The 115,343-nt window shown below is 55.8% G+C and carries 101 protein-coding genes (2 of these 101 cut by a window edge); 46 read left to right on the forward strand and 55 right to left on the reverse strand.

What is annotated here, in order from left to right; all coding sequences use genetic code 11:
- Both Mag101_RS02860 and Mag101_RS02865 read right to left on the reverse strand, forming a co-directional pair.
- On the reverse strand, positions 1-386 hold the 5' portion of the coding sequence (locus tag Mag101_RS02860; protein ID WP_077400526.1) for an NYN domain-containing protein. It extends 100 nt beyond the left edge of the window; only the first 386 of its 486 coding nucleotides appear in the window; its start codon is at positions 384-386; the stop codon falls past the left edge of the window.
- Positions 387-446: 60 nt separating this feature from the next.
- A complete protein-coding gene (locus Mag101_RS02865) occupies positions 447-2,282 on the reverse strand; it encodes an ATP-binding protein (protein WP_077400529.1) in 1,836 nt (611 codons plus the stop codon).
- A 377-nt stretch (positions 2,283-2,659) separates the two neighbouring features.
- Between Mag101_RS02865 and Mag101_RS02870 the strand changes: the two genes are divergently transcribed.
- The 3 genes from Mag101_RS02870 to Mag101_RS02880 all read left to right on the forward strand — a co-directional run bounded on the left by Mag101_RS02870 (position 2,660) and on the right by Mag101_RS02880 (position 7,579).
- Positions 2,660-4,663 (forward strand): acyltransferase family protein, encoded by a 2,004-nt coding sequence (locus Mag101_RS02870; RefSeq protein ID WP_077400532.1) that lies wholly within the window; start codon positions 2,660-2,662, stop codon positions 4,661-4,663.
- Between the two features lie 312 nt (positions 4,664-4,975).
- Positions 4,976-7,195: a catalase/peroxidase HPI gene (katG, locus tag Mag101_RS02875; protein ID WP_077400535.1), complete on the forward strand. Its 2,220-nt coding sequence runs from the start codon at positions 4,976-4,978 to the stop codon at positions 7,193-7,195.
- A gap of 198 nt (positions 7,196-7,393) precedes the next feature.
- The gene (locus Mag101_RS02880; protein WP_232325192.1) at positions 7,394-7,579 is read left to right on the forward strand and encodes a CDGSH iron-sulfur domain-containing protein; all 186 of its coding nucleotides are present in this window, start codon (positions 7,394-7,396) and stop codon (positions 7,577-7,579) included.
- A gap of 159 nt (positions 7,580-7,738) precedes the next feature.
- Here Mag101_RS02880 and ettA read toward each other — a convergent pair whose 3' ends face one another.
- Entirely contained in the window at positions 7,739-9,403 is a 1,665-nt protein-coding gene (gene ettA / locus Mag101_RS02885; protein ID WP_077400541.1) for an energy-dependent translational throttle protein EttA, read from the reverse strand.
- Between the two features lie 179 nt (positions 9,404-9,582).
- On the opposite strand from ettA, the gene Mag101_RS02890 reads away from it, so the two are divergent.
- Entirely contained in the window at positions 9,583-10,686 is a 1,104-nt protein-coding gene (locus Mag101_RS02890; RefSeq protein WP_077400544.1) for an enoyl-CoA hydratase/isomerase family protein, read from the forward strand.
- A 37-nt stretch (positions 10,687-10,723) separates the two neighbouring features.
- On the opposite strand, the gene Mag101_RS02895 is transcribed toward Mag101_RS02890, so the two are convergent.
- Positions 10,724-13,261: an alpha-amylase family glycosyl hydrolase gene (locus tag Mag101_RS02895; protein WP_077400547.1), complete on the reverse strand. Its 2,538-nt coding sequence runs from the start codon at positions 13,259-13,261 to the stop codon at positions 10,724-10,726.
- A gap of 358 nt (positions 13,262-13,619) precedes the next feature.
- On the opposite strand from Mag101_RS02895, the gene mmsB reads away from it, so the two are divergent.
- From mmsB to fnr, 3 genes are all read left to right on the forward strand, one after another.
- Positions 13,620-14,519 (forward strand): 3-hydroxyisobutyrate dehydrogenase, encoded by a 900-nt coding sequence (gene mmsB, locus Mag101_RS02900; RefSeq protein ID WP_198040069.1) that lies wholly within the window; start codon positions 13,620-13,622, stop codon positions 14,517-14,519.
- Between the two features lie 105 nt (positions 14,520-14,624).
- A complete protein-coding gene (gene hemN, locus Mag101_RS02905; RefSeq protein WP_077400549.1) occupies positions 14,625-16,070 on the forward strand; it encodes an oxygen-independent coproporphyrinogen III oxidase in 1,446 nt (481 codons plus the stop codon).
- Positions 16,071-16,201: 131 nt separating this feature from the next.
- Positions 16,202-16,864 carry a fumarate/nitrate reduction transcriptional regulator Fnr gene (fnr, locus tag Mag101_RS02910; protein ID WP_232325111.1) on the forward strand — a complete coding sequence of 221 codons (663 nt, stop codon included), beginning with the start codon at positions 16,202-16,204 and terminating at the stop codon, positions 16,862-16,864.
- A 15-nt stretch (positions 16,865-16,879) separates the two neighbouring features.
- Here fnr and Mag101_RS02915 read toward each other — a convergent pair whose 3' ends face one another.
- From Mag101_RS02915 to Mag101_RS02935, 5 genes are all read right to left on the reverse strand, one after another.
- Positions 16,880-17,449 (reverse strand): hemerythrin domain-containing protein, encoded by a 570-nt coding sequence (locus tag Mag101_RS02915; RefSeq protein ID WP_077400556.1) that lies wholly within the window; start codon positions 17,447-17,449, stop codon positions 16,880-16,882.
- A gap of 187 nt (positions 17,450-17,636) precedes the next feature.
- The gene (locus tag Mag101_RS02920) at positions 17,637-18,035 is read right to left on the reverse strand and encodes a hypothetical protein (protein ID WP_077400559.1); all 399 of its coding nucleotides are present in this window, start codon (positions 18,033-18,035) and stop codon (positions 17,637-17,639) included.
- Between the two features lie 75 nt (positions 18,036-18,110).
- Positions 18,111-18,656, reverse strand: a complete 546-nt coding sequence (locus Mag101_RS02925; RefSeq protein ID WP_077400562.1) for a pyridoxamine 5'-phosphate oxidase family protein — start codon at positions 18,654-18,656, stop codon at positions 18,111-18,113.
- Between the two features lie 22 nt (positions 18,657-18,678).
- Positions 18,679-19,179: a heme utilization cystosolic carrier protein HutX gene (gene hutX, locus Mag101_RS02930; protein WP_232325112.1), complete on the reverse strand. Its 501-nt coding sequence runs from the start codon at positions 19,177-19,179 to the stop codon at positions 18,679-18,681.
- 256 nt (positions 19,180-19,435) lie between these two features.
- Positions 19,436-21,508: a TonB-dependent hemoglobin/transferrin/lactoferrin family receptor gene (locus Mag101_RS02935; protein WP_198040070.1), complete on the reverse strand. Its 2,073-nt coding sequence runs from the start codon at positions 21,506-21,508 to the stop codon at positions 19,436-19,438.
- Between the two features lie 208 nt (positions 21,509-21,716).
- Between Mag101_RS02935 and Mag101_RS02940 the strand changes: the two genes are divergently transcribed.
- The 15 genes from Mag101_RS02940 (at position 21,717) to nusB (ending at position 34,857) form a co-directional block, all read left to right on the forward strand.
- Positions 21,717-22,403 carry an energy transducer TonB gene (locus Mag101_RS02940; protein ID WP_077400571.1) on the forward strand — a complete coding sequence of 229 codons (687 nt, stop codon included), beginning with the start codon at positions 21,717-21,719 and terminating at the stop codon, positions 22,401-22,403.
- An 89-nt stretch (positions 22,404-22,492) separates the two neighbouring features.
- Complete coding sequence (locus Mag101_RS02945; RefSeq protein WP_077400574.1) at positions 22,493-23,182, forward strand: MotA/TolQ/ExbB proton channel family protein; 690 nt, start codon at positions 22,493-22,495, stop codon at positions 23,180-23,182.
- On the forward strand, positions 23,179-23,619 hold the full coding sequence (locus Mag101_RS02950; RefSeq protein ID WP_077400577.1) for an ExbD/TolR family protein: 441 nt from the start codon (positions 23,179-23,181) through the stop codon (positions 23,617-23,619). Before Mag101_RS02945 ends, Mag101_RS02950 begins: the two co-directional genes overlap by 4 nt.
- Positions 23,620-23,748: 129 nt before the next feature.
- On the forward strand, positions 23,749-24,552 hold the full coding sequence (locus Mag101_RS02955) for a heme/hemin ABC transporter substrate-binding protein (RefSeq protein ID WP_198040071.1): 804 nt from the start codon (positions 23,749-23,751) through the stop codon (positions 24,550-24,552).
- A gap of 136 nt (positions 24,553-24,688) precedes the next feature.
- Positions 24,689-25,756, forward strand: a complete 1,068-nt coding sequence (locus Mag101_RS02960) for a FecCD family ABC transporter permease (protein ID WP_077400583.1) — start codon at positions 24,689-24,691, stop codon at positions 25,754-25,756.
- 15 nt (positions 25,757-25,771) lie between these two features.
- Entirely contained in the window at positions 25,772-26,554 is a 783-nt protein-coding gene (locus Mag101_RS02965) for a heme ABC transporter ATP-binding protein (protein ID WP_077400586.1), read from the forward strand.
- Positions 26,555-26,789: 235 nt separating this feature from the next.
- A complete protein-coding gene (gene glyA / locus Mag101_RS02970; RefSeq protein ID WP_077400589.1) occupies positions 26,790-28,055 on the forward strand; it encodes a serine hydroxymethyltransferase in 1,266 nt (421 codons plus the stop codon).
- 355 nt (positions 28,056-28,410) lie between these two features.
- Entirely contained in the window at positions 28,411-29,508 is a 1,098-nt protein-coding gene (locus Mag101_RS02975; protein ID WP_077400592.1) for an extracellular solute-binding protein, read from the forward strand.
- Positions 29,509-29,611: 103 nt separating this feature from the next.
- Positions 29,612-30,070 (forward strand): Fur family transcriptional regulator, encoded by a 459-nt coding sequence (locus Mag101_RS02980; RefSeq protein WP_077400595.1) that lies wholly within the window; start codon positions 29,612-29,614, stop codon positions 30,068-30,070.
- Between the two features lie 136 nt (positions 30,071-30,206).
- Positions 30,207-30,701, forward strand: a complete 495-nt coding sequence (gene nrdR / locus Mag101_RS02985; RefSeq protein WP_077400598.1) for a transcriptional regulator NrdR — start codon at positions 30,207-30,209, stop codon at positions 30,699-30,701.
- Between the two features lie 23 nt (positions 30,702-30,724).
- Complete coding sequence (gene ribD, locus Mag101_RS02990; protein WP_418287758.1) at positions 30,725-31,834, forward strand: bifunctional diaminohydroxyphosphoribosylaminopyrimidine deaminase/5-amino-6-(5-phosphoribosylamino)uracil reductase RibD; 1,110 nt, start codon at positions 30,725-30,727, stop codon at positions 31,832-31,834.
- Positions 31,835-31,877: 43 nt separating this feature from the next.
- On the forward strand, positions 31,878-32,540 hold the full coding sequence (locus Mag101_RS02995; protein WP_077400605.1) for a riboflavin synthase: 663 nt from the start codon (positions 31,878-31,880) through the stop codon (positions 32,538-32,540).
- Positions 32,541-32,598: 58 nt separating this feature from the next.
- On the forward strand, positions 32,599-33,714 hold the full coding sequence (ribBA, locus tag Mag101_RS03000) for a bifunctional 3,4-dihydroxy-2-butanone-4-phosphate synthase/GTP cyclohydrolase II (protein WP_077400609.1): 1,116 nt from the start codon (positions 32,599-32,601) through the stop codon (positions 33,712-33,714).
- 215 nt (positions 33,715-33,929) lie between these two features.
- Complete coding sequence (gene ribE / locus Mag101_RS03005) at positions 33,930-34,400, forward strand: 6,7-dimethyl-8-ribityllumazine synthase (protein WP_010131707.1); 471 nt, start codon at positions 33,930-33,932, stop codon at positions 34,398-34,400.
- A gap of 16 nt (positions 34,401-34,416) precedes the next feature.
- Positions 34,417-34,857 (forward strand): transcription antitermination factor NusB, encoded by a 441-nt coding sequence (gene nusB, locus Mag101_RS03010; RefSeq protein ID WP_077400612.1) that lies wholly within the window; start codon positions 34,417-34,419, stop codon positions 34,855-34,857.
- 60 nt (positions 34,858-34,917) lie between these two features.
- Here nusB and Mag101_RS18095 read toward each other — a convergent pair whose 3' ends face one another.
- Positions 34,918-35,064: a hypothetical protein gene (locus Mag101_RS18095; RefSeq protein WP_232325113.1), complete on the reverse strand. Its 147-nt coding sequence runs from the start codon at positions 35,062-35,064 to the stop codon at positions 34,918-34,920.
- Here Mag101_RS18095 and thiL point away from each other — a divergent pair.
- The 5 genes from thiL to rsgA all read left to right on the forward strand — a co-directional run bounded on the left by thiL (position 35,002) and on the right by rsgA (position 39,447).
- The gene (gene thiL, locus Mag101_RS03015; RefSeq protein ID WP_232325193.1) at positions 35,002-35,844 is read left to right on the forward strand and encodes a thiamine-phosphate kinase; all 843 of its coding nucleotides are present in this window, start codon (positions 35,002-35,004) and stop codon (positions 35,842-35,844) included. The two genes, Mag101_RS18095 and thiL, sit on opposite strands and share 63 nt — an antisense overlap.
- Positions 35,845-35,865: 21 nt before the next feature.
- Positions 35,866-36,390, forward strand: coding sequence for a phosphatidylglycerophosphatase A (locus tag Mag101_RS03020; RefSeq protein ID WP_077400614.1), 525 nt, complete (start codon positions 35,866-35,868; stop codon positions 36,388-36,390).
- 6 nt (positions 36,391-36,396) lie between these two features.
- Positions 36,397-37,044, forward strand: a complete 648-nt coding sequence (locus tag Mag101_RS03025; RefSeq protein WP_232325114.1) for a TIGR02281 family clan AA aspartic protease — start codon at positions 36,397-36,399, stop codon at positions 37,042-37,044.
- A gap of 31 nt (positions 37,045-37,075) precedes the next feature.
- Positions 37,076-37,684, forward strand: coding sequence for a GTP cyclohydrolase II (gene ribA, locus Mag101_RS03030; protein WP_077408007.1), 609 nt, complete (start codon positions 37,076-37,078; stop codon positions 37,682-37,684).
- 707 nt (positions 37,685-38,391) lie between these two features.
- Positions 38,392-39,447 (forward strand): ribosome small subunit-dependent GTPase A, encoded by a 1,056-nt coding sequence (gene rsgA, locus Mag101_RS03035; RefSeq protein ID WP_232325115.1) that lies wholly within the window; start codon positions 38,392-38,394, stop codon positions 39,445-39,447.
- 65 nt (positions 39,448-39,512) lie between these two features.
- Here rsgA and Mag101_RS03040 read toward each other — a convergent pair whose 3' ends face one another.
- The 14 genes from Mag101_RS03040 to xseB all read right to left on the reverse strand — a co-directional run bounded on the left by Mag101_RS03040 (position 39,513) and on the right by xseB (position 53,915).
- Positions 39,513-41,303 (reverse strand): DUF885 domain-containing protein, encoded by a 1,791-nt coding sequence (locus Mag101_RS03040; protein ID WP_077400624.1) that lies wholly within the window; start codon positions 41,301-41,303, stop codon positions 39,513-39,515.
- Between the two features lie 493 nt (positions 41,304-41,796).
- Positions 41,797-43,728, reverse strand: a complete 1,932-nt coding sequence (gene dxs, locus Mag101_RS03045) for a 1-deoxy-D-xylulose-5-phosphate synthase (protein ID WP_077408009.1) — start codon at positions 43,726-43,728, stop codon at positions 41,797-41,799.
- 198 nt (positions 43,729-43,926) lie between these two features.
- Positions 43,927-45,630, reverse strand: coding sequence for a Na(+)/H(+) antiporter subunit D (locus tag Mag101_RS03050; RefSeq protein ID WP_198040072.1), 1,704 nt, complete (start codon positions 45,628-45,630; stop codon positions 43,927-43,929).
- Complete coding sequence (locus Mag101_RS03055) at positions 45,623-45,961, reverse strand: hypothetical protein (protein WP_077400630.1); 339 nt, start codon at positions 45,959-45,961, stop codon at positions 45,623-45,625. Before Mag101_RS03055 ends, Mag101_RS03050 begins: the two co-directional genes overlap by 8 nt.
- A gap of 1 nt (position 45,962) precedes the next feature.
- Complete coding sequence (locus Mag101_RS03060) at positions 45,963-47,447, reverse strand: proton-conducting transporter membrane subunit (RefSeq protein ID WP_077400633.1); 1,485 nt, start codon at positions 47,445-47,447, stop codon at positions 45,963-45,965.
- Positions 47,444-48,931, reverse strand: a complete 1,488-nt coding sequence (locus Mag101_RS03065; protein ID WP_077400636.1) for a monovalent cation/H+ antiporter subunit D family protein — start codon at positions 48,929-48,931, stop codon at positions 47,444-47,446. The genes Mag101_RS03060 and Mag101_RS03065 overlap by 4 nt, the downstream gene beginning before the upstream one ends.
- 3 nt (positions 48,932-48,934) lie before the next feature.
- On the reverse strand, positions 48,935-49,339 hold the full coding sequence (locus tag Mag101_RS03070; protein WP_077400640.1) for a cation:proton antiporter subunit C: 405 nt from the start codon (positions 49,337-49,339) through the stop codon (positions 48,935-48,937).
- 1 nt (position 49,340) lies between these two features.
- Positions 49,341-50,432 (reverse strand): DUF4040 domain-containing protein, encoded by a 1,092-nt coding sequence (locus tag Mag101_RS03075; protein ID WP_077400643.1) that lies wholly within the window; start codon positions 50,430-50,432, stop codon positions 49,341-49,343.
- Positions 50,433-50,475: 43 nt separating this feature from the next.
- Positions 50,476-50,868, reverse strand: coding sequence for a monovalent cation/H(+) antiporter subunit G (gene mnhG, locus Mag101_RS03080; RefSeq protein ID WP_232325116.1), 393 nt, complete (start codon positions 50,866-50,868; stop codon positions 50,476-50,478).
- Positions 50,861-51,157: a monovalent cation/H+ antiporter complex subunit F gene (locus Mag101_RS03085; RefSeq protein ID WP_077400646.1), complete on the reverse strand. Its 297-nt coding sequence runs from the start codon at positions 51,155-51,157 to the stop codon at positions 50,861-50,863. The genes mnhG and Mag101_RS03085 overlap by 8 nt, the downstream gene beginning before the upstream one ends.
- The gene (locus Mag101_RS03090) at positions 51,151-51,678 is read right to left on the reverse strand and encodes a Na+/H+ antiporter subunit E (RefSeq protein ID WP_077400649.1); all 528 of its coding nucleotides are present in this window, start codon (positions 51,676-51,678) and stop codon (positions 51,151-51,153) included. The genes Mag101_RS03085 and Mag101_RS03090 overlap by 7 nt, the downstream gene beginning before the upstream one ends.
- 75 nt (positions 51,679-51,753) lie before the next feature.
- Positions 51,754-52,206 carry a Rap1a/Tai family immunity protein gene (locus tag Mag101_RS03095; RefSeq protein ID WP_077400652.1) on the reverse strand — a complete coding sequence of 151 codons (453 nt, stop codon included), beginning with the start codon at positions 52,204-52,206 and terminating at the stop codon, positions 51,754-51,756.
- 500 nt (positions 52,207-52,706) lie between these two features.
- Positions 52,707-53,609, reverse strand: a complete 903-nt coding sequence (gene ispA, locus Mag101_RS03100; RefSeq protein WP_077400655.1) for a (2E,6E)-farnesyl diphosphate synthase — start codon at positions 53,607-53,609, stop codon at positions 52,707-52,709.
- Between the two features lie 48 nt (positions 53,610-53,657).
- The gene (xseB, locus tag Mag101_RS03105; protein WP_010131684.1) at positions 53,658-53,915 is read right to left on the reverse strand and encodes an exodeoxyribonuclease VII small subunit; all 258 of its coding nucleotides are present in this window, start codon (positions 53,913-53,915) and stop codon (positions 53,658-53,660) included.
- Positions 53,916-54,074: 159 nt separating this feature from the next.
- On the opposite strand from xseB, the gene Mag101_RS03110 reads away from it, so the two are divergent.
- The 4 genes from Mag101_RS03110 to Mag101_RS03125 all read left to right on the forward strand — a co-directional run bounded on the left by Mag101_RS03110 (position 54,075) and on the right by Mag101_RS03125 (position 59,756).
- Positions 54,075-56,204 (forward strand): TonB-dependent receptor, encoded by a 2,130-nt coding sequence (locus Mag101_RS03110; RefSeq protein WP_077400658.1) that lies wholly within the window; start codon positions 54,075-54,077, stop codon positions 56,202-56,204.
- Between the two features lie 107 nt (positions 56,205-56,311).
- Positions 56,312-57,850: a PepSY domain-containing protein gene (locus tag Mag101_RS03115; RefSeq protein ID WP_077400662.1), complete on the forward strand. Its 1,539-nt coding sequence runs from the start codon at positions 56,312-56,314 to the stop codon at positions 57,848-57,850.
- A 29-nt stretch (positions 57,851-57,879) separates the two neighbouring features.
- Positions 57,880-59,205, forward strand: a complete 1,326-nt coding sequence (locus Mag101_RS03120) for a sensor histidine kinase (RefSeq protein WP_157520136.1) — start codon at positions 57,880-57,882, stop codon at positions 59,203-59,205.
- A 53-nt stretch (positions 59,206-59,258) separates the two neighbouring features.
- Positions 59,259-59,756 carry a response regulator transcription factor gene (locus tag Mag101_RS03125; RefSeq protein ID WP_335645074.1) on the forward strand — a complete coding sequence of 166 codons (498 nt, stop codon included), beginning with the start codon at positions 59,259-59,261 and terminating at the stop codon, positions 59,754-59,756.
- A 19-nt stretch (positions 59,757-59,775) separates the two neighbouring features.
- Here the strand turns inward: Mag101_RS03125 and Mag101_RS03130 are convergent, their stop codons facing one another.
- Positions 59,776-61,302, reverse strand: a complete 1,527-nt coding sequence (locus Mag101_RS03130) for a PQQ-dependent sugar dehydrogenase (RefSeq protein WP_232325117.1) — start codon at positions 61,300-61,302, stop codon at positions 59,776-59,778.
- A 793-nt stretch (positions 61,303-62,095) separates the two neighbouring features.
- On the opposite strand from Mag101_RS03130, the gene Mag101_RS03135 reads away from it, so the two are divergent.
- Positions 62,096-62,683, forward strand: a complete 588-nt coding sequence (locus Mag101_RS03135) for an HNH endonuclease (RefSeq protein WP_077400671.1) — start codon at positions 62,096-62,098, stop codon at positions 62,681-62,683.
- A gap of 66 nt (positions 62,684-62,749) precedes the next feature.
- Positions 62,750-64,561: an amidohydrolase gene (locus Mag101_RS03140; RefSeq protein WP_077400674.1), complete on the forward strand. Its 1,812-nt coding sequence runs from the start codon at positions 62,750-62,752 to the stop codon at positions 64,559-64,561.
- 121 nt (positions 64,562-64,682) lie between these two features.
- On the opposite strand, the gene Mag101_RS03145 is transcribed toward Mag101_RS03140, so the two are convergent.
- From Mag101_RS03145 to Mag101_RS03175, 7 genes are all read right to left on the reverse strand, one after another.
- Positions 64,683-65,258, reverse strand: a complete 576-nt coding sequence (locus Mag101_RS03145) for an imm11 family protein (protein WP_077400677.1) — start codon at positions 65,256-65,258, stop codon at positions 64,683-64,685.
- Positions 65,255-65,989 carry an AHH domain-containing protein gene (locus tag Mag101_RS03150; protein ID WP_077400680.1) on the reverse strand — a complete coding sequence of 245 codons (735 nt, stop codon included), beginning with the start codon at positions 65,987-65,989 and terminating at the stop codon, positions 65,255-65,257. Before Mag101_RS03150 ends, Mag101_RS03145 begins: the two co-directional genes overlap by 4 nt.
- Before the next feature lie 158 nt (positions 65,990-66,147).
- Positions 66,148-67,167 carry a D-alanine--D-alanine ligase gene (locus Mag101_RS03155; protein ID WP_077400683.1) on the reverse strand — a complete coding sequence of 340 codons (1,020 nt, stop codon included), beginning with the start codon at positions 67,165-67,167 and terminating at the stop codon, positions 66,148-66,150.
- Positions 67,168-67,195: 28 nt separating this feature from the next.
- Positions 67,196-68,092, reverse strand: coding sequence for a penicillin-insensitive murein endopeptidase (mepA, locus tag Mag101_RS03160; protein ID WP_077400686.1), 897 nt, complete (start codon positions 68,090-68,092; stop codon positions 67,196-67,198).
- 133 nt (positions 68,093-68,225) lie between these two features.
- On the reverse strand, positions 68,226-69,314 hold the full coding sequence (gene hisC / locus Mag101_RS03165) for a histidinol-phosphate transaminase (RefSeq protein ID WP_077400689.1): 1,089 nt from the start codon (positions 69,312-69,314) through the stop codon (positions 68,226-68,228).
- Between the two features lie 115 nt (positions 69,315-69,429).
- Entirely contained in the window at positions 69,430-70,467 is a 1,038-nt protein-coding gene (locus tag Mag101_RS03170) for an FHA domain-containing protein (protein ID WP_077400692.1), read from the reverse strand.
- Entirely contained in the window at positions 70,458-71,849 is a 1,392-nt protein-coding gene (locus Mag101_RS03175; protein WP_232325118.1) for a S1C family serine protease, read from the reverse strand. Before Mag101_RS03175 ends, Mag101_RS03170 begins: the two co-directional genes overlap by 10 nt.
- Positions 71,850-72,776: 927 nt before the next feature.
- On the opposite strand from Mag101_RS03175, the gene Mag101_RS03180 reads away from it, so the two are divergent.
- Positions 72,777-73,274 carry a hypothetical protein gene (locus tag Mag101_RS03180; protein WP_077400699.1) on the forward strand — a complete coding sequence of 166 codons (498 nt, stop codon included), beginning with the start codon at positions 72,777-72,779 and terminating at the stop codon, positions 73,272-73,274.
- On the opposite strand, the gene Mag101_RS03185 is transcribed toward Mag101_RS03180, so the two are convergent.
- The 4 genes from Mag101_RS03185 to Mag101_RS03200 all read right to left on the reverse strand — a co-directional run bounded on the left by Mag101_RS03185 (position 73,258) and on the right by Mag101_RS03200 (position 80,823).
- Positions 73,258-75,900: a protein kinase domain-containing protein gene (locus Mag101_RS03185; protein ID WP_077400702.1), complete on the reverse strand. Its 2,643-nt coding sequence runs from the start codon at positions 75,898-75,900 to the stop codon at positions 73,258-73,260. The two genes, Mag101_RS03180 and Mag101_RS03185, sit on opposite strands and share 17 nt — an antisense overlap.
- 36 nt (positions 75,901-75,936) lie before the next feature.
- Positions 75,937-78,594, reverse strand: coding sequence for a serine/threonine-protein kinase (locus Mag101_RS03190; protein WP_077400705.1), 2,658 nt, complete (start codon positions 78,592-78,594; stop codon positions 75,937-75,939).
- A gap of 98 nt (positions 78,595-78,692) precedes the next feature.
- Positions 78,693-79,715, reverse strand: coding sequence for an FHA domain-containing protein (locus tag Mag101_RS03195; RefSeq protein WP_077400708.1), 1,023 nt, complete (start codon positions 79,713-79,715; stop codon positions 78,693-78,695).
- A gap of 574 nt (positions 79,716-80,289) precedes the next feature.
- The gene (locus tag Mag101_RS03200; RefSeq protein WP_077400711.1) at positions 80,290-80,823 is read right to left on the reverse strand and encodes a MarR family winged helix-turn-helix transcriptional regulator; all 534 of its coding nucleotides are present in this window, start codon (positions 80,821-80,823) and stop codon (positions 80,290-80,292) included.
- 398 nt (positions 80,824-81,221) lie between these two features.
- Here Mag101_RS03200 and ectA point away from each other — a divergent pair, with 398 nt between their 5' ends.
- The 5 genes from ectA (at position 81,222) to Mag101_RS03225 (ending at position 86,752) form a co-directional block, all read left to right on the forward strand.
- A complete protein-coding gene (ectA, locus tag Mag101_RS03205) occupies positions 81,222-81,803 on the forward strand; it encodes a diaminobutyrate acetyltransferase (protein ID WP_335645067.1) in 582 nt (193 codons plus the stop codon).
- A gap of 60 nt (positions 81,804-81,863) precedes the next feature.
- Positions 81,864-83,186 (forward strand): diaminobutyrate--2-oxoglutarate transaminase, encoded by a 1,323-nt coding sequence (gene ectB / locus Mag101_RS03210; protein WP_077400714.1) that lies wholly within the window; start codon positions 81,864-81,866, stop codon positions 83,184-83,186.
- A gap of 44 nt (positions 83,187-83,230) precedes the next feature.
- Positions 83,231-83,635: an ectoine synthase gene (locus Mag101_RS03215; protein ID WP_077400717.1), complete on the forward strand. Its 405-nt coding sequence runs from the start codon at positions 83,231-83,233 to the stop codon at positions 83,633-83,635.
- Between the two features lie 126 nt (positions 83,636-83,761).
- Positions 83,762-85,207, forward strand: a complete 1,446-nt coding sequence (locus Mag101_RS03220) for an aspartate kinase (RefSeq protein ID WP_077408017.1) — start codon at positions 83,762-83,764, stop codon at positions 85,205-85,207.
- 126 nt (positions 85,208-85,333) lie between these two features.
- A complete protein-coding gene (locus Mag101_RS03225; RefSeq protein ID WP_077400720.1) occupies positions 85,334-86,752 on the forward strand; it encodes a sodium/proline symporter in 1,419 nt (472 codons plus the stop codon).
- Positions 86,753-86,805: 53 nt separating this feature from the next.
- Here Mag101_RS03225 and Mag101_RS03230 read toward each other — a convergent pair whose 3' ends face one another.
- The 6 genes from Mag101_RS03230 to Mag101_RS03255 form a co-directional block, all read right to left on the reverse strand.
- On the reverse strand, positions 86,806-87,384 hold the full coding sequence (locus tag Mag101_RS03230) for a YceI family protein (protein WP_077400723.1): 579 nt from the start codon (positions 87,382-87,384) through the stop codon (positions 86,806-86,808).
- 71 nt (positions 87,385-87,455) lie between these two features.
- A complete protein-coding gene (locus tag Mag101_RS03235; RefSeq protein WP_232325119.1) occupies positions 87,456-88,079 on the reverse strand; it encodes a cytochrome b in 624 nt (207 codons plus the stop codon).
- A 195-nt stretch (positions 88,080-88,274) separates the two neighbouring features.
- Positions 88,275-88,973: a hypothetical protein gene (locus Mag101_RS03240; protein WP_077400726.1), complete on the reverse strand. Its 699-nt coding sequence runs from the start codon at positions 88,971-88,973 to the stop codon at positions 88,275-88,277.
- Between the two features lie 57 nt (positions 88,974-89,030).
- Complete coding sequence (gene corA, locus Mag101_RS03245; RefSeq protein ID WP_077400729.1) at positions 89,031-89,984, reverse strand: magnesium/cobalt transporter CorA; 954 nt, start codon at positions 89,982-89,984, stop codon at positions 89,031-89,033.
- 199 nt (positions 89,985-90,183) lie between these two features.
- Complete coding sequence (locus tag Mag101_RS03250; RefSeq protein ID WP_077400732.1) at positions 90,184-90,618, reverse strand: host attachment protein; 435 nt, start codon at positions 90,616-90,618, stop codon at positions 90,184-90,186.
- A 76-nt stretch (positions 90,619-90,694) separates the two neighbouring features.
- Entirely contained in the window at positions 90,695-91,084 is a 390-nt protein-coding gene (locus Mag101_RS03255) for a hypothetical protein (RefSeq protein WP_077400735.1), read from the reverse strand.
- A 261-nt stretch (positions 91,085-91,345) separates the two neighbouring features.
- On the opposite strand from Mag101_RS03255, the gene Mag101_RS03260 reads away from it, so the two are divergent.
- The gene (locus Mag101_RS03260; RefSeq protein ID WP_077400738.1) at positions 91,346-92,473 is read left to right on the forward strand and encodes an S-(hydroxymethyl)glutathione dehydrogenase/class III alcohol dehydrogenase; all 1,128 of its coding nucleotides are present in this window, start codon (positions 91,346-91,348) and stop codon (positions 92,471-92,473) included.
- A gap of 9 nt (positions 92,474-92,482) precedes the next feature.
- Positions 92,483-93,328: an S-formylglutathione hydrolase gene (fghA, locus tag Mag101_RS03265; protein ID WP_077400740.1), complete on the forward strand. Its 846-nt coding sequence runs from the start codon at positions 92,483-92,485 to the stop codon at positions 93,326-93,328.
- A gap of 60 nt (positions 93,329-93,388) precedes the next feature.
- On the opposite strand, the gene Mag101_RS17960 is transcribed toward fghA, so the two are convergent.
- Both Mag101_RS17960 and Mag101_RS03280 read right to left on the reverse strand, forming a co-directional pair.
- The gene (locus Mag101_RS17960; protein ID WP_198040073.1) at positions 93,389-93,832 is read right to left on the reverse strand and encodes a hypothetical protein; all 444 of its coding nucleotides are present in this window, start codon (positions 93,830-93,832) and stop codon (positions 93,389-93,391) included.
- Positions 93,833-93,942: 110 nt separating this feature from the next.
- Positions 93,943-94,596: a DsbA family oxidoreductase gene (locus tag Mag101_RS03280; RefSeq protein ID WP_077400746.1), complete on the reverse strand. Its 654-nt coding sequence runs from the start codon at positions 94,594-94,596 to the stop codon at positions 93,943-93,945.
- Between the two features lie 342 nt (positions 94,597-94,938).
- Between Mag101_RS03280 and Mag101_RS03285 the strand changes: the two genes are divergently transcribed.
- Positions 94,939-97,146 carry a S9 family peptidase gene (locus Mag101_RS03285; RefSeq protein WP_077400749.1) on the forward strand — a complete coding sequence of 736 codons (2,208 nt, stop codon included), beginning with the start codon at positions 94,939-94,941 and terminating at the stop codon, positions 97,144-97,146.
- A 76-nt stretch (positions 97,147-97,222) separates the two neighbouring features.
- On the opposite strand, the gene Mag101_RS03290 is transcribed toward Mag101_RS03285, so the two are convergent.
- From Mag101_RS03290 to Mag101_RS17965, 3 genes are all read right to left on the reverse strand, one after another.
- Complete coding sequence (locus Mag101_RS03290) at positions 97,223-99,721, reverse strand: DNRLRE domain-containing protein (RefSeq protein WP_077400754.1); 2,499 nt, start codon at positions 99,719-99,721, stop codon at positions 97,223-97,225.
- 117 nt (positions 99,722-99,838) lie between these two features.
- Complete coding sequence (locus Mag101_RS03295; RefSeq protein WP_077400757.1) at positions 99,839-100,501, reverse strand: DUF1566 domain-containing protein; 663 nt, start codon at positions 100,499-100,501, stop codon at positions 99,839-99,841.
- Positions 100,498-101,535: an ethylbenzene dehydrogenase-related protein gene (locus Mag101_RS17965; RefSeq protein WP_198040074.1), complete on the reverse strand. Its 1,038-nt coding sequence runs from the start codon at positions 101,533-101,535 to the stop codon at positions 100,498-100,500. The genes Mag101_RS03295 and Mag101_RS17965 overlap by 4 nt, the downstream gene beginning before the upstream one ends.
- 477 nt (positions 101,536-102,012) lie before the next feature.
- Here Mag101_RS17965 and Mag101_RS18220 point away from each other — a divergent pair, with 477 nt between their 5' ends.
- The 3 genes from Mag101_RS18220 to Mag101_RS03310 all read left to right on the forward strand — a co-directional run bounded on the left by Mag101_RS18220 (position 102,013) and on the right by Mag101_RS03310 (position 105,703).
- Entirely contained in the window at positions 102,013-102,135 is a 123-nt protein-coding gene (locus Mag101_RS18220) for a hypothetical protein (RefSeq protein WP_257787924.1), read from the forward strand.
- 214 nt (positions 102,136-102,349) lie between these two features.
- The gene (locus Mag101_RS03305) at positions 102,350-104,473 is read left to right on the forward strand and encodes a TonB-dependent siderophore receptor (protein ID WP_198040075.1); all 2,124 of its coding nucleotides are present in this window, start codon (positions 102,350-102,352) and stop codon (positions 104,471-104,473) included.
- Between the two features lie 99 nt (positions 104,474-104,572).
- Positions 104,573-105,703 carry a PepSY-associated TM helix domain-containing protein gene (locus tag Mag101_RS03310; protein WP_077400766.1) on the forward strand — a complete coding sequence of 377 codons (1,131 nt, stop codon included), beginning with the start codon at positions 104,573-104,575 and terminating at the stop codon, positions 105,701-105,703.
- 56 nt (positions 105,704-105,759) lie between these two features.
- On the opposite strand, the gene Mag101_RS03315 is transcribed toward Mag101_RS03310, so the two are convergent.
- From Mag101_RS03315 to Mag101_RS03340, 6 genes are all read right to left on the reverse strand, one after another.
- Positions 105,760-106,779 carry a cytochrome d ubiquinol oxidase subunit II gene (locus Mag101_RS03315; protein WP_077400768.1) on the reverse strand — a complete coding sequence of 340 codons (1,020 nt, stop codon included), beginning with the start codon at positions 106,777-106,779 and terminating at the stop codon, positions 105,760-105,762.
- Positions 106,776-108,164 carry a cytochrome ubiquinol oxidase subunit I gene (locus Mag101_RS03320; protein ID WP_077400771.1) on the reverse strand — a complete coding sequence of 463 codons (1,389 nt, stop codon included), beginning with the start codon at positions 108,162-108,164 and terminating at the stop codon, positions 106,776-106,778. The genes Mag101_RS03315 and Mag101_RS03320 overlap by 4 nt, the downstream gene beginning before the upstream one ends.
- Positions 108,165-108,278: 114 nt before the next feature.
- Positions 108,279-108,848: a GbsR/MarR family transcriptional regulator gene (locus Mag101_RS03325; protein ID WP_077400774.1), complete on the reverse strand. Its 570-nt coding sequence runs from the start codon at positions 108,846-108,848 to the stop codon at positions 108,279-108,281.
- A gap of 146 nt (positions 108,849-108,994) precedes the next feature.
- On the reverse strand, positions 108,995-109,897 hold the full coding sequence (locus Mag101_RS03330; RefSeq protein WP_077400777.1) for a DUF1853 family protein: 903 nt from the start codon (positions 109,895-109,897) through the stop codon (positions 108,995-108,997).
- A gap of 94 nt (positions 109,898-109,991) precedes the next feature.
- Positions 109,992-112,343 carry an autotransporter outer membrane beta-barrel domain-containing protein gene (locus tag Mag101_RS03335; protein ID WP_077400780.1) on the reverse strand — a complete coding sequence of 784 codons (2,352 nt, stop codon included), beginning with the start codon at positions 112,341-112,343 and terminating at the stop codon, positions 109,992-109,994.
- Entirely contained in the window at positions 112,333-113,082 is a 750-nt protein-coding gene (locus Mag101_RS03340) for an OmpW/AlkL family protein (RefSeq protein WP_198040076.1), read from the reverse strand. Before Mag101_RS03340 ends, Mag101_RS03335 begins: the two co-directional genes overlap by 11 nt.
- 394 nt (positions 113,083-113,476) lie before the next feature.
- On the opposite strand from Mag101_RS03340, the gene Mag101_RS03345 reads away from it, so the two are divergent.
- Positions 113,477-114,190, forward strand: coding sequence for a tRNA-uridine aminocarboxypropyltransferase (locus Mag101_RS03345; RefSeq protein WP_077400786.1), 714 nt, complete (start codon positions 113,477-113,479; stop codon positions 114,188-114,190).
- 38 nt (positions 114,191-114,228) lie between these two features.
- Here Mag101_RS03345 and Mag101_RS03350 read toward each other — a convergent pair whose 3' ends face one another.
- The gene (locus tag Mag101_RS03350) at positions 114,229-115,233 is read right to left on the reverse strand and encodes a CobW family GTP-binding protein (protein ID WP_077400789.1); all 1,005 of its coding nucleotides are present in this window, start codon (positions 115,231-115,233) and stop codon (positions 114,229-114,231) included.
- 105 nt (positions 115,234-115,338) lie between these two features.
- Positions 115,339-115,343: the 3' portion of a MerC domain-containing protein gene (locus tag Mag101_RS03355; protein WP_077400792.1), read on the reverse strand. It continues 394 nt past the right edge of the window; only the last 5 of its 399 coding nucleotides appear in the window; the start codon falls outside the window, past its right edge; the stop codon is at positions 115,339-115,341.

Here is a 115,343-nt window from a genome sequence, read left to right on the forward strand (position 1 = left end):
TCGACTTTCTTGCCCAGGTCCCCGCGTACTTTTTGTACCAGTAAATCGAAATCACCATCCCCGGATACCAGGATAACGGTGTCGACATCAGGGCTGTAGTCCAGTACATCAATGGTTATCCCTACATCCCAATCGCCTTTGGCTGAGCCGTCGGAGCGCTGAATATAGGGCTTTAGTTTAACTTCGAACCCGATTGCTCTGAGTATGTTCTGGAACTCTCGCTGCTTCTGATCGCCTCGATCTATGCCGTAGGCGAAAGCAGTTACTACTTGCCGATTGTGCGTCACATGTGACCAGAATGCGTTGTAGTCAAAGTTATTGTTAAATGCGTGTTTCACGGTGTAATACACATTTTGTACGTCGACAAAAATTGCGATTTTTTCCACAGGGTTTCTAACTCTCCTCTCGAGTTTATTTTCCACAAGTGTATTGCGTTATTCTGGGTATCACTTCAAACACTTACGGATCGATTGTACCAGCTGCGGAAGGGCGATCGGCTTGGTGATGTATTCGTTCATGCCCGCGGCCAGCGCATCATCCCGCTGGTCACTGAATGCAGCCGCGGAAAGCCCGATTACCGGGATATCCTTAAGTCTGGGGTGCTGACGGACCTGAAGTGTGGCTTGGATACCATCCAGTCCCGGAAGCTGGATATCCATAAAGATCAGGTCGGGTTGGATTTTCTTTGCGAGGTCAATTCCCTCGTGTCCGTTGGCGGTAAACGTCGCATGGAGTTTAAGGTCTTCGCAGAAAGCGTGCATCAGCGCCTGATTCATGGGGTTGTCCTCGAAAATGAGTACTCGCTTTCCTGAAAATTCAAAATTGGAAGCTGTGTACTCCTGCTCGAGTGGCGGGGTTACTTGTCCGTATTGCAGGGGCAAGTATATTTGAAAACATGCACCGCAAGTCGTATCGGAACATTTCAGCTCAATCTTTCCTCCGAGTAGCTCGACCAGGCTGCGGGTAATTGGCAGTCCAAGCCCTGTGCCTCTGGATTGGCCTCTCTGTGACTTGTCTACCTGTTCAAAAGGCTCGAAAATAATGTCCTGCTGTTCCGCAGTTATCCCAATTCCCTCATCAATGACTTCGATTTGAATATGTTTCTCTGCGATATTTATAAGGTCCAAGCGTATTTCGCCATTGTCTGGCGAAAACTTGATGGCATTGCCCATCAGGTTGATAAGAATCTGCGACAGCTTGCCGCGATCACTGCGGATAAATTCCGGTAGCGAAGTATCAATCGAGCTTTGGATGTGTAGGTTTTTTTGGGTGGCCTGAGGCTCACAAGAAACGAGAATACAATTAATAAGGTTAGGTAAGGAAAAGTCTTCCTCAATAATCTCAACTTTTCCAGCTTCGATTCGGGAGATATCCAATACATCGTTGACCAACTCGGCAAGTCGTTGCCCGCTAATTGATATTTTCCCAAGAATATCGGTGAATTCCTTTGGCAGGTTAATGCTGTCGCTTCGACCTTGCAGTATCTGGCTAAAACCGACAATTGCATTGAGCGGGGTACGAATCTCGTGGCTCATATTGGTGAGGAATTGGGTCTTGGAACGGCTGTAAAATTCAGCCGTTTCTTTTGCCTCAACCAGGTCTTTTTCCAGTGCCTTGCGCTCGGATATATCCAGTATGACGCCAATCAGGCCACCAAGCCTTCCGTCCTGTAATTCATAAGCAGCCTTGTTAAAGATGACATCGTGTAAGGTGCCGTCTGCATAAACTACCTGTGACTCATAAGTTTGATGACCCCGCTGCTGCATGAGTTCCAGGTCTTTTTCGTGATAGACCTTGGCTTGCGGTCCCGGCGAAACACCGTATACGGAATGGCCCACAATTTCTTCGCGAGGCTTGCCCAGGAAGGCTTCAAATGCGCGATTGCAGCCCGTATATATTCCTTCGCTGTCTTTGTAGAAAATCGGTGCGGGAATGGAGTCAACCAGGATTTGGAGGAATTCCAGCTGGTCGGAAAGTTGGCGTTGCGTAATTTCACGTTCTTGTAGCTCTCGTTGGCTTTGTTCGTTGAGCTTTTCCTGTTGAATTAGTAGCTTTGCCAAGCGATCGCTAAGGCGCCGTTGCCGGCGCAATTGCATATGCCACACCACGCCAAGCAAGGTGGCCGCGAGAACGACTCTGGCGATAGACGTCAGAAGCGATGTGTTTTCTGGGCCCCAGTTCACGATCAGCCATTCGTAGCTGCCAAGACATACCAGAACACCAACTACGGCAGGCAGCATTTGAAACCCGGATGATAATTTGACGCCTGTATTGTTTTCCATGGCAGGACTTTATTGTTATGAGTTATTGGTCACGATACTGAAATGCATCGCGAGCGGCAATACGTCACACTTTTTGGTTGACTCCGCGCCCAATTCTGGGGCGTTTCCTTCTCTCTTACGGTTCTGTAGATTTTCATTCCGCTAACTTACCGCTGACGAAGAGGTCTGTTTTTTCGCTGCCACTGTTTACTTGGTGGTAAATTGAGTATGGATAGGGTTGCTGCTCTCTCCACCCAAATGGGGCGAGGGAATATTTGAAAACTGAGAGGTATGCGAGCGCAAGACGGTGAAGTGATGGTTGATAATGCGCACTACTTGAAAGTGCTTGTGTACAAGCACTAGGCAGCAACGTTATTTGCTAGGTAGGGGCGCAGAAGGTGCAATTGACTTACAGGCCGGATATCGATGGTTTGCGGACCATAGCTGTGATATCTGTTGTTATCTATCATGCAGAGATTATGTTGTTCGGAGGTAAGCTGCTTCCCGGCGGGTATTTGGGCGTTGATATATTCTTTGTAATTTCCGGCTATTTGATTACTTCCCTTATGCTCAAGGAGCTGGGAAGTACAGGGTCTATTTCAATTTCCGATTTTTATGCACGCAGGGCGAGAAGGCTGTTGCCTGCATTGTTCGTAGTGCTGGCTTTTTGCATTCCCGTCGCCTGGTATCTGTTGCTATCGGACAATCTGGTTGATTTTGTCAGCTCGCTCGTATCATCTTTGCTGTTTGGTTCCAATATTTATTGGAACTATAGCCTGCAGGCATACGGTGCCGAGTCGGCGCTACTTAAGCCGTTGATGCACACCTGGTCCCTGGCAGTTGAAGAACAGTACTACCTTATCTTCCCAATGCTGATGATATTGTTGTATCGGTATTGTAAAGGCTGGATTCTGCATTTCTTTATCGTTTCAATCGTTGCGAGCCTCTGTTTTGCCGAATGGATGAGCGCCAGAGATGCGTCGTTTTCCTTCTATATGCTGCCGAGTCGAATTTGGGAATTATTTGCCGGTGCTCTTGTTGCCTATTTGATTTCACGTAACTTGATCGATAGGGATAGGATACCGTTTTACACGGTGTTCCCTTACGTCGGTATCTTGCTGATTGCCTATTCTTTGGCTCGTATCAGTTTTTCATCTGCTCACCCTGGGTTTGTCACGCTGATACCGGTGCTTGGTGCAGTAATGGTAATTGCGTTTCCGGATGGTCAAAACCCTGTTACGCGATTGCTGTCGACTAGAGGTTTTGTGGGAGTAGGGCTTATTTCTTATTCCCTGTATCTCTGGCATTACCCGATATTTGCCTTTTTGCGCATATCCAATAGCTTTGAAACTATTGCAGTAAAGCTGTGTTCTATTGCCGTTGTGTTTCTGCTCGCTTATGTCACTTATCGCTGGGTAGAAAAACCCTTCCGCAAACCGGGGCTGGTAGCCCTGCGGCGGACAAATAGATTGGCGGTATCGTTCGTTATTGTATTTGTCTCGTTCTCTGTGGTGGTGGTGAAGAATGACGGATTTGACACACGCCTGCCGGATATAGTGAAGGCAGCACAGGTAGAAGCGAATCTTTGCGAAGACAGGCTTTATTGCGCATTCAATGAGGGTGGGGACAAGGCACTTTATTTGCTGGGGGATTCACATATGATGCCTCTCGAAAGCTCTTTGTTGGACTATTCAAGAAGCAATAATGTGAACTTCCACGTGCTAACCCAATCTGGCTGCATGTACGTGCCGAATATGGATCGCGTGCGTAAAGAAAATGGAGAAGTCACGCGCTGTACTTCAGCCATTCAGGAGCGCCGGCGAGAAACCCTGTTGTCGGGAGAGCCGGGTGTTGTAGTGGTTGGAGGCCGGTTGCCCCTTATTCTCTCTGAGGACCGTTTTGACAACCAAGAGGGGAAGTATGAGGGCGAAATGAACGATGTGATGCAATATCCATCTGAGGCTTTGGGAACGCGAAAAGAACGCAGTGCGGCCATTAGCCGAGAGTATACTGCGGCCTTGCTTGAACTCGCCGAATATGGCCACCAGGTTGTCCTGCTGTACCCGGTCCCTGAGGTGGGCTGGCATGTATCAAAACAGCTCAAAATCAAGCTGTCAGGGAAAACCGAAGAGGAGATGAGGACAGAGCTGACCACAAACCCGATCTCTACCAGCTACGCAGTGTTTCAGGAAAGGGTTCAGGCGAGCGCACGTTTATTGGATGGTGTTCAGCACGAAAACATCGTGCGGGTCTATCCACACAAGCTGTTTTGCAATACTTCAATGCCGGGTCGGTGTATCACGCACGATGTTGAGCAATCCTTTTATCGGGATGATGACCATTTGAGTCTAATAGGTGCAGCCATGTTGAATGCGGAGATTTTACAGGCAGCGAATATCTGATTTCTCGATACCGCGGCGTTTTAGGTTTTAGCTGTTTTCGAAGCGCAAAAAAGCCAGCCCAAGTGGGCTGGCTTTTTTGTGAAAGGCCTAATCAATATTTGCCGGCGCTAACCCGGCATCAAAATCAGGTCTTCAGATTTTTGTAGTGGCATTGCCGATAAAGTGAGTTTATCAGGTTGTTAGTGTTTTATAATCGTTGAAATAAAAAATCAGGTTCGCTATCAGCGCCATAAGCAGGATTAATTTCCTGTGGGCGGCGTCGCCCAATAAGGTCTGTCTGTACTTTAGTTGGCGAACAAGGAGCGCCTGGTGATGCTTAAGAAAGCCCTTCCCTTTGCTGTCGCACTCGCGGCGGCCGTTTCACTACATACCAATGCAGCCCCACCTTCCTCTGCAATGTCCAACACCGACTGGTGGCCCAATATGTTGGACCTGCAGCCGCTGCGCCTGCATGCAGAAAAGTCGAGTCCGATGGCCGAAGACTTTGACTATGCCGAGGCATTCCTGAGTCTCGACCTCGATGCAGTCAAGGCAGACATTGAAACAGTACTGACAAGTTCCCAGGACTGGTGGCCGGCAGACTACGGACACTACGGTCCATTCTTTATCCGCATGGCATGGCATAGTGCCGGTACTTATCGCGTCTACGATGGGCGCGGAGGTGCAGGTGGAGGCCAGCAGCGTTTCGAGCCTCTCAATAGCTGGCCGGACAATGGCAATCTCGACAAGGCCCGTCGCCTGCTGTGGCCCGTCAAGCAAAAGTACGGCAATAAAATTTCCTGGGCAGACCTGATGGTGCTGGCCGGTAATGTCTCGCTGGAGTCCATGGGTTTCGAAACCTTTGGTTTTGCCGGTGGCCGTGAGGACGACTGGGAGGCCGACGTGGTGTACTGGGGGTCCGAGCGTGAATGGCTCGGCGCCGACAAACGTTACGATGGCAACAAGCTGGAGAAACCTCTGGCGGCAGTGCAGATGGGGTTGATCTACGTTAACCCGGAAGGTCCCAACGGTAATCCCGATCCGAAGGCTGCCGCAGAGCGCATTCGGGAAACCTTCGGCCGCATGGCCATGAATGACGAAGAAACGGTAGCGCTGATCGCCGGCGGCCATACCTTTGGCAAGGCGCACGGCGCTCATAAACCCGAGAAGTGCCTGGAGGCCGCGCCTGCAGGGGCGCCACTGGAGGCGCAGGGGTTTGGCTGGAAGAGCAACTGCGGTAAAGGCAATGCCGAGGACACCGTCACCAGTGGTCTCGAAGGTGCCTGGTCAGCGAACCCGATCGCATGGAGTACTCAGTTCCTGGACAACCTTTTTGGTTTTGAATGGGTAAAAACTAAGAGCCCCGCGGGACATACCCAGTGGAAGCCTGAAAATGCCGATCAGGCACAGTTTGTCCCGGATGCGCATATTCCGGGCAAGCGCCATGCGCCCATGATGTTTACCACAGACTTGTCGCTCCGCTTCGACCCCGAATATCGCAAGATCTCCGAGCGGTTCCAAAAGAATCCCGAGGAATTTCAGCTGGCTTTCTCCAAGGCTTGGTTCAAGCTGACTCACCGCGATCTAGGCCCGCGTGCCCGCTACCTGGGTGAGGAAGTGCCGGAAGAGGTATTGGTTTGGCAGGATCCCATTCCGGCGGTGGACTATCAGCTGATTGATCGTGCCGATATCAAGGCCCTGAAAGCCGATATTCTCGAGACCGGCCTGACCATCCCGCAACTGGTCCGTACCGCCTGGGCATCCGCAGCCACCTTCCGTGGTACCGATATGCGCGGTGGTGCCAATGGCGCACGCCTCCGCCTTATGCCCCAGCGTGACTGGGCGGTGAACAACCCGGTAGAGCTCGACGCGGTGTTGGCACGACTGGAAAAGGTCCAGCAGGACTTCAACCGCAGCGCAGGTGGTGGCAAGCAGGTTTCGCTGGCCGACATTATTGTGCTGGGCGGTGCAGCGGCCATCGAGCAGGCGGCGCAAGATGCCGGCTATGATGTTGGCGTTCCGTTTGAGCCGGGCCGCAACGATGCCCTGCAGTCGCAGACTGATGTGCAGTCTGTGGCCTTCCTGGAGCGCAATGCAGATGGGTTCCGTAACTACTACAGCAGCGAAGCGCATTTGGCACCGGTGGATATGCTGATCGACAGCGCCAACCTGCTGACCCTTAGTGTTCCGGAAATGACCGTTCTCATCGGTGGCCTGCGCACCATGGGTGCCAACCACAGTGATGTAAAGCATGGTGTCTTCACCGACCGCCCGGGTACCCTCAGTAATGATTTCTTCGTGAATCTGTTGGACATGTCCACTCAGTGGCGCAAATCCACAACGCAGGAAGGCCTGTATGAGGGACGTGATCGCGATGGCAATGCTGTGAAGTGGACAGCGACGCCGGTAGACCTCGTGTTCGGTTCCAACTCTGAGTTGCGCGCCGTCGCCGAATTTTACGCGGCAGATGATAATGGCCAGCAGTTTGTGCAGGATTTTGTTGAAGCGTGGCACAAAGTGATGACCCTGGATCGCTTTGACCTGAAAGGATAAGGTTCACTGGAAAGCGGAAGAGGGCGGCCATTGGCCGCCCTCTTTATTGGGTGACTATTCGACTGGTATTAGAGTTTCAGTAAGCGCGAATATGACTACGCTTATAGAGCATGGCACCGAATGGGCTCGAATAGAGGAGCGTGATCAGTGACTGATCCAAAGCGAGCATCCGACAGCCCATATGCCGTAGAAGTGACGGTGGGAGAGCGCTATTTCTGGTGTGTCTGTGGAAAAAGTGAGAGCCAGCCCTTCTGTGATGGGTCCCACAAGGGCAGTGACTTTAGCCCGGTAAAATACGAAGCAACCGAAAACAAAAAAGTGTTTTTCTGCGGCTGTAAGCAGACAGGCACGCCACCGTTATGCGATGGAAGTCATAAAACCTGAGGGATAGTGTCTTCTATGCGACGCAGGCAACTGCAGGGGCCGCTTCGGCCCGCCGTTGTACATCGTTTACTTCGTATAGCGATGAATCGCGCAATTAAAAAAGCCAGCCCCTTGGGGCTGGCTTTTTTACTCGGTCAGAAGATCAAGTCCCGAAAGTGATCAGGTCTTGAGCTTCTTGTACTGCATCCGGTGCGGGGTGGCATTTTCACCGTTGCGAGCCACGAAGTCTTCGTGGTACTCGGTGTAGTTACCCTCAAAGAACACCACGTTGCTATCGCCTTCGTAAGCCAGAATGTGGGTAGCCACACGGTCGAGGAACCAGCGATCGTGCGAGATCACCATGGCACAGCCCGGGAAGCTCAGCAGGGCTTCTTCCAGTGCGCGCAGGGTTTCGATGTCGAGGTCGTTGGACGGTTCGTCCAGTAGCAGTACATTGGCACCTTGCTTCAGGGTGTAGGCCAGGTGCAGGCGGCCGCGCTCACCACCGGAGAGTTCGCCAACACGTTTTTGCTGGTCACTGCCCTTGAAGTTGAAGCGGCCAATGTAATTGCGCGAGCCCACTTCGTAGTTGTTGATTTTGAGCATGTCGTGTCCGTCGGACACGGCCTCCCATACGGTCTTGCTGTCGTCTAGGTTCTCACGACTCTGGTCCACACTGGCGATCTGGACGGTTTCACCGATTTTGATTTCACCGGAGTCCGGTTGCTCGGTGCCGTTGATCATGCGGAACAGGGTGGACTTACCGGCGCCGTTACCGCCGACGATACCTACGATGGCACCCTTGGGTACACGGAACGACAGGTCGTCGATCAGTGCGCGATCACCAAACCCTTTATTTACGTTTTTCAGCTCAATCACACTGTCACCGAGGCGCTCACCCGGTGGAATGTAGATTTCGTTGGTTTCGTTACGGGACTGGAATTCCTGTGACTGCATTTCTTCCAGGCGGGACAAACGGGCCTTGTTTTTGGACTGGCGGCCTTTGGGGTTCTGGCGGGCCCATTCCAGTTCCTTCTGCATCGCCTTGGCGCGGGCCTGCTCGCCTTTCTGTTCCTGCTCCAGACGCTTCTCTTTCTGTTCCAGCCAGGTGGTGTAGTTACCTTCCCAGGGAATACCGTGGCCGCGGTCCAGTTCCAGAATCCAGCCGGCTACGTTGTCGAGGAAGTAGCGGTCGTGGGTAATGGCTACCACGGTGCCTTCGAAGTCGTGCAGGAAGCGCTCGAGCCAGAATACGGATTCCGCATCCAGGTGGTTGGTGGGTTCGTCCAGCAGCAGCATGTCCGGGCGGGACAGCAGCAGGCGGCACAGGGCTACACGGCGCTTCTCACCGCCGGACAGTTTGGTGACATCCGCATCCCACGGCGGCAGGCGCAGGGCATCGGCGGCAACTTCCAAGCGGTGTTCCAGATTGTGGGCATCCCAGGCTTGGATTACATCTTCAAATTGCTGCTGCTTCTTGGCCAGGGCGTCGAAGTCGGCGTCCGGCTCGGCGTAGTCGACGTAGACCTGCTCGAGGCCCGCGAGGGCGTCGATGGCTTCACGTACACCGTCTTCGACATTGCCGCGTACGTCCTTCTCTGGGTCCAGCTGCGGCTCCTGAGGCAGGTAGCCCACCTTGATGCCGGGCATGGCGCGGGCTTCACCGTTATAGTCCTGATCGACACCGGCCATGATGCGCAGCAGGGTGGACTTACCGGCACCGTTCAGGCCCAGTACGCCGATTTTGGCGCCAGGGAAGAAGGACAGGGAAATATCTTTCAGAATCTCGCGCTTGGGCGGAACAACCTTGCCCACGCGGTTCATTGTGTATACGTATTCAGCCATTAGAGCTCTAATCCAGTCGGTCAGAATTTGCGCGCAAGTTATCAGGTTGGTGGGAAACTTCAACCTGTGGTTTCCCGATATCGGCACCTTCGCGTCAGGCATTTTGGAAGGCACAAGTAATGCCTCTCAGGCACCATCTATGGTTAACTTTGCCCCAAATAACACAACCGGGAACCAGTATGACCCAGGAACACCCCGTTATCGTTGAGCGCCAGGGTGCGCTCGGCAAATTGACGCTGAATCTTCCCCAGGCGCTCAACGCCCTCAACCTTGAGATGATCGACCTGATCGCCGAACAGCTGGACGCATGGGAGCAGGACGACACCCTGGCCTGTATCTGGATCGAGGGGGCCGGGGAAAAGGCGCTGTGCGCCGGCGGTGATGTGGTGGCACTGCACCGGGAATCGGGCAGTTATGGGGAGCAGGGTGCGGGCCAGTTTGTTCAGGACTTCTTCACCCGCGAATACCGTTTGGACTACCGCATTCACACCTACCCCAAACCCATCGTGGTGTGGGGAAGCGGCATCGTGATGGGCGGCGGTATCGGCATTATGAGTGGCGCCAGCCATCGTATCGTCACCGAAACCACACGCATGGCGATGCCGGAAATCACCATTGGTTTGTTCCCGGATGTGGGCGGCAGCTGGTTTCTCAATCGTATGCCGGGGCGCACCGGTTTGTTTCTGGGGCTTACCGGAGCCCAGTTCAACGGCACTGATGCGATTTACTGTGGCATGGCCGATCGTCTGTTACCCAGCGAAAGTAAAGACGCATTACTGAATGGTCTAGCGGCAGTGGAGTTTTCCGAGGATATCGACCAGAACCATGTATTGGTGAGCAAGCAGGTACAGTCCCTTGAAATGGCGAATGCCGAGCAGCCGGATTCCAACCTGCGCACCCACTACGATGCGATTCAGGAGCTGACCGACGGCGCAACGCTGCCGGATGTCTATGCGGACATCGCCGCCTATAGTGGCGATGACAAATGGCTGCAGCGTGCCTCGGCCACCATGCAGGCAGGCTGCCCACTTACGGCCTGGATTGTGTGGGAGCAGCTGCGCCGCGGCCGCCATATGTCGCTAGCGGAAGTGCTGCGCATGGAGCTAGCGCTGGCCGTGAATATGTGTCGTAACGGCCAGGTGAAGGAAGGGGTGCGGGCACTGCTGATCGATAAGGATCGCCAGCCGCAATGGCAGCCGGCGACACTCGCAGAGGTTACCCGCGAAGATATCGAGCACTGCTTTGCAGCGCCCTGGGAACAAAGCCCGCTGGCAGATCTGTAGCGGGCCTGTCCTGTGGGTTTGTGTGGTGGGTTAGGATTTAGTCGCGGTAGAGCACCGTCACGGAGGTGCCTTCAGCCACTACTGAACCTGAGACCACACGCCCGTTACCTGCGGCCGGATCCGACTTCTCCATTGCTACCTTCCATTCGCCAGCAGGCAGGCTGTGGGTGTAATTATCGGCGCTGTTATAGATCACGAGTATTTCACTCCAGCTATCTCCCACTGCAGCTCCGTTAATGTGATTGACCATCACCCCGTAGCGCGGGCGGTTACTGGTCACGTGCTGGTTAACCGCGTCCCAGGTGGTCAGGCGGAACGCGGGGTGCGCACGGCGCAGCGCGATCACATCGCGGTAGTAGTCGTACACATCGGCGTTGTCGATCTTCCAGTTCCAGTAGTACTGGTTGATGGCATCCGGCGATTGGTAGCTGTTGTGGTCTTCCTGTTTGTCGCGCATCAGTTCCACACCGCCGTGCAGGAATGGAATGCCCTGGCTGGTGAGTACGATACCGTTGGCAAACATCTGGATACGTCGCAGGTAGCCGCTATCGCGGCTGACACCGTTCAGGTCGGCCCACTGCAGGATCTTGTCGCGCAGGCTCAGGTTATCGTGGGCGGATACATAATTGATGCTCTGCTCCGGGTCCATGGCGAACATCGGGTCCCATAAATCAATGTTGGTGTTGGCATTGTTGCTATAGCGCAACGCGCCGCGGCTGCCGACTTCAATGCGCCAAGTGTCCGGATTGTTGTTAAACGCATAGCAGTCCCCGGGGTTACAGCCACCGTTATCGTTCTGACCTTTGATCGCCTCGCGGAATTTGGGGTTGAACACACCCACGCGCGCCTCATGAATACGGCCGATAGTGCCGAGGCGTACCCGCTCCAGCTCGCGCGGATCGGAAGCGTAACCGTTCCAGGGTTCGCCGTAGATCAGCAGGTTTCTGTCGGGGAAGGTGGCGTTCAGGTGCGTGCCCCATTCTTCCACTTCGTCGTAATCGAAAATCCCGATCAGGTCGAAGCGGAAGCCATCGATGTTGTACTCCTCCACCCAGTACTCGAGTGAGTCGCGAATCATGCGACTCACCATCGGCACATTGGCATCGATACTGTTGCCGGTACCGGACAGGTCCGTCGGGGTGTAGTAGCTGGTGGAAATGGGTTCGAACATTTCTTTGGCGTAGGTGTGGTTGTACACCACATCCATAATCACGCGGATGCCGGCCTTGTGGAATTCATCCACCATCTGCTTGAACTCGCGCACGCGGTTCTCGTAGTCGAACGGCGTCAGCGAATAGCGTTCTTCCGGGATGCTGTAGTTGCGCGGATCGTAGCCCCAGTTGTAGCAGCTGTTGTCGGTCACATCCGGGCAGGAACCGAAATCATAGGAAGGCAATAACTGTACATGGGTTACGCCCAATTCCTTCAGGTGATCGATGCCGGTGGCGACGCCGTTGTAGGTGGTACCACTTTCTACCATGCCGAGGAACTTGCCGCGTTTGTTACTGCTTACACCGGACTCTGACGCGATAGTGAAATCGCGTACATGTACTTCGTAAATAATCGCGTCTTCGCGGGCGTTCATGACCGGACGTGCAGACCAGCCGCCGGGTAGATCGGTACTGTCCAGATCCATCACGATGTTGTTATTGGTGTTGGGTTCCACCATGCGGCCGTAGGGGTCGCGCACGGAATTACCGTTCACCACAAAGTAATAGGGCTTGAGTTTCCAGTCGCCGCTGACGGCAACCGAATATACGTCGGTCAGGTCGTTACTGTCCGGGGCCTTGTCCATCGGGTAACTTTGGCCGTCGAGTACCAGCTGCACATCACTGTGATCCGGGGACCAGAGTGAGAAGCGGGTTTCGGCTGCGTTGTAGACTGCGCCGAGGGTCTGTACCTCTCCGCCACAATTGTTGCTACACGCGACGCTTTCCAAGGTGTAAGTCAGGCTGGCGTCGTTGACCGTAAGCAGATATTCACCGGTGACCCCGGTAAAGATATCGGCGCCGGTCTGCTCGAGCGTGCCGTCTGCGCCGTTGTCTCCATAGTTCCGGCTCCAGTCACCGTTTACGTCGAGCTTGAAGCGCTGGTTTGCCTGGCCATCGAAATTGACCTGCACCTGCCAGGTGTTGTCGTCGACCAGCGTTAGCTCAGAGGTACCCCAGCCATTGGGGGTGCCGCGGAAGAACAGGCTGGGCAGGTTGCTCTGGAAACCACCGGGGGTGTCATCGCAACTGGCAACTTCCGCGACCTGTATTGATGTGCTGTCGCTATAGAAGGTGATTGTGTAGCTCTGGCCTGCCGCCACACCGTAATCGGATGTCGGGTAGTTTTCTTGCCAGTCACCGTAGCGGTCTACCTTGAATCGCGGTCCGCCATTGGCATCGCCGGAGGCGAAGCTCTGGCAGGTTTCAAACTGGTTGCTGCTTACGGCCGTCATGGCATCGGCAGACCAACCGTTGGGGGTGCCACGAAAATACCATTCTGCGGAAGCTTGCGCGGAGAAGAGGGTGATAAACAGACAGGAGAGTACCGGCAGTCGGGTTCGACCACCACAAATGGGTTTGATCATCGCTGTGTACCGTTATTATTTTGTTGGAATTGTTCGTCGAATTTCGTGACACATATATGACGCATATATGACACAGCAGGGGCTTCGATCGGCCTTTACCGCAGCGTCCAGATTAGTGCTGGGGCACAACGGGGGACATCCCCCTAGACAGGGGCGTAGTGCTAAAGGCCAATGGAAATGCGGAGCCGCTTGGTTTTCTGTGTAGAGAAGGTGAATTTGCAGGCGACCCCGCGTATCTTTGCAAGTAATTAACCTGACTTTTTCCGTGCGAAGGTCACGCTTTCGCCTGGCGAAAGGGCAGTAATGGATAAAGCAAAAATAATGAAAAAGGATGTATGCGGATGAAGGACATATGCGAATGAAAAAAGTAGCGTTTATTGGTCTCGGCAATATGGGTGGCCCCATGGCGGCGAACCTGGTCAAAGCGGGTTATAGCGTAACTGCGTTTGACCTGTCCCAAACGATATTGGAGAGCGCTGTCACCAACGGTTGTGTCAAAGCCGATAGCGCGCTGGCGGCAATTGAACATGCCGATGTCGTGGTGTCCATGCTGCCCAGTGGCGAAGCGGTGCGGGCGTTGTATCTCGGTGTGCATGGCTTGATTCAGGCCATGCGCCCGGAAGTGCTACTTATCGACTGCTCCACCATTGCCGCCAACGACGCGCGTCAGGTTATTGCCGCTGCAGGTGAAAGGGGAATTGCTGCGGTGGACGCACCGGTATCTGGCGGTACTGCCGCAGCTGCGGCCGGCACGTTGTCGTTTATGTGTGGCGGGGAGGAAGCGGCCATAGCATCTGCCCGCCCGATACTTGAGGCCATGGGGGCGAATATATTTCACGCGGGCCCTGCCGGCAGCGGGCAGGTGGCAAAAATCTGCAACAACATGCTACTGGCGATCCATATGATCGGTACCGCCGAAGCGCTACAACTGGGGGTGGACAACGGTCTCGATCCCGCGGTGCTTTCCGAGATCATGTGCGCGAGTTCCGGCGGCAACTGGTCTCTGGAAAAGTACAATCCGTATCCCGGAGTGATGCAGGGGGTACCGGCGAGCCATGAATATACCGGCGGTTTTTCGGTCGCACTAATGTTGAAGGATCTGGGTCTCGCCATGGATACCGCAGCGGGGAGTGCCTCATCCACGCCGCTGGGCGCGCTGGCAAAAAACCTCTATCAGCTGCATGGCGGGGATGCGGTCAACAGCGCGCTGGACTTCTCTTCTATTCAAAATTTGTTCCGGCGCCCGGTGGGTGACTGAGAGCAAAGCTCCCGGCGCTTGATCTAGGTCAATTGTCGGGGGCAGACCGGGGGGTACGCTGCCTGACATTCCACCGCGCAAGTCAGGATCAGAGGTACCCCTCAGATGGTCAACCATGTCGATGCCGCTGTTAGCGAAGGCCGTATTCCCCACGCCCGTGAGCAACTCTTGTCGGCGGAGTTACTGTCACGATACGCGGGCCCATGTCCGCGCTATACCTCCTACCCCACCGCCGACCGCTTTGTTGCCTTGGAAGGGGGGAAGCAAGGCGGCGGGCGAGATGATGGCGAGATACAGCCGTGGCAGGCGCTGAAAGACGTAGAAACGCTGTCGCTTTACGTACACATCCCATTTTGCCGCTCTCTCTGTTACTTCTGCGCCTGTAACAAGGTAATTACCCAGCAGTATGGGTTGGCATCGCATTATCTGGAGAATGTCCTAAAAGAGGCGCAGTGGTACCGCGATCGGGTAGCTCGCGCGCCAGTGGTACAGCTGCATCTGGGCGGGGGTACGCCTACCTTCCTTAACGATGGCGACCTGCGCCGGTTAGTGGAGGGACTCGGAGACATCTTCGACCTGCGTACGGATGACGATGTCGAATACAGCATCGAGGCAGACCCGCGCACGCTGGGAATTGAAACGCTGGATACCCTGCGTGAACTCGGGTTTAACCGCCTGAGCCTGGGTATTCAGGACTTCAACCCGGACGTACAACGCGCGATTAACCGGGTATGCAGTGTGGAGCAGGTGCGTGAGCTGACTGAAAATGCGCGCGCCAAGGGCTTTGGGTCTATCTCCTATGACCTGATCTATGGCCTGCCCGGGCAGGATGTGGCGAGCCTGGAGAAGACTGTGGATGCGGTGCTCGACCTGGCGCCCGACCGCATTGCGCTATATCACTACGCGCACCTGCCGGAGCGCTTCAAGTCCCAGCGCCTGATCGATTCTGACCTGATGCCCGCGCCCTCCGAAAAAATTGCCATGCAGCTGGCGGCAACTCGCCGGCTCACAGAAGCCGGTTATGTATTCCTCGGTATGGACCATTTTGCGCGCCCGGAGGATGCACTCTCGCAGGCGGCAGCAGAGGGGCGCCTCGCACGCAATTTCCAGGGGTATACGCTGATGCCTGCGGATGCGTTGGTGGGGCTCGGGGCCTCGGCGATCAGCTACAGCAAGGATGGCTACTGGCAGAACCAGCACAGTCTAAAGCAGTATGCCGCGGCTATTAGTGAGCGCGGTGAGGCGATCTCGCGCGGCTGGCAGCTGTCCGATGACGACCGCCTGCGCCAGTGGCTGATCATGGAATTGATGTGCCACCTGAGTATCGACAAACGCGAGATTGAGCAACGTACCGGGCTGCCGTTCGCAGCCGGTTTTGGTGCAGAGCTCGCCCGTCTACAGCCGATGTTTGACGACGGTTTACTGGGGCAGACGAAGGGTGACCTTTTCGTCACCGAGCGTGGGCGCTGGTTCCTGCGCAATGCGGCCGCCGCGTTTGATTCCTATCTGCATAGTACCGAGACGGCTGCGCGCTATTCGCGGGTGCTTTAGGGGCGGTGAATGGATACAATTCAAACAACGACATGGATCAAACACGCGTTTGGTGAACCGGTAGTCCGATGAAAAAAACTTCTCCTGCTGTTAGCTGTAGCAATTGCTCCGTACGCCGATTATGTCTGCCGGTGGGTTTAAGCGATGGCGATATTGAGCGCCTGGAACAGGTCACCCGCAAGAAGAAAGTCGTGCGCGCTGGTGAAACGCTGTTCCGTGCCGGCGACCCCTTCGACAGCCTGTACGCGATCCGTTCCGGCAGCTTCAAGTCAGCGGTGATTGGTGCCGATGGCGATACCCAGGTTACGCATTTTGCTTTGCCCGGTGAGCTGCTCGGTTTGGATGCCTACAGTGGTGGCATGCACCCGGGGTATGCCGAGGCACTCGAGGAAAGCAGCGTGTGTGTACTGCCGTTTACGCAACTGGAAGGGCTCGCTCAGCAAGTGCCGGCTTTGCAGAAGCAGATCTACAGTATTTTTTCTGAAGAATTAAAACAGGAAAATGAAGCGCTGTTACTGTTGGGTAAACGCTCGGCGGACAGTCGCCTGGCAGCATTGCTGGTGAACATCTCCAGTCGATATTCGCGTCGTGGTTACTCCGCCAGTGATTTTGTACTTTCCATGCAGCGGATTGATATCGCAAACTATCTGGGTCTTACTGCCGAGACCGTGAGCCGCCTGCTTTCCCGCTTCCAAAAGCAGGAATTGATTCGTGTGCAAGGGCGCTCCGTCACCATTCTGGATCCTATTGCCCTCAGTGAATTGGCGGGCACCCATTGCAGTTACGAAAACTGATTCTTCGAATCGCTTTTATGCGGTTGTCTCCAATGGCACAGAGTTGGCTACATCTTTGTAAACTGCCTGGTAGAGTCGCTTCACTCCAGCGTTAAAGTGCGCGCTCTGACGCTGGTGAATTTTTTCCTGAATGCAGTCCCAATCTTCCGGTGTTAGCAGATCTGCCACCAGCGGCAGCAAGATTTCGTTCTCCCGCTGCATATGTTTTCGTTGCAGCACAATATATTCCTGCGCTGAATTGAATAGCTGCTCCCTTTCTACCGCCGCGTCATTTGCCACCGCATAAAATAGCTGACCCATCTTGCGGGTCGAATCTGCGATCTGATTGTGCTCACGCAGGGTTTTGTTGATCACGTCGCGCACATCCACTGATTTCCCCAGCAGTTGCTCAAAGACCAGATCTTCGATTGGGTGATGCCACTGGTCCGGGTAGACAGAAAAGTAGTCGAGAGCCTCCAGAATAAGTGGCAGGGTGGCGGGGTCTCTATCCTGCTTGCCGAGTTGCTCCAGTAAGCCCTCAAATGCATCGAGTAATTGCTGCATCTGTTTGTGATCGCAGCAGAGCTGTTGGTAGATCTTGTGCATCATGCATCTCCATAGCGCATGCCGTAGTTCCAATGGAGCTATTGTTGCCCGCTACGGAAAATAGGATTTGATATGGATCAAGTTGATGTGCGGTGGTGGAGGGGTTTGGAGAAGGTTGGATGGGGTAGTGCGCCGCGGAAAGCCCGGAGCGCACTGTTTTGAGTGTTTTTTCGCCAGTTCCGGATGCTTAGAAATGATAATCCCGCAGTTCAATTTCTTGCCAATCGTACACTAGGCGTGAACCGTTTGCGGTCAGCAGGCTGACCTTATCGGCCTCCAGGCAGTCGGACCAGTCCACCTGATTGGGGGCTACTGCACCTGCGTCGCCACCCAACTGAGAATCTTCCCAGGCTTGGTGACAATAGCTGGGGATTTCACCCTGAATGACCAGCTGATGACCGAGGTAGCGCTCGTAATTCAGTTGCGGCATGGCATTGAGGTGGTAGCGCGCGTTGGGCCCTTGCAGGTAAAACTTACCATTTTGTTCCACGAGGGTACCGGTGGCGGTCAGGGGTTGCTGCGCCGGGTTAGCGACGCAGGCGGTGAGGAAAGCAAGGGGAAGCAGAAAGCCTAAGCGAGAAGTCATAATTATTGCTCTTTGGTTATTTGTTACCAAAGTAGCAAGTGACGATTGCAATAGCGTTGCAGTTTCGTTTCAGTCTCAGGCTGCGTCGCTTTTCTTCTCTTTGTGGCCATCTTTCAGATGCAGGGCAACCTGCTTTTCTAGGCCTTCCAGAGCGTAGGCGCGGCCAAAACCTTTTACGTAACGTCCGGCACTGGGCTTCAACTCGAACAGGTTGAAGTCTTCCAGGTCTTTCAGGTGATCCATTACCGGACCGAATTTTTCGCGCAGCTGCTCGATGCGGTTTTGGAAAGCTTCGCCACCGCGCTCGATCATGCTCGCAGCTACGTTGAAGGTGACACGCAAACGGGCGAAGGCCTGTTTGGTGTCGGCTTCGTCCGCATTGAAAATGACGGATGCCTTGCTGTTCGTTTTCAGGTTTGCGGCATGCTCGGACAGGTCGGACACGTACAGGTAGAAGTTGCCATCGGCGGCGAGGAAAGGAGCGGTGCTCGCGTGCGGTTGGCCATCTTCTGCCAGACTCGCGAGATTCAGCAGTTTGCGGGTGGCAATAAAGTCGCGTACTTCGGCTACCAGATCAGCGCCATCGTCGGTTTTGGGTACTTGGTTATTTTGTTCGGTCATATCCGTATCTCCCCTGAGAAAGTTAAGCGCTGACGCTTGCCAGCTGCTTCAATTGTTTGAATCGTTCTACCTGTTCCGGGATCAGCTTGCGTTCGGCGTCGCGGCCCAGAAACACTTTAAATACGCAGTTACCGCTGGGGGCCAAAAACACCATGGAGTGGCTTTCAGCGCCGCGGTGCGGTTTGCTGACAAACGCAATCTCCACGATGCCATCTACCAGCAAATGGCCGTGGAAGGGATTCTTGTGGTGCATAAAGTTGTAGTAGCCATGGGCAAAACTGCCCTTGGGGAATTCACCCTTGAACTCGAATACCGATCCTTCGTTTTGCACAATCGCGGTCACCTTGCCCCAACTGGGCAATTCTCCGATCAGGCTCCACACATCTTCACTACCAGCCAGTGAAGCCATTTCCTGAGGAAGGTAGGCAATGATTTCCCGCACGCTGGTTTCGAGTTTCTTCGCCATTTGCTCCAAAGTGAATCCAGCTTCACTAGCGAGCAGTTCTTGTACCTTATCCTGCATAAATAACACCAAAAGTATCTCGTAATTACTGAACTAGCCGAAGCTGGGGTGGCCATTGCGCAAACGATTGCCGACAGGTTGTTTGCGCAATGGCCACCGCAGATTCGGCGGGCTACAAAGTCCCGGGCTTCTGGGCTTCGAGGGCCGCGACCTCCGCGGGTGATAACTTGTCAAACAACCTGTCGGCAATCGTTTGTCAAGTTATCACCCGCGGAGGTCGCTCGTTCGTGCTGGCCCTAGGCTTTAAAGTTGTAGATTAGAAGCGATAGCTTGCGGATAGCTTAATGTTGCGGCCCGGCATATACAGTTCCTGGAAGGCTACCCGGTATTCTTCGTCGGTCAGGTTATCCATAGCGAGGCCCAGTTTGAGACCATTCAGGCTTCCGGTGGCTGGCTCCCAGGTGACGTAAGCGTCGGTCAGGTTGTACTTGCCAAACTCGCGGGTCTCTTCCTCTGGCAATTGTTCCTGCGCAGAAATGAACGTTGTACGGAAGCCCGCCTTCAGGTCGCGCTGCAGGAAGTAGTGGCCCACATCCAATACCACTTTGTCCGCAGGGATGTTGCTCAGGTAGCTATCGTCGGACAGGTCTTTACCGGAGGTCTGGCCGTAGTTCAGGCCCAGCTCAAGATCGCTTACCAGGTAGTTAGCGCCCAGTTCGAAACCCTTCAGTTCAGCCTTGTCGACGTTCAGGTAGGTGGTGTTCATCGGGAAGCCGAACATGAAGTGCGGGTTGATCACTACCTGCTCGATGAAATTGTCCACTTTGTTGCGGAACACAGCGGTGCTGACGGTCAGTTGATCTTCACTGGTGGCGAGACCACTGAACGACATGTCGGCACGCAGCTCGACGTTCTTGGCTTCTTCCGCTTCTAGATCCGGGTTTGGAATGAAGGTGTTGGCAAGGAAGCCCAGACCAGCAAAGCTGAAATCGCCATAGGAGAAGTGGGTGCCCTGAGTGTACATCTCTTCAACACCAGGTGCGCGGAAGGCTGAGGCGTAGCTTGCGCTCAGGGACAGCCATTCGGTTGCCTTCACCTCTGCAGACAGGGACGGAGATACCGCACTGTCGTCACGAGCGGAATCCGCCAGCTGCTGGCTTTTCGCTTCAAAGCGATCGTAGCGAACGCCCGGTGTCAGGGTAAAGATTTCGCCGAAGGTGAAGGCGGCCTGGGCATAAACACCCATTACGTCGGTGTCCGCATTCATGTTTTCTGGGCGATTGTCGCCGTCACGTACGGTGGTCACGTCGTCCTGGTACCAATCCAAGCCGTATACCCATTGCGCACCGAAACCTTCGGTAGCATTGTTGATGGCGATACCGGTGGTGGTTACTTCGGTGTTGTCGTTCTGACCCAAAGTACCCAGGGAAGAGTCACCCTGGGTCGGGCGGAACTCTTCAAACTGGGTGTCGTTTTGGTAAACGGTGAACCTGGAGGTGTGTTTGCCTTCCAGCGCCTGTACCCAGTAGTTAGCGGTAACGTTCTGGTCGGTAATGTCGCGCTCAACCAGCGGAGAGCTAGTGCCAACATTTGCGTTCGGATTGGATGGTACTGCTTCATCACGGTTGTTGTGACGGAAGGAGATGTCGACACGCTGGTTGTCGCTGATTTTGAAGCCGCCTCGGGCCAGCAGCGCGGTGTTCTCGCCGGCACTGTCTGCCAGCTCTTCACCGCCACCGATCTCCACGTTGTCGTTTTCGGATACGGAAGCATTTACCAGATAGTCAAAGTCACCGGACAGGCCATAGGCGGCAACCGTGGTTTCGTTAGAGTTGCCGTTGGTGCCGAGCTCTTCTTTCACATAGCCACCGAAGGTGTCGTCACCGCTTAGCAGGTCGGACGCGCTTTTGGTGGACATCGCGACAACGCCGCCAATTGCGCCGGAGCCCCACAGGCTGGAGGCCGGGCCCTTTTTCACTTCTACCTGCTTCAACAGTTCCGGGTCCAGCTGGTAAGTGCCGCGGTGACCGGAATTGAAGTTCTGGCGTGCGCCGTCAATGGTCTGCAGGACACGGGTTTCAGACAGGCCGCGAATATTGGGCGATTGGTTGGAGTAGCGCGGGCCACCGACCACTTCGATATTAGGCTCGTACTTGAGCGCTTGTGCAATGGACTCGGGCTGTTGCTCTTCCAGCTGAGCGCGCTCAACCACAACGATGCTCTCGTCTTTTTCCTTGGCTGCCGGGTTGCGATCGGCAGCAACCAGCACTTCACCAAATTGGATTACCGGCTGACCTGAAGTGTTTTCCTGCGCCACCGCGGTACTTGCGCTTAAGGCCAGAACGGCCGCGGTGAGAGGGTGGATGCGAAGTGATTTGATGTGACCCATGAACATGCCCCTTGTATTTGACGTTCCCTGATAACTGCTACCGAGTGCTGTGCCGTAGGCGCTGTCCCCAAAATTCATTGGCTCGGTAAGTACGAATGCCGCGCATGGTAGTTGATGAAAGCATGATTGTAAATGCGAACGATTTACATTTGATTAAACAGTCCCAAGTTGCTAACCTGCGCTGCAGTTACTGAGAGGGCGGAGAAAAGTGAAACAGCGCCTGCTGATTATGGTGTCCTGCTCGTTTGCCCTGCATGCATGGCTGCTGTGGGCTGCGCCCGCCGTTGATGTGGATCAGGCACCCTCAGGTACCACGGCGCTAAAGCTTGGCCAGCTCAAGCTCGCTGCTGCCCCGGCAGCACCGCAAGCGGTAGAGGCGCCAGTACCGGTAAAGCCCGAGTCGGCAAAACCGGTGGCGGCTAAACCAGAACCTGTAAAACCTGAGCCGGTTGCCAAGCCCAAGCCAGTGAAAAAGCCTGCGCCGCCAAAGCCCACAACCAAACCGGCGCAGAAAAAGGCCGAGCCGATAGTTGCACAACCTCAGGTTGCAGCGGAAACGAAACCGCAGGATGAGGCGAGCGCCCCGAAAAGCACGCAACAGAGCGTGAGCGATGAGCCGGTATTGATTGAGCGCCCGGCTTTCGCCAGCCCACCCGGTGCCCCGGTTTATCCAGAGCTGGCACGCAAACGCCGACAACAGGGAACGGTGGTAGTGGAGGTACAGCTGGATCAGGCTGGTGCCCAGGTGGTGCGTCGCTTACTGAAATCCTCCGGTGTGGACAGTCTGGACGAAGCGGCACTGAAAGCCGTTGCCGGATGGAATTTTCTTCCTTATCGGGAGGGCGGCCGCGCGCGTGTTTCCCGTGTTCAGCTGCCAATACGGTTTGCTCTCTAAAGGCATGCCAATTGTGAGAATTACTCTAGAAATCACTTGTGAAAAAACACTGGTAAATAAACCGGTCCACGGAAATTTTTGAGATCGAAATGTTCGAGCACCTCTCCCTAGCGGATTTTTTTATTCAGCTCGGCCTTATGGGTTGGCCCTTGCTTGTGGTGTCTGCACTGGCTTTGGCGCTTCTCGGGGAGCGCCTGTGGTTTTTGCTGAGCACCGGTCACCGAGGGATTAGTGGTTCTTTTAAACGTTTGCAGTGTTCCGATGAGAGTGGCCTCGACCGACTCGCGCTGGAATGCGAAACAGAACGGGCGCTGGCGAGCCAGGCAATCGCTCTGTTGTTGCAGCACCGCAAGGTGGAAAAAAGCCAGCGGGAAGAGATCGCCGCAGTTTGGCTGCAGGATCAACGTCGCCGCTTGCACAGCGGACTTCGCCTGTTAATGGTGATTGGCATTATCAGTCCCCTGATGGGGCTACTCGGTACTGTGCTCGGGCTGATCGGAATGTTTGCCGGCCTTTCCGGCAGTAGCGAACCGGTGACGCCTGCGCTACTGGCCGACGGTCTGGGTATGGCTCTTAGTACAACGGCCGCTGGCCTCATCGTCGCGCTGCCGGCTATTGCCGGCGCACACCTGCTAGCCATCTGGAGCGACCGGGTGGTGGCGGACCTCGAGCATTTGTTTAACCGCGGTAACCTGTGGCTCGAAGGACTGGACCCGTGTTGTAAAACTCCGGAAGCCTGCGTGCGCGATGTGGTGAATATTGCGGAGCCGGCCTTGTGATTCGTGTCAGTCCGGAAAGCTCCCGGCAGTTTTCCATGGCCAATTTGGCACCTGACCTGACGCCGCTGCTGGATATTATTTTTATTGTTTTAGTGTTTTTACTGCTGACCGCAAATATGCGACTGGCATCGCTGCCAATGGATTTGCCGGCCAGCGAACACGCCGCTGCCACCATGCCTACGCACCCACTAACGATTTCACTCTCCAATGATGGCCCCGAACTCTGGGGTATTGATGGCGAGGGTTTCCGCACACAAGCGGAATTCGAGCGGTCGTTGATGACGTTGTTGGCTGCAGAGTCGGATCGCCCCGTTGCGCTGGCTTCCGACCGCAATGTTCCGGTGCAGCGGATGCTGGATCTGTTTGCGCTACTGCAGAAGCAGGGCGTGGAAGTGGCTGAGATTGCCTTGCAGCCACATACGGCGAGTGCGCCGTAAATGCTCGCCTCGATAAACGATTAATAAGATTTTTTCGACTGGATTTGCACTATGAATTTTCCGAAACCTTGTAATTGGAGATGGAAATGGAAGCGCTCACTCTCCCGTTTGTTCGGAGCTTCCGCACTGATGCTCGTCAGCAGTGTTGCCCTGGCGGTGCCGGAGAGAGTGATCAGCGCGGGACACTCCATTACCGAGCTGGTGCTTGCATTGGGTGGCGGTGACAGTCTCATCGCAGTGGATTCCTCAACGCGTCTGCCCGCAGATTTTCGTGCGCTACCAGTGGTTGGTTACTACCGGCATCTGCCGGCCGAGGGCCTGCTGGCACAGAACCCACAATTGTTGGTGGGGGGCAATCATATGGGGCCAGCAAACACGCTGACACTGCTGGAAAACTCCGGCGTGGAAATCGTGCAATTGCCCGAGGCGGAGAGTGGCGAACAACTATTGGAAAATATCCAGCGACTGGGAGAGGTCCTAGGTAAGCCCATAGAGGCGGTGAAGCAAAGCGTCGAGGAACAATTGGCTTCTCTGGCACGTGCGCGCGCGGCGCTGTCGCAACCGCCGCGCATCTTATTTGTGCGCGCGCAGAGTGGCCGTGGCCTAAAGGCAGCTGGGGTTGGTACCAGTCCGGACAGCCTGATTCGGCTGGCTGGCGGTGTGAACGTGGTGACATTTGACGGTTACAAGCAGTTGTCCGACGAAGCACTGGTTGAACTGCGCCCGGACTGGATCCTGTTTTCCGATGATCAGGCGGAGCAGTTGCGCGATGGTGCTGAATTGCTGGTGTGGCAACCGCTGCTCAAGCTTACCCCGGCAGGAAAGCGAGCTGCATTTTTCGCGGTGGATGGCTATGCATTACTAGGTGGTCTGGGGCTGGCTAGCCTGCGTGAGGCCAAAAAGTTGAACGATAAGATTTCCGTAGACCGGTAAGGTTGCTCCGGAGCGAGCGCAAGCCTGTTGTAAGGCCCGGGATAAGGCCTGATGGAAGGCTTGATAGAAGGTATAGTGGCGGTGCATCGGGCAGCGTCCCTGTGCGCGAAGATGATCGAATTGAGGTATCCGTCCTGTGGAGTTTCGCCTGAGTGATAAAAGCCTGCTGCCAGTGCTGACCGCACTGCTGTTGCTGGGGAGTGGCCTCTCTCTAGCGGTGGGCGCTATGCATATTACCTGGCAAGACGTGGTAGCAGGATTGCTGCACTGGAGCTGGCCGGGTGCTCTGGATCTGGATGTGCCGGACCAGTACGCCCTGGTGCTCGGTGAAATCCGTCTGCCGAGATTGCTGCTTGGCCTGATCGTGGGCGGCACTCTGGGCATGTGTGGTGCGGTGTTGCAGGGCATGTTCCGCAACCCGCTGGCGGAGCCCGGCATTATCGGAGTTTCCTCGGGCGCCGCGGTCGGCGCGGGCACTGTGCTGGTATTTGGCAGTGTGCTCGCCGGTACTCTCGGTGCCTGGATGGGCACTTTGTTTGAACAGGTGCAGTGGTTCCTGTTACCGGCTTTTGCCAGCGCGGGTGCAATCCTGGCTACCTGGCTGGTGTATGTCCTGGGTGACCGCGGGCGCTCGGTGGTAATGATGCTACTGGCCGGTATTGCGGTTTCGGCCCTGGCTGGGGCGGTGCTCGGTATGTTCGCCTACGTGGCGACCGATACTGCGCTGCGAGACATGACCATGTGGCAGCTGGGCTCCTTGGCGGGGGCTACTTGGACCTCGGTGCTGGTCACTGGGTGTATTTTTATTGCCAGTAGCGTCCTGCTTTGGCTTCGAGCTGGCGACCTCAACGCCCTGTTGCTGGGGGAGTCTGAAGCCCGCCACCTGGGGGTGGATGTGCTCGGCCTGAAACGCCAGATCATTGTGCTAAATGGCATCGCCGTGGGCGCCGTGGTTTCGGTATCCGGGATTATCGGGTTTGTAGGCTTAGTAGTTCCGCATATCGTGCGCCTGCTGCGTGGACCGGACCACCGCTTTCTGATTCCCTACAGCGCACTGCTCGGTGGCTTGTTGCTGACTGTGGCAGATACCATTGCACGCAGTGTGTTTGCGCCGGCTGAATTACCGGTGGGAATCCTCACCGCCATTATCGGGGCGCCGTTCTTCCTGTTCCTGCTGTGGCAGCAGCGTCGCCAGATCTTTTAAGGGGGAGGAATCACCGTGTTATTAGAAATCTCTGATCTTTCGATTCGTTACCCGCGCGCAGAATCGCCGCTGCTGGAACATATCTCCCTGAGCTTTCACTGCGGCGAAGTGACCGCGCTGCTTGGCCCCAATGGCTGTGGCAAGACGTCACTGTTACGCGCAATCAGCGGGGAGCTGGATTACGCCGGACATATTCAGCTGCTCGGCCGCCCTCAGGCAGACTGGTACCGTTCTCAAACCGCACGCAGGTCTTTGGCACGCCGCTACGGTTTGCTGGCGCAGCACTCCAATCTGAATTTTGCCTTTACCTGCCGCGAAGTTGTGCAGCTCGGCCTTGGGCCCGGCAGTCTGTCGCGTGCCGAGCAGGAAACCCGCATCCAGCACTATATGCAGTGTGCCGACGTGTGGCATTTGCGCGACCGCCTGTTTCCCAGCCTGTCTGGCGGGGAGAAGCAGCGGGTGCAGCTGGCCCGCGTACTGTCGCAGCTCAGCCTCGCCGACCCCGGCGATGAAAAGATCCTACTGCTGGACGAACCCACCTCCGCCCTCGATCTCAAGCACCAGCACGAAGTGCTGGCACTGGCCCGGGAAGTGGCCGACGAGAAGACCGCGGTGATCGCAGTGCTCCACGACCTCAACCTCGCCGCCCGCTATGCCGATCGCATGGTGATGCTGGCACAAGGTCGTATCCAGGCCGACGGTACTCCCGCTGACCTGCTGCAGCCAGCATTGATCGAGCAGGTGTATGGCTATCGTGGCCAGCTGGTGGATGTGGCTGGCTACAGCGCGCTGCTGTAACCCGCGAAGCCAGAATTGGACGTTAGAGAGGCCGGCTTGCGTGCTCTCTTATTGTCTGCTTGAGCAAAACTGCGGCCCGAATTGAAATTGTTTCATGTGCACCCTTTGCGCTGCAGCGCCTCCCTTGGTGTACAATGCGCCGCTTTCTGGGGGCGGGCCGGTCATAACGGGTCGGTATTTGCCCTTGTCGAGATTATGCTTGCGCGATTCGCGCCTTATCATCCGAGGGAATACCATGTTTGATAAATCAGTCACCCTTTCTTCATACGACCCGGATGTGTGGTCTGCCATCCAGGACGAAGACCGCCGCCAGGAAGAGCACATCGAGCTGATCGCCTCGGAGAACTACACCAGCCCGCAGGTGATGGAAGCTCAGGGCACCAGCCTGACCAACAAGTACGCCGAAGGTTACCCGGGCAAGCGTTACTACGGTGGCTGTGAGTACGTCGACAAGGTAGAAGCCCTGGCTATTGAACGCGCTAAAGAGCTGTTCGGAGCCGACTATGCCAACGTGCAGCCGCACTCCGGTTCCCAGGCCAACGCCGCGGTATACCAGGCACTGTGTGCCCCGGGCGACACCGTGCTGGGTATGAGCCTGGCCCACGGTGGTCACCTGACCCACGGCGCCAAAGTGAACTTCTCCGGCAAGATCTACAACGCGGTGCAGTACGGCCTGAACGCCGAATCCGGTGAAGTGGATTACGACGAAGTTGAGCGCCTGGCGCTGGAGCACAAGCCGAAGATGATCGTTGCCGGCTTCTCCGCCTACAGCCGCATCATGGATTGGGCGCGTTTCCGTGAAATCGCCGACAAGGTAGGTGCCTACCTGATGGTCGACATGGCGCACGTTGCCGGTCTGGTTGCCGCGGGCGTATACCCGTCCCCGGTTCCTCACGCAGACGTGGTGACCTCCACCACCCACAAAACCCTGCGCGGACCGCGTGGCGGCATCATCATTGCCAAGGCCAATGAAGAGATCGAGAAGAAGCTGAACAGCGCGGTATTCCCGGGCGGCCAGGGCGGCCCGCTGATGCACGTGATCGCGGCCAAAGCGGTTTCCTTCAAGGAAGCCATGAGTCCCGAGTACAAGGACTACCAGCAGAAAGTTGTTGAGAACGCGCGCGCGATGGCAGAGACCTTCCTCGACCGCGGTATCAATATTGTTTCCGGCGGTACCGACGACCACCTGATGCTGGTGGACCTGATTGGCAAGGAGTACACCGGTAAGGATGCAGACGAAGCCCTGGGCAACGCCAACATCACCGTAAACAAGAACGCGGTACCAAACGACCCGCGCTCCCCGTTCATCACCAGCGGCCTGCGCGTTGGCACCCCGGCCATCACCACCCGCGGTTTCGGCGTGGAAGAGACCAAGCAGCTCACCAACTGGATCTGTGACGTACTGGACGCGCTGGAGAAGGGCGATGCAGACGCAACCATCGCCGAGGTGAAAGCGAAGGTGCTCAATATTTGTGCGAAATTCCCGGTCTACAAAGACTGAAGCTAAGCACTTCTGTATCAAAAAGGCTCCTTTAGAGGGGCCTTTTTTCTTTGTGTTGCAATTAAGTTAAAAAATCATCTCGCTGGACTGTAAAACAGACTGCTGATTCTGTTTTAATACGCGCCCTCAAAACCGAAGTGAACTTCGGGTCTGTATTTTGGCACCCGTCGGCGCGGTATTTGCTTAGGGTTTTTGGCGGCATCAGGGAAGTGTTGCTGACTTAACGGTCTGTGTAAGTGACCGAAACTTTCGGGTCCGAGCGGTTTCAGGATTCGAGGCTTTGCTGGTTAGGCGGGAGTGCCGCGGCAAAGCGCTGAAGCCACCGCGCAGCATGGCTGCGGAACGAGAGTAAAGCATGCGTCCAGTTTCCAATTTGTTGGTCATCCTGACCGCCGTTTTTGCCTTCAGTGTGAGTGTCCAGGCGCGTGAGCTGCACGTCGCCAACTGGTCGGAATATATCGCCGAGGACACCCTTACCGACTTCGAAGCCGCTACCGGTATCAAGGTCCACTATTACGAGTTTGACGATATCGAAGAGCTCGAGGAGCTCTGGCTGAATGAAGGCCGCAGTTTCGATGTGATCGTGCCGGGCTCCGACAATATTCCCAAGTACATTGCCGCAGGGCAGCTGCAAAAACTCGATCGCAACCGTATCGATAATTGGTCCCAGAACGACCCTAAATTTATGCAGCGTCTGGATCAGTTTGATCCGGGCAATCAGTACGCATTCCCCTATCTCTGGGGCACGGTCGGCATTGGCTATAACGTACAAGCTGTACAAAAAGCTTTCGGCGGTTATTTGCCGGAGGATAGCTGGGACCTGCTGTTTGACCCTGAATCTCTTGGCAAACTGCACCACTGCAACGCCACCCTGATGCGTTCACCGGAAGAAATTTTCGACGTTGCGCTCAAGTATTTGGAGAAAGACCCTAACTCCATGCGTGTTGCCCACCAGTACATGGTGGCTAATTTGCTGTCTAAGGTGCGCCTGCATATCAACGATTTTGACTCCGGTGAATATGTCGAAGAGTTGGCCAGTGGTGAGCGCTGTATTGCCCACGCCTGGAGTGGCGATGTTCTCGTCGCTCAGGAAATGGCCGCAGAGGCCGGTAAAGACTTTGAGATCCGCTATGTGATGCCGAAAGAGGGGTTTCCGCTGTGGATTGATGTGCTGTCTATCCCCACCGATGCGCGGAATGTGGATGCGGCTTATCAGTTCCTCAACTATTTGATGCAGCCTAGTGTCATTGCCAATATCAGCAACGAAACCCAGTACGCGAATGCGAATGTGGCGGCTCAGGATCTGGTGGATCCGGCGCTACTGAATAACCCTGCGGTGTATCCACGCGCGCAGGAATTGGAGCGTACCTGGATTCCAACTGCGACTAAGTCCCGTGTGCTCGCCCTGCGTCACAAGCTCTGGCAGCGCATTATTGAGCGTGAAAGCCTCTAACTGAGGACCTCAGACTCCTTAGGCGGTCATGTAGGCGGGGTGGCGATTTTAGACCGAATGTCAGAGGTGCTAGAATCGTTGGCCTTGCAGAATGGAGCCTCGAATGAAGCAGACTCAGGTTAATCAGGTCATGCAGCGTGCCAGCGAGCGCTGCAGTGAAAATGGCGTGCGTTTTACCGAAAAACGCCAAAGTATCCTGAGGCTATTGCTGAAGTCGCCCGCTCCGCTTTCCGCTTACGAAATTGTCGACCTCTACCGGGAAGAGACCGGCGAGACAATCCAGGGGATGTCGGTCTACCGGATGCTGGACTTTCTGGTGGAGAACGCCCTGGCGCACAAGCTGGTTTCCGCCAACAAATTTGTCGCCTGTTCCCATATCGCCTGTCACCATGACCACGAAACGCCGCAGTTTTTGATTTGTGAAAACTGTGGTGCGGTGAAGGAAATTGCGGTTAAAAGTGAAGTGGTAAAGACCTTGCGCAAGGGGGCCGCCGATGCCGGGTGGCAATTGCTGAGCCCGGCACTGGAGTTGCCCTGTCTTTGCGATCAGTGTGCTGCCTAGCAGAACCTATCTCTGACCCCTGTCAATTTCTTTATCCAGAACCCGGCTCTGCACGTGCCCCTCGTTGGGCCCGAATAGCGGGGAAATAGCACTTATGTGTTAAACTGCGGCCCACTTTTTCGAGGGCCCTCTCCCCATGCACTGTCCCTTCTGCAGCGCAGATGAAACCAAAGTCGTAGATTCCCGCCTGGTTGCCGATGGTGACCAGGTACGCCGCCGTCGTGAGTGCCTGCAGTGCCACGAGCGCTTTACCACCTTTGAGACTGCCGAGCTGCTCCTGCCGCGGGTAGTGAAGCAAAACGGCCATCGCGAGCCCTTCAATGAAGACAAGCTGCGTGCCGGTATCCAGCGCGCGGTAGAAAAGCGTCCGGTGAGCACCGAGCGGGTAGAAGCTGCGGTCGCCCAGATCAAGCACTCCCTGCAGGCCACCGGCGAGCGCGAGTTGCCCGCCCGGCATATCGGCGAACTGGTGATGGAGCAGCTGCGGGAGTTGGATCAGGTGGCTTTCGTGCGGTTTGCCTCCGTATATCGTCGTTTTGAGGATGTCAGCGATTTCAGTGACGAGATTGAGCGCCTGAACACGCCTCACGAGAACCTGCCCCACGAGAAGTCACCAGGGGAGGTCAAGTAATGGCCTTTAGCCCCAGAGAGTTGATGGCCCGCGCTGTTCAATTGGCGGAGCGCGGCCTCTACACCACCATGCCCAACCCCCGAGTTGGCTGTGTCATCGCGGATGCTGACGGCAGTATTGTCGGTGAGGGCTGGCACAAGCGTGCCGGCGAGCCCCATGCAGAAATCGAAGCGCTGCGGGATGCCGGTGAGCAGGCGCGCGGCAAAATCGCCTATGTCACCCTGGAACCATGCAGTCATACCGGTAAAACCGGCCCCTGCGCCGATGCCCTGATCGCCGCTGGCGTGGCCAAGGTGGTATTCGGTATGGAAGACCCCAACCCCAGTGTCAGTGGCAACGGGTTACAAAAACTGCGCGATGCGGGCATTGAAGTGGAAGGCCCATTGCTGGAAGAATCCTGCCGGGCGCTGAACCCCGGGTTCATCAAGCGCATGACCCTCGGATTGCCCCTGGTGCGCAGCAAGTCTGCCATGAGCATCGATGGCCGCACCGCCATGGCCAGTGGCGAGTCAAAATGGGTTACCGGCCCGGCGGCGCGAGCGGATGTGCAGGCGCTGCGTGCTCGTAGCTGTGCGGTGGTCACCGGTGTGGATACGGTGCGTTACGACAACCCGAATATGAATGTGCGCCCGGAAGAGATGGCGCTGTCGGCGGAGCTGGCCGCAGCTTCCGCAGAGAAGCAGCCACTGCGGGTCATCGTCGATAGCCAGCTGCGCACCCCCGCCAAGGCCTTTATTTTGCAGGGGGATGCCCCCACATTGGTGGTCACAACCGATGCTGCGGAGCCTGAGCGCCGCGCGCGCCTGGAGAAGGCCGGTGCCGAGGTACTGGTGCTGCCTGCCGATAAAGAAGGCCGAGTGCATCTGGGTGAATTATTGCAAGAGCTCGCCCGGCGCGAGTGCAACGAGGTGCTGGTCGAGAGTGGCGCGACCCTCTCTGGCGCCTTTATGTACCAGGGTCATGTGGACGAAATCATCGTCTACATGGCGCCCAAGATACTTGGCTCCAGCGCCCGGCCGCTGTTTGAGCTGCCAATCGAGCGTATGGGCTCCATGCTGCCCATCACCATTACCGATATGCGGGCGGTTGGTCACGACTGGCGGATTACCGCGACCACCGATATCGAGCGCTAACCGCCGGTATGGGTTAGCAACAGGTAGTTAAAAGGTAACTGAATTGTTTACTGGAATCGTTGAAGCCGTAGGTGAGATCGTTGCCCTTCAGCCGAAGGACGGGGACCTGCGCCTGCGCGTAAAGACCGGCAAGCTTGACCTGTCTGACGTCAAGCTGGGTGACAGTATCGCCACTAACGGCGTTTGCCTGACCGTGGTCGACCTGCCTGGCGATGGCTACTGGGCCGATGTGTCCGCAGAAACCCTCGCCGTCGCCACCCTGCAGGATTGGAAACTCGGCGACAAGGTGAACCTGGAAAAGGCACTCACGCCACAGACCCGCCTCGGTGGGCATATGGTGAGCGGCCACGTTGATGGCATTGGTGAAGTAGTCTGGCGCAAGCCCGCTGCCCGCGCCGAGCAGTTCCGCCTGCGCGCACCGGCAGAGTTGGCCAAATACATTGCCCACAAGGGTTCAATCACCATCGATGGCACCAGCCTCACCGTAAACGCGGTGGATGGTGCGGAGTTCGAGCTCACCATCGTGCCGCACACCATCGCGGAAACGGTGATTGGCGGTTATCAGGCTGGCACCAAGGTGAACCTGGAGGTCGACCTGATTGCGCGTTATCTGGAGCGGCTACTCTTGGGGGATGCCGCGGCCGAGCCGAAGAGCGACGGACTGACCATGGAATTTCTCGCCCAGCATGGCTTTTACAAGGCCTGAAGCGAAAAGACATAAATGTACGGGTCCCTAAGGCACCGACGACAATATTGAGAGAGTTATGGAACTGAATAGCGTTGAAGAACTGATCGACGATATCCGTCAGGGCAAAATGGTTATCCTGATGGACGACGAAGATCGCGAGAACGAGGGTGACCTCGTCATCGCCGCCGAACAGGTGCGCCCGGAAGACGTCAACTTTATGGCCACCCACGCCCGCGGCCTGATCTGCCTGACCTTGACCGGCGACCGCTGTGAGCAGCTCGACCTGCCGCTGATGTCCCGTGACAATGGCGCCCAGTTCAGCACCAACTTCACCGTCTCTATCGAAGCTGCCGAAGGCGTTACCACCGGTATCTCCGCCGCCGACCGCGCCCGCACCATCCGCGCAGCCGTTGCCCGCAACGCCAAGCCGTCCGATATCGTGCAGCCGGGCCACATCTTCCCGATCAAGGCCCAGCCCGGTGGTGTACTGAGCCGCGCCGGCCACACCGAAGCCGGTTGTGATCTGGCTCGCCTGGCCGGTTTCGAGCCCGCTGCCGCCATCGTCGAGATCATGAACGAAGACGGCACCATGGCCCGCCGCCCGGACTTGGAAAAATTCGCCAAGCAGCACAATCTCAAGATTGGCACCATCGCCGACCTGATTAACTACCGCGCCCTTAATGAAAAAACCGTTGAGTGCGTGAACGAGCGTCGTGTACACACCGAGTTCGGTGAATTCAAGCTGCGCACTTACCTCGACAAAGCGCGCCGCGAACGCCACTTCGCCTTCAGCCTCGGTGACTTCAATCCGGAAGAACCGACCCTGGTGCGTGTACATGTGGCCAGTACCCTGCGCGATGTATTTAGCCTGCGCCGCGGTGACGAAAAGTACGAACCCTGGACGTTCCGCAGTGCGCTGAAAAAGGTCAAGGAAGAGGGCAAGGGTGTCGTGGTGGTGATTTGCCACAACGAAACCACCGATGAGATTGAAGAGAGCATCGACTGGTTGATCAGCGGCAAGCAACAGCGCCCGAGCCAGGATCTGGTGTACAAGCAGGTAGGTACCGGCTCGCAAATTTTGCGCGATCTGAAAGTGCGCAAAATGCGTTTGATGAGTGCGCCGTTCAAGTTCAGCGCAATTTCCGGTTTTGACCTGGAAGTTGAAGAGTACCTGAACGCGGAAGAAATTTAGGAAAACATGGGGTGTAAGACCCCGTATTTTTGAATCGAAGGCGGAGGGCCGGGTATAAGTTTTCAGGAGCGTCGCAAACAGGAAGTTTGCGCCGCAGCGCCCAGGGATGGGTTCACAGCGGTCCTGAAAACTTATACCCGGTGCTCCGCCGCCACTGCTCTAGGGCCAAAGAGATACCAAGGGCTCAAAGTGGAAAACAGAAACGGAAAGAGACCATGAGCAAGATCAAAGTTATCGAAGGGGATTTCGTAGGCAGCACCGGTAAGTACGCACTGCTGGTGAGCCGCTGGAACAGCTTCGTTGTGGAGAGCCTGAAAGACGGCGCGCTGGACACCCTGCGTCGCAAAGGCATCAAAGAAGAAGACATCACCATTTACTACGCCCCGGGTGCTTTCGAATTCCCGCTGGCCGCGCAAAAAATTGCCCAGAGCAAAAAATTTGACGCCGTCATTGCACTGGGTGCAGTGATCCGCGGCGGCACCCCGCACTTCGAATACGTAGCTGGTGAATGTACCAAAGGCCTGGCCCAGGTATCCATGGATACCGGCATCCCTGTGACCTTCGGTGTCCTCACCGTAGACTCTATCGAGCAGGCCATCGAACGCTCCGGCACCAAAGCCGGCAACAAAGGCTGTGAAGCCGCGGAAACCGCCCTCGAAATGGTTTCCCTGCTGGGCAAAATCTAAACCGGACTGAATTGAAATGACCGTAACCGCATCTGCCCGCCGCAAGGCTCGCCACTACGCCATGCAGGCCCTGTATCAGTGGCAAATGGCTGGCTCTAACCTGAATGCCATCGAAGCCGAGTTTCGTACCGACAACGATATGAGCAAAACCGACGTGCCGTACTTTCACGAGTTGCTGCACGGCGTGGCGAAAAATCTCGACGAGGTTGAAGGTATCTACACCGAATACCTGGATCGCGACGTCGAAGAGCTCGACCCGGTGTCTCGCGCGCTGCTGCGCATGTCCACCTTCGAGCTGAAAAACCGTATCGACGTCCCCTATAAAGTCGTGATCAACGAAGCCGTTGCGCTGGCGAAAAAGTTCGGCCCTACCGATGCCTTCAAGTTTATTAACGGCATTCTCGACAAGGTTGCAGTGAAAGAGCGCAGCGTCGAAGTAAAAGCCGACAAAGGCTAAACCGCGCATGCCTGGCCCCGGTGAATTTGAACTGATTCGGGAGTACTTTTCCTCTCGCTTTCAAACCGAGGGCCAGTCCAATTCTGGGGGCAGGGTTATGCCAACCAGGGTGTAGAACTGGGCATTGGCGACGACTGCGCGCTGCTGAATCCACCCACCGGTAAAACGCTCGCCACCAGTGTCGATACCCTGGTGGCGGATGTGCACTTTCCTGCAAACGCCGACCCCTATCGTATTGCCAGCCGCGCGCTGCGTGTCAACCTTTCGGATCTCGCGGCGATGAATGCGGACCCCCTGTGGTTTACGCTTGCGCTGACGTTGCCCGAGAGCAATCCCGACTGGTTAGAACCGTTCGCGCGCGGGCTTGCTGAGACCGCCCACCTGCATGGCATAACGCTGATCGGTGGTGATACAACCAAGGGGCCGCTGTCGATCACGATTCAAGTCACCGGTGCCTGTGATGCGCCACTAAGGCGCGATGGCGCGAGTGCTGGCGATCACATTTTTGTTTCCAACACACTGGGTGCCGGCGCCGCCGCATTGCCCATTGTGCTGGGTGATATCGAAGGCAGTGCGGAACAGCAACAGCAAACCGAGGCGGCCTATTATTTCCCGGAGCCGCAATTCGCGGTGGCCCGAGCCATTGGCAAATATGCCAGTGCCGCACTGGATATTTCTGACGGCCTGCTCGGGGATCTCGCGCATATCTGTGAGGCCAGTGATCTCGGTGCCGAGCTGGATGTGGAGCGTTTGCCGATAGCGCCACTGGCACAGAGTGTAAAAGGCGAGGGCGCCCTGGAAACCGCGCTTACCGGCGGTGATGATTACCAGCTCTGTTTTACTGTCCCCGAGCAGCATTTGCATGCATTGGGGGAGCTGCAGTTACCGATTGCGGCCATCGGTCGTATGACTGCGGAAAGCGGCGTGCGGTGTCGATTACACGGGGTCGACTGGCAGCCGAGCGGCACCAGCTTCCGACACTTTTAAGCGGTGGAGAATAACAACAGCATGAGCACCAACTCGACAACGAATTCAGGTCCCACCCCGAAGCCCACGCCAACCATGGCCGAGCTTTTGCGCAGCCCGGTGCTGTTTCTCGCGTTTGGCTTTGGTTCTGGTTTAGCCAAAAAGGCGCCGGGAACTTTCGGGACTCTCGCGGCGGTACCTCTCTGGTACGGACTGCAGTTTCTGTCGCCGCTGGCCTATCTGGCGGTTCTTGTTATCACCTTTGTCGTGGGTTGCTACCTGTGCGGTGCCGCGTCCAAGAAGCTCGGTGTGCACGACCACGGCGGCATCGTGTGGGACGAATTTGTCGGCTACTGGCTCACCATGTTTATGGCCCCGGTGGGCTGGCTGTGGGCCCTGTACGGATTTGTCCTGTTTAGAATTTTCGATATCGCCAAGCCCCCGCCCATCGGCTGGGCTGACCGCCGTGTGCACGGTGGTCTGGGGATCATGCTGGACGATATACTGGCAGGAATTTACGCCGCGCTGGTGTTGCAGGGCACGGCTTATCTGATTCACACACTCTGAGGCCGGATGCCCATGAAGCTGCGCGGTTTATTCATACTCGCTGTCACGCTGTTAGTGCCAGCCATTGCCAGTGCACAGGAAGTGCGTTTGCAGGCCATTTTCGGCAGCAGTGCCATGTTTGAGGTGGACGGCAAGCAGCGCCTGCTGAAGTCCGGTAAAACCTCACCTGAGGGCGTGACACTGGTGTCGGTAACCAATGACCATGCACTGGTGCGTATTGATGGGCGCGAACAGAAGTTGACCCTGGCGGCGCCGGTAGCGGCAAATTATGCCAAGGCCGAGCGTGCTGAAGTACGCCTGAATCCGGACAGCCGCGGCCATTACAGCACCACTGCGTGGATAAATGGGCGCCGTGTGAATGTGATGGTGGATACTGGAGCCACGAGTATTGCGTTTAATTACCCCACGGCCAAAAGCCTGGGGCTGGACCTGTCGCGGGCAAGGCCCATGACGGTCTCTACCGCCAGCGGCGTCGAAAAAGCGTACAGGCTGCAGCTGGCGAGTGTCACCATCGGTGGTATCACGGTACACAACGTGGAGGCTACCGTACTGGGTAGTGATTTCCCCACTGTGACACTGCTGGGCAATAGTTTTTTGAGTCGTGTGGACATGCAGCAGCAGGATGGACTGTTACTGCTGCGCGCGCGCAATTGATGACGATTTTGATGGATCGCGAGGTATCAGCTTGACCATTCGCTATGTGGAATCTTCCAAACTGCCAACGTCTTGGGGCATGTTTGAGATGCACGGTTTCGAGGAAGTGGAGAACGGCAAGGAACACGTTGTTCTGAGCATGGGAGATCTCGACACAGATGCGCCGGTGCTGGCTCGTATCCACTCCGAGTGCCTGACTGGGGATGCGCTGTTCTCCCTGCGCTGTGACTGCGGCGCGCAGTTGCAATATGCATTGCATCGCATTGCCACCGAGGGCCGCGGTGCGGTGTTTTACTTGCGTCAGGAAGGGCGCGGCATCGGTCTGTTGAATAAGATCCGCGCGTACCACCTGCAGGACGCGGGCGCCGATACCGTAGAGGCGAATGAACAGCTTGGCTTCGGCGCAGATATACGGGATTACTCGATCCTGAAACCGATGATCGATCACCTGGGTATCAAGTCGATTCGCCTGATGACAAACAACCCGCGCAAAGTAAAAGCACTGCAGGATCTCGGTGTACAAGTGGCCGAGCGACTGCCCCATCAGTCCGGTCGCAATCCGCACAACCTTAATTACCTTTCTACCAAGAAAGGCAAGCTGGGGCACCTGTTCGACGGCGATGAAAACCCTGACAAGTGATTGCTCTCGCTGACCTGCCGATGGAAGTAGCTGACTGCGAGCGGTTTTCGTTGTCACAAACCTTTCATAAAAGCGTCATGTAAAGGAAACGGGAAAACGCCAATCTATAGGCGAGCAAGATACTGATTCTGCAAAAAGCTCAGGAAGAGCAAGCGAAGTACTTTAGGACTGCGGAATCGCCAGTGGTGTCTATACTCGTAGTTATCTGATCGCTGAAGGTCGAGAAAGGTGATGTACCGTCAGCGCTAGGATATAGAAAGCCGGCTTTTGCCGGCTTTCGTTCGTTCTGTCCCTAGGAAAATATTTCTGCCGCCAACGTTACAATTTTGGCGCGTAAACGGGCCTGTTTATCCGCGGTTATTGCAGTCGCGCTGCAAGGCTGTTAAGTTGTACGAAATTTCACCAGTGGAGAATGGTTCATGAGTGTATCCAGTTTCCGCCGGGCCAGCTGCGACTGACGTTTCCGTTTTCAGTCTCTCTGCCCGGCAAGTCCTATTGCCGGGTTTCGTCTATTCCATCGAAACCCCAACTGATCGTGCCCAGACATTGTGTTCTGTGGCCAAATCATCCGTGCCCGCAGCCTTTCCCAAAGTGAGGAAAAGTCATGTGGCGGGCACCCCTGAGGGTTTAGGACATTGAGTAAATCCCTGATTTCACGTCGCCCAACTTTTCGACGTGGCGCCTCCGCAGCGGGCGCAAAAACACCTTTGAATAGCGTATCTCCACTCAAGCAACTCGGCTGGAAACCATTTTTTCAGCAACAGCTGAGTCTGGATGAGTTAAACGACTGCCAGCCGGTAAAGGTCATGGCGGTGCACCGCAGCCAGATCGAAGTATCCGGCGAGTCGGGAGAGGAGAGCGTATTGGTCAGTGGCGCCCTGTTCGAGGATGCCGCAGAGCGCCCTACCGTGGGCGACTGGCTGCTGCTGGCACGCGAGAGCCGCAAGCCTGTACGCCGGCTGGAGCGCAGCAGTCTGTTCAAGCGCATGGCACCGGGTGCCAAGCAGGTTCAGCTGATCGCCGCCAATGTGGATAACGTGCTGATCGTTTCCTCCTGTAACCAGGACTTCAACCTGTCGCGGGTGGAGCGCTATCTGGCACTGGTGAAGGAAGCGGGTTGTCGCGCCTGTCTGGTATTGACCAAGGCTGACCTGGACGAGAATCATGCGCCGTTTCACGATGCGCTCAAGGGGCACCGCGATCTGCCAGTCGTATTGGTGAATGCCCTTGACACAGAAAGCGTAGCGCCATTGCGGGATTATTGCCGCAGTGGCGAAACACTGGCGTTGCTTGGCTCGTCCGGTGTGGGTAAGTCCACCTTGCTGAATAGCCTTGCGGGAACCGAATTAGCCGCAACCGGCGGTATTCGTGAAGACGACAGCAAGGGGCGCCATACCACCCGTCATCGTGCGCTTTATCCGATTGTGGATGGAGGTCTGATTCTAGATAGTCCGGGTATGCGGGAGCTGGCGCTCGCGGATATTCGTGAGGGGTTGGAGGCAACTTTTGCGGACATCTCGGCGTTGTCGGAGAAGTGTCGTTTCGCGGATTGTGTCCACGAGTCAGAGCCCGGCTGTGCTGTGCAAGCGGCAATCGAGGCCGGTGAGCTGGATGAGCGTCGCCTGCACAACTGGCGCAAACTGGAAAGGGAAGTGGCGCGCAACAGCAAAACACTGGCGGAGTCGCGTGCCTCAGACCGCTCGTTGAGTCAGCTGTACCGTTCGGTGCAAAACCATGCACGGGCTAATAAAAACCGCACGTGATTTGGCACTCAATTTTGACCGCCATTAAAAAGGGCCGCGTTTGCGGCCCTTTTTTGTCTGAGAAATTAGTTAAGTGCTGCCTGCCCCGCCGAATCATCTGCAGGGGCGGTCCGACTCAGGCTGCCCCCTTGAGATTCGATCCAGCGGTTCATGCGCGCCTCAAGTAAATTGAGCGGCAATGCACCGGCGCCCAACAACGCGTCGTGGAAATACCGAATATCAAAGTTATTGCCGAGGGCTTCTTCCGAGCGGGCGCGGATTTCCAGAATCTTCAGCTGTCCAACCTTGTAGGCCAGTGCCTGGCCCGGCCACACCAGGTAGCGGTCGATTTCCACTACCACATCATGCTCCGGCTTGGCGCTGTTATTCATGAAATAGCGAATGGCTTCGTCACGGCTCCAGCCCAGCTGATGCATACCGGTATCCACCACCAAGCGCACCGCGCGCCACATATCGTAGGTCAGTGCACCAAACTCGCTGTAAGGGTCCTGGTACAGGCCCAGATCATAGCCGAGGCTTTCGGAGTAGAGTCCCCAGCCTTCCACGTAACCGGTGTACATCTTGGTGCGACGCAGTGGGTGAATATCCTGCTGCTCCTGGGCCAGTGCAATTTGCAGATGATGCCCGGGGACGGCTTCGTGCACGGTCAGGGCTTCCATTTCCCAGATGGGACGGCTTTTCAAGTTGTAGGTATTGGCAAAGAACACCCCGGCACGCCCGGTTTCCATCGACCCCGGCTGGTAGTAAGCGGTGGTCTGGGATTTCTCCGAGTACTCGGGGATTCGCTTGATACCGTAGGGCAATCTTGGCAGCGTGCGGAACAGCGCGGGAATTTCGCCATCAATACGCTTGGCAATATCCCGGTACTGCTTCAGCAGGTCTTCACGACTCTGGTGATAAAACTGCGGGTCGTTGCGCAGGAAATCGGTGAACGCTTTGAAGTCGCCGTCGAAGCCGGTCTTTTCAATAATCGCATCCATCTGTGCGCGAATACGGCGCACCTCTTCGAGGCCGATCTGGTGAATCTCTTCCGGGCTCAGGTCCGTGGTGGTCTGCTTGCGCACCTTGTGCGCATACCAGCGGATACCGTCGGCGTTTTTGGTGAACGCGGTTTCGGTGCTCGCCTGCGGGATGTATTCCCGCTCCACAAATTCGGCGAGGCGCTGCCAGTTTGGCACCAGTGACTTGCGGTAAATATTATGTGCCCGTGCACGCAGTCTATTCTTGCGCGCCTCGGCAATGCTCGCAGGAATGTTATTAAATGCCTTGAGCAGTGGGCTCTGTGCCGGGTCTTGCGGAATCAGTGCGCGAATCTGGCCGGGCAGGTCACGCAGGGTGATTTGTGGCGGTGTCAGTTTCTGCTCAAGCCCAAGCTCCATCAGAATCTTGGTCTGCTCGATCAAGCCCGGCAGTTTGTCGAGGCGCGCGAGTATATCTTCATAGTCCGCAGCGGTGCGCTTGGGCATCGCGTTCAAGACTGCCGGCACACTGCGCTGGATGCCGCTCATGTGGTTGATAGGTAGCAGGTGCTCGGGAAACTGGTAGCCGCGTACATCCAACAACAGGTCTTGGTACAGCAGCTGGTAATCGAGCCGTTCGCTATCGCTGAGCTTGTCTTCGTTTAGCTGGCGACTGGTGGCGAGCAGTTTGCGTGTCTGGTCTTTGCGGCGCTCGATACTCTTCAGGGATTGATCGGTCCAGTCACGCTCTACGCCGGGGTAGCCTTGGTAGGTGGCATTTTCTGGATAGCTTTCCATGATCCAGCGGTAGCGAAGATCCTGCAGGGCGCTCAACTTTTCACTGGCACCAGTTTTCGGCAGCGCCTTCATGGCTTTGTCGAAGTCACGTTGCTCCATAGCCTGTGAGTTTGCACTGGCAAGTATTATGGCGGCCGATAGTGTTACGAACTTAGGCTTTAAGATATTTTTGAATGCTTGGCGTAAGGACATTGTACTGCCTGTCTCTTATTGTCTTTGATGTGTTCCGCGCGGTAGCTACAGCGCGAAAATATAAGAAGTTAAGGCGGGGTGCAGAGCAACTCTTTTCGGAAGCGTCGGCGACAGGGACGTCGCCGACGCAGCTTACAGGGATGTATGTACAGCGGTTCCGAAAAGAGTTGCTCTGTGGCCCGGCGCCACTGCGGTCATGTTCGGAGCTCTTAATTGGAGCTTTGTTTGACGCGTAGTGGCGGCCGAGAATCGGGTGCGGATTTTCAGGACCGCTGTAAACCCATCCCTGGGCGCTTCGGCGCAAACATCCTGTTTGCGACGATCCTGAAAATCCGCACCCGACCCTCAGCCTTCGTTTTAAAGTTCTCTGCTTCGTTAGCGGTCAATGTTGTTGTAACTTTTAAATCGCAGCAGCCTGGCCGTTTGACTGCGCCTGATGCATCTGGTTCTGGCGTTCGCGAATTTGTTCTTCGATACCTTTGGCGTCGAGGCCAATTTCTTTGAGCAGTTTCGGGTGCTTGCCGTGCTCAATAATTTTATCGGGCAAGCCCAGCTGCAGAAGCGGTACCGGGATGATGCGTTGATTCAGGTATTCCGATACTGCACTGCCGGCACCGCCAGCGATGGTGTTTTCTTCCAGCGTGACCAGCAAATCGTGGCTGTCCGCCAGCCGGTCGATCAACTCTTCGTCCAGCGGTTTTACCCAGCGCATATCTACCAGAGTCGCACCGAGTTTTTCTGCCGCTTCACGGGCCGGCGCCAACAACGTACCGAAACTCAGGATCGCTACATTGCTGCCTTCCTGAACAACGCGCCCTTTGCCAACAGGCAGAGCGGTCATGTCTTTTTCGATCTCGATGCCGGGGCCGGTACCGCGCGGGTAGCGCACGGCGGATGGGCCATTGTGCTGATAGGCGGTGTAGAGCAGCTGGCGGCACTCATTCTCGTCAGACGGCGCTGCGATGACCAGATTTGGCAGGCAGCGCATAAAGGTTAGGTCAAAGCTACCCGCATGGGTCGGGCCGTCTTCACCGACGAGGCCGGCGCGATCGATGGCAAAGGTCACGTCCAGGTCCTGGATCGCCACGTCGTGCACCATTTGGTCGTAACCGCGCTGCAGGAAGGTCGAGTAGATCGCCACCACCGGCTTCTGCTCTTCACAGGCGAGACCGGCGGCCAGGGTGACAGCGTGTTGCTCGGCAATGGCAACATCGTGGTAGCGCTCAGGGAAGCGCTCGGCAAATTCCACCATGCCGGAGCCTTCACACATAGCGGGGGTGATACCCACCAGCTTGTCGTCCTGCTCGGCCATATCACACAGCCACTGGCCGAAGATATCCTGGTACTTGGGACCTTTCTTCTTGGCGGTTGCGGCCGCTTCGGGCGACACCGCTACCTGCACCTTGGGCTCCGGTTCGAGCTTGTTCAGCGCGTGGTAACCCACCGGGTCTTCTTCCGCGGGGCCAAAGCCCTTGCCCTTGGTAGTGACTACGTGCAGCAGTTGCGGCCCTGGTTGATTGCGCAGGTTACGCAGGGTGTGCACTAGGTCCTGCATGTTGTGGCCGTCCAGCGGGCCCACATAGTTAAAGCCCAGCTCCTCAAACAGCGTGCCGGGCGTAATCATGCCCTTTACGTGTTCTTCGGTACGGCGTGCCAGCTGCCATGCCTTGGGGATAGCAGACAGGATCTTGCGGCTGCCCTCGCGCATGTTCAGGTACGTCTTGCTGGCGAGAATACGCGCGAAGTAGGTGGCGAGACCGCCCACGTTCTTGGAGATCGACATGCGGTTGTCATTCAGCACCACAAGCATGTCTTTGCCGGTGTGTGCGGCGTGGTTCAGCGCTTCAAATGCCATACCCGCGGTCATGGCGCCATCGCCAATCACGGCGACAACCTTGCGCTCATCCGGGGAGCCCAGCGCCATACCCAGTGCGGCACTGATGGAGGTACTGGAGTGCCCGACACCGAAGGTGTCGTAGGGGCTTTCGCTGCGCTTGGGGAAGCCGGACAGGCCGCCCTGCTGACGCATGCTGAGCATCTGCTCACGGCGGCCGGTGAGAATCTTGTGTGGATAAGTCTGATGGCCCACATCCCACACCACCCGGTCTTCCGGGGTGTTGTAGATGTAGTGCAGGGCGATGGTGAGCTCGACCACGCCGAGACCGGCACCAAAGTGGCCGCCAGTCTGGCCTACACAGTAGAGTAGGTATTCACGTAATTCCGTTGCCAGTTCTGGCAGCTGTTTTTCCGACAGGGCGCGCAGCTGGGCTGGCTCGTCAATCTGGTCGAGCAGCGGAGTCTGCGGGCGTTGGCGGGGGATCTCGTCGAACATCAAGGGTCCTGAATCGGGCAGCCCCAGGCGCCGCATGCTTCCGTGAAGACGAAACGGCGGCCTAAGGTATCAATTGCAACTGATATAAGAAGGGAATTGTATGCCCCTCGCGGGGAGATTGCATCCTGCGCGGCGCACGGCTCCCCGGTCAATCGTCACTTCACAATTCCACAGAGCCCTCAAGACCCCTGTAGCGCCTTACATCCATCCCAGTACCAGGTAGATACCCAGCAACAGCACCACACCGGCCACCATGCTGCCGGTAAGCCAGTTGCGGGCCATGATGCCATCGGCGCGGTGGTGGCTGGCTACCCCTTCCACCAGTCGTGCCACACCGCCAACCGCGGCATTGCGCAGGCGGTTGTCCAGAGCGAATAGGCAGTTGAACAGGCCGCGCATGGCATCCGGTACCAGCCGGCGGTAAACCCACTCCACATCCAGGTTCACCGATGGCAGCTCCGGCGGATACAGGTGGCGCAGGTTCAGCCATACGAACGCGAGTGCGGAGAAGAACAGCAGCTGCAGCTGGGTCAGCACGTGGGTGACATCGTAAGGGGTGTACGAAATCTCGTAAGGCAGCAGGTTATATAGCGCCTGTGGGTAAATACCGATGATCAGGCACAGCGCCGCCGCGATACTCATGGCAATCAACATATTCACCGGAGGCTCGCGCGCCGGCAGCTTGGCGTCGTGAGCGAAGAAGGCGAAGTAGGGGATCTTGATGCCCGCGTGGTGGAACACGCCCGCGGATGCGAACAGCAGGATAAGCCAAACCCAGTCGTAGCCGTTCTTGATTGCCGCACTCATCACCATGGATTTACTGACGAAACCGCTGAACAGGGGGAAGGCGGAGATGGAGGCAGCACCGATGATGCACAGCACCGTGGTTTTGGGCATCTTCTTGTAGAGGCCGCCCAGTTCCGAGCCGTTGATCTTGCCGGTGACATGCAGCACCGCGCCCATGGACATAAACAGCAGTCCCTTGAAGATCACGTCATTAAACGCGTGGGCCACGGCGCCATTGATGGCGAGTGAGGTGCCGATACCAATGCCCACTACCATAAAGCCCAGCTGGTTAATCAGGCTGTAGGCCAGTACCCGGCGCAGGTCGTTTTCGATCACCGCATAGAAAATTGGGAAGCAGGCCATGGTAGCGCCGATGTAAACCAGTAACTCGGTGCCGGGGTAGGCCCGTGCCAGTGCATACACCGCCACCTTGGTGGTGAACGCGCTCAGGAACACGGTACCGGTGGGGGTCGATTCCGGGTAGGCGTCGGTAAGCCAGTTGTGGAAAAACGGGAAGGCGCACTTGATGCCGAACGCGAGGAAGATCATCCAGCTGTAGGCGCTGCCATCGAGCCCGATCTGGCCAAATTCGAGGGTGCCGTGAGTCTGGCCGTAAAAGATGATTCCGCCGAGTAGCAGCAACCCGGAAAGGATGTGCAGGGTGAAGTAGCGCAGCCCCGCCACATAGGCGCGGCCACTGCGGCGCGCCCACACCAGGAATACCGAGGTCAGCGCCAGCAGTTCCCAGAAAATAAACAAGGTCAGCAGGTCGCCGGCAAACACCGCCCCGAGGGCACTGCCCGCATAGAGCATGCTGGCCACCTGTTGCAGGGTGTCGCGTATATGTAGGGCATAGATTACCGAGATGAGTGCGGCAATATGGAACAGGTAACCAAACAGCAGGCTCAGCTTATCGGCTTTAAACAGCAGTAAATTGAAATCGAGGATGGCGTAGTGGCCAAATTCAATACCTGCTCCGCCGGCGCCCAGCAGCCACAAATTGGCGAGGCCAAGTACAGGAACCGCAATAAACAGCAGTGCCCGCATCCAACCGCGCAGAAACAGCCCGAGCGCAGCAGCGATAAAGAACGGAATAAACGGGGCAATTTCAAACACGCTGATGCCCTCCGCTCACAGGGGTGTTGCTGTCTTCATGTGATGGCGTATCACCGTCATCGCTGTTGAAGTCGGTCAGCTCCCGCTTGTCGTAATAGTCTTCCGGGCGCATCAGGAAGGTACGCATCCATTTTGCTGCAAATACCAGAATCACACAGCCCACAAAACCGTAGATGGGATAGAAGCCGGGGAGGCCCTCAAAGCGGAACTCTGTGTGACGATGCACGACAAAATCCGCCGCAAACAGTAGGGCACAGATAACGTAGAACACCCGCAGCATATTGCGGATGTTGTTTGGATTGTCGAAGAAATCCTGTTTTTCACCACTCATATCAGATTCCGGCTTTGATTAGCTGATAGAACGCATCGGGGAACAGCAGCAAGTAAATACAGCCCGTCGCAGTGATACCGAGGGCGATCAGGGAGGGCAAAGGGGCCTCCTTGATGACGCTCGTTGCAGTTGCGTCAGGACCACCAGTGACGTCTGCGTCCTGTTCACTACGGGAGAAAAATGCGCGCAGCGGGATTGGTAACAGATAGGCGATGCTGAGCAGCGAGCTGATCATCAGTAGACCCATCAAAATCCATTGCTGCGCTTCAAAAGTACCCAGCATCAGATACCACTTGCTCCAGGTACCGCCGGTGGGCGGGATTCCGATAATGCACAGGCTGGCTACCAAGAACGCGGTCATGGTTACCGGCATCTGCCGACCCAGTCCGCGCAGCTGGTGTACTTCGGTTTTGTGTGCGGCCACCAGGATGGCGCCCGCGCAGAAGAACAGAGTGATCTTGCCAAAGGCGTGCATCACGATATGCAGTGCACTGCCGGTCATACCCGCACTGGTGGCGAGCAGGGCGCCCAGAGTGATGTAACCCAGCTGGCTAACGGTGGAATAGGCCAGGCGCTTTTTCAGGTTTTGCTGGCGCAGGGCAATGATGGACGCGAGCAGGATGGAAATGCCGGCTAGATACAGCAGCCACTCGGTGGCCGGTATTGCCTGCAGTGTATCGAGCCCAAAAATCAGCAGGCAGATTTTCAGCAGCACAAACACACCAGCTTTCACCACGGCCACTGCGTGCAACAGCGCACTTACCGGTGTCGGCGCCACCATGGCCGCGGGGAGCCAGCGGTGGAAAGGCATGATGGCCGCCTTGCCGACGCCAAAGACAAATAGCCCCAACAGCACAGACAGCAGTGTAAGCGAAGTACCCGGTGAGAAAATGCCGCCTTCTTTAAACGAAAGCGTGCCAGCCAGCAGCCAGGTAGTGATGATGGCCAGCAGGAAGAAACCAACCGAGGTACCCAGCAGAATACCCAGATAAACACGTCCCCCGGCACGAGCCTTGTCGGTACCCGCATGGGTGACCAGCGGATAGGTACACAGGGTCAATACTTCGTAGAAAATAAACAGGGTGAACAGGTTTTCCGCGAAGGCGATACCCATCACCGCGCCGATGGAAACCGCAAACAGGCCAAAAAAACGTGCCTGATTTTTTTCGCCGTGCCCACGCATATAACCGATGGCATAGAGGGTGGTGATGATCCACAGGAAACTCGCCACCAGTGCGAACATCAGGCCAAGAGGCTCTACGCGGAAAGACAGTGCCAGTCCGGGCAGAATATCCAGCCAGTAGGCCCCAATCACCTGGCCGTCGAGCATCGGCTGATACAGCTGGGTGACGGTGAAAAACAGGGTGCTTGCGGCAATTAATGAAATCGCTTCGCGCACATTTTCCCAGCGGGCGGTGAGTTGAATACCCACCAATGCCAGTACCGGGATGAGCAGGGTCAATTGCAGAAGGTTGGATGTACTCATTGCGCGCTACCTCCCAGCAGGAATTGCGAGGCTGCAGCACTCACTTCAACCGGCAGGCGGGTGTCGATGCCGAAATAGATATTTGCCGCAATTAACAGCCAGGCAGGAAGCAGAATACCCAGCGGTGCTTCCCGTTTTGCAGCCGCACCGGTGTCAGTTTGCGGGGCCTGAAAATAGGCCGCTTCTACCAGCTTCCAGATATAGGCCACCGCCAGGAGCGAGCCGAGTATTACGAGTACCGCTACCCCCCAGAATTGCTGTTCGATGGCTGCGGCAATCAGGTACCACTTACTGACAAAACCGACGGTCAGTGGCATGCCGATCAGGCTGATACCACCGACCACGATGGCGGCCATGGTCCAGGGCATGGTGCGTCCGAGACCGCGGAAGTGTTCGATGCGGCAGCCGCCGATTTGATAAACCAGCCCCGCCAGGGCCAGGAACAGGCCGCCTTTCATCAACGCGTGGTTAAACAGGTGCAACAGCGTGGCCTGCAGCGCTGTTGCTGTGCCAATACCGATACCTACAACCATGTAGCCGATCTGCGCCACGCTGGAAAACGCCAGCATACGTTTGATATTGGCCTGATAGATAGCGACGATGGATGCGGCAAATACCCCCACCAGACCGAGCCCAATCAGCACTGAATCCAGTGGCAGGTGCGACAGCGAAAAGTCGACCCCGAATACGGTAAAGGTAAAGCGCAGTAACAGATAGAGCGCGACCTTGGTGGCGGTTGCGGCGAGAAATGCGGTAACGATAGAAGGCGCACAGCTGTAGGCGTTCGGCAGCCACAGGTGCAGCGGGAACAGCGCCAGCTTCAGGCAGATACCCACAAAAATAAACGCAAAGGCGGCGAGCACCGTGGTGGATTCACTGAGTGGCGGAATACGCGCAGCCAGGTCCGCCATATTCAGGGTGCCGGTCATCATGTACAGGAAGCCAATACCGATCAGGATAAAGGTGGCCCCGATGGTCCCCATGATCAGGTATTGGAATGCCGCCCACAACGCGCGCCGGTCTTTGCCCAACGCGATTAATGCATACGTAGACAGGGAAGAAATTTCCAAGAAAACGAATACGTTAAATGCATCGCCCGTAGCCACAATACCGAGCAGACCGGCAAAACACAGCAGGTACAGTGCGTAAAAGACGGTTTGCTTTGTGGGTTCCAGTTCCTTTTGCACACTGGTATGGGCTGCACTCAACACCACACTACTGAGTGCGGTGACAATAAACAACACCCAGGCATTCAGCAGGTCAATACGGTATTCGATACCCCACGGGGCTTTCCAGCCACCCAGTTCGTAGGTGATCGGGCCAGTGGCATACACCTGTTGCAGCAGCAACACGCTTACCACCAGTGCCGCAATACTGACGGCCAGGGTAAACAGCCACACCAGTGTGGCCTTGCGAATCAACAGGCAGGACGGTGCCGCCATCAGCGGCAGGATTACCTGCAAAATAGGAAGATGTGCCAGCATGGCTTACTTCTCCTTACCGGCTGGAGCTTGAGACGTGACTTCGGCCGAGGCCTGTTCCTGCAGCGCTTCCGCAGCCTGAATATCCCGTTCTTCGATGGAACCGTAGGCGCGCTTGATGCGAATGGTGAGCGCCAGCGCCAATGCCGTGGTAGCAATCCCCACAACAATGGCGGTGAGAATCAATACATGGGGCAGCGGGTTCGAGTAGAGGGTTTCGCCTTCACTCAGAATCGGCGCGCCGCCGCCATCCACCTTGCCCACACTGATGTAAAAAATAAAAACCGAGGTCTGGAAAATGTTCAGGCCAATGATCTTCTTCACCAGGTTGCCCTGGGCGATGACCATATACAGGCCGATCATCATCAGTGCGATAACGATCCAGTAGTTGTAGTGCGATGCCAGTAACACCTTATCCGGCCCCCTGTTCCTGAGTTTGCAAAGAGGGCAGCGCAGAGTTGGCTTGCCCTTCTGGCGTGTTGCCTGTTGTTGGCAGGATACCCTTTGCGGAAAGTTCTGTTTCGCGACCGCGCAGCTGTGCGGTAAACAAATAGGAAATCATGATCATTACCGCGGCCACGGTAATACCGACGCCCAACTCGATCGCGATAATACCGATGTGTTGTCCAGTCACCGCGTCGCCTGCCAGCGCGCTGTAATCCAGAAAGTTTTTGCCGTTGGCCAGGCTCAGTAAGCCGGTACAGCCGAACACCAAAACACCAACTGCCGACAGTAGTTGGACCAGTCCGTGGCTTGCGACCTTGCGCACTGCATCCAGTCCAAATACCAAGCCGTAAAGAATAAAGCCGACGGCGAAGATCACTCCGGCCTGGAAACCTCCACCGGGGCCGTATTCACCATGAAATTGCACGTAGAGTGCGTACAGCATGATGGGAGCGATCAGTACCTTGGCCACCACGCGCAGCACGATATCCCGCGACTGCTGTTGTACCAGGGAATGCCCGGGAGCCTGCTGTGGCGCGGGTGCACTGCCCATCAGCAGTGACAACACTCCGAGCCCGGCGGTAAAGATCACCACGACTTCACCAAACGTATCGAAGCCACGGTAGCTGGCAAGCACCGAGGTCACGATGTTGGGGATACCAATTTCTTCCTGAGAACCCTGAATGTAGTGCGGGGCCACGTGCGCCTGTGCCGGCGCATTCGCATCGCCGAAAGAGGGCATGTCGACGGTGGCGGTAATTAACAGCGCGCCCACAGTGACGACCAGCGCGACGGCCAGACGTGCGCGGTCGCGGTCGGCGCGCTGGTAGCGTCCGCACAGGGCCAGGGTCAGTACAATCAGTAGCGGGGATATGCCCGCACCCACCGCGGCTTCGGTAAAGGCGACGTCCACCGCACCCATGGTCATGAAGAAGCCCGCAGATAACAGACCGTAAATGCCCGCGAGCATCGCCGCAGCAAACAGGTCCTTGATCCAGGCAATAGAAACGGCGGTCACTAGTAGTAGCGCCAATAATGCGATATCCAGCAACAGGTCCATCAATATTTCCCCCTGGCTGCTTTATGTATTTTTTTCATTGATCTTAAGTGCCCTCGGCGGTTTCCATCTTGGAAACCGGTGCGCTTGCTTGTGCTACCGGGCGGGGTTCCTCTGCGGGGTGTTTCTCCACAGGAGTGTGCGTCAGGCGCAGAGCGCAGAGCTGAGCGGAGCGCGCCAACGCATGACTGGCCGTGGGGCTGGTGAAGAAAATAAACAGCATGATCAGTGCCAGCTTGAACAGCGCCAGACTCCAGCCGGCAGTGAGCATCAGGCCAGCGATGATCAGAATGGTTGCGAGAGTGTCGGTAACACCCGCCGCATGCATGCGCGAATAAAAATCGGGGAAGCGCAGCAGGCCGATAGCGCCAGTCAGCATAAAAAAACAGCCGAGAAAAAGTAGCAGGCCGCTTGCATAGTCAAGTAACAAATCAATCACTTGCTAACTCCTCTGAAGCGTTCTGGGTACCGGTCTGGTTTCTGTTGCGAAATTCAAAATAACGCAGAACCCCGATCACACTAACAAAGTTGATCAGTGCATAGACCAGCGCAATATCCAGAAACTCTGGCTTGCCGAGGGTAAAGCAGATAACGGCGATCAGCAGTACGGTTTTTGTTCCAAACATATTCACCGCGAGAATGCGGTCGTGAATAGACGGGCCCTTGATTGCGCGGACTAATGCCAGAGACATCACCACGAGCAGGGCAATCAGAGTTGCATTCAACATTCGTTCTTCTGCCCTGTGGTAGTGCTTGAACCTGAATTTTTTTCTGTCAGTGCGAGGATTTGGTTTTCCATGTCTCCCTGCTTGAGCTCATCTAGCCCGCTGCGAGTCAGGGCGTGGATGAGCACCGAGTCGTCATCCACATCGATGGCCACGGTACCGGGGGTCAGGGTGATTGAGTTGGCATAGAGGACCTTGCCAAGATCTGTATTTAGTTTGGTGGGAATACGTTCGCTGCAAGGCGAAATCGTTTCATTGCGTGAAAACAAACCTCCCCATACGCAAGCCACTACTTCCAGATTGCTGGCAACGATTTTTCGCCACAGCCACAGGTAATAGCCCGGTAGGGTAGCCCACAGCTCAAGCGGCAGGGATTCCCCATCCACGACTTTCATGCGCCGGGCAATCAGGATCACGAAAACAACGGAGATGAGTCCGAAGGAGAGTAGTAGTGGCGTGTACAGGCCGGAGTTGGTAAGCCAGATAAACGCGAGAACGGCAAAAAGACAAAAGGTGTAACGCATGAATGATTTATTACAGGATCTTTATAAATACCTTTGCGGTAGCTGCCGGCTGAGAAGCGTGGCAGCGAAACCGGTTCAGGGGTTAAGTACATCTTTGCAGCGATAGTGATTTTCCAAAACCGACAGCATTGCGGATTCTGCCGTTGCATCTTCTGCAAACGGCTGGGGTATTTCTGCCACCTTGGTAATTAGAGTATCGAGGCTTGCGCTGGACGGCAGGCAGTAACGGCTGCTGAGGCGTTGTTCCGCTTCATCGGAAAGTCGACTGGCACGGGTTTTAATGGCCCGGGCCACAAATTCGGAGGGGCGCTCTTCTGCGGCAACAATATCTTTGCTCGCAGACAGATAACCATGGATAAACGCGCGGCAGCTGGTCGCGTGCGCGCTTTCCTGATCGGCTTTGTAGGCCTTACATGCTTCTATCAGCTTCGTTGCCGTTAGAGATTCAGCTAGTACATCGTTTGTCAGGCCAATTGTCAATGCGACAACGACCATCGGGACAATTACTGTGCGCTGTTTACGCTTCATACTCGTCACCTTTTATTCTTATCTATATGCGCAGGTCTGTGCTGGTGAGGGCTCCGGTCCTTCTTGTTCTTTCACTTGTTCACTAAGGAGCGCTCTAGCTTACCTGCGGCGGCTACTAAATCTTGCAGAGTTTTTGACTCTCGTCAAATGTGCACAAGTGTCAAAAGGGTTGATGTTTTTGGTTGTCGCTTACGGTTTTCGTGTTTTGGAGCCCGGCTTTATTGCTCAGGAGTGCGGTCAGTGTGCAATGTTTCACAAGTTTTAAGTGAAAATCATCCACGCGCACTACCGCCAGTCGAGGGCGAGCGCTGGGGTGTTTGAGAGGGTAGATGGTGCAATCTAGAGGGGGCTGGCCGCGAACCGGTAGAGAGGATCGGTCACGGCACATCGTACGGGAGTTGGCGCCTCCAGCCTCTTTTGGTCAGGCCGCCCCCGGTCTGTTGAATCGAGTCGACGACCGGGGGGCGACTAAGAGGACTGTAAGAAGATTAGTAAGAGGCTCAGTAGTCTCTATTGACGATGTAATCCGCCAGTTGTTGCAGAACACTGAAATTTAGGCTGCCTGCCTGAGGAGAGAGTTCCTGCAAAGCCTGATGGGCTTCCCTATGCAACTCTTTCGCCTTTGCCTTGGCGCCTTCCAGTCCCAGCAGGGAAACATAAGTGGGTTTGTTGCGGGCCGCATCGGCACCCTGGGTTTTCCCCAGCGTCTCGGTGTTCGCGGTCACATCCAGAATGTCATCCTGCACCTGAAATGCCAGGCCAATGGCTTCGGCATAGCGGGTGATCGCCATCAGTTGCGCCTCGTCGGCACCGCCGATCAAGGCACCGATGCGGGCACTGGCAATGATCAGAGCACCGGTCTTAAGGCGGTGCATATGCTTGAGCTGCTCCAGTGTCAGCGATTGGTCCACCGCGGCGAGGTCGATGGCCTGGCCGGCCACCATGCCACGGGCACCGGAGGCCTGGGCCAGCTCGGCAATCAGTTGCACTTTGAGACCCGCCGCCAGCGGGGCAGCGGCGAGCAACTCGAAAGCCTGGCACTGCAGGGCATCACCGGCGAGGATCGCGGTGGCCTCGTCAAACTGAATATGGCAGGTCGGGCGGCCGCGGCGCAAGGCGTCGTCGTCCATCGCCGGCAGATCGTCGTGGACCAGGGAGTAGGCGTGTATGCATTCCAGTGCTGCAGCGGCGGCATGGCAGTTAGCTGCACAGGCCTCACCGCCGAGGGCGAGTGCCGAGGCATAAACCAGCGCAGGGCGCAGGCGCTTACCGGGGCCCAGGGCCGCGTATTGCATGGCGGCGAACAGGGCTTCGGCCCTGCTCTCATCGGCCAGAGCGGTCTTCAGGGTCTGTTCGACCTGGAGGCTTGAGGACTGCAGGAAGGCTTTCAGTTTGGCGGGCATCGGCGCCGGAGTGGAAATGGGGGCAGGGCTACTCACTTACTTGCTCACTTATTCCGGCTCTCCGGGGCGTTGGTCAGCGGCATCAAACGGCAGTTCCTGTACCTGGCCGTTCTCTTCCATCAGTATTTTGACCTTCTGTTCGGCGCTGGCCAGCTTTTGCTGGCATTCGCGGGTGAGCTTCACCCCGCGTTCAAAATCCGCCAGGGCCTCGTCCAGTGGCAAATCGCCGCTTTCCAGGCGCTCCACCAGCTGTTCCAGTTCTTCCAGTGCACTCTCGAAAGTAGCGGCTTTCTTTTTTGCGGCCATGGCGAATTCTCTGATAGGACTTGCAAGTGCGGGCAACCTTAGCGGCTCGTGATAACGCGGTCAACGCCACACCCCCTGCGACAATATGGCGCAGTTGCGCACAGGGGATTTCCGATAGCATTCCCTTATTCAAATATACCGCTACACAAGGAAATCACCGTGCGCGCCCCTGCTGCTTTTTTAGCCTGCCCTCTGGCCCTGGCCGTAAACTTCTCACCATTGTTGACCCCATCTGCACAGGCGGAAATGGGCGCTCTGGCAGACGGTGCACTGGAACAGGTGGTAGTCACCGCGACGCGGGAAGCCAAGGCGCGCTCGGAGCTGGCGGAGTCTGTGGGTGTGGTGACCGAGGAGCAGCTGGAGCACATCGCACCCGCGCATCCCGCCGATGCCCTGAATCGGGTGGCCGGGGTGCATGTGAATAACCTGGGTGGGGAGGGGCACATGACCTCGATTCGCCAACCCATCTCCACCGCCGGGGTCTATCTGTTTCTCGAAGATGGTATTCCCACCCGTCCTACCGGCTTTTTCAACCACAACGGCCTGTATGAGATCAATGTGCCGCAAAGTGCACAGCTGGAAGTCACCAAGGGGCCGGCTTCGGCACTGTATGGCAGCGATGCCATCGGTGGGGTAATCAATGCGGTTACCAAGGCCGCGCCCGAAGAAGCCGAGATTTCCCTCAATGGCGAGCTGGGCGCTGACGGTTGGCAGCGGGCGTTGATTTCTGGTGGTAATAAAGTTGGTGAAAGCAGCGCGTTTCGCCTGGACTTGAACAGCACCGCCAGCGATGGCTTCCGCGAGGAGGCGGACTACACCCGTACTTCCATGAGCGGTCGGCTCGACAGCAAATCCGCCGAGGGCTGGGATAGCAAGACGGTGCTGTCCTATTCCACCATCGACCAGAGCGGCGTATCCGGTCTAGAAGAAGCCGATTACCGCAACGATGTAGAGAAGAACCGCTACCACGGCGATATCGGTTACCGCGAGGTGGAGGCCCTGCGCCTTTCTTCCGAGCTGGCGTACACCCCGGATGAATACAGCTTGGTGACGGTAACTCCCTTCTATCGTCACAACAGCACAGTAATGATGCCCAGCTGGATGGTGACCTACGATCCAAATATCCGCGACACCGAGTTCAGTTCCTACGGCCTGCTGCTCAAGTATCGCCGCGACTTTGATCGCGGTGAGGTTATTGTGGGGATGGATGCGGATTACACACCATCCGAATACCGCGAAGAGCGCATCACGGTAACCCGTGAGGGCGATATCTACAGCGACTATGCCCGCACCGACGAGTTCACCTACAACTTTGCTGCAGAGCAGACTTCCGTTTCTCCCTATGTGCACGCGGAGTATGCGCCCACAGAGCAATTGAGGTTGTCTGCGGGACTGCGCTATGACGTATTTGATGTGGAGTATGAGGATCGGCTGGATACCCCCAACGAGGATCCTTCGCACTTTCGCCCGGCATCGCAGGGTCGCGACTACGACAACCTGAGCCCAAAACTGGGGGCCGTGTACAAGTTGAGCGACAATCATCAGCTCTACGCCAGCTATCGCCACGCCTTCCGCGCGCCCACGGTGGGTACCCTGTTCCGTCCGGGCTCCTCAACCGGCACCACCGAGCTAGAGCCGGTGACCAGTGTCAGCCAGGAAATTGGTCTGCGCGGTGTTGTTGCCGAGGCCGTGAACTATGAGCTGGCGGTTTACGACATGACCACTGAAAACGATATTGTCAGTTATATCGAGGGTGACACGCGCAAGACCACCAACGCGGGGGAAACCAGTCACAAGGGTGTGGAGCTGAGTGTACAGGCCCCCCTCGGTGAGGAGTGGCAGCTGGCCCTGTCTTACGCCGCCATGCAGCAGGAATACAAGGATTACTCCTACGTATTCAGCCAGTTCAGTTTCGCCTGCTTCTGCATGGTCAGTGAAAACCTGAATTTTGCCGGCAACGACATCGGCAAGGCACCGCGTACTCTGGGCAACCTTGCGCTGGCCTATACCCCGACGTGGCTGAGTGGCCTGCGAGTAGAGCTGGAGTGGTCCCACACCGGCGGTTATTACACCGATGAAACCAACACACAGGAGTACGCAGGTCACGACCTGTTGAACCTCCGCGCTACCCACGATTTCAGCAATGACCTATCTGTGTACGCGCGCCTGTCCAATGTCACCGATGAACGCTACTCCACCTACACCTCCAACCAGGTAGGCGATTCGGACCTGAGCTATCGCCCGGGCCTGCCGCGCTCCATGTTTGCCGGTGTGCGATATCGCTTCTGACTTTTTCCGGAATAAGTGGAAAACATAGAAGCGCAATTAATAGAAGCGTAATTAACAGAAGCTGTTCAGAAAAACTGATTTAAAAGAACCGACATAAAAGAACTGTTATGAATCTGAAAAAGCAGTGGCTCGCCTGGCACAACAAACTCGGTTGGTACGCGCTCGCCGGCATTCTGGTGTGGGCGCTCTCGGGCATTAGTCATCCGATGATGGCCTGGTTTGGCCCCAAGGCCGCCAAATTTTTCCCGCCGTCGGTGAGCCTGCAGGCAGAAGACCTGGGCAATTTGCCGCAATTGCTCGCCGATGAATCCCGCGTGCAGGGCGCGCGGGTGGTGAAGGTGGTGCCCTCTCAGAATGGGCCGCTGCTGCAGGTTACCGAGAGCGAGACGGCACCGCGCAACTACTATGCCTTGAGTGACGGTCGTGAAATTGTGGGGGGTGACCTGGCGCAGGCCCGTTGGCTCGCCGGCTACTACAGTGGCCGTAGCGACGAGCAGATCGCCGACATGCAGCTACAGACCGAGTTCGACAACGCCTATCCCTCGGTAAACCGCCTGCTGCCGGTGTACCGGATTGAATACGCCGGTGACGATGGCCTGACCCTGTTTGTGCACACCGAAACCGCAGCGCTTGCCTCGATCACCAATAACAGCAAATCGTTTATGCAGGGCATTTTTCGCCAGCTGCATACCTTTGCGTGGTTGGATGGACTGGAGTACGGGCGGCTGGTACTGATTGGCCTGCTGATGCTGACCTTGTTTGCGTTCGCGGCCACCGGCATTGCCCTGGTATTCGCGTTGCGTCCGCCCAAGGGTAAGTCCCGCAAAATCAAAGATGGCAAGCGCCGCTACCATCGCTGGCTGGGTTATGCCCTCTGGCTACCGCTATTGGGCTGGTCTGCCAGTGGCTTCTACCACCTGTTACAGCAGTCCCTGGTTGAACAGGTGCAGGGCCTGCGTCTTGGTGAAGTGGGGGAGTTTCGCAACCTGAATGCAGACTTCAGCTGGGTCAGTCAGCTGGATGGCCGTGCCATCAACAGCCTTTCGTTGATCAGTGGCGCCGGTGACGAACCCCTGTATCGCGTTGGCTTTGCCCCGCAGAACTCGTCCGCCCCGGGAAGTCGCAACCAGCGTTTTGACGGTCGACCCAGCGAGGCGGGTGCGCTGTTTGTGAATGCGCGCACCGGCGAGCCGCTGCAAACCTTTGCCGACCGTGAGCAGGCGCAATTACTGGCCGGGCGCATTGGTAATATTGAGCCACAGGACATCGCCGACATGCAGCTGGTGACTCGCTACGGCCCCGGTTATGACTTCCGCAATAAACGCCTGCCGGTGTGGCAGGTCACGGTGGCAGATGCAGACAAAACCACGCTGTTTGTGGACCCGGCCACCGGCGTGCTGGTGGACCAGTCCCGCGGTATTGACCGCGCCGAGCGCCTGTCATTTTCGCTGTTGCATAAATGGAGCCACCTGACCCCGCTCACCGGGCGTCAGGGTCGCGATCTGCTGATTGTATTTACCTTGCTGCTATTGCTGGTGAGCAGCGCCATCGGCGGGGTGATGCTGGCAAAACGCAAAAAGCGCGGGGCAAAAGCGCAGCTGCAGCCGGCTGCCGCTGGCTCTATCGGCGCGGTGGCGACACAATAGGCGTGTATGCCTAACCGAGCCCGTTGACCGTGTCATCTGTCGCACCTGTAGCCTCCGTAGTACCTCAGCCGCTGGGCGGGGATAAAACCATCATCGTCAACCTGCGGCGCCTGACCGCGCTGCGGGCCATCGCCCTGAGCGCCTATATCGGCGTCAGCCTGTGGTTAGCGGATGCCCTGAGTGCCGGTGCGCTGGTGTTTGTCCTGCTGGGGGTGGTGACTACCCTGATCAGCGGCTGGCGCGCCCGCGGCAGTGTTGCGGTAGGGCGCCTGGAATTCTTCGGCCATTTGCTGATGGACTGGCTGTGGCTGCCACCCCTGCTCGCCCTGAGCGGTGGGGCCTCCAATCCGTTCGTGATTTATCTGCTGGTTCCCCTCACCATCGCCGCGGCAACCCAACCGCGATTTTTCGCCTGGCTGATGGCGGCGATCAGCATTGCCACCTACACCGCACTGATGGCGTTCTTCCCCGGTGTTGACGGCGGCCACAGTGCGCATATGGGGCATGGCGCGGGGCACGACATGGCCGCCAGCCAGAGCGGGGACTTCTATCGCCACCTCATCGGTATGTGGGCCACCTTCACCTTTTCCGCAGTACTGATCGCCGGCTTTGTAAACAGCATGGCCGAAGGCCTGCGCAGTCGCGACCGCCACCTGCACCGGTTGCGACAGGAGCAGGCGCGGCGGGACCAGGTGCTGTCCCTCGGCACCCTGGCCGCCGGTACCGCCCATGAGCTTGCCTCACCGCTACAGACCATTGGTTTATTAGTAGAAGAGTTGCAGGCGCAGCAGGACCTGCCGGAGTTTGTCGAAGAGGACCTTGTGCTGCTGCAGCAACAGGTGAACCTGTGCAAGCAGGCGCTGGAGCAGCTCAAAAGCCGCGCGCGCGATCCGGCGGGTAACGAGGAATACCAGTCGGTGGCGGGTTTTATCGACCGCAGCCTGGAGCGCTGGCAGTTGTTGCGCCCGGAAGCGCGTTTCCAGCTGCAGCAGAGTGGCCCGCAATCAATGCACGCGCGCTTGCCACTGACTCTTGAACAGACGCTGATTAACGTATTGAACAATGCACTGGATGCTTCCCAGGCGAGCGGCTCATCCGAGCCAGTCGCGCTCAAAGTAGCGTGGGGGCCGGAGCATTTACGTATTGAGGTAGCGGACAACGGTCAGGGTTTTGGCGCTGATGCCGAAGCGGAAAATGAACAGCAATCGGACGGCTTCGGGATCGGTTTGATTCTGAGTAAAACCACGCTGGCCCAACTTGGGGGCAGCCTGACACTTGCGGCCCGGCGCGATTGCCCGGGGACTGTGGCCACCATTGAACTGCCTCTTGAAAGTGACATGGCGGAGGTGTCGTGAGTAGCTCCCGGTTGCGCCTGCTAATCGTCGACGATGAGACCGGTACCCGCAATATGCTGGAGCGGGCCATGTCCCGGCGTGGCTTTGACACGCGCGTGGCAGAGTCCGTTGATGAGGCGTTAGGGCTTATTGCACGGGAACGGTTTGATTGCGCGCTGCTGGATTTGAAAATTCATCACGACAGTGGTTTGGAATTGATTGCGCCGCTGCGCGCAGAGAACCCTCGCGCGCGCATTATTCTCCTTACCGGTTACTCGAGTATTCCCACCGCAGTCGCCGCGATCAAGCTGGGCGCCGACGACTACCTGTGCAAACCGGCCGGAGGCGAACAGCTGGTGGCTGCGCTCACCGGTGAACAAGCCAACTCCAGCGATGCTACCGAATTACCAGAGATCTCCAGCGCCCCACCATCGGTGAACCGTTTGGCATGGGAGCATATTCAGCGCGTGCTGGCGGAGAATGATGGCAATATCTCGGCCACGGCGCGGGCACTGGGAATGCACCGGCGCACGTTGCAGAGAAAGCTGCAGAAGCGGCCCAAGGGCCAGTGATCCCGTAAGCAGCCAAGACTCACGGCAACATTTTCTCCAGTTGCCCGCTTCCCTGAATTTCCCGCTCCATCAAATAATGTGCAAGCGCGCGTTTCTGGCCGTTGCTGAATCCGTAATTCGGCATCGGTGGCGTTGGCGTGTCGAAGTAATCGGCCAGTTGTTTCAGTGTGTAGCGGCGGCTCAGGCCTTTCAGGGGCAGCTGCTGGTGACAGCGCATACAGTCGCGGCGGACAAAAATCTGCTCTCCCTGACGGGCGGCATCGCCATCGATGGCGAGGGGTTTTTTCGGGGCGCTGATCGGTGGGCGTTTACTGGTCACCGTGCTGGCAGCACCTCGATCCGCCACACCCGCCTTTACCCGATATACCGCGCCCGCGTAATCGTCGGAGACATAAATGGTCCCGCGTGCATCCTCGGCAATATCCACTGGGCGACCGTAAACCGTTTCGCGGTCTTCAGAAAGAAAGCCCCACAGAAAGTCCTCAGCGCGAATGCGACCGCTGGCATTCCAGTGCAGGGCCACCACCTTATAGCCGTCTTTTACATCGCGGTTCCACGATCCGTGCAGCGCAACCAATGCCGCCCCCCGGTACGTACGAGGCTGCTCGGGACTGGTTAAAAAGCGCATGCCAAGGGGGGCATTGTGCGCGGGGAATTCGAATACCGGGGGGATCGAGTCGCGAATAATCTGCTGCAGTGCGGCGTCGCCATTTACGCCAAAGTCCGGGTCGGGAACACGATCGCCGTTGGCGAAAGGCCAGCCGTAAAAGCCATCTTGCTGTATCCGATTCAATTCGCAGGGGGGGAAGTCGTTGCCGAGCCAGTCGCGCCCGTTGTCGGTGGCATACATTGCGCCGTCTTTTGGCGACCAGTCGAAGCCGACGCTGTTGCGCAGGCCGGTGGCGTATACATGGAAATTGCTGCCGTCCGGGCGGAAACGCATGATCGTTGCGCGTTGCGGGTCTTCCTCTATACACACATTGCAGGTTGAACCGCTCGATAGGTACATCCAGCCATCCGGGCCCATGCCTATGGTCTTGGTCCAGTGATTGCCGGTGTCGCCGAGCCCGGTGATCACGCGTTGGTAGCTGCCGGCAATACGTCCATCGGAGTGATCAAATGGCACGCGCCCCACAGCATCGCTCTCGGCGATGTATAACCAGTCTTCAAATAGCGTCAATCCGTGTGGGCGCTTTAGCTGGTCGATGAGGACGCGCTGGCCATCGGACTCGCCGTCGCCGTTGCGGTCCGCGAGCAGCAGGCTGACTTGGCCAAGCTTCGGCTGCGAAACCAGTAGATCGCCATTGCGCGTAACCGCCATAAAGCGCGCATTGGGCACATCGTCGTTGAATAGCGTTACTTGGAAACCGCCGGCAACTTTAATTTGGTGCTGCACGGTTTTTTCGTCGGTGCTGACACCAAACATTTGCCCCCAGGGCACATTAACACCGGGTACCAGACCGAATGCCAGGGCAACGATCAGCGCTAGAATTGAAATTACGCCAGTTGCGGCGAGCAGAGAAAAAACTAGCGCCTTTTTCGACATATGTCCCCCATCGTCCTTGATCTCGTAACAAAAGTAACTATAGTAAGCCGCTGAATGTCGCACAGGAGTACCAGTTGCGATACGCGCCAAGCCTTTCCAAGCAGCCTGTTCAGGTTAAATGTGACGTACGTCACGTGCGTGTAAGACATCTCTTACAACAAGTTCAGCACTTTCCCACTACCGCATCTTTCTTAAAAGACCATAATGTATTTGCAAGGACGGAGAACGGATTGCAACGGCGGCAAGGATAGATCCCCAAGGAATGGAGATCGCGCTGCCAGCCCGAAAGGATTTGGGCACCATCCTGTGAGACGCACCGCTTGGGCCGGATTGCTCAAGCGGTGTTTTACGTTTAGGGCCAGCGTAAATCGTTTTCTTCCCGCCCTGGCGCCTCAATAATCTTGAACTTCCCTTTTCCTGTCTATACAAGTTTGCCGTTCAGTTAACCTGTCTGTCCGCGCGCACACAATTTCTGCAGTAGTTTATTTTCTTTGTCTGGAAATCGTAACAAACCTCCGCTTTAATCAGGTCAAGCCGGTCAAATTTTTATGACCGTGGAGGATGATGCATTCAGTAATCTAGTGCTCTACCCGTTTGTCGTGCAACCACCTTGTCACCACTGGTGGTCGAGCCTCCATCGCCTCCAAATTTCGCCCCTTTCTTCCGATTCGCCCAGTTTACTCCGCGCACTCTCTTCAAGAATCGTCAAATTCTTCATCCAACTTCAAAGCCCCGTCGGTCTGCCCGCGGGGCTTTGTTGCTTTTCAGGCTCGCATAAACAGGAGGTGAACTCGTGCAAGCACAAATCCTGAGGTTGAATCTCGCCGGGCAACCCCTGGAATGGCTGAGCTGGGAAGAGGCCGCCTGTCTGTATGTGCGGGAGTTAGTCACCTGGACCCTGGGTGGTGTGGTGCAGACGGTGCACGGCGGTATTAACCGCCAGGGCGAGCGGTCCACGCTGGATCTGGCGGCGATTATTGCCTGCGGTGGTGATCGTATGGCGCGACCGCGCAATCGACCGCCGCTGAATAATCGCGCGCTGTTCGCCCGCGATCAGCACACCTGCCTGTACTGCGGCAGCTGGTTTCCAATACGGGATCTCACCCGGGATCACGTTCACCCGGTTTCCAAAGGTGGCCGCGACACTTGGGAGAATGTGGTCACCGCCTGCCGCCGCTGTAATCAACACAAGGGCAGCCGGCTGCTGGAGCATATCGATATGGAATTGCTTGCCCTGCCATTTGTGCCCAACGCCGCAGAGTATCTGGCGCTTACCAATAGCGCGCGAATTCGCGGTGACCAGATGGAGTTCCTGCGCGGGCAGTTTTCGCGCAAACGGCAGGATGGCTGGCTATCGGAAGCCCTACAACAGGTGGGTTAGTGAAAGTAGCTCCTGCAAACTTCTAAGCTTGCTACCAAGCACGTCGACTGAGTAAGTGAATCTGTCATGAAAGTTTACCTGGGTATGTTGCTCGCGGTGTTTGTACTCATTGCGTGCACGGTAGAAGCTGCCGATACACCGGCCAAGACTGCCGACACCATTTATACCGGCGGGCCAATCCTCACAATGGATGATAAGCAGCCCAAAGCCGACGCGGTGGCGGTAAAAGATGGAAGGATCATCGCGGTAGGCCGCCTGGCGGATCTTGAGAAATATAAAGGCACTAATACCAAAGAATTTGATTTAAACGGCAGGGCGATGGTGCCCGGGTTTGTGGATAGTCACGGTCATGTTGTATTTGGCGGCCTGCAGGCGCTTTCCGCGAACCTGCTTTCGCCGCCAGACGGCAAAGTGACGGATATTGCCTCGTTAAAGAGCACTCTCTCTCAATGGGCGAAAGACAACGCGGATGCCGTCGCTGCAACAAAGATGATCATCGGCTTCGGGTATGACAACGCCCAGCTGAAGGAGCTGCGCCACCCGACGCGAGAAGACCTCGATGAAGTTTCACAGGATATCCCCGTGCTTATTGTGCATCAGTCGGGGCACCTCGGGGTTGCGAATTCCAAAGCGCTGGAAATGGCGGGGATCAACAAGGATTCCAAAGCGCCCGCCGGTGGCGTTATCCAGCGCGATGACAGCGGTGAGCCGAACGGCGTACTGGAAGAGTACGCTTTTTTCTCGGTATTTGTGCCGCTGCTGGGCCAGCTGGGGGATGAGGGCCTGGTGACCTTTGCCCGCGCTGGGAGCAATCTGTGGGCCAAGTTCGGCTATACCACGGGGCAGGACGGCCGTTCATCGGAGGCGGCAGTCAAAGCGCTGAAAAAGGCCGCCGCGGATGGCGATATTCTGATTGATGTGGTGGCCTTCCCGGATGTTCTGGAGGGGCGGGATTTTATCAAGCAAAGTATGTCCAGGGATTACGTCGATAACGTGCGAGTAGGTGGCTGCAAGTTAACAATCGACGGCTCACCACAAGGATTTACCGCGCTGCGAGACCGCCCCTACTACGACCCGGTAGGTAAATATCCCAAAGGTTACAAAGGCTACTCCGCAATTACTCAGGAGCAGCTGCAAGATGCGGTCAATTGGTGTTTTGAACACGGCTTGCAGATTATCGTGCATTCCAATGGTGAAGGTGCGTCAGATATGTTGATCGCCGCGTTCAAAAAAGCGCGCGAGAAATATGGTGACCCGGGTAATCGTCCTGTTCTGGTTCACGGTCAGTTTCAGCGCGAAGACCAGGTGGACAGCTTTAAAGATCTGGGCGTCTTCCAGTCGGTATTTCCCATGCACACCTTTTATTGGGGTGACTGGCATCGCGAGCATACGGTCGGGCCAAAAGCTGCAGAAAATATTTCTCCTACCGGATGGATTCGCAAGCGCGGCCTGATGTTCGGTACCCATCACGATGCACCAGTGGCCTTTCCCGACAGTATGCGGGTACTCGATGCCACGGTGAATCGCCGCACACGCTCCGGCTATATTCTCGGCCCGGAGCAGCGGGTCGATGTGAATACCGCGTTAAAAGCCATGACGATCTGGCCCGCGTGGCAGCACTTTGAAGAGGATGACAAAGGCTCTATCGAAGTGGGGAAATTGGCGGACTTCGTTGTACTGTCCGAAGATCCAACGGCTGTGCCATCGGAGAAGCTTGCTGACCTCAAGGTGCTTAAGACGATCAAGAAAGATAAGGTTATTTTTGAGAGCAAGCCTGGTGAGCCAAGCGCACGCCTGCGATATGCGCCATTCTCCAATAGCCCCGAGGCCGGACATCATGTACTCGACGCATTGGTTTCTGGAATGTCCAAGGACTGAACCAGCTAAGGCGTTTTCATTCACGAGCCAGTATGAACTTTGCCGCTATCTTCAGTGGCAAAGCTCGTATTGTTGGTGTGGAAGGGCATCTGCTTATGGAGGGAGTCCTGTTGCCAAGCTGCTATAGCAGCTCCGGGATCAATGACGGAGAAAACTCCAATCCTGTCAGTTGGTGCGCTTGAATAAGCTCCACTAGAGTTGCGTCGCAATACAGCTCTGTACACCGGTTAAATTTGGTTTTGAATATGCGCTTATTGCGTATTTCTGCCTCGGGGAACGCCAGAGATTTTACACCCTGCCAGTGGCCATCAACGGTCAATGCCTCACTTCTAGCCTCATCGACGTCCGCCAGCGTCAGGCAGTTGAAAAGGTGCCAGGAGTCACCCTCGACACTGAACGGCAACAATTCGCCGTAAGGAGCCAGTAAAGGTGCTAAGGCCTTATTGGCCTTGGGCGATAGCATAAGGTAGGGGCCAGACCACATAGCGAGTTCAGGTCTTGGCTTATTCTTGCTGCCCGGCATAAAGTCGCCACCGATATCGATCCAGTCCTGACCAAATACTTTATTGTCCCACGAGAATCGCTCGAACTCTGAATAGGTGAGCCCATTCTTGTGTGCCATCGCCTCCACGAAATCGAACGGGTCAATGTCCAGATCCTGAAAATCGTTGGTATTGTCGGTGATTCTATAGATCATGGTTTCAGGCCAAATTTTTTATTGCACGCATCGGTAGTGCAGTTAAGTGGTTGGCGCCCTTCATGCAGAGCCGTTCTAATAAGGCCCAGTCGAAAGCGAATCGATTGCTCATCGTGCAGTGGCTGTATGGACTTCCACACCCACCTTTCATAATTTTCAGTATGAATGCGGGCGTGTGGTACGCATTTTCGCATTCCCCAATGTCCCATATCCTTATCTGTCATTGGCATCCATATGCCGTTATCAGGATCGTTGATTCGGATGTTATGGGTAAAGATGCGCATGCGAGCGCGCTTGGTATCCGATGTTTTGAGCTTGCCAACGCCTTCAACAATATGATGTGCAGAACAGCGTCGGCTGGGCTGGGGCCTGCCCGCTCTTCGCAGATTGTTTTCCAGTGTGGTTGTTGGATGATGCTCCTCTTTACGACAGAGGTTCACCCGTTCGGCTTCTGATTTATTCCGAAATTCATCTTGATATTCGCGGAGTTTGATTTGCTCCTCTACCGAGATCATCGCCTGGATTCGGCTCGCTTCCAGATCGAGTAGTTTCTTCGTTTTTTTAAGTTCATCTAGGCGGCTTTGACGCTGCTCCGGAGTTTCTCCAGGCTGTTTTTTGATCCTGTAAAAATAATCTTTGCAGCGTTTTTCGTATAGATCAATGCTGAGATCCAGGGGGCTCAGTTCCCAGACTTCTGTCGATACACGCTTACCTTTAACGATCTGTGTCAACTTTGGTTCCTTCCAAATGATTAACGCTCGATGCGAGTGTATGAAAATTGGATTCGAGAACCAACCGGAGATTTCTAAATATTGTCGGCCGAACTGACCTTTTTAATTTTTGTTCTGATAGTTTGCACTCTCGTACAAATACGGAGTGCAGTTTAATATCAAGTCAATTTCACAGCGTTGTGAATTAATGTGCCAAGATATTCCGAAAAATCATGCCCCTGATTCTTCAGCATCTTCGGAAACATGGAGATCGAGGTCATACCGGGGAAGGTATTCACTTCGTTCAGGTAGATCTCGCCTTCATCGGTGAGGAAGAAGTCGATGCGGGAAAGGTCTTTTAGCTGCAGGCCGACAAACGCGCGTCTCGATGCTTCGCGAATCCAGTCCAGTTGGCCCTCGGACAACCCCTCAGCTTCCACAAAGGTTTCTGCGCGGCTGTCTTCTGCATATTTTTCATCGTAGCTGTAGAAGGTGTCCGACGGCGCGCGCACTTCGCCCGGTGGGGTTACCACCAGTTCGCCATGGTATTCGTAGGCCGCAACTTCCAGCTCGCGCACATTCAGGCACTTTTCTACCAGTACGTAGGGAGAGAGTTTGAATGCATCCTTCAATGCTTCATTGAGAGCTTCCGGAGTGCTCACCTGATAGCAGCCCACCGATGAGCCCTGATTGGAGGCTTTCACAAAGACCGAGCCCCACTGGCTCAGCGCATCCTGGGCCTTGGCAAACTCCTCTGCGGTTTCCGCACACAGGAACTTGTAGGGGGTATTGTCGATGCCCAGTGCGGTCAGCCACAGTTTGGTGGTGACCTTGTTGAAACAATTCTTGCTGGCCTCGGGGCCGCAGCCGTAATAGGGCAGGCCGAGAATTTCCAGTTGTGACTGTAGGTCGCCGGTTTCACCGGGGTAGCCGTGGATGGCCGGGATTACATAGTCCACAGGCTGCGCACTGCCACCGGCGTTGTACAGCAGTTTGTCCGAGCGCAATTCGCGCAGCTGGCCGTCCGCATCGATAAAGCGGCCATCCGCATCCATGGTCACCCGTGTCAGTTGAAATTCTGCTGACTTGCCCAGCTCCTGTTGAATAAAATCCGCGGTGCGCAGGGATACATCGTGTTCGCTGCTGCCGCCGCCGCAGATCAGCAGGACGTTGATGGGATTGGCAGACTCGTTTGTCATCGGTCTCTCATTTGTTTGTTGTCGTACGTTAGCGCTTACTTTCGCCAGCGGGCGCACTCAATACCTGGGCACACTGGGCGGGCATTGGCGGCTTCTCGGCCGGCTTTTCCGGCTCTTTGGAAGGCGGACGGTTAAGGATGGCGTAAAACTCATCACTAAACCACCAGTCCAGACCACCGCCACAAGGGTCGCCCTTAACCTTCGCCTGCGGTTTACAGCTGTTGTCCCCGGGCGGGCAATTCAGGCGCACGTGAAAGTGATAGTTGTGCCCCCACCAGGGGCGCACCTTGCGCAGCCATTCGTTATCGCTCCCTGCAATATCGCACATTTTCCGCTTGATGGTGGGGTGCACGAAGATGCGCGCGACACGGGGGTCTTCCGAGGCGAGGCGCACGATACCCGGGATGCGCTCATCCCAGTTTTTTTCCAGCAAAACATGTTTTTTGGCATCGGCCATGGGGATGGCGGCGATATTGTCGCGCTCCCAGGGAGACAGCGGGCGCTCGGCAGCGCGGCGGTCCTGGGAAAACCAGATGTCGGCATCCAACCCCATCTGGTGGCTGGTATGGCCGCTACTGAAGGGCCCGCCGCGGGCCATGGACATATCCCCAATCTGCAGGCGCCCCAGATTGTTCTTTTCCACACTACTGGAAAAGTCCTTGAGGAATTTCACCAGGTACGGATTGCCGTAGTGGCGGTCGCGCCCGGTGCGGACCAGTTGAAAACCGTCGCCGCGTAGGGGCATTTGTTCGGCGCCACTCAGGCAGCCATTGGTGTAGGCGCCGATACTTTCCGGCGACTGCTTGGAAGGGGTTTTCACATCCTCCCAGGGGTTTTGCGCGGCTGCATCCGTTGCTGCGAGCAGCAGACTCAGGGGCAGGGTGGCGATAAGAAGTCGGGCGAAGAGTGATTTGGTCAGCGGCATAACAACGGCGGATGCGTCCGGTTGAGGCTTAAAGTGGGGCCTGTTTAGGCATTAGTGCTCGGGGAATTATAGAGGTTCCCCGAGCCGCTTCTGTGGACGTATCCGCTATTGTGGAAAGTGGCGACGTGGGCGCTTACTGCAGAATTTCCTGGCAAGCGCTCACCAGTGCCTGCATCTCCTCATCGGTGCCGATGCTGATGCGCAAGTACTCACTAATCCGCGGCTTGTTGAAATAGCGCACGATGATGTTGCGCTCGCGCAGGGCGAGAAACAGTGCCTCGGCAGAAGTCTTCGTCGGTTTGGCGAAGATAAAGTTCGCTGTGGATGGGACTATGTCGAAGCCCAGCTTCGTCAGTTGTTCACAGGTCCACTCGCGAGTGGCGATTACCTTGGCGCAGTTGTCGGCCAGCCACGCGCGGTCGGCGATCGCTGCGGTGGCCACCTTCTGTGCAATCCCGTCGATGGGGTAGGAATTGAAGGAATTCTTCGCCCGGTTCAGTCCCTCGATCAGGTGTGCCTGACCCATGGCATAGCCCAGGCGCAAACCGGCCAGTGCGTGGGATTTCGACAGGGTGTGGATAACCAGCAGGTTGGGGTAGCGGTCGATCAGGCTTACCGCGCTCTCGCCACCGAAATCGATATAGGCCTCGTCGATGACGACCACACGCTCCGGGTGCAGCTGCAGCAGCTTTTCGATCTCTGCCAGCGGCAGGTAGCGGCCGGTGGGCGCGTTGGGGTTGGGGATAATCACCCCGCCGGCATTCTCTACCGCGTAGTCCTCGACGCCGATGGAGAAGTCCTCGCGCAGGGGCAGGGTGCGGGATTCAATACCGTAGAACTGGCAGTACACCGGGTAAAAGCTGTAGGTGATATCCGGGAACAGCAGTGGTTCCGGGCGCTGGAAGAAGCTGTAGAAGGCATGTGCCAGTACCTCGTCGGAACCGTTGCCGACGAATACCTGCTCGGGGGTAAGGTCGAACTCCGCGGCGATGGTTTCACGCAGCTGGGTAGATTCCGGGTCCGGGTACAGGCGCAGATGTGCGGCCAGGCCGTCTTCCTGTAGTACCGCCTGTGCCTTGGGCGAGGGCGGGTAGGGGCTCTCGTTGGTGTTGAGCTTGATCAGGCGCTCGGTGCTCTTGGGCTGTTCGCCGGGCACGTATGGCTTCAGCTGGGCAACAGCCGGGCTCCAGAATACGCTCTGTTCGGTGGTGGACTCGGTCATGGCATCTACTCCTGATTCGCGCCGCTACGGCGTCGGCGCGGGGGAGATTTTATGCGTTCGCGGCACAGAGTTCGACCGTGTGGTGATAATTAGCCGAGGCCAATAACCTGTCTGCTCATTCGCCTTCGGCGCTCGCCGGTGTTTTTGACTCGGTGCTTTTCTCGGCCTTTTTATCGTCCTTATCCTTTTTAATGGGGATATCGAACAGGGCCGGAGTAGCCGCGAGGAACTCGTCCATGGGCACCGGCTTGCGCCACAGCAGGGTCTTCGACTTCAGTTCCTTGGACACTTCCGGTGAGCCACTGAACTCGTCCATGCGGCCAATCTCCACCGCGGCCAGAAAGCCGAGGAAACACCAGGGCAGCACAATGGAGGCCACCAGGCGCCAGTGCGGCGCAATATTCAGGGCCAGGTAGGCCGCGCACCACAGCATCACCGGCAGGATCACTGCCAGCGCCAGGATGTTGAGCAGCGGTATCGCGTGGTGAATGGAATAGTTGAAATTGAGCAGCGAGCCGAACCACTGCCAGGCGGCGTACACCAGGGCCGCCGTAGCGGCGATGGAAAAGTGGGCGAGGAAGTGCGATTCGTGCTTCACCACCTTGCCGATAAATGCCCAAGCAGCGGCGTAGATCAGTAGGCCGAAGATCACATCGGTCAGCACTTCCACCACGCGGGTCCAGGGGAATTCACTGGTGCTGCCGAGGAACGCGAGCCATAGGCTGATACCGGCGACCAGCAGGCACAGCAGCGTGGCGACCAGTGGTGTTGCCAGGCGGTCGAACACGTTTTCCGCCGAATGCAGCGGGATGGCCGGCGATACGCTCATGGCCGAATCGATAAAACGCACCCGGCTCTTGCCCAGCTGTACCTCATCGCCGCACTGGATCTGGTAGGCATCCACATCCATCGGCTTTACCGACTTGTCACGGAAGTTGCGCATCAAGCGCATGCCGTTGAGGCTCTTCAGGTCGTGCAGGACGTAACAACCGTCGTCGTCCTTCAGTACTTCTGCGTGCACCGGGTCCACATGCGGGTCTTCCAGCATCACCTCGTTGCTGTAACAGCGGCCGAGGGTCGCGCGGTCGCCCTCCATCCGGAAGCGGTTACACACCCGGTGGGCACGATCTATGGTCTCGATAATCAGTGCCATTGGATTTCGCTCACAAACTTCTGGGTAAAGGCGGTGGCCGATTCCTGGGTGAATCCGGACAGGGTGAAGTGGCTCACCAGCGCGCGATTCTCATGGTCCACGGTGAGGCTCACAAAGAACACATCGAACAGGTCCGGGAAGTTCTTGTAGCGGCGCACGCAGTAGGTGGTGCGGGCAATCACCGGCTCATGGTTGCCATTGGCCTTGGGTGGTTTCTGTTCGTCACCGGACGCTTCTTTGTCGCCTTCCTTATCCGCGCCATTGGTTTTGGCGGCATCGCCATTGCGCGGCTGGGTGGTGAACTGCTGTTTGCAGTTGAAGTCGGTGACATCCTCTTCACTGGCGCTGTTACCGGGGAAGAAGCCGCTCATGTTTTCTTCATAGGCGGCGTAAAAGCGCGATGACAGGAAGTCGTCTGCGGATTCCAGCCAGAAGAATTCGTATTCCACCCGCCCGGTGTCGAAGTCTTCCGACAGGTACACCACATCCTGCCCGGTGCAGCCCTTAGCTACCTGCTTGATCATTTCGTCTTCGTCGTCGCTGGTGTTCCCCCAGCACTGGATCGACGGCACGATTTCGCCCACTACCATGGCGTCGCCCAGTGGGCGCAGCTTCCAGTCGGCGCTGAGTATCTCGTCGATAATGCGTTGCTGGTTTTTATGTAGCTGCCGGTCGATGATCGGTTGCAGCTCCGGGGTGCCGTTGCCGTTCTTCAGGTCGTTTTTGAAGTCTTCCAGCAGGTTGATCAGCTTGTCTACCGGCACCAGAAAACTGATTTGGTTACCGGCGGTGGCCACATTGATACCTACCACCTCGCCGTTGCGATTAATCACCGGGCCGCCGCTCATACCGGGGTTGATGGAGCCGGAGAAATGAATGCGGTCGTAAAAACTGCCGCTGGCAATCCCGTTATAGGTACCGGGCACAATGGTCATGCCCAGGTCCAGTGGGTTGCCCATGGAGACGATGGTTTCACCGCGGCTTGGCGGCTGCTGTGCCAGCCGCAGGTAATCCGGCCCCGGTTCGCCTTTTTGCCGCAGGATGGCCAGATCATTGATGACATCCACATCCAGCAATTCCAGGTCACCTTCCTTGCCATCCACTGATAAGTATTTGAGCGCGTACTTGTCTTCATCGTGCACCGCGGCGGATACCACGTGGTAGTTGGTGGCAATCAACCCATCACTGGAAATCTGGAAGCCGGAGCCGAGGCCGGATTTGGAATTGGAGGAGAGCTCGATCAGGCGGATCTGGTACAGGCTGCCGCGGTAATCGCTGTATAGCTGTTCGTAACTTTGTGCCTGGCTGAAGCTGCCATATAGAAGCAGCGAGAAGACAGCCAAATAGCTCAGAAGATTCAGGCGCGTAAACATTCTCGGCATTGTGGATAAATCAGCGCTGTTTAATTTGTGGGCGAAATGACCGCCGAGTTTACGGGAAGGCCCGGTGCCCAACAAGCAAGCAACAGGCGCCACACAGAGTACCCGCGAAGCGCGGGCACCGATTTCACAGTGTAGTGAATGGTTTCACATTACGCGGTGCTTCCATGTGCCCCAGTCGTTTACGTAGTTTCAACAAGAGGCACAGAGTTCTACAGGCCGCATAATTGCTTAATTTGCAGTTTAAATGCACGCCAAAATGGCGCGACGCAACTGTCGTGTAATTTCGTGTAATGGCGTGTGATCGACCTGTAATAGAGAAATCCGTAAATTTCACTCCAAGGTTGAAGGGGACGCGATGCCCGGCCCTCACAGGAGCCGCGGCAAGGTGGATTGCAGACACCCTGTTTCCGGTGTCCGTTACGGAAAACGGATCTACGGATAAGGATTATCGGGCGCTCAGGATGAGCACCCGTCATCGGCAAGCAGTACAGCGCCTTTCAACCATTTTGCCAATGGATTGGTAGTTGACCGTCACCACAGAGCCCAATTGGGTGCGGTCAGCAATTCAGGAAGACTTCAGCGCAAGCTGAACCGTCAGGCCGGCCCGGCAACCACAGAGCCTAGGAAGCCGGGATTGTGGAAGGGCCTGACAGAGGCACGGATGCCTCATTTCGCTCTTGATAGTGTTGTTGTAACCGTAGATGGCTGGGACCATCTTTTTACTACCGGCAGTAAGCGTGCTTACTGCCGGTTTTTTTTCGCCAAATTTTGATGGCATTCCCTGTATCGGTTGCATTAAGCTGTGTGACGCAGTTCTCGTTCTGAGTCTGTGTATGTTTTTCAAAACGTTTCAAGACCATTGATCACCCTGGCGGTTTGCAGGGAAGGTGAGTCGTACTCACTGTATACAACTATAGGGATGACAACATGAATAAAGCTGAAGTGGATAATTACTGCGACTCGCTGCCGTCATTGGATATTCAGGTGCCGGCAGATGATATCGATATCAGTATGGTTCTTCGTCCGGTAGAGCCTGTGGATGGCGTGCCGCAGTATTGGCCTTTTTATGAGGCAGATAACCCGGAAGAGTTGTTTGGCAACATGGATTTCCACTTCGGTGGTCGCGGAGGGAAGGTAAAAATCAAGTTAACGTTGGATTTATCCTCGGTTCCGGGGAGGGATATCGAATTTGCATTGAGTACAAGTCGTAAGTTGGACGGTATCTTGGCTCTGAGTCCAGATTTTAAACACCAATTCAAGACCACCGCGCAGCGAATAAATGGGCGTTATACGGAGTTGAGTATTGTTGTTAAAGATAAAGAGCATATCCCGGATAATTTTTCATTTTTATGGCTCTGTGAAACCGTAGGGGAAGGGATGCACTTTGTTTCTGGTGATCCTAGGATCATCATAATTCCAGATTGATTTGTGAGCAAATAGCTGTGCCTGCAGCACCTGGCGCAGCTGCTTTTTCGCAAAAATCCTTATATACCGGGAGTAGAAACCAGTCTTTACTCATGCCTTGATTTAGCAGTTGTTTTATTTGATATCCTGCGGAGTTGTATTCGCCCCCTAAGATGTAAACTTGCGATGATATATATTTAACATCGGAGTTTTCTGGGTAATTTGAATTTAGCTGATGAATTATTTCGATCGCCTCCCCAGGGCTTCCCAGGTATGCAATTGCTTGAGCGTAATAGCTGCGATTTTCTGGTGAGTTCTTATTCGCAGTTAGTTTTTTCAGCTGTTCGAAGTAATTTTTTGCTTCTGATTTTTTGTTTAATAAAAGCAACGTCTCGGCAATGTTTCCAATTATGGTGATGTTGTTTGGAGATTTTGAGAGTGCGTTTCGGTATTCTTGGAGAGCTTCTTCATATCTTTTCTGTAAAAGAAAGGCTGTCCCCAAGTTTGTCTGCAAGTACCAATCCAAGTCGGTTTTTGGGATTGATTTTATTATTTTTTCCGATTCTATATATTCCCCTTTCTCTATAAGAATTCCGGAAAGCAAGGATAGTGGTTTTATACTCTTTTGGTTTTTTTCAATAGCCAGATAAAGTTTTCTTATTGCCTTCTCATAGTCGCCAGTTAGATAGAGATTTATTGCAGATATGTAGTAGGATTCTGATGATGGATGGATTTTTATTGCTTCGTCGAGATATTTTTGGCTGTCTTCGTAGTTGCCTTGAGATTGAAGGAATTTCGCATATTGCGTTAAAAGAGAAGAGCTTGGGAAGTTAAGTTCTTTCATTTTCTGGGCCAAGCCATCAATGTCGGCTGATTGGTCTAACTGGCTTCGCAATCTAAATTCGAGTTCTAAAATAATTTCTTGAGGGACTTTTCTTTGTTTGGCTTTGCGTAATTGCTGTAGTCCTTCTATTAAAAATTCTTTTTTTCCTGTTCTGGTGAAAAGGTCGAAGCTGATCTGAGTGTGTAGTTTGTAGAGTGAAGTGTTTTGTGAGTGCGTTTCTAGTAGTTTCTCCAGAAGCTCGAGGTCAAATTTGGTTGTTGAATCTTGGTTTGCTTTAGATGCTATAGCGAGATAAGTGTTGTAATTCTCGGGATTCATTTGTAGCGAAGCATATTTCTTATTTCGATATTTTTCGTCAAATAGGCTTGCTGTGACACTGCTGATTTTGAATTCTGATTCCTGAATAAGAGATAGTGGAGAGCTAAAGCTTATCTGGTTAGTGAGAGTCACGGAGTTGGGGTCGATTAATTCAATATTCACCTGGCAATTACTTGCCTCGCAGAGTAATTGTGCGCTAATGGCATGTGTTGCCCCCAAGTTTACAAGCTCGTTGAAATTATTTTTCCTCTCTGAGGAGTTGTCGGGTTTGAATCGTAGTAGTGCACTTCCCTTTAAGTGCGAAATCGAATTCATCAATGCCTGCCGCACCATAGTTTTGGTCAGCGCCTTGGCATTCTCCTCCCCGCGAATTTCCCCGTTAATTTCCACCGGCATTACCGCAATATATTGTGGCTCCAGTCGGGTAATTTCCTTCCAGCCCCAGTAGCTTCCAGTACCCAGTACCAGTGTGGCGGCAACACCGGTAGTAATCCGCTGCCAGCGCCGACGGCTTTTGACTTTCTGTTGAGTAAACAAATCGGTCAGAGTTGCGGTGAAATCTTCTGCTTCCGCTTCCATCCCCTGTTTGTGCAGCAGGGCAAAGCCCTGATACACAATCTGCGCGCTTTCCGGGCGCTGCGCGGGTTCTTTGGCGAGGAGCTTGTCCAGCAGTACCGCAAGCGGATCGGGAATATTTCGCCATGCCTGCTGCGGCGGGATATGCGGTTCGCTGGTAATGCGGTTGGCCATGGCCAGCGCGCCGGCTTCGTGCTTTTCAAACGGACGGCTGCCGCACAGTAACTCAAATGCTATCGCACCGAGGCTAAACAGGTCGCTGCGTGCGGTGAGTGTTTTACCGAGGATCTGCTCCGGCGACATGGCGGTGATGGTGCCGGCCAGCTGGTTTTCCGCGGTGAGGGTCTTCTCGTCCAGCTGCTGGGATTTGGCGATGCCGAAATCGGTGATTTTGGCCACCGGCTCGCCCTTGGCGTTTTCCGCAATCAGGATGTTGTCGGCCTTGAGGTCGCGGTGAATGATGCCGAGGTCGTGGGCCTGCTGCAGGCCCAGGCAGATCTGCATCAGTAGGCTGAGCTTCTGCTGCAGGCTGGGGCTGCGCTCGCGCATCCACGCGCGCAGTGTGGTGCCCTCGATATATTCCATTACCAGGGCGACGCTGGTGTCACTGCCGGCGGTTTCTTCCAGCACATCGTGCAGGGCGACAATATTCGGGTGATTGAGTTGGGCGAGCAGGCGGGCTTCCTGCTGGATGCGTTCGCGGGCGTTTTGGCTGGCGATATCGTCGCGGAGCTTCTTAACCGCCACTTTGCGGTGCAGCTTCAGGTCTTCAGCGAGGTAGACAACTCCCATGCCGCCCGCACCTAGCGTGCTGAGTACACGGTAGCGGTCGCTGCCTAACTGTGGCGTCTCCTCGCGAGCATCGGTTGCGTTGCTTTTTTGTACAACGTCGGGGTCTGCAATATCCATCTGCGTGCTTTCTTGTAGTGGTTGAGCCCGAACCCGTTACTCCTGGGTCCCATTGAGGGCAAGCTGGGAATTGCCCTCTTTTTTCTTCTTTCCCTTGCCGCCACAGAGACCCGGATATTGCTGTCGCAGGTCGTCGAAGCTGGGGATAGTGCAGATTTTGGCAAACCGCGGCGTGTAATACCAGATGGGGGATATCCCATGCTCCAGGGTTTTGCGCATATGCGCCTTCGCGGAGAGCAGGTCTCCGGTGGTGATATACACCTGTGCGCGCAGGTAATTGGTATACAGATCGTCCGGCGCGTCGCGGCGGATCTTGATCAGGTTCTCTACCGCCTTCTCTGGCTGGCCGAGCTCGGCATAGGCGCGGGCCTGCATCAGCAGCCCTTCCCAGTCGTCGCGGTCGCGGGAGACGCGCAGTGCGCGGCGGGCAAAGTTCAGTGCGGCTTTGTGTTCCTTGAGTTCGTAGGCAATTTCCGCCTGATACAGATAGGCTTCGGCATCTTTGGGGGAGAGCTGGTTTACGCGGTCGAAACAGCCGCGCGCCTCGCCGTACTGTTTCTCGATGTAGTAGGCCAGGCACAGGTTGTACAGATCCAGTGGCCCGATGCTGTCCACGCCGGCCTCGGTCAGCAGGCGCACGGTTTCCCCGGTTTCTCCCAGGTCGAGCTGGTTGCTGGCGAGTAGCGATACCGCCGCGATGTGATCGCTGTTCAGTGCGATGGCTTCGCGCAGGGTCTGGTTGGCGGAGGTCATATCGCCGCCGCGAGTCTCTGCCAGGGCTTTCTGGATCAGGTAGCCGTAGCTGGTGCGCAGCTGCAGGGCCTTGTTGATTTCCTGCAGGGCCTGGTCATAGTGGCCGCGCTGGTCCTGATACATGGCGCTCAGCTGGTAGTAGCTGGCCTTGTCCGGCAGGATCAGTTCCAGGCGCGCGAGCAGCGCTTCCGCACGGCCCGGGTCGTTAGCGTGAATGGCGAGGCGCAGTTTGCTGATCAGCAGCTGGGGCGTATTTTCCAGTGAGGCCGGCGCGCGCTGTAAAAAGCTTTGTAGGCGCTCGACGGCTTCGGCGGCGCGGCTGTTGAGGTCGCGGTCAATCACAATATGCGCGTAGAGCTCATACAGTGGCGCAAAGTTGTTTGCTGTCTGCTGCAGTGCATCCATTTCGTCCAGTAGCTCGGGCTGGCGCAGCTCGTCCGCACGACGCTCGTAGATCTCCAGGTAGCGCTGGTAATCCTCGGCGCTGATATGCAGTGCCTGGTCGGCACCACTGGAAGGGAAGTCGGGCAGTAGGTTATTGAGCTGGTGCAGTGTCCGCGCGCGGCTTTCCAATCCTTCGTCCAGTGCCAGGCGGGTGCTGCGGTTGCCGATCACTGCCAGCGATTTACTGTCGAGCAGCTCAATGGAGAGTTCGCAGCTGTGACGGATACAGTCCAGCGTGGGGACCAGCAGCAGGTCGGCATTGAGGCTCTTGGCCTGCGCCGCAATGGGCTGGCCGTGCAATTTGTGGGATTCCGCAAAGGAAATCAGGCTGAGCCCCTCGCGGTTAGACAGCCCCTGTTTGAGCGCGTTGTGCACATTGTTGAGCAGCAGGCGCTGCTCGCGCGAGATGCTCTCGTCTTCGTGGTTGTCTTCAACCTCGAGCACGGCAATGTATTGGTTCTGTACGCGCTTTTCTGCTGCGGGTAGCCAGTTCATCGATGACCCGGCAAACAGGGCGGCAGCACCCAGCGCGCCACCCACGACGATGCCTGTTGCAATTTGCAGGCGGCGCCAGAGCGAGGGTTTCTCCATTGGGTGTTGGTAAAAAGTATCCGCGGAGATGGTGGCGGTCAGGCTGTGGGTGCGGGTAAAGCTGGTATTGCTGCCGCGCAGTTGCGAGAGCAGGGCTTCCAGTTCGGTGGCCACCGCAGCCGCGTTGATCGGGCGCTGCTCGGGCTTCTTCGCCAGCAACAGGTCCAGCAGTTGACACAGCTGCGGCGGCAGTTCGGGGGCCAGGCGCGCGGGCGGCACGTGCGGCTGTTTTACGATACGGTCGGCAACCACATAGGGGCTGCTGTTATCGCCAAACGGGCTCTGCCCACACAGCAGGCGGTAGGCGAGTACCCCGAGGGAGAAGAGGTCGCTGCGGTTGTCGAGGGGTTTACCCTGGGCCTGTTCCGGCGACATGGCGCCCCAGCTCCCGGCCACATGCTGTTCGCGGGTGAGGCCGCTGTCTTCCTGCCAGTTTTTGGCAATACCGAAGTCGGTAATCTTGATGGTGCCACTGTTGTCCACCAGGATGTTTTCGGCTTTTAGGTCCCGGTGAATAATGCCGGCGCTATGCGCGCGGGTAAGGCCGCTGCAGATTTGCTTGATCAGTTGCAGTTTCTGGATCAGGTCCGGCGAGCGCTCTCTTTGCCAGCGGTCGAGGCTGCAGCCATCGACGTATTCCATCACCAGCGCGATGCCATTGTCTGTGTCTACCACATCGTAGAGCTGGACAATATTGCTGTGGTTGAGCTGCGCGAGCAGTAGCGCCTCGCGGCGGATGCGTTCGTCGGCGTTGCTGCTGTTGGGATTGCGGAGCAGTTTTTTGATCGCCACCTGGCGGTTGAGGCGTTCGTCGGTAGCCAGGTAAACCACACCCATGCCGCCGGACCCGAGTCTGGCGGTGGCGTGGTAACGGCCGATATAAAACGGTAACTGCTCAGATTGCATGTGATGACTGCGGTAAACAAATCTACGGGAAAAACCGCCGTCCGTGGATTCCAACTTGCTCCCTGCAAGGCGCCCTCTGCTCGAGGCTGGGCCGGCGATCAGGCCGGCGTCAGGTCGCTCTCCTGTGCAGGTTCTTTTACAAGAGGGTATTCACCGGTAGAGGCTTCCAGTTCTTCCCTCTGGGAGCCTTTGAAAATATCCAGCTGGGTGCAGCCGAGGCGCATTTCATAGGCGCGGCGCTCTACCAGCTGTGAGGTATCAATGGCATCCGGCAGGCTGTCCGCGATTTGTTTACGCGCGCGGAAAATCTGCGTATTCAGGTGGTTGATGGTGATGCCCAGCTCGCGGGTGGCGAGGTCCACCGCGACCCAACCCTGGTCGGCGGGGTCGACGCCGCGCTTGATGTCGCTGATGCGCGCACGGGCCAGGTAAAGCAGCAGGTAGTTATGCGAACGCGCAGGCAAGTCCTGCTTCATGTCGTCCTTCACCAGTTGCAGCTGCACGTGTTCCTCATGATGGCTCACGGTGTAGCGCAGGCGGAAGTCGGCGATGCACAGGTTTTTAAGGGAGAGCTCGGTGGTGGTGCCCTGACTGTTGCCAAGGAACAGTTGCCAGCTGTTGCGCGCACAATCGACACGCGCACCGTGGCTCACCACTTTGGCGTTATCGCTGTTTTCTTCGCAGTCGAGGAACTCGTAAATCCACACCCCATTGGTGGGGTTGAAGTGCAGGCTGGCGATGGGGTCGTGTTCGTCCGGCAGCAGGTGGTAGGACTCGAGGGTGGTGGCTTCGCCGGTTTCCAGGTCGATCAGCAGGTTTTCCGGCGGGTCGAGGTTTTCTACCTTCCACTCGGGGTTGGTGGCGCGGCCAAAGGTAATCTTGTCACCCAGCTGTAATTGCTGGTTTTTGGCGGGGATAAGTTGCTGGCCATTGACCCAGGTACCGTTGCGGCTGACGTCGCGAATAATCCAGTGGCTGCCAGTCCATTGGATGGCAGCGTGAATACCGGAAATTTCCGGCAAGGTGATACGCGTGTCCGCGACTCCCTGGCGGCGGCCAACGGTGTGATGGGCCAACAGGTAGACGGGTTGATCCCGGTCCGGGTGCTGCAAGCAAGCCATGATTTGTCCTTTCCCCTAAGAGCTGCACAAAAAAACGGCGCGGTGCAGCTGTCAAAACGGCTGCAGTTGCCGAAAATCTGAACAGAAATTGCAAGACAGGGTGGCCGGAATTTGTTGTGCCGGGCACGGCCTTGTGCACGGTTGGGCGAATGGGTTTACCACTCTGTTTTTAGCCCCGGGGTGCGGTCGCGGATATAGACAATCAGAACGATCTACGGAAAGGGTGCACCTGTCCGAAGCGTTGTCGTCTATCGATATACGAAAGTATTGCGGATTCGTTTGTTTTCGCCGCGACAGCTGTTCACCGCTGTCTTGTATTAGTGATCACAAGTCTGTTGCTGACTTCTTCCTAGTCAACAGACCTGCAGCCACTCTAGTGTTGCCCGTCCTTTATACCCGACTTCGCTTTGAATGCAACGACCTTGGGGGCAAATTAGGGGAAATAGCACCCTAATTGCACGGCCGTACAATTTGATGGCGAGTTTTTGCGTTTTTAGCGGAATTCGTGAGGTGGCTGGTTCGGCATAATTGCACTGATTTTGTGCTGGAGCGCCCGGCGATGTGTCGGGGCCCTTTAGCTTTCCTCAGAATTGCCGGGTGGTTTTGTTGCGTCTTGCGCGGGTAGTTTGCGGCTATCCTTGCGGTCGAGTTCTCCTACATCCAACACCGGGGAAGCATCGATATGCTCAGCGTCCATCATTAGTGCCACTCGTTGCAGAGAGGAGATGATCATGGATTGTTCCCATTCGCGCAGGTCGCGGAACTGTTTGACGAAGTGTTCCTGCAGTGGGGTTGGTGCATCGCGAATAATATCTGCGCCTTTGTCGGTGAGGTAGGCGTGCACTTTGCGCTTGTCTTCCTGTGAACGCTCCCGGTACACCAGGCCGCGCTTTTCCAGGCGGTCGAGTACCGTAGTAACCGTAGCCTGACTTAGGCTGATTTCTTTGGCCAGCGCGCCGATGGTGACCTGTCCCTGTTCTCGAATTGCCTGTAGCAGCAACAGTTGCGGCGCAGTGAGTCCGGCAGTTTTCACCAGTTGCTTGGAGTGTAGGTCGGTGGCGCGAATCAGGCGGCGCAGAGTGGTCAATACTTCTTCGATTTTATCCATCGGCAGCACATTCTCGGATTAGTGATGGGTTTCTACACGTGGCCGATTTTGGGTTCTGCTGTCGGTTTGTCAATCGGTCAGTAAATCTATTGGTGTTTGGGCTGCCCGTAGAATGTGTATTCCACCGGTTAGGGCCGGGTTGGTGCGCGCTATTTGGGTGCGTCACAAGGCCGCTCATACGCCCTACTCCCTCGATTCTGTTCAAGATTTCACCTTGTCTACGCAATAATATTTAGAGTACTATGGATATAAATGTTTAGAGTCGTAAATATTTTTTTACGAAATTGAATGGATTTCAAACGGAATCCCACCATTTTGGCTGGATTCCGTTTTTTTTGATGTCATGTACATACTGCTCTAACAGTTTGATGACTAAATATTTATAGGGCGGTATTGGTTTGAGTACAGTAGATGGATGCGACGTGGAGCTGGGTGGTGACAGCGCACCGCAAGAGGGCGTTGCTGTGCAAAACAAGGCCACTTCGGTTCAGTTGCGCCTCCCGCAGAGTCAAGATGGGGCCCGCGTACACTCGTTGGTCGCGAATTGTCCGCCGCTGGATACCAACTCCCTATACTGCAATTTGTTGCAGGCTACCCACTTTTCCCAGACCAGTGTTGCCGCGGAGCGCGATGGTGAGCTGGTTGGGTTCATCTCCGGTTACATCCTTCCCGACCGTTCTGACACCTTGTTTATTTGGCAGGTGGCGGTAGCAGAGAGCGGTCGCGGAGAGGGCCTAGCTGGCCGCATGCTCCGAGAAATCCTGTCGCGCACCGCCTGTGCTTCGGTCACTCACCTGGAAACCACCATTACGCCAGACAATGCCGCCTCTTGGGCGTTATTTCGTAGTCTCGCAGCCAAGCTGCAGGCGAGTTTGTGCGATTCAGTGATGTTTGACCGCGATCGCCACTTCAACGGTGCGCATGACAGTGAGCTGTTGGTACGCATCGGCCCCATTGCGCCAGCAGAATCCATGCGCTGAGTGCTCCTCCCGAATTTCTGTTCCTGTATTTAAAACCAACCACCAAATAAAGGTTGCCTTGTGAAAATCTTTGATGAGATTGAGTCCGAAGTCATGAGCTATGCCCGCGCTTTCCCGCGGGTGTTTAATAAGGCTCAAGGGGAGTACCTGTACGATGAGGAGGGCAATCAGTATCTGGACTTCCTCGCCGGTGCAGGCACCCTGAATTATGGCCACAACAATCCTGTGTTTAAGGAAGCACTGCTGGATTACATTCAGCAAGACGGTATTACTCACGGACTGGACCTGCATACCAAGGCCAAGCGTGAGTTTCTGGAGGTGTTCTCCGAGAAAATTTTGCAGCCACGTAACCTGAGCTATGTGGTGCAGTTCACTGGCCCTACTGGTACCAATGCGGTAGAAGCAGCGCTGAAGATTGCGCGCAAATACAAAGGCCGCGAAAATATAATCTCCTTTACCAACGGTTTTCACGGATGCAGTTTGGCTGCTCTGGCTGCTACCGGTAATTCCCATCATCGCGGCGCCTCGGGTGTGAGTATGAGCGGTGTTACCCGTATGCCTTACGAGGGCTATTTGGGTGACGGCATCGATACCACCGCATATCTGGATAAGGTCCTGAGTGACTCTTCTAGCGGTATTGACCACCCCGCAGCAGTGCTGGTGGAGACGGTGCAGGGTGAGGGCGGCATCAATGCGGCCAGTATCGAGTGGCTGCGTAACCTGCAGGATGTATGTACCAAGCACGATGTACTACTGATCGTTGATGACATTCAGGCGGGCTGTGGCCGTACCGGCAGTTACTTCAGTTTTGAAGAGGCCGGTATTGTCCCGGACATCGTCACCATGTCCAAATCGCTTAGTGGCTATGGCTTACCGTTTGCGGTTGTGTTGATGAAACCGGATCTGGATCAATGGAAGCCCGGTGAGCATAACGGTACATTTCGTGGCAACAACCTGGCCTTCGTTACTGCTACGGCTGCCATCAATCATTACTGGAGTGACGATACTTTTGCGCGCGATGTGCTGCGTAAGGGTGAGTACATTGAGCAGCGCCTGGAGCGCATTGTCGATAAGTACGGTGATGGCAACATGACCACGCGCGGCCGCGGCATGTTCCGCGGACTGAACTGCGTCAGTGGCGACTTGGCGGACAAAATCACCTCGGAAGCCTTCCGCAACGGTCTGGTGATCGAAACCAGTGGCGCTGATGACCATGTGGTGAAAACCCTTTGCCCACTGACTATTACCGATGCCAACCTGACCCGAGCATTGGATATCATCGAGGCCGCCGTGTCCAAGGCCGTGAAAGGCGAAGGTGTGCCGGTAGAGCGTAATTTCTTTGCCACTGAGTTCGAAGAGCAAACACTGGCCGGTGCAGCTTAAATCCGAATATTAGATTCGATCAAAGAATTGAGACAGAGATAGAAATGATTGTAAGAAAGCTACAAGAAGCCGAACAGACAGACCGCCGCGTTGTATCTGAAGGTTGGGAAAGCACCCGCCTTCTACTGAAGAACGACAATATGGGTTTTTCTTTCCACATCACCACGATTTACGAAGGTGCGAACCTGAACCTGCATTACCAGAACCATCTGGAATCGGTTTACTGTATCTCCGGCGAGGGTTCGGTTATGGCGGAAGCCGATGGCGTGGTACATGAAATTACCCCGGGCACGATCTACATATTGGATAAGAATGACAAGCATGTGCTCAAGGCAAAGTCGGAGATGAAAATGGCCTGTGTGTTTAACCCGCCACTCAACGGTAAGGAAGTACACAATGCAGAAGGTGCATATGAGCTGCAAGCGGAAGAGGTGATGGACGTAAAATAGACGCCCTGTTATCCACTGGCTATGCAGAATACAGCAGCGGAGTTTTGGTGCGACGGCCGAGACTCCACCTTCGCAAATGACATTGGCTTAAATCGGAAGTTTGAACGCGGTAAAAGCAAGGAATCCATGAAGGCACATACGGTTGAAAAAATCGGTGGTACGTCCATGAGCGACTACCCCGCAGTACGTGACAACATCATTTTAAAAAACGGCAAGGCAGAAACGGAAGGTTTGTACGGGCGTGTGTTCGTGGTATCTGCGTACGGCGGTATTACCGATATGCTGCTGGAACATAAGAAATCCGGCCGCCCGGGAATTTTTGCGTTGTTTGCCGGCGCCGATGATGAGCGCGAATGGTCTGATGCGATAGCCGCCTTGCGCGTACATATGGAAGAGCTGAACGCTCAGCTGTTCACTGATGAAGTGACCCTGGCTAAGGCCAACGGGTTTATTGCTGAGCGTTTGAATGACACCGCCAATTGTCTTGGTGACCTGGAGCGAGTCTGCCAGCACGGCCACTTTGCCCTTGAGGGCCACCTGGATGTGGTTCGGGAAATGCTTGCCAGTCTGGGTGAGGCGCACAGTGCCTGGAACATGGCACAGCTGCTACGGCAGGAAGGTGTGAATGCCCGCTTTGTAGACCTGACCGGTTGGCGCGACGGCGAGCACCTGACTCTCGATCAGCGCATCGAGCGAGCCTTTGCGGGTGTGGACTTCGATAATGAACTTCCCATAGCGACTGGTTATGCACACACTGCTGAGGGGCTGATGAAAACCTTCGCCCGTGGCTATAGTGAAATGACTTTCAGCCGTATCGCGGCTATTACCGGTGCCAGTGAAGCAATTATCCACAAAGAGTATCACCTCAGTAGTGCCGACCCCCGTCTGGTCGGTGAAGAGCAGGCGGTACCCATTGGCCGCACCAATTACGATGTGGCCGATCAACTGGCCAACCTGGGTATGGAGGCCATCCACCCGCGCGCTGCCAAGGGGCTGCGCCAGAAGGAAATCCCGCTGCGCGTCATGAATACCTTTGAGCCGGAACACCGCGGCACGTTGGTGACCGGTGATTACGTTAGTGATACACCGCGGGTGGAAATCATCGCCGGGCGTAAAGGCATTTACGCGGTGGAGTGCTTCGACCAGGACATGATGGGTAGCCTCACTAGCTACGACGGTGTGATTAACGACATTATCGCCCGATTTAAGGGTGCAGTAGTGACCAAAGATACCAACGCCAACACCATCACATATTATCTGAGCAGTAACCTGAAGACCGTAAAGCGAATTAAAAAGGTGATTGGTGAACAATTCCCGGACTGCGATCTGCAGGTACGTAAAGTTGCAGTGGTTTCTGCCATCGGCAGTGACATGAAAGTGCCCGGCATGCTGTCCGGCGCCGTTGGTACATTGGCGCAATCCGGTATCAGCATTCTCGCGGTGCACCAGTCCATGCGTCAGGTTGATATGCAGTTCGTGATTGACGAGAGTCATTACGAGGTTGCGGTTAAGAGTTTGCACGCCGCACTGGTGGAAGTGCATGAGCATGGCGAAGCCATCTGCGCAGCCTGATTCTCTCGTTTTTGTTTGGCCGCCAGTGCTGCTGGCGGCGCTTTCCTAGAACGGCTTGTCCAAGCAGTGTTTAACAGCCGCAATAATAACCACTAGCGATCGTATTGCTGTTTTAAGAGGCTAGCCGTGCTAATCAGTTTTTTGTTCTTTCTTTCCCTGTTTGCCGCAGTGGGAATTAGCTCTTACCGGAAAAGTCGCGGTACCAAAAGTGACTATTATCTGGCAAGCCACGATGTGTCACCAATGCTGGTGGGGCTGTCAGCCGTGGCCACCAATAACAGCGGCTACATGTTTATCGGTGTCATCGGCTACACCTATGTCACCGGCCTTGCCTCTATTTGGTTAATGGTTGGCTGGATTCTCGGTGATTTCCTCGGTTCCCTATGGATACATCGCAACCTGCGTCAGGCGGCAAAGCGCAGTGGTGAATCAAGCTATGCCGGTGTGCTTGCTTGCTGGCAGGGTACACGCTTTGGTGCCTGGCAGAGACTGGCCGGCATACTTTCTCTGCTATTTCTGCTTGCCTATGCCAGTGCGCAGCTGGTGGCTGGTAGCAAGGCACTGTATGTGGTGCTGGACTTGCCCATCTGGAGTGGTGCGGTTATCGGCGGTGTGATTGTCGCGGCTTACTGTCTTGCCGGCGGCATCCGCGCGTCTATTTGGACTGACGTGGCCCAGTCGCTAGTGATGGTGCTGGCGATGGCTACATTGCTGGTTGTGGCAACCCAATCCGTTGGCGGTGTTGGTGCCGCTTGGAGTGCCATGGGGCAGGTGCCGGGGTTCTTAAACTGGTACCCCAGCGACTTGTTAATACCCGGCATTGGGGGGGCTGCGTTGTTTGTAATGAGCTGGGTATTTGCGGGTATTTCTGTGGTGGGGCAACCTCATGTCATGGTGCGTTTTATGGCGTTGGATGATGTGGGTAACATGGTGCGCGCACGCTGTTGGTATTACCTGTGGTTCATCTTATTTTATGGGATGGCCACCGGTGTGGGCATGTTATCGCGAATTCTTCTCAGTGAGTCGGGTGCATTTGATGCGGAACTAGCGCTTCCGATGATGGCGATGGAATTACTGTCGCCGGTATTGGTTGGATTGATTCTGGCAGGTATTTTTGCTGCCACCATGTCCACCGCCGACTCACTTGTTCTGAGTTGCTCTGCAGCACTGACCCACGATCTCCTTCCTGAGCGCACGGAGAGCACGCGGATCCTTAAGTTGGCGACGGTCGCCATTACTTCGCTGGCGGTGGCTTGGGCGCTGTTAAACGAACAAAGTGTATTTAGCCTGGTGGTGATGAGCTGGTCTGCGCTGGCTTCCGCTTTTGCACCGTTGTTGATGGTTCTGGCCGCCGGTGGTCGCCCTTCACAGAAGCTGGCCATCATAATGAGTTTATTGGGACTGGCGACGGCACTGGGTTGGCGTTGGCTTGGTTGGCACGCACACATCTATGAAGGGATGCCCGGTATTTTAATGGGTCTTGTCGTGTATGGGGTGGGCCAGCTGTTGGCCCGAGCGACGGTTACACGCACAGTAAATGCATAAAGAAAAAGCCCGGCATTAAGCCGGGCTTTTTTGTATTTGGTTGAGGCGGGTGGTTAAAGACGAATACCTTCAACATCCAGAATCATCTCTACGGTTTGAGACGCAGGGCCCAGGTCGTAGTCGATACCGAAGTCTTTCAGTTTGAATTCGGTGGTGCCGGTGAAGCCCTGACGGTAGCCGCCCCACGGGTCCTGGCCGCCGCCGATCTCGGTCACGTCGATGGTGATCGGCTTGGTAACACCGTGCAGGGTCAGGTCGCCCTTCAGCAGCGCTTTGCCGTCGCCATTGGGTTCAAAGCTGGTGCTCTTGAAGGTGGCGGTGGGGAAGTCCGCAACATTCAGAAAGTCTTTACCGCGCAGGTGCTTGTCGCGCTCGGCGTGGTTGCTGTTCAGGCTGGTAGTGTCCACGGTTACCTGCACAGTAGACGCTTCGGGCTTGGCTTCGTCGTAGACGAAGTTACCGTCGAACTTGTCGAAGCGGCCATACAGCCAGCTGTAACCCAGATGCTTGATGCGGAACTGTACAAATGCGTGGGCGCCCTTGGTGTCGAACTTGTACTCGGCGGCGTTAGCGGTGGTGCTGATGGAGCCGGCTACCAGCGCGGCAAACAAAAAGGTTGCGATTTTTTTCATTGAGCGGGTTTCCTGTTTCAGGGTTATTACTGGGTTAACAAGATTTATATGATGATTTAGCGGCTAAATTATCAAGGTGTTTGGGTCAGGTGCTTTCCGTTTGTCGCATGCTGCGGGGTATCTGTCTCGGTCTCGGCCTCGGTCTTGCCGGGTTGCTTCCCCAGCATTTTGCGCAGCGTGTTGTCTTTGTTTACGAAGTGGTGTTTGAACGCGGCCAGCGCATGCACTGCCACCAGTCCAATCAGCGTCCAGGCTAGCCACTCGTGTACTACGCCGGCAATGTCTTCCTGGTTTTCTAATCCCTGAAGCGTGGCGGGTACGCTGAACCAGTTGAATACCTCAATGGCGCGGCCATCGGCGGTAGAGATCAGATAGCCGGTGATACAAATGGCAATCAGCAGCAGATACAAAACACCGTGGGCAATGCCCGCGGCTTGCTGTTGCCAGCGGGGGGCCGGTTCTGGAGCTGGGGACTCGTTCAGCCAACGCCAGGCGAGACGCGCAATCAGCAGAATCAACAGCAGAATACCAACGGACTTGTGGATGCTCGGGCCCTGGCGGTACCAAGGATCGTAATAGGAGAGGTCCACCATCCACCAGCCAAGGGCAAACATGCCGATGATGACCGGTGCCATCAGCCAGTGCAGGGTGACGGCCACCCAGCCGTAATGGGTTTTACTGTTGCGGGACTGCACGCTCCGACGCCTCCGTATGAGCAGGTTTGTATTCGATAGGGAGGATTATAAAAAGCTGAGGTGCGGTGAATAGCGCAAAAAGATGGAGCTAAGTTTCGAAAAAATCGCACTTGCCCCGGGGCGGGTTATTTTTTGTGCGATTTATGCGCTCTGAACGCTAGTGCGAAGAGAGTAAGGGCGGGGCGAAGGCTTCGATCAGTAATGCGTCGCGTGCTGGCGCTCGGCTGCGTTCAATACCTTACCCAGCAGCCTGGGATCGAGCTTGGTGCGGTCGCTCAGTTCGTCGGTCAGCCAGTTCAGATCGTGTGGGTGTTCGTGGGCTTGGCCGTTTTCCATGGCCATCTGTTCCAGTTGCCAGATAACGTCCAGCAGCAGGCCCGCTTCCAGGGGCTGCTCCCCCTCTTCGGTCAGCATCTGGCTTTCCAGGTTATCCAGGTCCCGGCGTCTAACCACCAGCTCGGAATAGTTTGGGTACCAGCGGCCGCTGAACGGCTCGGGGCGATCGTGGAAGCCAAAGGTGATGCGCAGGCGATTACCTTCGGCATCCAGCAGAGTGGGGGTGTCATTTTCAGTCGCAGGCAAGGCGGGTTGGTGGCGCAAAATGCCGACAATTGCACGCCAGTCTCCCTGGTTTGTGGGGGACAGGCGCAGCGGTTCGCTGAGCTCGATATTGCTCCAGCCGGTTTTGTCGATGAATTTGAGTTGCTGGCCGGGACGGTACCAGTAGAGGTCGAGTTTCTGGTCTTCCGCAAGGCGCGCCAGATCGTCGCCGGTGAGCTGTTCTTCCGTCAGCACGTTGAGGTGGTCTACGGCCTGTTGCGCACTGAGCCAGCGTCGCAAGTGGAAGGGTTTGTGCGTGAATTGCTCTGAAATGTTACCGCCCGCCGTCGCCATTATCGTCCTGCTTCCCTGTTATGGCTTTCCAACGCATTAAGGTTAGCAGGTGGTGGCCTAGAGCCACCCTTTCTTTTTGAAATACAGGTAGGGTGCCATGCCCGCCAGTAGCATCAGCAGTAGTGCCCAGGGGTACCCCAGTAGCCATTGCAGTTCCGGCATGTTTTCAAAGTTCATGCCGTAAATACTCGCCACCATGGTTGGCGGGAGGAAAACCACCGCGGCGATGGAGAAAATCTTGATGATTTTGTTCTGCTCGATACTGATAAAGCCCTGGGTGGAGTCCATCAGGAAGTTGATCTTTTCGAACAGGAAGGTGGTGTGTGACATCAGCGTGTCGATGTCGCGCAAAATCCCCCAACAATCTTCGCGCAGCTCCTGGTCGTCTTTGAGGTGGCGCTGCAGGAAGGCGATGGAGCGCTGGGTATCCATCAGGCACAGGCGGATTTTTCCGTTGGAGTCTTCCAGTTTGGCCAGGTGATCGATGGCGTCTTCGAGGTTGCCTTCCTCTTCTTCCAGCACCAGGTGGCTGACTTCACCGAGCTTGAGGTAGTTGTCTTCCAGGGCGTCGGCGAGGTTTTCTACCTTCTGCTCAAACAGCTGGATCAGCAGCTCCTGGGCATTGTGTGCCTCCACCTGATTGCGGCGGGCGCGCATGCGCAGCAGGCGGAAGTCTGCCAGTTCGGTATCGCGTACGGTGATCAGGCGCTTGGGCTGCAGGATGAATGCGGCGGTCGCGGTGTCGTGCCGGCCCTCGCTCTGGGTGAGGTAGAGGGAGTGGACGTGAATACCTGCGGAGTCTACGAAGTAGCGTGCGGAAGACTCCAGCTCGTCTACGTCATCGGATTCCGGGAGTTCGGTGCGCAGCAGCTGCTCCAGCAGGTCGCGCTCTTCTTCTTCCGGTTCCTGCAGGTCAATCCAGGCGGCGTCCTCAAGTGGCTGACTGCGGTAGTCGCTACCGGAGTAGGTTTCATTGATCTTGCCGTGCTGGATTTGAAACAGTCGTAGCATGCCGCTTCCTTGGGGGTGTGACTTGTGCGCGGGCCCGGGCCTCAGGCTGGTTGGGAGGCATGGTCTCAGGGTGGCGATAACAAATCAATTGCCGCCACCGGGCATCTGGGCCCGGTGGTGGGTAAGGTTTTCCGTAACCATTTTAGGTGCTAGACGCTGCAGGAGCGAAAGCGAGAGCGGCTGCCAGGTAAGCTGACGGTTATAGCCACATTGGCAACTGTGCGCGAATTTCCTCTGTATCGCTTTTCGTCAGATTCTTGCGCGCCTCACCGGCAATGCTCGCCAGGCACGGGGAACTCATAGAAAGGCGCAGGTTACCGGCCATGGATGGGTCGGCGACGATGTAGAGGCGGTCAAAGCGGCCTTGCTGGCGGCCTTTTTCCAGGGTGTGAGCAATGTCTTTGGCGAAGCGCTTGGCACCTCGTTTCCGCACATTGGTCCCTTCCATGGCGTGGCGGCCTTCGCCGCGACTGTCGAAGGTGCGCCCGGGGGCATCGCTGAGCAATTCCTGCCCCTTCATCCGCCCTTCCGGGTACACCAGTGTTTCTATCTCGTTGAGGGTCCCCGCGCGTTTTTCCGCCTCAAACAGGCGGGCGTGAGTATGATTGGCTACCAGAACCCAGGCTTTTGACATGGCGGCTACCTCTGTTTTTCTCGGTTTTACCGCTGAATATTAGGGCCGGTGGGGGCCGGTTCCTAATGGTCGCTCGTCAGCTGCTGACTGCGCGCCCACGGTACATCTTCACCGGGGTATCCGGCTTCTTGTCCTGCCCGCCGTGTAGCGCAAGTTCGTCGCCATAAATCATCTCGTAGATGTCTCGTTTTTTCTCTTCTTCAACCAGCACTTGGCGCCCGCGATACAGGCGAGGTGCCCCTTCATTATCGACCTGGAATGGGCTGCCGCGCAGGCCTTCCAGTTCGGCAATTAGCGCGCGGCTCTGCTCGTCCTGGGTGCGGTGTTTTAACGCGGCGAGGTGTGACTCGAAGTCGAAATCGGAAAAGCGCAGGGTAATGTCAAACTCCGCCTGAATACGCTTGCGCAGTTTGCGCAGGGTGTTCAGCGCTTGAGAGGTCATTAGCCACTGGTGGTCGGTCATCATCGTTAAGCCTTATTGGTTCTTGTTTTCATTACACTTGCACCAGCAAGGAACGGGCCAAGTTAATTGTTAACGAATACCGCGCCATTCAGGCACTTTTATATATCGCCAGCACTGACATGGTGCGCTAAATGTGTGCGGGTAATAAGTTGGTGCGCACCTTTGCACTATTTGAATGCGTTGTGCGGCGCAGATTCTTCATGCAGATCTGATAAGCTGGATGCGATTGTCAGGACGATACACCCATAGCCCAGGAGAAAAGGTATGTCAGCAGAGCCCATAACGTGTAAGGCAGCGGTTGCGTGGAAGGCTGGAGAGCCGTTGTCGATTGAGGAAGTTGTGGTGGCGCCGCCCAAGGCGGGCGAGGTGCGTATTCGACTGTTGGCTACCGGGGTTTGTCATACCGACGCGTTTACGCTGTCTGGCGCTGACCCGGAAGGCGTGTTTCCGGCGATTCTTGGCCACGAGGGTGGTGGCATTGTGGAGTCTGTGGGTGAAGGGGTTACCAGTGTCGCCGTGGGCGACCATGTTATTCCGCTGTATACCCCCGAGTGCGGTGAGTGCAAATTCTGCCTGTCGGGAAAAACCAATCTGTGTCAGAAGATCCGTGCCACTCAAGGCAAAGGCCTGATGCCGGATGGCACGTCGCGTTTTACCGTCAACGGTAAGCCCGTGTTCCATTACATGGGGACTTCTACCTTCTCTGAATACACGGTGCTGCCGGAAATTTCCGTCGCCAAGGTGAATAAGAGTGCGCCGCTGGAGGAAATTTGCCTGCTGGGTTGTGGCGTTACCACCGGTATGGGCGCGGTGGCCAACACCGCGAAGGTGGAAGAAGGGGCAAGTGTTGCCGTATTTGGCCTTGGAGGTATTGGCCTGGCCACGATTATTGGTGCAAGAATGGCGAAAGCCGGGCGGATTATTGCCATCGATATTAATGAAGGAAAATTTGAGCTGGCGAAAAAGCTCGGTGCCACTGACTGTATCAATCCAAAGAACTACGATAAGCCGATTCAGGATGTGATCGTTGAGCTTACCGATGGTGGTGTGGACTATTCCTTCGAGTGTATCGGTAATGTGGATGTGATGCGCTCGGCGCTGGAGTGCTGCCACAAGGGTTGGGGCGAGTCAGTGATTATCGGCGTTGCCGGGGCTGGCAAGGAAATTTGCACCCGTCCGTTCCAGCTGGTTACCGGGCGCGTCTGGCGCGGCACGGCCTTTGGCGGTGTGAAGGGGCGCTCACAGTTACCCGACTATGTTGAGCGTTATCTGGCCGGTGAATTCAAGCTCGATGATTTTATTACCCACACCATGCCGCTGGAAAAAATTAACGAAGCTTTTGACCTGATGCACGAGGGTAAAAGTATCCGCAGTGTTATCCACTACGCGTGAGGATTGTCGATGACCCTAGAACTTGTCAGCAAGACGCAGTGTTTCGACGGCAGTCAGTGCCAGTACACGCATCGCTCTAGCGTGTTGGACTGTGCCATGCGCTTTTCGGTTTTTCTGCCCTCACAGGCGGAAAAGGATCAGCGCTTTCCGGTGCTGTATTGGTTGTCTGGCCTCACCTGTAGCGACGAAAACTTCTCGCAGAAGGCCGGTGCACAGCGTATGGCGGCGGAGCTCGGTATTGTGCTGGTGATTCCTGACACCAGCCCCCGTGGGGACGAGGTGATGGATGACCCCGGTTACGACCTCGGGCAGGGCGCCGGGTTTTATGTGAACGCCACTGAGGAACCCTGGCGCGCGCACTACCGCATGTACGACTATGTGGTGGATGAGTTGCCGAGCCTGATCGAGGCGCATTTGCCAGTGAGCGAGCGCCGTGCAATCTGTGGGCACTCCATGGGTGGGCACGGAGCACTAACCATCGCGCTGAAAAATCCGGCGCGCTACACCTCGGTGTCCGCATTCAGCCCGATTTGTAATCCCATGGCGTGTCCGTGGGGCGAGAAGGCGTTGGGGGCTTATCTGGGGCCAGAAAAATCCGCGTGGGAAGAATACGATACAACGGTGCTGATGGGCCGGGCGAGTGAGCAACTGCCGATACTGGTATCCCAGGGCGAAGATGACCCGTTTCTCGAAGAGCAGCTGAAGCCGGAGGCCCTGGAGGCGGCGGCAAGTGCGGTCCAGTACCCGGTGCGTATCGAGTATCACGCGGGATACGACCACAGTTACTTTTTCATTGCGTCGTTTATCGAGCAACACCTGCGTTTTCACGCGGATTTGTTGCTAGCCCACGAATAGTGGTGTTCGAGCTCTTGGTGTTTGCCAAGAGCTCTCCCCTGACTTTTCCACTTTATTTTTTTATCTTGCCCGGCACTCCCCGCGGATTTCCACAGAACCCGGTAAGTTGGTTTGTTCAATCACAAACCAGCCATGGGGGCAGTAGTGGGTTTCTGCGAGAATTTCCTCAAGCCGCTCACGTGCCGCCTTCTCCGGGTTTTCCCGACCTTTACGTTGCATTCCGCCACCGCCCGGGCCGCCCATGCCGCCGCCATTCATACCTCCTTTCCCGCCGCCTTTACCACCCCCTTTGCCGCCACGCCGACTATCGGCTGGGCCACCTCCAGGACTGCCCCGCCGATCGCCGGCATTCACCTTGGCGGTGTAGGTGAACATGCGGTTGCCCTGTTCGGTGATATTGGTGATGAAGGTTTCCGAAAATACGGGCGGAGCTTTCGGTGCGGAAGCGCAGCCGGCAAGGGTTCCAAGAGCGGCCAGCGCGGCCACGGCGTAAGGGTGTTTCATGGTGTCTCCTGAATTGTGAGACCTTTATGACCATGAATGGGTGGCAAGAGTTGGCACCCGGCGGGTAAAGATGCGTAAACGAATGTTAACCCGAAGGGTGTGCAGTTTGGTTAGTTACCGGCTTCTGCGAGCTGCTGCAGCTGGGCTTCAAATACACTGGTTTCCTCGGCTCCGCTGATGGCGTAGTCATGGTTGAACATGAATAGGGGAACACCACTAATACCCTGCATCAGTAATTGCTCTTCGCGGGCAAGTGTTTGTCGTTTGATGGCGGCGTCGTGCAGTGCAGCCGAGGCTTCTTCGCGGTTCAGGCCGACGCTGTCGACCGCATCCAGCAGTACACGTTCGTGGTTGAGGTTTTTACCGTGGGTGAAGTAATCCTCAAACAGGCGCATTTGAAGCTCGGTCTGGCGCCCGGTGGGCTCGGCCCAATGCAGTAACCTGTGGGCATGGTTTGTGTTGTAGATCCGCATCTCGTCGGAGAAATTGAAGTCGAAGCCGAGCGCTGAGCCAATTTCTTTCAGGCGTTCCCTGCTTTCGAGGCTTTCTTCCGGAGAAATCTGGTACTTGGCGACCATATGCTCGCGCAGGTTCTCACCGGCCTCAGGCATTTGTGGGTTCAGCTCGAACGGGTGCCAGACGAAGTTGGGTTCAAACTGCCCGGGGAACTTGGCAAGGGCCTGTTCCAGGCGCTTGAATCCGATGACACACCAGGGACAGACAACATCGGAGACTATGTCGATTCGCAGGTAAGTTTTTGCCATCAATGACGGTCTTCTTGTTCGCTATGGTCTTGTTTTTCGCAAATAATGACTAAGGATTCTTGGCATGTAAACGATCTTTGTCAAATGTCCAGTCTGATTGATGCCTTCATCTGTGACTCAATTCAGGGTTGGTTGGCGCTTACACATCGCCCAGCGGCCCGGTACCCGTGCTGGCCCAGTTACCTCAATAACTCTTCGGCGGGAAGGCTGCCAAGCACAATTGCCAGTATAGAAGTGATTGCTGAGACCCTCAGACATCGCTGGCAGTATGTGCTCAAAGCTACAAATCACGCCGGTTTTGTGTCATTTTGCTGACACAAATTCGTTTATGTTGAAGTGGTTATGAAGCGTCTCGTCCTGTCTCTACTGATCGCCGGTTTCCCCGGATATTCGTCCGCGGAAAAGCTAACTATTGATCGAATATTCTCCGACCCCGCTCTGAGCGGAACCAGCCCCCGCGCCCTGCAGTATTCCCCGGACGGCAGCCGCGTGACATTCCTGAAAGGCCGCGAGAACGACTACAACCGCTATGACCTGTGGGAGTACAGCCTGCAGGATGGCGAAACCCGTGTGCTGGTCGACTCTGACACGCTGCACCAGGGTGAGGAAAAGCTTTCCGACGAAGAGAAGGCCCGCCGTGAGCGCCAACGCATCTTCGGCAGCGGCATCATGGAGTACAGCTGGTCAAAAGATGGCAAGTCCCTGCTATTCCCGCTGGCGGGTGATGTTTTCTACTACGCATTGAACGACGGCAAGTCCAAGCGCCTGACCGAGACCGAGGCTTTTGAAACCGATGTGCGGGTTTCTCCGAAAGGTAACTTTGTTTCGTTTATTCGCGACCAGAATATTTATGTGGTTGATCTGGAAACCGGTAAAGAGCGCCAGCTGACAACTGACGGTAAGGGTCCGATCAAAAACGGCATGGCCGAATTTGTGGCGCAGGAAGAAATGGGCCGCATGACCGGCTACTGGTGGTCACCGGATGAAAAGCGTATTGCGTATTTGCAGGTGGACGAGAGCCCGGTCGATGAGGTGACGCGCAGCGAAATATATGCGGACCGTATCGAAATGATCAGCCAGCGCTACCCTGCGGCCGGCCGCCCCAATGTGACCGTCAAGCTGGGGGTACTGGAACTCGCCAGCGGCAAGACCCAGTGGCTGGATCTTGGCAAGGATCAGGATATTTATATCCCGCGGGTAAAGTGGGCCCGTGACAACCTGCTGTCGTACCAGTGGCAGAACCGCAGCCAGCAACAACTTGCACTGCGTTTTGTGGATATCCCCAGCGGCAATACCCGCGACGTGCTGACGGAGTCCAGCGATACCTGGGTGAACCTGTTTGATGACCTGCGCTTCCTGAAAAACAGTGAGCGTTTTATCTGGTCCTCGGAAAAGGATGGTTTCAAGCACCTTTACCTGTACGACTTTGATGGCAAGGAATTGGCCCAGCTGACCCGTGGTGAGTGGGCAATCGATGAGCTGGAAGCGCTGGATGAAAAGTCCCGCGAGGTGTATTTCTCCGGGCGTAAAGATACGCCGCTGGAGCGTCACCTGTATTTGACCGACCTGGAAGGCAGCGGCAAGATCGAAAAGGTTTCTTCCCGCGCTGGCATGCACAAGTTTGCGTTTGCTGGTGATGCCTCTGGTTATATCGACACTTATTCCAATCCCACCACGCCGCCACAGGTAAGTCTGCACGGTGCCGATGGCAAGCGCGTGACCTGGCTGCAGGAAAACAAGGTGGAAAAGGGGCACCCGTTGCACCCGTATATGTCCGACTGGATCGAGCCCGAGTTTGGCGAGATTACTGCACCTGAAGGACACGCTCTGTACTACCGGATGTACAAGCCGGCGGACTTTGACCCGAAGAAAACCTACCCGACCATGGTGTTCCTGTATGGCGGCCCGCATGCGCAGCTGGTAACCAACAGCTGGGACAGACCGTTTAACCAGTTCATGGCGCAGCAGGGCTACGTGGTATTTACCCTGGATAACCGTGGCTCTGCCAATCGGGGCAAGAAATTTGAAGACCCGATCTTCCAGAAAATGGGCGGCGTAGAAGTGGAAGACCAGGTTACCGGTGTGAAGTTCCTGCGCACATTGCCGTTTATCGATTCTGAGCGCATCGGTGTGTTCGGCCACAGTTACGGTGGCTATATGGCCTTGATGACCATGTTCAAGGCCGGTGACTATTTCAAAGCGGGCATCTCCGGTGCGCCGGTAACCGACTGGGGCCTTTACGACACCCACTATACCGAGCGCTATATGGGTAACCCGAATCAGGTTCCGGAAGCGTACGAGGCCTCCTCGGTCTTCCCATACGCGGAAAACCTGAAGGGCCCACTGCTGATTTATCACGGTATGGCGGACGACAACGTCCTGTTCACCAACACTACCAAGCTAATCAAACAGCTACAGGACAATGGCCAGCAGTTTGAACTGATGACCTACCCGGGTAAAAAGCACAGCCTGCGTGGCAAGGAAACCCGCAAGCATTGGTATCAGATGATGAAGGACTTTTTTGATCGCACGCTTGAGACAGGTAACTAAGCCTGTTAACAGCGGTAACGAAAAAGGGGCTTCCGCTGGAAGCCCCTTTTTTAATGCGCGAAGATCGTGGCGTAAATCAATTGCCACACAGCGCTTGCAGCCGCAACAGCGGACCCTGACCCGTTTCTTTCGAGGTCATATCCACACCGTTACTGCCATTTTGAGATGCAATCACCAGGCCGGTATTGGTACCGCTCAGCCAGGTCTCCACAATGCCGGAAGGCAACAGGTCCACCTGATGAGTGCCGGTGGAGCCGGGCACAAACGTCGCCAGCTGGTTGCCGAGTATCGCGCTGCCGCCCAGGCTATTCCAGGTGGCAGAACCTTCTTGCCAGTCGGTACCTGCCTGGTAAACGCCATAGGTGTTACCCGAGCGATCGGTGACGTTCAATTCGAGGGTCGCCTCAGAGAAATTATTGCAGTTCTCCGCACCAGCCAAGTCAAATTTAATCAGCGTGTACAACTCGCCATACTGGCGATCACTGCCGTCCGCCAACAAGCCGTCGCTGTCTCCGTCAAAATTACTGCCGCTCTGGCTGGAGCCCACAAAGACATCATCGGATGCGGCCTGTACCAGTTGCTGGAGGCTGCCGGAGCCGGAGGAGCCGCCCGAGCTGGAGGAGCTTGATGAGCTACTGGAAGAACTTGAGGAGCCGCTGCCGCTGCAATCCGCATCCACAGACAGAACCGGCGCGGTGCCAGTCTCTTTTGAGGTCATATCGACACCATCGCTGCCACCGAGAGAGGCGATCACCAGACCGTTATTGGTACCGCTGAGCCAACCCTCAATAACGCCACTGGCCAGAGCAATCTGACGCAGGCCGGTTGTGGATGGGGTGAAGCTTGCTACCTGGCTGCCCAGTACGCCGCTGCCTCCAACGCTGTTCCATGTCGCAGAGCCTTCCTGCCAGCTGTTATTGGCAGCGTACACACCGAATGCGCTGTTGGAATAGTTGGTGACATTCACCTGCAGGGTGACATTGTTGAAGCTGCTGCAGTTGGCCACTTCGTCGAGATCAAACTTTACCAGCGTCATCATTTGCCCATAGGCGGAGTCCGCTGCATCCGCCAGCAAACCTTCGTTACTGCTGTCGTAATTGGTACTGGTTTGATTCGCGGTAACGAATACGTCATCGGTAACCGCCAGTGTTGTGGTGCCGCCACTTGAGGAGCCTCCGGAAGAACCACCAGAGGAACTGCTGGACGAGCTACTGGATGAACCTCCGCTGGAGCCGCCACTGATGACACTGCGGTTGTTGCCGTTGCGGGTGAGGGCCATGGCTTCGCCCACCTGGTTGGCGCTCCACCAATTTACGTTGCTTGGTAACACCAGTGAATCGGCGGCGCGCTCACTGCGGCTAAGGGTATTGGCTGATGTGTCGAACTGAGCTGTGCGCACGCTCAGCTCGCTTCCACTTACCTGAATGACTTTAAATTGCTGAATACTGGCAAGGTCGATGGTCCAGGATTTTGGGTCGTTGGCGGAACGCGCCGGTGCACCCCAGCTGCCTTCACCCACGTACACGGTGCCGCCGTTGGACGCGGTGGTAAAACCGTTACCGCTCGGCTCCACGGCCTGGGTGAGTTTGGTCATGTGCGTGTCGGACTCGACCACCAGGTTCACTGCGTAGTCGTAAAAGTTTTGTGCCCACCAGGTGTGCAGTGTTTGGTTTTCAGACTTGCCGGTGTAGTGTGGGAACATTGGCTTGTGATACTGGGCGAATCGCCACTCGGCACTGCTGCCGTAGCTTGCCAGATCGCTCTGCAGCCAGTTGTTCATAGCAGATGCGTACGAGGACCAGCCGCTGCTCTGGAACTGGCTGTTTAATGTATATACACGCAGCAGGGGCGAAACCTGCACTGCGCCGTAGGTATCGCTCGGGTTACAGTTACCGTCGCTGTTGTAATCCACACCGAATACTTCACACAGCGTAGAGTAATTGTCGTCTTCGTGATTGCCGTGGGTAGGAATCAGCGGGTAAATCCGTTTGTAATCCAGGCCGTCGATCAGGTCAGTGGAATAGGTCAATTCCCAATCATTCAGAAAGGCATTCATCTGCGAAGCGCTGTTGGCGTCGGTGAAGTCACCGCCATGCATGACTGCGAGTGGGCGGATTTTTGCCAGTAGCTGATTGCCCAGTCGGCGGGTGGTGTGGCCGGTGCGGGTATCGCCGCCGGCGATCATCACGAAAGGGGAGTTATCGTTGGGCGCGGTTTTGAACCAGAAACGATCGCCACAGCCGTCCTGGTCGCAAACGCGGAAGAACACTTCAGAGTCGGCGCTCAGGTTGTCCAGGCGCACGAAGTGGCTGGTGATACTCCCATCAAATGTGTAAGTCGCGTCCACACCAGCGCTGATCCAGCTACCTTCACTGGTAGAGTAGCCATAGCTCACATAAGGATTGGAGCTGCTTCCATCTGGCGAGAAACCGATAACCGCACTGTTGCGGCCGTCGCTGTCCCAAACCAGGCGGTGATGTTTGGTTGCCGCGCTCGCGTCTGTTGCGCATAAACCGATGATAAGGCTGGCGGTACCGGCCAGGCGAAATGCATTACTTCCCTGAATGTTTTTCATGGGGAATTCCTGAGTGAGGATTATTGACAAAGTTTTATAAAAAGGTTTCAAAAATAAGAACGGGCGAAGTAACAAGAACTATTTTCTTGATCAATACTGCGCGGAACAGTGTGCGGGCTATTGGTGACAGCTTTTTGAACTTGAAGTGACTAATCGAACAAAGGCGGCGTTGCGGTGTGGAATTGTGATGGGCTGCCCATCTACGAAGCTGATTGCGAGTGCACCTTCGTTCAAGTAACTGTAAACGTTCTGTAAAGAATGATTTTGTTCAGCGGTCCAGTAATCACCGCGTTTGGTTTTTGGGAAGTATGCAGCGTCGATGGTGGGTTGGCCCGGTTTCGCATCCTTGTAAACCAGCGAGCGCAGTTCTTCTGCGGTAGGTAACCGCCAGTCATCCTGACCACATAATCGTTGCTGACGGGTGTGTCGAATTAAATCTTCGGTATCACAGCGCTCCGCTTCAAAGTAGCAGTCGCCCTGGTTGGGGGTGCCCTGTGCCGGGTGTTCAAGCTCCAAATTCGACTCGCGGTACCAGGAATAGGTCCATTGGCCCTCGTGAATACTCTCACTATCAGTTTTTACTTCCCACAGCAGCCCACTGCGTCGATCACATATGCAGGCCCAAGGTCCGGCCCATGCCGGCATCGCACTGCCGCTGGAATCGATCTTAACGAAGTGGTGTGGATTGGGTTGCGGGTGGGGCGGTCGGTACAGGGCTGCAGCGACCAGCGTTGTCGCCGGTATCGCGACTAGGATAAATGCTCGTTGCCAGACTCTCATTGTGAGGCCTCCACGGTGTAGGCTGGCGAAAAAGTCAGGCGGATGGCGCGCGTGTGGCGAGTATGCGCCACTTGGGCTCGATCGAAGGCTGAGACCCACAGGCAGGTACCGTCGGTGATAGGTACATCCAAAGCGGAACCGGTGACAAGCTTGCGTACGAGCTCGAGATGCCAGTAACCCTCGTGCCAACGACCGCGTGCGCGGACATCGGCACGGTCGCCTTCAAAACGATTGGAGTTATACATCACCGATGGCATCACGGTGCCAATCGGATAGCTTGCGTCTTGTTCAGAAGAGTAGGGCTCGAAGTCAAACCAGGGGATTACCCATTCTTCTTCATCCTGATTTTCCGCGCTCTGCACCTGTGCCAAATCAACTTGTTGCAGTGCGGCCAGTTGGGCTGGCGCAGAGGGCAATCGCTTGGGGGTAATGGTGTTTGGGTTGTACCACTGCCAGTTCATCACATAAGCGCCGGACTCTTTGCCATCCTGTTGGTAGCCCGCAGTGTAGCGCCGCTCCCCTGCACGGACCTTATCCGGAGGTCCGATAAAATTGTCATCCGCCAGATACATGTCGTTGGTGCGCACTGCTTTCCAGTGCCAAAGGTCGTGCAGCTGGTTGTCGCTGCTGTAGTGGTATCCCTTGCCGTGCCAGTTTGGCGGATGGTTTGGCAAAGGATTGCGCCCAAGATGGGCGGTGCCGGCGGCGCTGAAAGTGCAGCTGGAGGAAAGCAGCACAGCAAACTTGTCTTCGTAGTAACGTGTCTCGTCGAAGTTATGGAAACCCTTCTGCTGAACCTCCCATCCTTGCCCTGTTTTTACAAGTGGCAGATGTAACAGACTTTTGGTTGCGTCGCGCCAGCGGGCAAACAGGTAAAACTCTTCGCCATTGGAGAGGGCGCGCAAGGTGACTTCCGTTTCGCCATTGTCAAAGTTGGCCCCGCCATCGGTATGTACCCGAATGGCAGTAGCCTTCCGCCACTGGATCTCATCTGCCACGCCATCAATTTCAATCGGGGGCAGCCTGTCATCCAACAGGAGCATCCTATTTACATGAAGTTGATAATGACTTTTTGTACCGAGTAAATACCAGCCGAGCGCAAGCGAGAGAGAAGTCGTTAATACCAGTGCGCCACTTAATACCAGACTTCGTAATTTGCGCCGGTCCCGGTGCGGTACAACGATGAGCCATATCGATTGACGCCCCCAGCGAACAAGGTATAAGCCCGCGTGCGCTACAAGATATAGAGCGATGGCAATCGCTCCGCCTAAGTGTGCCGCGCGAATTAACGTACCTGTGGATATCCCCCAAAAAAGCATCCATCCACTCACTAGTGAAAGGACCAGTAGTGGGTAGCCAGCACGAATGATGACCCGATGCCACCCGGGCCAGCGGCACTTATTCACCCAGTAAGAGGCGGTGGGCCACTTGCGACAATCACTGTTATTCAGGCGGTGGGCTAAGTAAATCCCACCGATAAGCGTGATCATCACAGCGCTGAAGAAGTGCCATTGAATGACGTTGCCCTGGGGGAGCAATTCTTCAAATTGGATCAATTGTGGATAGCTCAGGCTGGCGATACGCAACCCTGTGAGCAGGCTGCAAAGAACCGCGACCGCGACAGCACTATGTAGCCATATCCAGCTCAAGCCCTTGCGAGTCGCCATGCCTTCCCCCGGTTCCATTGGTTAAGCGGGGCAGCTTAGGTGACAGAGGTGGCAGTTTCGTGACACCTAAATCGACCAATGCGTATGATCAACTAAATATAAATGCGAATTACTTGCATTTACGAATGGGTAAACCTAGACTCCCGCTCCAAATTCAATGGATCGATCTGGGGATTCGCATATGCACAGCAATCAACACCTGTTTGCCAGCTCTTTGCTGGCTGTAGCTCTCACTGCCGCAAATAGCGCCATCGCTCAAGAAGCGAATAACTCGGGGCAGCTCGAAAACGTCGAAGTGGTGGGGGAGCAGGCAGACTCCTACCTGTTGGAAGACCTGGACACGGCCACCGGCCTTGGTCTGTCCATCATGGAAACGCCGCAATCGGTTTCAGCGATTGGCAGTGCGCTGATTGAAGACTTCGGTATGCACAACCTGAACGATGCTTTGTTGGCCGTCCCTGGGATTCAGATCGAGAGTGTCGAAACCGACCGCACCTACTACTCCTCGCGTGGCTTCGATGTCACCAACTTTCAGGTAGACGGTGTCGGCCTGCCATCCACCTATGGCAGCCGCAGCGGAGAAACCGACCTCTCTCTGTATGAACGCATTGAAGTTGTGCGCGGCGCCAATGGCCTAATGAGTGGCGCCGGCAACCCATCGGCGACGGTCAATATGGTGCGCAAGCGTCCAACTGATGAACTGCAAATGTCATTCCTCGCTACCGCAGGTTCCTGGAGCAAGCTGCGTTTGGAAACCGATGTTGCTGGCACCATGAGTGATGGTCTGCGCGGTCGTCTGGTAATGGCCAAGGAAGACAAAGAATCCTATCTCGATTTCTATGGGATGGATAAATCCTTGGTGTATGGCGCGCTGGAAAAAGATCTCAGTGAATCCACTCTATTGACCCTGGGCGCCAGCTACCAGAGTAGCCTGGCCGACAGTCCACTGTGGGGTGCTCTTCCATTGGTATACACCGATGGCTCGCGCACCGATTACGACGTCTCAGCATCCACTTCCGCCGAGTGGTCATACTGGGACAACGTCGAGACAGAAGTGTTTGTTGAAATCAAACACGAGCTGGCCAATGGCTGGAATGTTAAGGGTTACCTGAGCGCCGCCAAGATCGAGGGCGACAGTGAGTTGCTGTATATGTACAGCCTGCCGGACCCGGAAACGGACGTAGGCCTGATTGGCTACGCCAGCGAATACACCGAAGAAGCCGATCGCGATGTCTTCGACCTGCGTGTAAGTGGCACCTATGACTTGTTGGGGCGTGAACATGATCTGTTGTTCGGAGTGAACTGGGGGCAAAACGACACCGCTGAAACTTCTCTGTATGACTACACCAATGGTTTCCCCTGGATCGGCGATTTTACTCAGTGGAACGGTCAGACCCCGGTTCAACCAGTATTTACCGATGGATTAACTGGCAGCCAATTTGAAGAGCAGCAGAGCGCAGTGTTTGCTGCAACTCGCTTCCGTATCTCTGATGCCATTAGCCTGGTCGGTGGTGCTCGTGTGGTGAACTGGGAAGCAAATGGTGAAGGCTACGGCACCAGTAAGGTGACAGAAGTAAATGGTAAAATTCTGCCTTATGCGGGTGTCGTGTATCGCTTGAACGACAACTACTCTGTGTATGCGAGCCACACCGAAACGTTCCGGGCGCAGGACGAAATCGCAGAAGACTTTAGCTTTATTGACCCCACCGAAGGCGTGAACGACGAGATCGGTGTGAAAGCACAATTCCTGGACGGCAAGCTGGTGGCGACCCTGGCTTACTACGAAACCCAACAAAATAATGTTGCGGAATACGCAGGTCAGATCACCGATCCAAATAATGATCAGGTGCTCATCGACTACTACGAAGGGCGTGACTACGATAGCAGCGGCTACGATCTCACCGTCAGTGGTGAACTTGTTGATGGCCTGAATATGGAGTTCAGTTATGCCAAGGTCGATATCGACAATAAAGCCGGTAATGGTTTAAACCGCGACTATATTCCCGCACAAACCGTGCGACTTTATGCGAGCTACCGCCCGGTCTCCCTCGATCAGCTAAAAGTGGGTGGCGGCCTGAACTGGCAGGACGATATTTCACGGGTACACGCGGCGGGCTTTACCATTGAGCAAGAGGCTTATGCCACGGTTCAGTTGTTTGCCAACTACAAGATTACCGAGCAGTTGAGCTTCACCATCAACGGTGAAAATCTGACGGATGAGAAGTACATCAGCAGCCTGTACTGGGATCAGGGATTCTATGCTGCACCGCGTAGCTACAGCGCTTCCGTGAATTGGCGTTATTGATACTGCGGAGAAGGTAAGAATAACTTTCTGACATCATCGAGGGGGCGGCGGTATTCAACACCGTCGCCCCATTTATGTTTTTGCAAACTGTGAAAAATCATGAATAAAACTCTATTCAAAGTGCATAGCTGGATGGCTCTTGCTGCCTTTATCCCGCTACTGGTCATTTGCATTACCGGCAGTATTCTGGTGTTTAAGCATGAAATAGACTCGGTACTGCTTGCGGATAAGGTGCGGGTGGAATCTGCCGGTCGCGAGCGCCTTAGCCTGGATGCACTGGAAGACGCCATGCGCCGGAACTTTTCTGACTATGAACCGGTCGGTTGGGTATTGTTTCAGGATTCGAATCGTGCGGATTTGGTATACACCATCCAGCATGGTACGGATGAGTGGACCTATGCGCTGCTCGATCAGTACACTGGGGAGCCATTACGCCCACCAATGGCGTTGACACACCACCTTACAGACTGGCTGCTGGAGCTGCATTTTACATTTCTCCTCGGAGATTGGGGGATGCTGGTCACAAGCCTGTTTTCGATCCTGTTGTGTTTGTTAGGTATTTCCGGCTTTATCCTGTATCGAAAATTTTGGAAAAATTTTTTCACCTTGCGCTGGAATGCGCGCATGATCGTGTACTTCTCCGATCTGCATAAGATGACCGGCATTATCGGCGCGCCCATATTACTGATACTCGGTTTCACCGGAGCATGGTGGAATATCGCGCACTTTGCCCACGAAGTGGCGGAGCATGCTGACGGGCATGAGCATCATCATATGGTAGACCGCTTATACAGCGAGGAGCTTTCATTGCAAGGCTTGCTGGATAATACAGGCGAGCGTATCCAAAATTTTGAGGCGACGTACATCTCTCTGCCTTGGGAGCCCGGTGCCAACATTACTTTCTGGGGCGATGTCCCCACGGCCAACCCCCTGACCTCTCAATATGCCAGCAATATCACTTATAACGCACAAAGTGGCGAGCATATGCTTAGCTACGATATTCGCGATGCGACTATTGGGGCGACGATTGTGGATACTTATCGGCGCCTGCACTTCGGCGATTTTGCGGGGCTTGTGAGTAAAGTAGTTTGGTGCGTGGTTGGGCTATCCCCACTACTACTATCGATAACGGGTATCTACATTTGGTATCAGCGCAGAGATAAACGTCGTAAGGCGCGAAAAAAGCGGCAGGAGCGGAGCGCCGGAGTACTTACCGGCAGCACGGTTTAAATTGGTTAGCAAAAACGGCCCGAGATGGGCCGTTTTCAATTGAGGCTGTTCAGGTATTAGTGGTAGTCGAGCTGTGTCGCTTTACCTCTGAATACATGATAGGAAAAGGCGGTGTACAGCAAAATCATCGGTATAACGATAAGTGCACCGACGAGGATAAACTGCAGTGAGTTACGCGCGCTAGCGGCTTCCCAAATTGTCAGTTCACCGGGCACGATATACGGGTAAAAGCTGAAACCGATTCCACTGAAACACATCGTAAAGATAGCGGTGGTGATGAAAAACGGTAGCGCGCTGTGTCGGTCATTGTCCTTCGGCAGGCGCTTGAGCAGGATGTCGTTAAAGATAAAGCCCAGAAAGCATACCGCGGGAATCAACAGTACAAACATCACCAGCGGATAGTTAAACCAGCGGTCAAATACACCGGGGTTTACCAGCGGGTTGATGATGCTAACGGAAATAACTCCGAGCAGTGCGGCGCGGCCTGCGCGGCGTGCCCAACGTATTACGCGTGTTTGCAATTCTCCCTCGGTTTTCAATACCAGCCAGGTGGCACCGATGTAGCTGTAAGCCGCGGTGACCCCCAATGCTGAGAGCAGGCAGAACAGCAGCGAAGACACGCTGTAGTCAAAGCCCATAACGTACTGCCCGAGCATATAGCCCTGGGTAAGGGTTGTGATTAGCGAGCCGATTTTGAAAGTGCGGTCCCAGGTGAGCTTGTGATCCACTGCGGCCTTGGCGCGGAAGTCGAACGCAACACCGCGCATAATCAATCCGACCAGCATCAATGCTACTGGAATATACAGGTGCATCAGGATCAGGCTGTGAGCCGGGGGGAAGGCAATGAGTAGAATCCCTACGGCGAGTACCAGCCAGGTTTCGTTGGCGTCCCAGAAGGGCCCGATGGAGGCGATCATCGTGTCGCGCTCGGGCTCATCTTGCTCGCCCATGGGCAGCAGAATACCAACACCCAGGTCATACCCGTCAAGGATCGCATAGGCCAGGACCGCAATACCCATCAAGCCAATAAACACGACAGGTAGCCAGTCACTCCCATTATTGACGATCTCGTTCATGCGGTACCTCCACTGCTATCGATTTTTGTCTTGGGAACGTTCGGCAGGTTGCCGTGCGCTCTGGGTTCTGCGGTTTCAAATTCCTCCACGGTGACGGCCTTGAGTGCCATACGTTTCAGTGTGTGGATATACGCCCACATCAACACTGCGTAGGTAGTTAGATATAGCGCGAGCGACAGCGCGACGTTGTTTGGTGCAATCGGTGTCACCGCATCTGCAGTTCTCAATATTCCGGTGACCAGCCACGGTTGCCGACCGATCTCGGTAACGTACCAGCCCGCAAGGGTCGCTACCCAGCCGGCAAAGGTCATCACCACAAGCCATTTCAAATAGGTTCGCGGCAGGGTTTTCTTGCGGTACAAGAAGTAGCAGCCTGTCCACGCGGTGATGAGCATAAGAACTCCCATGCCGACCATAATTCGGAAGCCAAAGAACATCGGCGCTACCGGGGGATGGTCGTTGGGGAATTCGTTGAGGCCCAGAATCTTGCCGTCGGGATCGTGAGTGAGAATCAGGCTGGCGAGCTTCGGAATGCCAATGGCGAAGTCATTGCTGCGGGTTTCTTCATTGGGGATGGCGAACAGCAGTAATGGTGCGCCGTCTTCTGTCTCCCACACCCCTTCCATCGCTGCAATCTTTTGCGGCTGGTATTTGAAGGTGTTGAGCCCATGGGCATCACCGACAAAGGCTTGAATCGGGGCAAGTATGGCGGCGACGATCAGGCCGGTTTTCAGCGCCAGCCGGGGGGCCAGTTTCGGGTCGCCCTTGAGGATGCGATAGGCGGAGATACCGCAGACAAAAAAGGACGCAGTAAGGCCCGAGGCCAGCAGCATATGCGTCAGCCGGTAGGGGAAAGAGGGATTGAAAATAATCTCCATCCAACTGACGGCATGGGCAACGCCGTCGCGCATCTCATGCCCGGTAGGTGTCTGCATCCAGGAATTGAGGGCGAGAATCCAGAAGGCCGAGAGCGTGGTGCCCACGGCCACCATGAGTGCGGAAAATGTATGGACCTTGCTGGGAACGCGCTTGATGCCGAACAGCATGATGCCGAGAAAGGTTGCTTCGAGGAAGAATGCGGTCAGGACTTCATAGCCCAGTAGCGGCCCAGCGATATTACCTACGGTTTCCATATAGCCCGGCCAGTTAGTGCCGAACTGGAATGACATGGTAATCCCGCTTACCACGCCGAGTGCGAAGGTCAGGGCAAACACTTTCACCCAGAAGCGATAGGCGCGCATCCATACCGGGTCGTTGGTGAAGTCGAAACGAAGCTTGAAAAAAACCAGAATCCAACACAGCGCGATGGTGATGGTGGGAAATAGAATGTGAAAGCTGATGTTGGCAGCGAACTGTATTCGGGAGAGCAGCAGTGTATCCAGCATGGGCACCTCTAGAGAGCAGCCGCGACCGGGGTGACCGCAGCCTGTAACAGCGTGCGGCGATATTTAGCCCGGTGCCGCACGCCCGGGTTGTGAAACTGGCGAGCTTGGCAGTGACTATTTGCGTGTTGAATTTTTCTTTGCGCCGGACCCGGTGGCTTTGGATTTAAGGTCCAGCAACTTGTTCAGCCCAGATCCGAGTTTCATGAGCTTCAGCAAGTCTTTTTCATCCAGCTTGCTGAGCGTATTGGCAAACTGGTCGAGCATTTCCAGCAGGCTGTACACCTCCTGGATTTTTTCTTGTGCGACGCTTTCCTGTTCGTCCCGCGGTTCGGTGAGCAGAAGCTGGCGCAGGAGGGTGAGGGTCGGGTCCAGCTCCCGCTTGCGCCGTTCCTCGAAGACGGTCCGCGCCAGATCCCAGATACTCCCCGCGGCGGTAAAGTAGTCCTTGCGGTCACCGGGCTGGTGGTGCAGTTCTATCAAGCGCCAGGCCTGCAGCTCCTTGAGCCCCATGCTCACATTGCCGCGGCTGATCTTCAGCGCCTCCGCCAGTTGATCGGCATTTACCGGCTCGTTGTGGATGGTTAGCAGGGCGAACATCTGGCCGACGGTGCGATTGAATCCCCAGCGGCTTCCCATCTCACCAAAATGTAGTACAAAGGCCTGCGCTTGATTGGAAAGCTTCATCGTTTTTGATTTCTTCTTAACTTTCAGAAATTTCTGAAAATTGTAAATATAAATTGATCTGTGTCAAGCGGGATTGTGAGGGCGTGTCTGTCAGACCGGCGGGAGGTGTGTCGCTTTGCGTGTTATGGGGGCTGCTTGGATGGCAGTTAAGAGGCTTGGCGGGGGATCGATGCCAGCGCGCGCGTGTGCCAGTCTGCCGGAACCAGAAAGCCGCGGCTCAGTTCTCCCGCGGGAGAGGAGCGGGCCACACAGATGGGGCCGCGAGACAACAGCGCTTCGCCAAGTTCGGGCGCTGTCTCAGTACTAGCCGGTGTGCTTTCGGTTGCACCCAGTGAACAGGGAGCGAGCCAGCAGGGCTTGGGCAGCTGGAGCCAGGTATTGTCCCTGCGGGATGTGGGGAAATGGGCGTGAAAGGTGGCGAGGTCCGCCCACCAGTATGCGCCTGGTAATGGGGCCGGTGCGGCCAGCGACGCCAGGGGCTGAAACAGGCGGCCGGGCATCAGCGCCCACTGCCGGTCCAATTGAATGCCCTGGTTACCTAAAACAGCGCGGGCGGTATCGCCGAGAGCTACCGGTAACTGGTGGTCATGCATACGCTGCAGCTTGATATCGAGGCGGTCCTTGAGACCAGGGCCTACCCAATAGTCGTCTATCTGCAGGTAGAACTTGAGTGCCAGCTCCCAGTGTTCCACTGTGCTATCCGGATGATGGCGCACCACGAAGTCCAGTTCACCCAGAGTTTTGCCCTCCGCGCGAATGGGCAGGTTGCGGGCAAGCAGTGTGTAGTCCGGGTGATGCGTAAAGGCGAAGCCCCAGAGCTGTTCGAAGTAAATGCCGAGGCGACGGCTGCTGCACTGCTGCAGGGTTTCCTGCAGGGGGGCCTCAAGTTGCGCGCGTACTCCAGAGCTTGAGAAGTAATCTGCCAGTGCCCGGTGCCGCGTCTGTGGCAACCACGGTAGCGGAAACCCCGGAGCGATGTCGATGGCATCCAACATCCACAGGAAGTTATCCCAGTGATCCGGGGTAGCGGTGGGTAGTAGGGCAGTCATGGGGCGAGTATAGGGAATTCGGCTGGCGCTCGATACTCGCGCTTCTCGCGGCTTTCGTGGCTCTCACGACGTAGGGTTCAAAAGGCGGAGCGGATTACCACTTGTAGCGGAAGCCGAAGGTCAGCTGCACGCTGTAGCTATCCCCCAGGTTGTTCAGGCTGGTTGCGTAGTCCAGTTCGCCATAAACCGAGCAACCGTCACCGCACTCGTCGTAGGTAAAGCCCGCACCAACTTGTCCCCACCACTGGTCCCGTTCCTGAAATAGCGAAGTGCCCGACACCTTCACTTCGGTCTGGTCGTCAAAATAGAAGTAGGTATTGGCGATGGCGTAAAAGCCCATGCGTTCGAGCAACAGGTTGCCGTACATATTGCGGTTGACCCGCTGGCTCAGGCGTTGCTCGAAGGCGACGCCCATACGGGCAAAGCCCCCCTGATTTTCTGCGTCCGTCATGCTGGCGCCGTAGGGATCTTGGTTATCGTCGATGTCTTCAGCGGTGAACGCGAGTTGCAATTGCGGGGTGAGGGAGTAGAAGTCACACAGTTTGAAACTGTGCCCGCCTTCGACGGAAAAATTAAATCCGACAGCGTCATTATCTCTGTCCAGATACCAGAGCTCGCTGGAATACAGGTCTGAGTCAAACCAGTTGAACTGCGCCTGTATATCTGCGTAACTGCCCTGGCTGCCATGCCAGGTCAGGGAAGCGCCGACACCGAAATAATCGGTATCGATATCGCCGCGGCCAAAGAAACTGTCCAGCTCGGTGCTGCCGCTGCCGTACTGCGCGAACACACCAAGCATCATGCGGCCGTAGTACACCGCAGGGTCAAAAGAAAAGTCGCTACCGATTTGTACCTGGCCGAAATCCTGCTGCCACTCGGCGTGCGCGGTAGAGCCCTCTGGCGCATTGTCGTTGTACTCGGTGTTCAAACGCATCCACCAGCCGCCGCCGTCGATGGTGCGTTCTACCGCTTCGCCGTAACAGCAGGTGCCGCGGTCCCTGAAGCTGGTGCCGGCCCAGAAGCGATTGCCTACGCGCTTGCGCAATGTGGTTGGTGTATTCATGCGGCGAATGGACTGGGCGTAAGTTTCGTAGAGCACGGCGCCCGGTTGCCAGCGCGGGATTAAGCTACCGCTGCCATTGAAAGGGTTGGTGATCGTGGAGCGCAGGAACCAGGTGTCATTGCTGCCGCCATCGATGCCGCCCCGGTGCAATGTGTAACCATAGGCACCGCCGACAATCGCTGAGCGCCCGTCAAATCCGGTGTAGTCCGGCGCGAGGGTAAAGGCATTCCGCGGGTTATTGCCCTCAACCTGGATAATAGGAATGCCGTTGCCAACAGTGAGCGCGCCATTTCCACCCAGGTTGAAGATACCGACGAAGGTGCGCCCACTCGCATCACCGGCGATGGAAAGAAAATCACTAGGGGCGTTGTCGCCGGCGAGTTGCGCATCCATCCACAGGCGCCCGTCGCGGCCGTGGTAAGAGCCAAAACGTCCATCATCATGGGTGGCGATATTGAGTTGATTGAACGCACCGCTTTCCAGATCCAGGGTGCCTGCATTTTGCACGTCGCCAAAGATGGAAAACTCCGTATCGGTCGGTTCCAGAATACCGCCGAAACGAATGTCCAAGCCAAGTGATTCACCCCCGCTGCGTCCACCGCCGACGGTAAGGTTGTTGAACATGCGCAGCTTGGAGCTGCCATTGATAATCAGGTTTTCCCAATTCAACAGCTTGCTGCCGTCAAGCAGGTGATCGAGCTTGAAGCGCAGGGTATCGATATCGCCGTCGTCGGCGGTGGCGTCGTCGCCACCATCGAGAATGGTGTCTTCCTCGTCGTATGCGCGGGCATCGATCTCAACATAGTCTGAGCCGGTGCCGCCGATAAAGTGGCTGATGAGGCCCTCATCGTAGTAAAAGGTATCGTCCCCAGCGCCCATGTCCGCAGTGTCGAAAATGAAACCGCCATCGAGTAGCAGTGAGTCGTCGCCGGCACCCGCGTTTAGGCGAAAGGTCAGGCCGTCGTAAATCTCTATACGGTCGTCTCCATTGCCGGTATCCAGGCCGCCGTTGAAGAAGTTACCGATCCGTGATTCGCGGTTTTCCACGATCACGGTATCGTCGCCATCGCCCGCAAACAGGTTGGTATCGATCACCGCGCCATTGACGTTGACCTCGTCGTTGTCAGCGCCCGCATCTGCGATGCCAATCGTACCGCCATTTAGGTTGAGTACATCGTCACCACCGAGTGCATTGACGTCGGCACCGGCCGCATCATTGTCTGTGTCGCACAGGATGGTATCCGGGCCTTCGGTACCAATATTTGCCGGTGTACATTCGGCTTTGGTTGAGGTTGGCAACAGCAATAAGGCGACGAAATTTACTGCCCAGAATACGACGGCGGCTATTGGCGCGGAGCGCTGTGGCCGGGTGTCAGAACTCATAGGTGACGCCCAGGTTGAATGTCCATGGGTCGGTATTGAAGTCTGAATAGAGCCGCTCGTAGCCGAGCGTTGTCGGGAAGGTAACCTCGGCGTCGACACTGGAGTCGACGTAGATCACCGCGGCATTAATGAGCCAGGAGCGCATCTTGCCCCACCCCAGGCGCCAGTCCACACCCAGTTGCGCCGTGGCGCCCCAGGAGTGGCCGACGCCGAAGTGGCCAGGGCCTGTTGCCATGCCGCTGTTAATCAGGTAGTTCTGAAACTCCGGGTACAGATGGTCGTCATGGTAATCGGAATAGTTCACGCCGATGCCCAGGTAGGGTTGCCCCAGGCAATCCAGATCCGTCATGTACCAGTTGACGAGCAGGTTGGTGGACGAGAGGCTGAATCGGCCGAAGTGGATATTGTCCCGGCCCGGGCGTGCGCGGAAGTTTCCCAAAGAGAGCGGGTGGCCGGAGTCGCCAACATGCATTAGTTCCACACCGAGGTATGGCAGCGGCCGCCATACCCCAGAAATATTCCAGGTGGTGTCGTCATCGGTTTCCCAGGAAGTACGGTAAAGCTCCCAGTCCTGAAACAGGTAGTATTTCAGTGACGTGTGGCTGTCGTCGGGGTGTACCGAGCTGGCGCCGATGCGCAGGTAAAATCGGGTGAGGTCGACATCGGAAACAGGAATCTGGGCAGTTGCGAAAATCGGGAACAGAATTGCCAAGCAAGCGGCCAGCCTGAGTCTTTTCATGGTTAACTCCATGTCACACCGGTTGATGCAGGCGATCTGTTTATCTTGATGGATCGCACGCCGGGTCTTGAGAAAACGACGAGCCTGATTGTGTTTAGGTGGCCCGAAAAGCAGTGCGCGCAAGTTACCTCTTGAATAAAAGGGCCGCACGCGAGAGCAACACTAAAAGTAGCATGGCGTACGGAAGTTGCCGGGGTGTTTGTGACTCATTGCGGCGGCCCGTTTCAGGGAGCGCGGGGAAGGTTTTCTAGAGGGGGTATCGCAGGCTGGTTGCGACGTTCATCACTGACCGATGGGTAACAAATAGCGGTGGGACTTACGTCGGTCCAATGTGTAAAATCTCGCCGTTTCCCGTTACGGAAAAGTGACAGTAATTCCGCTCACTGCGAAGTCTATGAATTCCAATAGCTATACCCGCCTGCGCGACCAGGAACTGGCGAAATCCACCAAACCTTTCCAGGCCAAAGGCAAAAGCGTCAAGCGTTGCCCAGAGTGCCAGATGGGTGAGTTTGCCTGTATGTGTGCCTGGCGGCCTCAGGCGCAAAGTGATTTGGACTTCGTGTTGCTGATGCATCGCAAGGAGCTGTTCAAGCCCACCAATACCGGGCGCCTGATCGTGGATGTGTTCCCCGATACGCCTGCCTTCCTGTGGAACAGGCTGGAGGCGCCAGCAGAGCTAAAGCAGCTGCTACAAGATCCAGAGCGAAACTGCTTTGTGGTTTTCCCTGCAGATGGCACAGAAAACTGTTCCCGCAAGGTGGTGCACAGCGTGCGGGCCAACAGTAAAAAGACCACGCTGATTATTTTGGATGGCACCTGGAAGCAGTGCAGCCGCATGATCGGTCTCAGCCGTTGGCTGGATGATGTTCCGTGTTTGAGTTTGCCGGAAACGCTGGTGCGTTCCTACTCGGTGCGTGACTCGGGCAGAAGCCATCGTTTTTCCACCGCTGAAGCCGCCATCAGTTGCCTGTTACTTGCCGGTGAGGAACAGCCGGCGCTCACCCTCCAGCATTACTTCAGGGTGTTCAACCAGCATTACCTGGCCACGCGGGGTTGTTGCTTACCGGAGATTGGTGAAAGCCACGAGTTTTTAGACGCGACTAGCTGAATGTTGCGGCGCTCAATGAGCGCCTGCCGGGCTACTAACTAGCTGTTTGGCAGCTGACATTGCATCAGCTGCGCTTCCCATTCGTCTTCCAACTGCTGTGCAATGATTTCGATACGGCTTTCGGCACAGTCGTCCAGCTCTACCTCGGTAAGGGTGTCTGGAGTCAGGTTGTAGCCGAGTACACCTTCATCGGTAATAAACACCGCTTTCATGCGCTCCACCGTCAGGCCACTCAAGAAATTGAACAGCTTTTTCTGGTCGAACACGATGTCGGGTGCAAAGCGCCAACCAATGCTCTGATAACTCTCGCCCTGATTGACTGCCTTGAGGAAGCCCGCCTGCGGAATTTCGGCTTCTTCTTGTGCTGAGGGTGAGCCATGGCTTTCGTGATAGTGTGGGGAGACGCGGGTAGCGGTTGGTCCCGACAGGATGGAAAAGTCTATTTGGCCCTGCTCGGCAAAAAGCACCTCGGTTGCATTTGGGCTGTGCGATTTGACGTAATCTCGCAGTGCCGCCTTATCCTTGTCGCCGTAGAGGTCCTGCTTATTGCCCACCACTATGTCCGCAATCGCGATTTGCTGATTGAAGGTTTGGTGGCTGGTGTAGCGTTCGTCCGCCAGCTTGCGCGCGTCTACCAAGGTGAGAATCTTTTGAATGGAGAGCACGTCTTTGTAGTGCTCTGCCGAGAGTGTTTCCAGAACCTCAATCGGGTGGCCGAGGCCGGTGGGTTCAATGAGCAGGCGGTCGGGATTAGCGCGGGTCAGCAGCTGGTTCAGGGCAATTTGCATGGGCAGGCCAGCGGCACAACACATGCAACCCCCGGGCACTTCGCGAATAAATACTCCGTCTTCTTCCCGGTGTGTGCCTTGAAACAGACTGCCGTCGATTCCGATTTCCCCAAACTCATTCACCAGTACTGCCCAGCGCTCATTGGCGGGCTTACTTTTTAGCAGGTGCAGAATAGTGGAGGTTTTACCGGCTCCCAGGAACCCGGTAATGATGTTGGTTGGAACGGCAGAAATCTTTGTCTTCTCGGCGCCCATGCAATATTCCTTCGCAAAGTGCAGATACCCAACACTACCTGTGGTAGCTCCTGTGGTAGTTATGGGTAGCTGTTCAAATAGGGAGCAAATCTGTGGAGCGTGAACTCAGT

The organism is Microbulbifer agarilyticus, from assembly GCF_001999945.1.
Taxonomy (GTDB): Bacteria; Pseudomonadota; Gammaproteobacteria; order Pseudomonadales; family Cellvibrionaceae; genus Microbulbifer; species Microbulbifer agarilyticus_A.

What these genes read in the sequence shown, in the direction of transcription:
- Mag101_RS03145 (WP_077400677.1), bottom strand. Translation starts at nt 65,258, where the DNA reads ATGATCTATAGAATCACCGACAATACCAACGATTTTCAGGATCTGGAC.
- Mag101_RS03260 (WP_077400738.1), top strand. Translation starts at nt 91,346, where the DNA reads ATGTCAGCAGAGCCCATAACGTGTAAGGCAGCGGTTGCGTGGAAGGCT.
- Mag101_RS03330 (WP_077400777.1), bottom strand. Translation starts at nt 109,897, where the DNA reads ATGACTGCCCTACTACCCACCGCTACCCCGGATCACTGGGATAACTTC.
- Mag101_RS03040 (WP_077400624.1), bottom strand. Translation starts at nt 41,303, where the DNA reads ATGGAGCAACGTGACTTCGACAAAGCCATGAAGGCGCTGCCGAAAACT.
- Mag101_RS03020 (WP_077400614.1), top strand. Translation starts at nt 35,866, where the DNA reads ATGAGCACCAACTCGACAACGAATTCAGGTCCCACCCCGAAGCCCACG.
- Mag101_RS02865 (WP_077400529.1), bottom strand. Translation starts at nt 2,282, where the DNA reads ATGGAAAACAATACAGGCGTCAAATTATCATCCGGGTTTCAAATGCTG.
- Mag101_RS03025 (WP_232325114.1), top strand. Translation starts at nt 36,397, where the DNA reads ATGCCCATGAAGCTGCGCGGTTTATTCATACTCGCTGTCACGCTGTTA.
- Mag101_RS02935 (WP_198040070.1), bottom strand. Translation starts at nt 21,508, where the DNA reads ATGGGTCACATCAAATCACTTCGCATCCACCCTCTCACCGCGGCCGTT.
- mepA (WP_077400686.1), bottom strand. Translation starts at nt 68,092, where the DNA reads ATGCCGCTGACCAAATCACTCTTCGCCCGACTTCTTATCGCCACCCTG.
- Mag101_RS03215 (WP_077400717.1), top strand. Translation starts at nt 83,231, where the DNA reads ATGATTGTAAGAAAGCTACAAGAAGCCGAACAGACAGACCGCCGCGTT.
- Mag101_RS03155 (WP_077400683.1), bottom strand. Translation starts at nt 67,167, where the DNA reads ATGACAAACGAGTCTGCCAATCCCATCAACGTCCTGCTGATCTGCGGC.
- Mag101_RS03195 (WP_077400708.1), bottom strand. Translation starts at nt 79,715, where the DNA reads ATGGCTTGCTTGCAGCACCCGGACCGGGATCAACCCGTCTACCTGTTG.
- Mag101_RS17960 (WP_198040073.1), bottom strand. Translation starts at nt 93,832, where the DNA reads ATGAAACACCCTTACGCCGTGGCCGCGCTGGCCGCTCTTGGAACCCTT.
- Mag101_RS03285 (WP_077400749.1), top strand. Translation starts at nt 94,939, where the DNA reads ATGAAGCGTCTCGTCCTGTCTCTACTGATCGCCGGTTTCCCCGGATAT.
- Mag101_RS03060 (WP_077400633.1), bottom strand. Translation starts at nt 47,447, where the DNA reads ATGAGTACATCCAACCTTCTGCAATTGACCCTGCTCATCCCGGTACTG.
- Mag101_RS03295 (WP_077400757.1), bottom strand. Translation starts at nt 100,501, where the DNA reads ATGAGAGTCTGGCAACGAGCATTTATCCTAGTCGCGATACCGGCGACA.
- Mag101_RS02980 (WP_077400595.1), top strand. Translation starts at nt 29,612, where the DNA reads ATGAAGCAGACTCAGGTTAATCAGGTCATGCAGCGTGCCAGCGAGCGC.
- Mag101_RS03115 (WP_077400662.1), top strand. Translation starts at nt 56,312, where the DNA reads ATGAATCTGAAAAAGCAGTGGCTCGCCTGGCACAACAAACTCGGTTGG.
- hisC (WP_077400689.1), bottom strand. Translation starts at nt 69,314, where the DNA reads ATGACCGAGTCCACCACCGAACAGAGCGTATTCTGGAGCCCGGCTGTT.
- Mag101_RS03220 (WP_077408017.1), top strand. Translation starts at nt 83,762, where the DNA reads ATGAAGGCACATACGGTTGAAAAAATCGGTGGTACGTCCATGAGCGAC.
- nrdR (WP_077400598.1), top strand. Translation starts at nt 30,207, where the DNA reads ATGCACTGTCCCTTCTGCAGCGCAGATGAAACCAAAGTCGTAGATTCC.
- glyA (WP_077400589.1), top strand. Translation starts at nt 26,790, where the DNA reads ATGTTTGATAAATCAGTCACCCTTTCTTCATACGACCCGGATGTGTGG.
- Mag101_RS03350 (WP_077400789.1), bottom strand. Translation starts at nt 115,233, where the DNA reads ATGGGCGCCGAGAAGACAAAGATTTCTGCCGTTCCAACCAACATCATT.
- ribE (WP_010131707.1), top strand. Translation starts at nt 33,930, where the DNA reads ATGAGCAAGATCAAAGTTATCGAAGGGGATTTCGTAGGCAGCACCGGT.
- Mag101_RS03200 (WP_077400711.1), bottom strand. Translation starts at nt 80,823, where the DNA reads ATGGATAAAATCGAAGAAGTATTGACCACTCTGCGCCGCCTGATTCGC.
- Mag101_RS03085 (WP_077400646.1), bottom strand. Translation starts at nt 51,157, where the DNA reads ATGTTGAATGCAACTCTGATTGCCCTGCTCGTGGTGATGTCTCTGGCA.
- Mag101_RS03140 (WP_077400674.1), top strand. Translation starts at nt 62,750, where the DNA reads ATGAAAGTTTACCTGGGTATGTTGCTCGCGGTGTTTGTACTCATTGCG.
- Mag101_RS02975 (WP_077400592.1), top strand. Translation starts at nt 28,411, where the DNA reads ATGCGTCCAGTTTCCAATTTGTTGGTCATCCTGACCGCCGTTTTTGCC.
- Mag101_RS03065 (WP_077400636.1), bottom strand. Translation starts at nt 48,931, where the DNA reads ATGCTGGCACATCTTCCTATTTTGCAGGTAATCCTGCCGCTGATGGCG.
- Mag101_RS03280 (WP_077400746.1), bottom strand. Translation starts at nt 94,596, where the DNA reads ATGGCAAAAACTTACCTGCGAATCGACATAGTCTCCGATGTTGTCTGT.
- Mag101_RS03075 (WP_077400643.1), bottom strand. Translation starts at nt 50,432, where the DNA reads ATGGACCTGTTGCTGGATATCGCATTATTGGCGCTACTACTAGTGACC.
- xseB (WP_010131684.1), bottom strand. Translation starts at nt 53,915, where the DNA reads ATGGCCGCAAAAAAGAAAGCCGCTACTTTCGAGAGTGCACTGGAAGAA.
- Mag101_RS03090 (WP_077400649.1), bottom strand. Translation starts at nt 51,678, where the DNA reads ATGCGTTACACCTTTTGTCTTTTTGCCGTTCTCGCGTTTATCTGGCTT.
- Mag101_RS03055 (WP_077400630.1), bottom strand. Translation starts at nt 45,961, where the DNA reads ATGAGTGGTGAAAAACAGGATTTCTTCGACAATCCAAACAACATCCGC.
- Mag101_RS03255 (WP_077400735.1), bottom strand. Translation starts at nt 91,084, where the DNA reads ATGATGACCGACCACCAGTGGCTAATGACCTCTCAAGCGCTGAACACC.
- nusB (WP_077400612.1), top strand. Translation starts at nt 34,417, where the DNA reads ATGACCGTAACCGCATCTGCCCGCCGCAAGGCTCGCCACTACGCCATG.
- Mag101_RS03125 (WP_335645074.1), top strand. Translation starts at nt 59,259, where the DNA reads ATGCTGGAGCGGGCCATGTCCCGGCGTGGCTTTGACACGCGCGTGGCA.
- hutX (WP_232325112.1), bottom strand. Translation starts at nt 19,179, where the DNA reads ATGCAGGATAAGGTACAAGAACTGCTCGCTAGTGAAGCTGGATTCACT.
- Mag101_RS03315 (WP_077400768.1), bottom strand. Translation starts at nt 106,779, where the DNA reads ATGAACGAGATCGTCAATAATGGGAGTGACTGGCTACCTGTCGTGTTT.
- Mag101_RS03345 (WP_077400786.1), top strand. Translation starts at nt 113,477, where the DNA reads ATGAATTCCAATAGCTATACCCGCCTGCGCGACCAGGAACTGGCGAAA.
- Mag101_RS02915 (WP_077400556.1), bottom strand. Translation starts at nt 17,449, where the DNA reads ATGCACAAGATCTACCAACAGCTCTGCTGCGATCACAAACAGATGCAG.
- Mag101_RS03240 (WP_077400726.1), bottom strand. Translation starts at nt 88,973, where the DNA reads ATGGCGACGGCGGGCGGTAACATTTCAGAGCAATTCACGCACAAACCC.
- mmsB (WP_198040069.1), top strand. Translation starts at nt 13,620, where the DNA reads ATGAAAAAAGTAGCGTTTATTGGTCTCGGCAATATGGGTGGCCCCATG.
- Mag101_RS03305 (WP_198040075.1), top strand. Translation starts at nt 102,350, where the DNA reads ATGCACAGCAATCAACACCTGTTTGCCAGCTCTTTGCTGGCTGTAGCT.
- Mag101_RS03130 (WP_232325117.1), bottom strand. Translation starts at nt 61,302, where the DNA reads ATGTCGAAAAAGGCGCTAGTTTTTTCTCTGCTCGCCGCAACTGGCGTA.
- katG (WP_077400535.1), top strand. Translation starts at nt 4,976, where the DNA reads ATGCTTAAGAAAGCCCTTCCCTTTGCTGTCGCACTCGCGGCGGCCGTT.
- fghA (WP_077400740.1), top strand. Translation starts at nt 92,483, where the DNA reads ATGACCCTAGAACTTGTCAGCAAGACGCAGTGTTTCGACGGCAGTCAG.
- Mag101_RS03340 (WP_198040076.1), bottom strand. Translation starts at nt 113,082, where the DNA reads ATGAAAAGACTCAGGCTGGCCGCTTGCTTGGCAATTCTGTTCCCGATT.
- Mag101_RS02890 (WP_077400544.1), top strand. Translation starts at nt 9,583, where the DNA reads ATGACCCAGGAACACCCCGTTATCGTTGAGCGCCAGGGTGCGCTCGGC.
- Mag101_RS03170 (WP_077400692.1), bottom strand. Translation starts at nt 70,467, where the DNA reads ATGGCACTGATTATCGAGACCATAGATCGTGCCCACCGGGTGTGTAAC.
- Mag101_RS03180 (WP_077400699.1), top strand. Translation starts at nt 72,777, where the DNA reads ATGAATAAAGCTGAAGTGGATAATTACTGCGACTCGCTGCCGTCATTG.
- dxs (WP_077408009.1), bottom strand. Translation starts at nt 43,728, where the DNA reads ATGTTCGACGAGATCCCCCGCCAACGCCCGCAGACTCCGCTGCTCGAC.
- Mag101_RS03185 (WP_077400702.1), bottom strand. Translation starts at nt 75,900, where the DNA reads ATGGATATTGCAGACCCCGACGTTGTACAAAAAAGCAACGCAACCGAT.
- Mag101_RS03335 (WP_077400780.1), bottom strand. Translation starts at nt 112,343, where the DNA reads ATGAGTTCTGACACCCGGCCACAGCGCTCCGCGCCAATAGCCGCCGTC.
- Mag101_RS02945 (WP_077400574.1), top strand. Translation starts at nt 22,493, where the DNA reads ATGTTCGAGCACCTCTCCCTAGCGGATTTTTTTATTCAGCTCGGCCTT.
- Mag101_RS03175 (WP_232325118.1), bottom strand. Translation starts at nt 71,849, where the DNA reads ATGCCGAGAATGTTTACGCGCCTGAATCTTCTGAGCTATTTGGCTGTC.
- Mag101_RS03325 (WP_077400774.1), bottom strand. Translation starts at nt 108,848, where the DNA reads ATGAAGCTTTCCAATCAAGCGCAGGCCTTTGTACTACATTTTGGTGAG.
- Mag101_RS03095 (WP_077400652.1), bottom strand. Translation starts at nt 52,206, where the DNA reads ATGAAGCGTAAACAGCGCACAGTAATTGTCCCGATGGTCGTTGTCGCA.
- Mag101_RS03290 (WP_077400754.1), bottom strand. Translation starts at nt 99,721, where the DNA reads ATGAAAAACATTCAGGGAAGTAATGCATTTCGCCTGGCCGGTACCGCC.
- Mag101_RS02955 (WP_198040071.1), top strand. Translation starts at nt 23,749, where the DNA reads ATGCTCGTCAGCAGTGTTGCCCTGGCGGTGCCGGAGAGAGTGATCAGC.
- Mag101_RS03320 (WP_077400771.1), bottom strand. Translation starts at nt 108,164, where the DNA reads ATGCTGGATACACTGCTGCTCTCCCGAATACAGTTCGCTGCCAACATC.
- Mag101_RS02925 (WP_077400562.1), bottom strand. Translation starts at nt 18,656, where the DNA reads ATGACCGAACAAAATAACCAAGTACCCAAAACCGACGATGGCGCTGAT.
- ettA (WP_077400541.1), bottom strand. Translation starts at nt 9,403, where the DNA reads ATGGCTGAATACGTATACACAATGAACCGCGTGGGCAAGGTTGTTCCG.
- Mag101_RS02920 (WP_077400559.1), bottom strand. Translation starts at nt 18,035, where the DNA reads ATGACTTCTCGCTTAGGCTTTCTGCTTCCCCTTGCTTTCCTCACCGCC.
- Mag101_RS02895 (WP_077400547.1), bottom strand. Translation starts at nt 13,261, where the DNA reads ATGATCAAACCCATTTGTGGTGGTCGAACCCGACTGCCGGTACTCTCC.
- Mag101_RS03190 (WP_077400705.1), bottom strand. Translation starts at nt 78,594, where the DNA reads ATGCAATCTGAGCAGTTACCGTTTTATATCGGCCGTTACCACGCCACC.
- Mag101_RS03310 (WP_077400766.1), top strand. Translation starts at nt 104,573, where the DNA reads ATGAATAAAACTCTATTCAAAGTGCATAGCTGGATGGCTCTTGCTGCC.
- hemN (WP_077400549.1), top strand. Translation starts at nt 14,625, where the DNA reads ATGGTCAACCATGTCGATGCCGCTGTTAGCGAAGGCCGTATTCCCCAC.
- corA (WP_077400729.1), bottom strand. Translation starts at nt 89,984, where the DNA reads ATGCTACGACTGTTTCAAATCCAGCACGGCAAGATCAATGAAACCTAC.
- Mag101_RS03250 (WP_077400732.1), bottom strand. Translation starts at nt 90,618, where the DNA reads ATGTCAAAAGCCTGGGTTCTGGTAGCCAATCATACTCACGCCCGCCTG.
- ribD (WP_418287758.1), top strand. Translation starts at nt 30,725, where the DNA reads ATGGCCCGCGCTGTTCAATTGGCGGAGCGCGGCCTCTACACCACCATG.
- ribBA (WP_077400609.1), top strand. Translation starts at nt 32,599, where the DNA reads ATGGAACTGAATAGCGTTGAAGAACTGATCGACGATATCCGTCAGGGC.
- ispA (WP_077400655.1), bottom strand. Translation starts at nt 53,609, where the DNA reads ATGCCCGCCAAACTGAAAGCCTTCCTGCAGTCCTCAAGCCTCCAGGTC.
- Mag101_RS03230 (WP_077400723.1), bottom strand. Translation starts at nt 87,384, where the DNA reads ATGAAAAAAATCGCAACCTTTTTGTTTGCCGCGCTGGTAGCCGGCTCC.